At 39.0% G+C, this 115,343-nt stretch carries 102 protein-coding genes and 1 riboswitch (2 of these 103 only partly in view); of the genes, 54 read left to right on the top strand and 48 right to left on the bottom strand.

What is annotated here, in order from left to right; genetic code table 11:
• From aroA to pyrF, 7 genes are all read left to right on the top strand, one after another.
• Positions 1-25: the 3' portion of a 3-phosphoshikimate 1-carboxyvinyltransferase gene (gene aroA / locus HWV00_RS12005; protein WP_211681521.1), read on the top strand. It extends 1,259 nt beyond the left edge of the window; only the last 25 of its 1,284 coding nucleotides appear in the window; its start codon lies beyond the left edge, outside the window; the stop codon is at positions 23-25.
• Positions 26-341: 316 nt separating this feature from the next.
• Positions 342-1,016, top strand: coding sequence for a (d)CMP kinase (cmk, locus tag HWV00_RS12000; protein WP_211681519.1), 675 nt, complete (start codon positions 342-344; stop codon positions 1,014-1,016).
• Positions 1,017-1,138: 122 nt separating this feature from the next.
• Positions 1,139-2,806: a 30S ribosomal protein S1 gene (rpsA, locus tag HWV00_RS11995; RefSeq protein ID WP_211681517.1), complete on the top strand. Its 1,668-nt coding sequence runs from the start codon at positions 1,139-1,141 to the stop codon at positions 2,804-2,806.
• Between the two features lie 67 nt (positions 2,807-2,873).
• Entirely contained in the window at positions 2,874-3,158 is a 285-nt protein-coding gene (gene ihfB, locus HWV00_RS11990) for an integration host factor subunit beta (RefSeq protein WP_017219653.1), read from the top strand.
• Between the two features lie 231 nt (positions 3,159-3,389).
• The gene (locus HWV00_RS11985; RefSeq protein ID WP_211681515.1) at positions 3,390-3,677 is read left to right on the top strand and encodes a LapA family protein; all 288 of its coding nucleotides are present in this window, start codon (positions 3,390-3,392) and stop codon (positions 3,675-3,677) included.
• A gap of 8 nt (positions 3,678-3,685) precedes the next feature.
• Positions 3,686-4,855: a lipopolysaccharide assembly protein LapB gene (lapB, locus tag HWV00_RS11980; protein ID WP_211681513.1), complete on the top strand. Its 1,170-nt coding sequence runs from the start codon at positions 3,686-3,688 to the stop codon at positions 4,853-4,855.
• A 56-nt stretch (positions 4,856-4,911) separates the two neighbouring features.
• Positions 4,912-5,613 (top strand): orotidine-5'-phosphate decarboxylase, encoded by a 702-nt coding sequence (gene pyrF, locus HWV00_RS11975; RefSeq protein WP_211681511.1) that lies wholly within the window; start codon positions 4,912-4,914, stop codon positions 5,611-5,613.
• 38 nt (positions 5,614-5,651) lie between these two features.
• Here pyrF and rrtA read toward each other — a convergent pair whose 3' ends face one another.
• Entirely contained in the window at positions 5,652-6,230 is a 579-nt protein-coding gene (rrtA, locus tag HWV00_RS11970; RefSeq protein ID WP_211681509.1) for a rhombosortase, read from the bottom strand.
• A 31-nt stretch (positions 6,231-6,261) separates the two neighbouring features.
• Between rrtA and HWV00_RS11965 the strand changes: the two genes are divergently transcribed.
• The 3 genes from HWV00_RS11965 to galE all read left to right on the top strand — a co-directional run bounded on the left by HWV00_RS11965 (position 6,262) and on the right by galE (position 8,323).
• Complete coding sequence (locus HWV00_RS11965) at positions 6,262-6,903, top strand: tRNA-uridine aminocarboxypropyltransferase (RefSeq protein ID WP_211681507.1); 642 nt, start codon at positions 6,262-6,264, stop codon at positions 6,901-6,903.
• Between the two features lie 120 nt (positions 6,904-7,023).
• A complete protein-coding gene (locus HWV00_RS11960) occupies positions 7,024-7,266 on the top strand; it encodes a DUF3820 family protein (protein WP_211681505.1) in 243 nt (80 codons plus the stop codon).
• Positions 7,267-7,306: 40 nt separating this feature from the next.
• Positions 7,307-8,323, top strand: a complete 1,017-nt coding sequence (galE, locus tag HWV00_RS11955; RefSeq protein ID WP_211681504.1) for a UDP-glucose 4-epimerase GalE — start codon at positions 7,307-7,309, stop codon at positions 8,321-8,323.
• Here the strand turns inward: galE and HWV00_RS11950 are convergent.
• Both HWV00_RS11950 and HWV00_RS11945 read right to left on the bottom strand, forming a co-directional pair.
• Entirely contained in the window at positions 8,320-8,751 is a 432-nt protein-coding gene (locus tag HWV00_RS11950) for an HIT domain-containing protein (RefSeq protein ID WP_211681502.1), read from the bottom strand. The two genes, galE and HWV00_RS11950, sit on opposite strands and share 4 nt — an antisense overlap.
• Before the next feature lie 10 nt (positions 8,752-8,761).
• The gene (locus HWV00_RS11945) at positions 8,762-9,163 is read right to left on the bottom strand and encodes an H-NS family nucleoid-associated regulatory protein (protein WP_211681500.1); all 402 of its coding nucleotides are present in this window, start codon (positions 9,161-9,163) and stop codon (positions 8,762-8,764) included.
• A gap of 348 nt (positions 9,164-9,511) precedes the next feature.
• Positions 9,512-9,697: riboswitch (Lysine riboswitch) on the top strand.
• A 109-nt stretch (positions 9,698-9,806) separates the two neighbouring features.
• On the opposite strand from HWV00_RS11945, the gene HWV00_RS11940 reads away from it, so the two are divergent.
• Together HWV00_RS11940 and HWV00_RS11935 are read left to right on the top strand one after the other, a co-directional pair.
• A complete protein-coding gene (locus HWV00_RS11940; RefSeq protein ID WP_211681498.1) occupies positions 9,807-11,402 on the top strand; it encodes a Na+/H+ antiporter NhaC family protein in 1,596 nt (531 codons plus the stop codon).
• Positions 11,403-11,504: 102 nt separating this feature from the next.
• Positions 11,505-12,086: a thymidine kinase gene (locus HWV00_RS11935; RefSeq protein ID WP_211681496.1), complete on the top strand. Its 582-nt coding sequence runs from the start codon at positions 11,505-11,507 to the stop codon at positions 12,084-12,086.
• Positions 12,087-12,091: 5 nt separating this feature from the next.
• Here HWV00_RS11935 and HWV00_RS11930 read toward each other — a convergent pair whose 3' ends face one another.
• The 14 genes from HWV00_RS11930 to HWV00_RS11865 form a co-directional block, all read right to left on the bottom strand.
• On the bottom strand, positions 12,092-12,718 hold the full coding sequence (locus HWV00_RS11930) for an EAL and HDOD domain-containing protein (protein WP_211681494.1): 627 nt from the start codon (positions 12,716-12,718) through the stop codon (positions 12,092-12,094).
• 190 nt (positions 12,719-12,908) lie between these two features.
• Positions 12,909-15,845 carry a multiheme c-type cytochrome gene (locus tag HWV00_RS11925; RefSeq protein WP_211681492.1) on the bottom strand — a complete coding sequence of 979 codons (2,937 nt, stop codon included), beginning with the start codon at positions 15,843-15,845 and terminating at the stop codon, positions 12,909-12,911.
• A gap of 89 nt (positions 15,846-15,934) precedes the next feature.
• Positions 15,935-17,335 carry a hypothetical protein gene (locus HWV00_RS11920; RefSeq protein WP_211681490.1) on the bottom strand — a complete coding sequence of 467 codons (1,401 nt, stop codon included), beginning with the start codon at positions 17,333-17,335 and terminating at the stop codon, positions 15,935-15,937.
• The gene (locus HWV00_RS11915) at positions 17,319-17,927 is read right to left on the bottom strand and encodes a hypothetical protein (RefSeq protein ID WP_255554516.1); all 609 of its coding nucleotides are present in this window, start codon (positions 17,925-17,927) and stop codon (positions 17,319-17,321) included. The genes HWV00_RS11920 and HWV00_RS11915 overlap by 17 nt, the downstream gene beginning before the upstream one ends.
• On the bottom strand, positions 17,917-19,359 hold the full coding sequence (locus HWV00_RS11910) for an FAD-dependent oxidoreductase (protein WP_211681488.1): 1,443 nt from the start codon (positions 19,357-19,359) through the stop codon (positions 17,917-17,919). The genes HWV00_RS11915 and HWV00_RS11910 overlap by 11 nt, the downstream gene beginning before the upstream one ends.
• 84 nt (positions 19,360-19,443) lie before the next feature.
• Positions 19,444-20,280, bottom strand: coding sequence for an FTR1 family protein (locus tag HWV00_RS11905; RefSeq protein ID WP_211681486.1), 837 nt, complete (start codon positions 20,278-20,280; stop codon positions 19,444-19,446).
• Position 20,281: 1 nt separating this feature from the next.
• On the bottom strand, positions 20,282-20,764 hold the full coding sequence (locus HWV00_RS11900; protein ID WP_211681484.1) for a hypothetical protein: 483 nt from the start codon (positions 20,762-20,764) through the stop codon (positions 20,282-20,284).
• 165 nt (positions 20,765-20,929) lie between these two features.
• Positions 20,930-22,951 carry a hypothetical protein gene (locus HWV00_RS11895; RefSeq protein WP_211681482.1) on the bottom strand — a complete coding sequence of 674 codons (2,022 nt, stop codon included), beginning with the start codon at positions 22,949-22,951 and terminating at the stop codon, positions 20,930-20,932.
• A gap of 106 nt (positions 22,952-23,057) precedes the next feature.
• Entirely contained in the window at positions 23,058-23,723 is a 666-nt protein-coding gene (locus HWV00_RS11890) for a DUF2982 domain-containing protein (RefSeq protein WP_211681480.1), read from the bottom strand.
• Positions 23,724-23,772: 49 nt separating this feature from the next.
• Entirely contained in the window at positions 23,773-25,836 is a 2,064-nt protein-coding gene (locus HWV00_RS11885) for an ATP-binding protein (RefSeq protein ID WP_211681478.1), read from the bottom strand.
• Positions 25,833-26,537 carry a proteobacterial dedicated sortase system response regulator gene (gene pdsR, locus HWV00_RS11880; protein ID WP_211681476.1) on the bottom strand — a complete coding sequence of 235 codons (705 nt, stop codon included), beginning with the start codon at positions 26,535-26,537 and terminating at the stop codon, positions 25,833-25,835. Before pdsR ends, HWV00_RS11885 begins: the two co-directional genes overlap by 4 nt.
• Before the next feature lie 120 nt (positions 26,538-26,657).
• Positions 26,658-27,323: an START domain-containing protein gene (locus tag HWV00_RS11875; RefSeq protein ID WP_211681474.1), complete on the bottom strand. Its 666-nt coding sequence runs from the start codon at positions 27,321-27,323 to the stop codon at positions 26,658-26,660.
• Positions 27,324-27,585: 262 nt separating this feature from the next.
• Entirely contained in the window at positions 27,586-28,629 is a 1,044-nt protein-coding gene (locus HWV00_RS11870) for a Preprotein translocase subunit SecY (protein ID WP_211681472.1), read from the bottom strand.
• A 129-nt stretch (positions 28,630-28,758) separates the two neighbouring features.
• Positions 28,759-29,736, bottom strand: coding sequence for a lipid A deacylase LpxR family protein (locus HWV00_RS11865; RefSeq protein ID WP_255554515.1), 978 nt, complete (start codon positions 29,734-29,736; stop codon positions 28,759-28,761).
• A gap of 286 nt (positions 29,737-30,022) precedes the next feature.
• Here HWV00_RS11865 and HWV00_RS11860 point away from each other — a divergent pair, with 286 nt between their 5' ends.
• Positions 30,023-31,225 carry a hypothetical protein gene (locus HWV00_RS11860; protein WP_255554514.1) on the top strand — a complete coding sequence of 401 codons (1,203 nt, stop codon included), beginning with the start codon at positions 30,023-30,025 and terminating at the stop codon, positions 31,223-31,225.
• 170 nt (positions 31,226-31,395) lie between these two features.
• A complete protein-coding gene (locus HWV00_RS11855; protein WP_211681469.1) occupies positions 31,396-31,677 on the top strand; it encodes a pyrimidine/purine nucleoside phosphorylase in 282 nt (93 codons plus the stop codon).
• A gap of 78 nt (positions 31,678-31,755) precedes the next feature.
• Here HWV00_RS11855 and HWV00_RS11850 read toward each other — a convergent pair whose 3' ends face one another.
• From HWV00_RS11850 to nhaB, 3 genes are all read right to left on the bottom strand, one after another.
• Positions 31,756-32,064 carry a DUF1244 domain-containing protein gene (locus tag HWV00_RS11850; protein ID WP_211681468.1) on the bottom strand — a complete coding sequence of 103 codons (309 nt, stop codon included), beginning with the start codon at positions 32,062-32,064 and terminating at the stop codon, positions 31,756-31,758.
• A 13-nt stretch (positions 32,065-32,077) separates the two neighbouring features.
• Positions 32,078-32,602, bottom strand: a complete 525-nt coding sequence (gene dsbB, locus HWV00_RS11845; protein WP_211681466.1) for a disulfide bond formation protein DsbB — start codon at positions 32,600-32,602, stop codon at positions 32,078-32,080.
• Positions 32,603-32,791: 189 nt separating this feature from the next.
• Positions 32,792-34,378 (bottom strand): Na(+)/H(+) antiporter NhaB, encoded by a 1,587-nt coding sequence (gene nhaB, locus HWV00_RS11840; protein ID WP_211681464.1) that lies wholly within the window; start codon positions 34,376-34,378, stop codon positions 32,792-32,794.
• Positions 34,379-34,631: 253 nt separating this feature from the next.
• Between nhaB and fadR the strand changes: the two genes are divergently transcribed.
• On the top strand, positions 34,632-35,411 hold the full coding sequence (gene fadR / locus HWV00_RS11835; protein WP_211681462.1) for a fatty acid metabolism transcriptional regulator FadR: 780 nt from the start codon (positions 34,632-34,634) through the stop codon (positions 35,409-35,411).
• Between the two features lie 80 nt (positions 35,412-35,491).
• On the opposite strand, the gene HWV00_RS11830 is transcribed toward fadR, so the two are convergent.
• From HWV00_RS11830 to leuC, 6 genes are all read right to left on the bottom strand, one after another.
• Positions 35,492-37,003: a SpoVR family protein gene (locus HWV00_RS11830; RefSeq protein WP_211681461.1), complete on the bottom strand. Its 1,512-nt coding sequence runs from the start codon at positions 37,001-37,003 to the stop codon at positions 35,492-35,494.
• Between the two features lie 10 nt (positions 37,004-37,013).
• The gene (locus tag HWV00_RS11825) at positions 37,014-38,282 is read right to left on the bottom strand and encodes a YeaH/YhbH family protein (RefSeq protein ID WP_211681459.1); all 1,269 of its coding nucleotides are present in this window, start codon (positions 38,280-38,282) and stop codon (positions 37,014-37,016) included.
• Positions 38,283-38,305: 23 nt separating this feature from the next.
• A complete protein-coding gene (locus tag HWV00_RS11820) occupies positions 38,306-40,228 on the bottom strand; it encodes a PrkA family serine protein kinase (protein WP_211681457.1) in 1,923 nt (640 codons plus the stop codon).
• A gap of 434 nt (positions 40,229-40,662) precedes the next feature.
• Positions 40,663-42,192 carry an alpha-isopropylmalate synthase regulatory domain-containing protein gene (locus HWV00_RS11815; protein ID WP_255554513.1) on the bottom strand — a complete coding sequence of 510 codons (1,530 nt, stop codon included), beginning with the start codon at positions 42,190-42,192 and terminating at the stop codon, positions 40,663-40,665.
• A 153-nt stretch (positions 42,193-42,345) separates the two neighbouring features.
• Positions 42,346-42,966 carry a 3-isopropylmalate dehydratase small subunit gene (gene leuD, locus HWV00_RS11810; protein ID WP_211681453.1) on the bottom strand — a complete coding sequence of 207 codons (621 nt, stop codon included), beginning with the start codon at positions 42,964-42,966 and terminating at the stop codon, positions 42,346-42,348.
• 30 nt (positions 42,967-42,996) lie between these two features.
• A complete protein-coding gene (gene leuC, locus HWV00_RS11805) occupies positions 42,997-44,397 on the bottom strand; it encodes a 3-isopropylmalate dehydratase large subunit (protein WP_211681451.1) in 1,401 nt (466 codons plus the stop codon).
• A gap of 391 nt (positions 44,398-44,788) precedes the next feature.
• On the opposite strand from leuC, the gene HWV00_RS11800 reads away from it, so the two are divergent.
• Entirely contained in the window at positions 44,789-45,214 is a 426-nt protein-coding gene (locus HWV00_RS11800) for a CBS domain-containing protein (protein WP_211681449.1), read from the top strand.
• 100 nt (positions 45,215-45,314) lie between these two features.
• Here HWV00_RS11800 and glpT read toward each other — a convergent pair whose 3' ends face one another.
• Positions 45,315-46,676: a glycerol-3-phosphate transporter gene (gene glpT, locus HWV00_RS11795; protein ID WP_211681447.1), complete on the bottom strand. Its 1,362-nt coding sequence runs from the start codon at positions 46,674-46,676 to the stop codon at positions 45,315-45,317.
• Positions 46,677-47,179: 503 nt separating this feature from the next.
• On the opposite strand from glpT, the gene hrpA reads away from it, so the two are divergent.
• A complete protein-coding gene (hrpA, locus tag HWV00_RS11790) occupies positions 47,180-51,088 on the top strand; it encodes an ATP-dependent RNA helicase HrpA (protein ID WP_211681445.1) in 3,909 nt (1,302 codons plus the stop codon).
• A gap of 97 nt (positions 51,089-51,185) precedes the next feature.
• Here hrpA and HWV00_RS11785 read toward each other — a convergent pair whose 3' ends face one another.
• From HWV00_RS11785 to HWV00_RS11770, 4 genes are all read right to left on the bottom strand, one after another.
• The gene (locus tag HWV00_RS11785) at positions 51,186-52,112 is read right to left on the bottom strand and encodes a diguanylate cyclase domain-containing protein (protein WP_211681443.1); all 927 of its coding nucleotides are present in this window, start codon (positions 52,110-52,112) and stop codon (positions 51,186-51,188) included.
• A 74-nt stretch (positions 52,113-52,186) separates the two neighbouring features.
• A complete protein-coding gene (locus HWV00_RS11780; protein WP_211681441.1) occupies positions 52,187-52,552 on the bottom strand; it encodes a hypothetical protein in 366 nt (121 codons plus the stop codon).
• A 400-nt stretch (positions 52,553-52,952) separates the two neighbouring features.
• Positions 52,953-55,259, bottom strand: a complete 2,307-nt coding sequence (locus HWV00_RS11775) for a hybrid sensor histidine kinase/response regulator (protein WP_211681439.1) — start codon at positions 55,257-55,259, stop codon at positions 52,953-52,955.
• 239 nt (positions 55,260-55,498) lie between these two features.
• Entirely contained in the window at positions 55,499-56,227 is a 729-nt protein-coding gene (locus HWV00_RS11770; RefSeq protein WP_211681437.1) for an SGNH/GDSL hydrolase family protein, read from the bottom strand.
• A 149-nt stretch (positions 56,228-56,376) separates the two neighbouring features.
• Here HWV00_RS11770 and HWV00_RS11765 point away from each other — a divergent pair, with 149 nt between their 5' ends.
• The 3 genes from HWV00_RS11765 to HWV00_RS11755 all read left to right on the top strand — a co-directional run bounded on the left by HWV00_RS11765 (position 56,377) and on the right by HWV00_RS11755 (position 57,726).
• The gene (locus HWV00_RS11765) at positions 56,377-56,592 is read left to right on the top strand and encodes a dodecin (protein WP_211681435.1); all 216 of its coding nucleotides are present in this window, start codon (positions 56,377-56,379) and stop codon (positions 56,590-56,592) included.
• Positions 56,593-56,628: 36 nt separating this feature from the next.
• Entirely contained in the window at positions 56,629-57,045 is a 417-nt protein-coding gene (locus tag HWV00_RS11760) for a GFA family protein (protein WP_211681433.1), read from the top strand.
• A 117-nt stretch (positions 57,046-57,162) separates the two neighbouring features.
• Positions 57,163-57,726: a GNAT family acetyltransferase gene (locus HWV00_RS11755; protein ID WP_211681431.1), complete on the top strand. Its 564-nt coding sequence runs from the start codon at positions 57,163-57,165 to the stop codon at positions 57,724-57,726.
• A gap of 96 nt (positions 57,727-57,822) precedes the next feature.
• On the opposite strand, the gene HWV00_RS11750 is transcribed toward HWV00_RS11755, so the two are convergent.
• Complete coding sequence (locus tag HWV00_RS11750; protein ID WP_211681428.1) at positions 57,823-59,076, bottom strand: uracil-xanthine permease family protein; 1,254 nt, start codon at positions 59,074-59,076, stop codon at positions 57,823-57,825.
• Between the two features lie 245 nt (positions 59,077-59,321).
• Here HWV00_RS11750 and HWV00_RS11745 point away from each other — a divergent pair, with 245 nt between their 5' ends.
• The 11 genes from HWV00_RS11745 (at position 59,322) to HWV00_RS11695 (ending at position 68,845) form a co-directional block, all read left to right on the top strand.
• Complete coding sequence (locus HWV00_RS11745; RefSeq protein ID WP_211681427.1) at positions 59,322-60,035, top strand: Crp/Fnr family transcriptional regulator; 714 nt, start codon at positions 59,322-59,324, stop codon at positions 60,033-60,035.
• A 2-nt stretch (positions 60,036-60,037) separates the two neighbouring features.
• Positions 60,038-60,769: an ABC transporter permease gene (locus tag HWV00_RS11740; protein ID WP_211681425.1), complete on the top strand. Its 732-nt coding sequence runs from the start codon at positions 60,038-60,040 to the stop codon at positions 60,767-60,769.
• A complete protein-coding gene (locus HWV00_RS11735; protein ID WP_211681423.1) occupies positions 60,770-61,639 on the top strand; it encodes a TraB/GumN family protein in 870 nt (289 codons plus the stop codon).
• Between the two features lie 93 nt (positions 61,640-61,732).
• The gene (locus tag HWV00_RS11730; RefSeq protein WP_211681421.1) at positions 61,733-62,515 is read left to right on the top strand and encodes a hypothetical protein; all 783 of its coding nucleotides are present in this window, start codon (positions 61,733-61,735) and stop codon (positions 62,513-62,515) included.
• Positions 62,516-62,608: 93 nt separating this feature from the next.
• On the top strand, positions 62,609-63,178 hold the full coding sequence (locus HWV00_RS11725) for a CAP domain-containing protein (protein WP_255554511.1): 570 nt from the start codon (positions 62,609-62,611) through the stop codon (positions 63,176-63,178).
• A 499-nt stretch (positions 63,179-63,677) separates the two neighbouring features.
• Positions 63,678-64,538 (top strand): DUF1338 domain-containing protein, encoded by an 861-nt coding sequence (locus tag HWV00_RS11720; protein ID WP_211681417.1) that lies wholly within the window; start codon positions 63,678-63,680, stop codon positions 64,536-64,538.
• A 77-nt stretch (positions 64,539-64,615) separates the two neighbouring features.
• Complete coding sequence (locus HWV00_RS11715; protein WP_211681415.1) at positions 64,616-65,713, top strand: saccharopine dehydrogenase family protein; 1,098 nt, start codon at positions 64,616-64,618, stop codon at positions 65,711-65,713.
• A gap of 22 nt (positions 65,714-65,735) precedes the next feature.
• The gene (locus HWV00_RS11710) at positions 65,736-67,289 is read left to right on the top strand and encodes an aldehyde dehydrogenase family protein (RefSeq protein ID WP_211681413.1); all 1,554 of its coding nucleotides are present in this window, start codon (positions 65,736-65,738) and stop codon (positions 67,287-67,289) included.
• Positions 67,290-67,509: 220 nt separating this feature from the next.
• Positions 67,510-67,758: a hypothetical protein gene (locus tag HWV00_RS11705; RefSeq protein ID WP_211681411.1), complete on the top strand. Its 249-nt coding sequence runs from the start codon at positions 67,510-67,512 to the stop codon at positions 67,756-67,758.
• 72 nt (positions 67,759-67,830) lie between these two features.
• The gene (locus tag HWV00_RS11700) at positions 67,831-68,295 is read left to right on the top strand and encodes a GNAT family N-acetyltransferase (RefSeq protein WP_211681409.1); all 465 of its coding nucleotides are present in this window, start codon (positions 67,831-67,833) and stop codon (positions 68,293-68,295) included.
• A gap of 19 nt (positions 68,296-68,314) precedes the next feature.
• Positions 68,315-68,845 (top strand): type II secretion system protein, encoded by a 531-nt coding sequence (locus tag HWV00_RS11695; RefSeq protein ID WP_211681407.1) that lies wholly within the window; start codon positions 68,315-68,317, stop codon positions 68,843-68,845.
• Between the two features lie 90 nt (positions 68,846-68,935).
• Here HWV00_RS11695 and HWV00_RS11690 read toward each other — a convergent pair whose 3' ends face one another.
• The gene (locus HWV00_RS11690) at positions 68,936-71,062 is read right to left on the bottom strand and encodes a phytase (RefSeq protein WP_211681405.1); all 2,127 of its coding nucleotides are present in this window, start codon (positions 71,060-71,062) and stop codon (positions 68,936-68,938) included.
• A gap of 411 nt (positions 71,063-71,473) precedes the next feature.
• Between HWV00_RS11690 and HWV00_RS11685 the strand changes: the two genes are divergently transcribed.
• Genes HWV00_RS11685 through HWV00_RS11675 form a run of 3 tightly spaced genes read left to right on the top strand, consistent with a single transcriptional unit; the run spans position 71,474 to position 76,699 of the window.
• Complete coding sequence (locus HWV00_RS11685; protein WP_211681403.1) at positions 71,474-72,508, top strand: efflux RND transporter periplasmic adaptor subunit; 1,035 nt, start codon at positions 71,474-71,476, stop codon at positions 72,506-72,508.
• Between the two features lies 1 nt (position 72,509).
• The gene (locus HWV00_RS11680) at positions 72,510-73,625 is read left to right on the top strand and encodes an efflux RND transporter periplasmic adaptor subunit (RefSeq protein WP_211681401.1); all 1,116 of its coding nucleotides are present in this window, start codon (positions 72,510-72,512) and stop codon (positions 73,623-73,625) included.
• Positions 73,625-76,699, top strand: a complete 3,075-nt coding sequence (locus HWV00_RS11675) for an efflux RND transporter permease subunit (RefSeq protein ID WP_211681399.1) — start codon at positions 73,625-73,627, stop codon at positions 76,697-76,699. Before HWV00_RS11680 ends, HWV00_RS11675 begins: the two co-directional genes overlap by 1 nt.
• Positions 76,700-76,842: 143 nt before the next feature.
• Here the strand turns inward: HWV00_RS11675 and HWV00_RS11670 are convergent, their stop codons facing one another.
• Complete coding sequence (locus tag HWV00_RS11670; protein ID WP_211681397.1) at positions 76,843-77,748, bottom strand: LysR family transcriptional regulator; 906 nt, start codon at positions 77,746-77,748, stop codon at positions 76,843-76,845.
• Between the two features lie 163 nt (positions 77,749-77,911).
• Here HWV00_RS11670 and HWV00_RS11665 point away from each other — a divergent pair, with 163 nt between their 5' ends.
• The 3 genes from HWV00_RS11665 to HWV00_RS11655 all read left to right on the top strand — a co-directional run bounded on the left by HWV00_RS11665 (position 77,912) and on the right by HWV00_RS11655 (position 79,605).
• Complete coding sequence (locus HWV00_RS11665) at positions 77,912-78,346, top strand: VOC family protein (protein WP_211681395.1); 435 nt, start codon at positions 77,912-77,914, stop codon at positions 78,344-78,346.
• Positions 78,347-78,362: 16 nt separating this feature from the next.
• Positions 78,363-78,902 carry an NADPH-dependent FMN reductase gene (locus tag HWV00_RS11660; protein WP_211681393.1) on the top strand — a complete coding sequence of 180 codons (540 nt, stop codon included), beginning with the start codon at positions 78,363-78,365 and terminating at the stop codon, positions 78,900-78,902.
• A 160-nt stretch (positions 78,903-79,062) separates the two neighbouring features.
• Entirely contained in the window at positions 79,063-79,605 is a 543-nt protein-coding gene (locus HWV00_RS11655) for a hydrolase (protein ID WP_211681391.1), read from the top strand.
• Positions 79,606-79,748: 143 nt separating this feature from the next.
• Here HWV00_RS11655 and HWV00_RS11650 read toward each other — a convergent pair whose 3' ends face one another.
• Positions 79,749-80,645 carry a LysR family transcriptional regulator gene (locus HWV00_RS11650; RefSeq protein ID WP_211681388.1) on the bottom strand — a complete coding sequence of 299 codons (897 nt, stop codon included), beginning with the start codon at positions 80,643-80,645 and terminating at the stop codon, positions 79,749-79,751.
• 189 nt (positions 80,646-80,834) lie between these two features.
• Here HWV00_RS11650 and HWV00_RS11645 point away from each other — a divergent pair, with 189 nt between their 5' ends.
• Both HWV00_RS11645 and HWV00_RS11640 read left to right on the top strand, forming a co-directional pair.
• A complete protein-coding gene (locus HWV00_RS11645) occupies positions 80,835-81,389 on the top strand; it encodes a cytochrome b (protein WP_211681387.1) in 555 nt (184 codons plus the stop codon).
• 74 nt (positions 81,390-81,463) lie between these two features.
• Complete coding sequence (locus HWV00_RS11640) at positions 81,464-82,051, top strand: YceI family protein (protein WP_211681385.1); 588 nt, start codon at positions 81,464-81,466, stop codon at positions 82,049-82,051.
• A gap of 100 nt (positions 82,052-82,151) precedes the next feature.
• Here the strand turns inward: HWV00_RS11640 and HWV00_RS11635 are convergent, their stop codons facing one another.
• Complete coding sequence (locus HWV00_RS11635) at positions 82,152-83,429, bottom strand: lipopolysaccharide biosynthesis protein (protein WP_211681383.1); 1,278 nt, start codon at positions 83,427-83,429, stop codon at positions 82,152-82,154.
• Between the two features lie 524 nt (positions 83,430-83,953).
• On the opposite strand from HWV00_RS11635, the gene HWV00_RS11630 reads away from it, so the two are divergent.
• Positions 83,954-85,984 carry a tetratricopeptide repeat-containing diguanylate cyclase gene (locus tag HWV00_RS11630; protein ID WP_211681381.1) on the top strand — a complete coding sequence of 677 codons (2,031 nt, stop codon included), beginning with the start codon at positions 83,954-83,956 and terminating at the stop codon, positions 85,982-85,984.
• A gap of 61 nt (positions 85,985-86,045) precedes the next feature.
• On the top strand, positions 86,046-86,675 hold the full coding sequence (locus tag HWV00_RS11625; RefSeq protein WP_211681379.1) for a GDSL-type esterase/lipase family protein: 630 nt from the start codon (positions 86,046-86,048) through the stop codon (positions 86,673-86,675).
• A 45-nt stretch (positions 86,676-86,720) separates the two neighbouring features.
• On the opposite strand, the gene HWV00_RS11620 is transcribed toward HWV00_RS11625, so the two are convergent.
• The 8 genes from HWV00_RS11620 to HWV00_RS11585 all read right to left on the bottom strand — a co-directional run bounded on the left by HWV00_RS11620 (position 86,721) and on the right by HWV00_RS11585 (position 96,589).
• Positions 86,721-88,253, bottom strand: a complete 1,533-nt coding sequence (locus HWV00_RS11620; protein WP_211686531.1) for a wax ester/triacylglycerol synthase family O-acyltransferase — start codon at positions 88,251-88,253, stop codon at positions 86,721-86,723.
• Positions 88,254-88,834: 581 nt separating this feature from the next.
• A complete protein-coding gene (locus HWV00_RS11615; RefSeq protein ID WP_211681377.1) occupies positions 88,835-89,659 on the bottom strand; it encodes a 4'-phosphopantetheinyl transferase superfamily protein in 825 nt (274 codons plus the stop codon).
• Positions 89,660-89,846: 187 nt separating this feature from the next.
• Positions 89,847-90,728 carry an energy-coupling factor transporter transmembrane protein EcfT gene (locus HWV00_RS11610; RefSeq protein ID WP_255554505.1) on the bottom strand — a complete coding sequence of 294 codons (882 nt, stop codon included), beginning with the start codon at positions 90,726-90,728 and terminating at the stop codon, positions 89,847-89,849.
• Between the two features lie 26 nt (positions 90,729-90,754).
• On the bottom strand, positions 90,755-92,449 hold the full coding sequence (locus tag HWV00_RS11605; protein ID WP_211681373.1) for an ABC transporter ATP-binding protein: 1,695 nt from the start codon (positions 92,447-92,449) through the stop codon (positions 90,755-90,757).
• A gap of 6 nt (positions 92,450-92,455) precedes the next feature.
• The gene (locus HWV00_RS11600; RefSeq protein ID WP_211681371.1) at positions 92,456-93,004 is read right to left on the bottom strand and encodes an ECF-type riboflavin transporter substrate-binding protein; all 549 of its coding nucleotides are present in this window, start codon (positions 93,002-93,004) and stop codon (positions 92,456-92,458) included.
• Positions 93,005-93,276: 272 nt separating this feature from the next.
• Positions 93,277-93,963: a LipL32 family surface lipoprotein gene (locus HWV00_RS11595; RefSeq protein WP_211681369.1), complete on the bottom strand. Its 687-nt coding sequence runs from the start codon at positions 93,961-93,963 to the stop codon at positions 93,277-93,279.
• 370 nt (positions 93,964-94,333) lie between these two features.
• Positions 94,334-94,975: a TetR/AcrR family transcriptional regulator gene (locus HWV00_RS11590; protein ID WP_211681367.1), complete on the bottom strand. Its 642-nt coding sequence runs from the start codon at positions 94,973-94,975 to the stop codon at positions 94,334-94,336.
• Between the two features lie 9 nt (positions 94,976-94,984).
• On the bottom strand, positions 94,985-96,589 hold the full coding sequence (locus HWV00_RS11585; protein WP_211681365.1) for a wax ester/triacylglycerol synthase family O-acyltransferase: 1,605 nt from the start codon (positions 96,587-96,589) through the stop codon (positions 94,985-94,987).
• A gap of 496 nt (positions 96,590-97,085) precedes the next feature.
• Here HWV00_RS11585 and HWV00_RS11580 point away from each other — a divergent pair, with 496 nt between their 5' ends.
• From HWV00_RS11580 to HWV00_RS11570, 3 genes are all read left to right on the top strand, one after another.
• Positions 97,086-97,577 (top strand): C40 family peptidase, encoded by a 492-nt coding sequence (locus HWV00_RS11580; protein WP_211681363.1) that lies wholly within the window; start codon positions 97,086-97,088, stop codon positions 97,575-97,577.
• A 3-nt stretch (positions 97,578-97,580) separates the two neighbouring features.
• Positions 97,581-98,123, top strand: a complete 543-nt coding sequence (gene yjjX, locus HWV00_RS11575) for an inosine/xanthosine triphosphatase (protein ID WP_211681361.1) — start codon at positions 97,581-97,583, stop codon at positions 98,121-98,123.
• A gap of 157 nt (positions 98,124-98,280) precedes the next feature.
• Positions 98,281-98,541 (top strand): hypothetical protein, encoded by a 261-nt coding sequence (locus HWV00_RS11570; RefSeq protein WP_211681359.1) that lies wholly within the window; start codon positions 98,281-98,283, stop codon positions 98,539-98,541.
• 77 nt (positions 98,542-98,618) lie between these two features.
• On the opposite strand, the gene HWV00_RS11565 is transcribed toward HWV00_RS11570, so the two are convergent.
• On the bottom strand, positions 98,619-99,623 hold the full coding sequence (locus HWV00_RS11565; RefSeq protein ID WP_211681357.1) for an NAD-binding protein: 1,005 nt from the start codon (positions 99,621-99,623) through the stop codon (positions 98,619-98,621).
• A 643-nt stretch (positions 99,624-100,266) separates the two neighbouring features.
• Between HWV00_RS11565 and HWV00_RS11560 the strand changes: the two genes are divergently transcribed.
• Both HWV00_RS11560 and HWV00_RS11555 read left to right on the top strand, forming a co-directional pair.
• Positions 100,267-102,510, top strand: a complete 2,244-nt coding sequence (locus HWV00_RS11560; RefSeq protein WP_211681355.1) for an acetyl-CoA hydrolase/transferase C-terminal domain-containing protein — start codon at positions 100,267-100,269, stop codon at positions 102,508-102,510.
• A gap of 244 nt (positions 102,511-102,754) precedes the next feature.
• Positions 102,755-103,336 carry a tetratricopeptide repeat protein gene (locus HWV00_RS11555; RefSeq protein ID WP_211681353.1) on the top strand — a complete coding sequence of 194 codons (582 nt, stop codon included), beginning with the start codon at positions 102,755-102,757 and terminating at the stop codon, positions 103,334-103,336.
• A 164-nt stretch (positions 103,337-103,500) separates the two neighbouring features.
• Here the strand turns inward: HWV00_RS11555 and nrfA are convergent, their stop codons facing one another.
• Positions 103,501-104,940: an ammonia-forming nitrite reductase cytochrome c552 subunit gene (gene nrfA, locus HWV00_RS11550; protein ID WP_211681352.1), complete on the bottom strand. Its 1,440-nt coding sequence runs from the start codon at positions 104,938-104,940 to the stop codon at positions 103,501-103,503.
• Positions 104,941-105,606: 666 nt separating this feature from the next.
• Between nrfA and HWV00_RS11545 the strand changes: the two genes are divergently transcribed.
• The 8 genes from HWV00_RS11545 to HWV00_RS11510 all read left to right on the top strand — a co-directional run bounded on the left by HWV00_RS11545 (position 105,607) and on the right by HWV00_RS11510 (position 113,267).
• Positions 105,607-106,212 carry a cytochrome c nitrite reductase pentaheme subunit gene (locus tag HWV00_RS11545; protein ID WP_211681350.1) on the top strand — a complete coding sequence of 202 codons (606 nt, stop codon included), beginning with the start codon at positions 105,607-105,609 and terminating at the stop codon, positions 106,210-106,212.
• Between the two features lies 1 nt (position 106,213).
• A complete protein-coding gene (nrfC, locus tag HWV00_RS11540; RefSeq protein WP_211681348.1) occupies positions 106,214-106,900 on the top strand; it encodes a cytochrome c nitrite reductase Fe-S protein in 687 nt (228 codons plus the stop codon).
• Positions 106,897-107,865 carry a cytochrome c nitrite reductase subunit NrfD gene (gene nrfD / locus HWV00_RS11535; protein ID WP_211681346.1) on the top strand — a complete coding sequence of 323 codons (969 nt, stop codon included), beginning with the start codon at positions 106,897-106,899 and terminating at the stop codon, positions 107,863-107,865. The genes nrfC and nrfD overlap by 4 nt, the downstream gene beginning before the upstream one ends.
• 259 nt (positions 107,866-108,124) lie before the next feature.
• The gene (locus HWV00_RS11530; RefSeq protein ID WP_211681344.1) at positions 108,125-109,999 is read left to right on the top strand and encodes a heme lyase CcmF/NrfE family subunit; all 1,875 of its coding nucleotides are present in this window, start codon (positions 108,125-108,127) and stop codon (positions 109,997-109,999) included.
• Positions 109,989-110,552, top strand: a complete 564-nt coding sequence (locus HWV00_RS11525; protein WP_211681341.1) for a DsbE family thiol:disulfide interchange protein — start codon at positions 109,989-109,991, stop codon at positions 110,550-110,552. Before HWV00_RS11530 ends, HWV00_RS11525 begins: the two co-directional genes overlap by 11 nt.
• 10 nt (positions 110,553-110,562) lie before the next feature.
• On the top strand, positions 110,563-111,045 hold the full coding sequence (locus HWV00_RS11520; protein WP_211681339.1) for a cytochrome c-type biogenesis protein CcmH: 483 nt from the start codon (positions 110,563-110,565) through the stop codon (positions 111,043-111,045).
• Between the two features lie 390 nt (positions 111,046-111,435).
• Positions 111,436-112,377 (top strand): triacylglycerol lipase, encoded by a 942-nt coding sequence (locus HWV00_RS11515; RefSeq protein WP_211681337.1) that lies wholly within the window; start codon positions 111,436-111,438, stop codon positions 112,375-112,377.
• A 2-nt stretch (positions 112,378-112,379) separates the two neighbouring features.
• Positions 112,380-113,267, top strand: coding sequence for a lipase secretion chaperone (locus HWV00_RS11510; protein WP_211681335.1), 888 nt, complete (start codon positions 112,380-112,382; stop codon positions 113,265-113,267).
• A gap of 118 nt (positions 113,268-113,385) precedes the next feature.
• Here HWV00_RS11510 and traT read toward each other — a convergent pair whose 3' ends face one another.
• Positions 113,386-114,132, bottom strand: coding sequence for a complement resistance protein TraT (gene traT, locus HWV00_RS11505; protein ID WP_211681333.1), 747 nt, complete (start codon positions 114,130-114,132; stop codon positions 113,386-113,388).
• Between the two features lie 440 nt (positions 114,133-114,572).
• Positions 114,573-115,343, bottom strand: partial view of a DUF368 domain-containing protein gene (locus HWV00_RS11500; protein WP_211681331.1) — the 3' portion only. It continues 147 nt past the right edge of the window; only the last 771 of its 918 coding nucleotides appear in the window; its start codon lies beyond the right edge, outside the window; its stop codon occupies positions 114,573-114,575.

Genomic DNA, 115,343 nt, shown 5'->3' with positions numbered 1-115,343 from the left:
ATTTACGGGTTTAGTTCAGGCATAGTATTTTTAGCTATGCTGTATAGTTAACCTGACTGTACGGACTTAAAGCAATTGGCCAAGTGTTATTTGATATGACACTTGGCTTTTTTATTTCTTCTATATTATATTTTTGCACTAATGCTTTTTACTGTTAACCCTTCTTGTTAATGATCTTATTCTGCTGTGTATTAGATTTCATACTAATCGTACTTAATTACATAAATCTAAGTGAAATAACCGTTATAGCGTATTATTTTGATGAAGATCCGTTATAATCGCGCCCAAAGCTATACAGCGTCATTTCAAGTTGTATACAGAATGTCGAATTTGGAGAAATTATGACAGCAGTAGCACCAATTATTACGGTTGATGGACCAAGTGGTTCTGGTAAAGGTACTTTATGCCAATTACTTGCAGCCAAACTGGGGTGGCATATACTAGATAGTGGCGCGATATATCGTGTTCTAGCATTAGCTGCAATGCATCACAATGTTGATTTAGACAACGAGCCTGCGTTAACAGTGCTCGCTGCTAACTTAGATGTACGTTTTGAACCGACGAAAGACGGCTTGCAAGTGATCCTTGAAGGCGAAAACGTATCGCGTGAAATTCGTACCGAAGAAGCGGGCTTTGCAGCCTCTCGAACAGCTGTTTTTCCAACTGTGCGTGCTGCATTGTTACAGCGCCAACGTGATTTCCGTGTAGCGCCAGGCTTAATCGCTGATGGCCGTGATATGGGTACTGTTGTCTTCACTGATGCTGGCGTAAAAGTATTTTTAGACGCTTCTGCTGAAGAAAGAGCTATTCGCCGCTTTAATCAGTTGCAAGACAAAGGCTTCGATGTTAGCATGTCAGCCCTTCTGGAAGAGATCGAGAAGCGAGATCATCAAGATCGCAACCGATTGGTCGCTCCATTAAAGCCAGCAGACGATGCGCTTGTTATTGATTCGACATCTATGTCAATCGATGATGTGGTTGCAAGTGTGTTAGCTTTTGCAGAAGGTAAAATTTAGGGTAGTCGGTATTCTATCGATTACTTAGCGGTCAAGCATCAAGGATGATGATGACTTTTGATTAACAACCCACACTAGCCGGATTGCTTATGTGAACGTTTTATAAGTACAAATAACTCATTATGAATGAATCTTTCGCTTTACTCTTTGAAGAGTCACTACAAGAACTTGCTGCTCCTGGTAGCATCATCAAAGCAACTGTTGTTGCAATCGAAAACGGTTACGTTTTAGTTGACGCTGGTCTTAAATCAGAATCTTCTATTCCTGCTGAAGAATTCAAGAACGCTGCTGGCGAACTTGAAGTTGAAGTTGGTCAAGAAGTTGATGTAGCACTAGAATCAATTGAAGATGGTTTCGGTGAAACTCAACTTTCTCGTGAAAAAGCTAAACGTCATGAGTCTTGGATTCAGCTTGAAAAAGCATACGAAGACCAAGAAACTGTTATCGGTGTTATCAACGGTAAAGTTAAAGGCGGTTTCACGGTTGAAGTGAACACTATTCGCGCATTCTTACCAGGTTCTTTAGTAGACGTTCGTCCTGTACGTGACACTACTCACCTTGAAGGCAAAGAGTTAGAGTTCAAAGTAATCAAACTTGACCAAAAACGTAACAACGTAGTTGTTTCTCGTCGCGCAGTTATCGAAACTGAAAACAGTGCAGAACGTGAAGAACTTCTTGCTAACCTTCAAGAAGGTCAAGAAGTTAAAGGTATCGTTAAGAACCTTACTGACTACGGCGCATTCGTTGATCTTGGTGGTGTTGATGGTCTTCTACACATTACTGATATGGCTTGGAAACGTGTTAAACACCCAAGTGAAATCGTTAATGTTGGCGATGAAATCAACGTTAAAGTTCTTAAATTCGATCGTGAACGTACACGTGTATCTCTAGGTCTTAAGCAATTAGGCGAAGATCCATGGGTAGCTATCGCGAAACGTTACCCAGAAAGCACTAAGCTTACGGGTAAAGTTACGAACCTAACTGACTACGGTTGTTTCGTTGAAATTGAAGAAGGCGTTGAAGGTCTAGTTCACGTTTCTGAAATGGATTGGACTAACAAAAACATTCACCCTTCTAAAGTGGTTAATGTTGGCGATTCTGTTGAAGTTATGGTTCTTGATATCGACGAAGAACGTCGTCGTATCTCTCTAGGTCTTAAGCAATGTATTGCTAATCCTTGGGAAAACTTCTCAACTTCACGCATTAAAGGCGAGCAAGTTACTGGTAAGATCAAATCTATTACAGATTTCGGTATCTTCATCGGTCTTGACGGCGGCATCGACGGTCTAGTTCACTTATCAGACATCTCTTGGGATGCTACTGGTGAAGAAGCCGTTCGTGACTATAAGAAAGGCGACGAAATCACTGCTGTAGTTCTACAAGTAGACCCAGAGCGTGAACGTATTTCTTTAGGTATCAAGCAAATTGATGAAGACCCGTTCAACGAATACCTAGCTAATAACAAGAAGAATGCTATTGTTAATGGTACAGTTTCTTCTGTTGACGCTAAAGGCGCAACAATTGAACTTGCTAAAGGTGTTGAAGGTTACATCCGTGTTGGCGATATCTCACGTGACCGTATCGAAGATGCAAGCCTAGTATTATCTGAAGGCGAATCAGTTGAAGCTAAATATGTTGGTGTTGATCGTAAAAACCGCGTAATTAGCCTTTCAATCAAAGCTAAAGATGAAGCTGACGAGAAAGAAGCAATGGCTAGTGTAAACAGCCAACCGCAAGATTCTGGTCTTTCTGCTATGGCAGAAGCATTTAAAGCTGCTAAAGGCGAATAATCAGCTTGAGAGGTGATTATTCACCTCTTATTAATACGATGTCGACAATATTCTTAATGGAGATTATATGACAAAATCAGAACTGATCGAACGTCTTTGCACTGCAAATTCACAGCTGGCGACTAAAGATGTTGAATTATCTGTGAAAGCTATACTTGACCAGATGGTAGATACTTTAGCTACTGGTGATCGAATTGAAATTCGCGGTTTTGGAAGCTTTTCTCTACATTACCGTGAACCTCGAGTTGGGCGTAATCCTAAGTCAGGTGAAAAGGTTGAATTAGAGGGCAAATATGTTCCTCATTTCAAACCAGGTAAAGAACTTAGAGATCGTGTTAACGCTTCTTTATAGATAGCGATTGATTATTGCAAAAACGACATACTTCGGTATGTCGTTTTTTTTTGCTTTTTTTATGTCATAGTTAATTATATGAGTTCAATAAATTACTATTTATTGGATTTTTTCGCGGCCAAAATTTTAGAATAAGCCAGTAGTTTATGTAATCGACTATATATTACTAGCGCTTAACTCATTAATTGGCGATAATCCCTTGTATTGCCATTTATATCACAGAGGACGTCGATGAAATCATTTATCTTTTTTATTATAATAGCTTGTACGCTGGCGCTTGCTGCTGCATTTGCTGCAAGTAACAATCAGCTAGTTGATTTTAATTATCTAATTGCACTCGATTCATATAAATTATCTTCCCTGCTTATTGGTGCATTCGTTTCTGGTTTAGTTGTTGCTGGTGTATGCATGGGTATGTTAATGATGAAATTAAAATTATCTATTTCAAAATTAAAGCGAAAGTCAAAACGTCAAGTAACAGAACTTGAACGTTTACGCACTACTGAAATTAAAGGTTAATTTACCGTATGTTTGAACTTTTATTTCTTTTACTTCCTGTTGCCGCTGCGTATGGCTGGTATATGGGTAAAAGGAATGGCCGCTATTTACAACAAGATAAGCAGCATGCAATCTCTCGAGAGTATGTGACAGGGCTTAACTTTCTATTATCAGACCAACCTGATAAAGCGGTAGATTTATTTATCGATTTACTTGATGTAGATAGTGAAACTATTGATACGCACTTGGCGCTAGGAAATCTATTTCGTCAACGTGGTGAAGTACAACGTGCAATTAAGATCCACCAAAATCTAATTGCACGACCTTCATTAACTCACGAACAGCGCAATCTTGCATTACTACAACTCGCGCGGGATTATCTTGCAGCGGGCTTGGTTGATCGCGCTGAAGAATTATTTCTAAAGCTCATTGATGAACCAGACCATCGTGAAACGGCATTATCTCAGCTCATCATTATTTATGAGCAGACGAAAGAATGGGAACAAGCGATTGCGATTGGCACTAAGTTAAAGAAACTTGGTGATACTAAAGTAGAGCGTAAAATTGCCCATTTTTATTGTGCGTTAGCGGGTTCAGCTGTACTTGTAAGTGAACCTAAAAAGCGGTTGGCTAGTCTTAAGAAAGCGCTGCAGTATGATAAGCAATGTGTTAGAGCCAGTATTATGCTTGCAGACTTACACATTGAACAAGGTGAATTCAAGAAGGCGATAGTCTGGCTTGAGCATGTTATGACTCAAGACGTTGACTTTGTCACCGAAATATTACAAAAATTAAAAGATTGCTACGTTGAAATAAACGATGAAGGCGGTTTTATTCAATTTCTTAATGATGCCCAAAATAATAAAGCGGGCATTAGTGTCGCAATTGCATTGGCTGATTTTACCGTCGACAGTGTTGGGTTAGCGCCAGCAGAAAAGTTAATTTTAAATCAAATTGTTCGAACGCCGACAATGAAAGGTTTTTACCACCTAATGCAGTATCAAGAACAAGCTGCAGAAGAGGGGAAAGCAAAAGAAAGTTTAACCATGTTGCGTAATCTTGTCGGTGAGCAGCTGAAGTTAAAACCTATTTATAGATGTTGTAAATGTGGCTTTAGTACCAAACGTATTTACTGGCATTGTCCATCATGTAAACGTTGGGGTAGTGTTAAACCTATCCGCGGCTTAGATGGCGAATAGCTTAGATATAAAGTATTTATAAGAAGATAATGAGTAACCCGGACCTAGGAATTAATATGTTGCAAGATAGTAAAGTTGTTGTCGCACTGGATTATGCTGATGAAGCAAGTGCATTGAATTTTGTTGATAAGATCAATCCTAGCCAATGTCGCTTAAAAGTCGGCAAAGAAATGTTCACATTATTTGGACCTGAGTTTGTTCGTAAACTTGTTGCACGTGACTTTGATGTGTTCTTAGACCTTAAATTTCATGATATTCCAAACACAGTAGCAAAAGCGGTTGCAGCTGCAGCTGAGTTAGGTGTATGGATGGTTAACGTGCATGCTTGTGGTGGCAAGCGTATGATGGAAGCTGCAAAAGCGGCATTAGTTCCATATGGTGATAAAGCACCGATTCTTATTGCTGTTACGGTATTAACAAGCATGGAACAAGAAGACCTTGCTCAAATGGGCGTGAATATCACACCAGCAGAACAAGTTATCCGTTTAGCTAAACTAACGAAAGAAAGTGGATTAGACGGCGTTGTTTGTTCTTCACAAGAAGCATCAATGTTGAAAAAAGAGTTGGGTTCAGACTTCCAACTAATCACACCTGGGATTCGTCCTGCAGGTAGTGCAGCTGGAGACCAACGTCGAATTATGACGCCAGTTGAAGCGGTTGCTGCGGGTTCTGATTATCTCGTCATTGGCCGTCCGATCACGCAAGCGGAATCGCCAATGGAAGTATTAACTGCAATCAATACAAGTTTAGAGAGCTAAACTACGTATTGTATACAGATTAATGTTGATAAGAGCGCTTAGGCGCTCTTTTTTTTGTTTAGATAAACGAATAGCGGGGCAATCATTAATCCTGTTACAAGGCCATATAGGTGCGCCTCTGTGAGTACTTTTGCTTCGATCAACTGGCTCATTTCAATTGGGCTATTAAAAAGTTGTTCATGAATGACTTTAATTATTGTTCCGATGAATAATGCGTAGCCAGTATAATAGCCTTTCGTCACATCAATAATCGCCCCGACAATAATAATGCCATGTAAAATCCCTGATAATCCCACATACAAATGTGTGCTTGGCGATAATATAAATATACCAACGCCAACACCGACTGATAATGTAACAATCAAACTCACGTAAGCACGTGCGCTATAATAGCGATAATGTAGCCCTGCAATAACCGCAAGCGCAGATATATTAAGCAATAAATGATAGATATTTGTGTGGTTTAAATTGCCACTGATTAAGCGCCAGAATTGACCATTGATTATTAATTCCCTGTTATAATCCAAGACGGTTATATTGTTGGCAGAAAAAGCATAAACAATGAGGCATAATAACCCCAGTGTAAGCCAGCTTAACCATCGGTGTTGAATTAGCATATCTTATTAATCCATAATATTTAGGTTTGTCGTGAGTAAAAGAAAAAAGTGTACAGTATGTGATAAAGCATTAGCAGCATGTATATGCCAACATATAGCGGTAATTGATTCTGAGATTGAATTAGTTATATTACAACACCCTGGTGAAGTTAAAAATGCAATCGGAACAGCCCGTATTCTCGATCTTTCGTTACCACAATGTCAAATAATAATTGGCGAGAACTTTACTGATAATACGCAGTTAAACGATATATTAAATGACCCAATGCGAGAATGTTATTTACTTTATCCTAGCGAACACAGTATTGCTGCGGAAGATTTAGCCTACAGCAGTACTTCTCAGGTAGAACCTTGCGAAGGAAAGCATGCTATTAAGCGCACCTTTATTTTACTTGATGGAACATGGCGCAAAGCATTTAAAATGTTTCAATCATCAGTGAACGTACAGGGAATACCTGCGGTACGTTTAAATGCTGAAAATGAAAGCCAATACACAATTAGGCAAACGTCTATTGAAGGTGGACTATCTACAGTGGAGGCAGGGTATTTATTACTGTCAACGTTAGAAAAAAATAAAACAAAATATCAGCCTTTGTTAAGTGCATTCGAGTATATGATTAATTTTCAAATAGCTAAAATGCCCGCTGGTTTATTTAATAAGAATTATAAGTAGTCTTAAAACGAGCTAAAGTGCGTAATGCCAGATAAATAAGAGTATTACGTGATGACTCGCATTATATTGTTGCGAAGTTAGTTGGATGACACTAAATAATTAGTTAATATTGGGTTTTATATGTCACAGCAACAATTAATTGAAGCGATTAACACCGTGATGCCATTTGGTAAATACCGAGGTCGGTTGTTACTTGAATTACCAGAACCGTACTTGGTTTGGTTTCACAGTAATGGATTCCCAGACTCTAAGTTAGGACGACAACTCGCGTTAATGTATGAAGTTAAGTTAAATGGGCTTGAGTCTATGCTCGCGCCATTATTGAAGCGCCCGTCGGTATATTTAAATAACGAAGGTAAATAAGCGTTTTGTATTTTATGTTATGTTTTTAAAAGGAAATCGAATGACAATTTTAGTCACTGGTGGCGCTGGTTATATTGGTAGCCACACTGTTTTAGAATTATTAACGGCAGGGCAAGAGGTTGTCGTTATCGATAACTTATCTAATTCGAGCGAAGAGTCATTACATCGCGTTAGAGCGATTACCGATAAAGAGATTACTTTCTATTGTGGTGATGTATTAGATTCAGACTTGCTAACGAAAATATTTACTCAGCATTCAATCTCATCTGTTATTCATTTCGCTGGATTAAAAGCGGTGGGTGAATCAAACCAGATTCCATTAACGTATTACCGTAATAATATTGCTGCAACAATTAATTTGTGCGAAGTAATGGCCGCTAATAATGTGAAAAACTTTGTATTTAGTTCTTCTGCTACAGTGTATGGTGATCCCGCATCAGTACCTATTGATGAAAGTTTTCCTACTTCTGCAACGAATCCGTACGGTCGTTCAAAATTAATGGTGGAAGAGATCCTTGCTGATTTATATAAATCAGATAATAGTTGGAACATTGCTCGCCTACGTTATTTTAACCCCGTTGGTTCGCACGAAAGTGGGTTAATCGGTGAGGATCCAAATGATATTCCAAATAATTTAATGCCATATATTTCGCAAGTCGCTGTCGGTAAATTAGCGGAACTTAATGTATTTGGTGATGATTATGCAACACCCGATGGTACAGGCGTTCGTGATTACATTCATGTGGTTGATTTAGCGCTAGGGCATTTAAAAGCGTTAGAAAAATTAAATACTAATCCAGGTTTAGTGACATATAACTTAGGTACAGGCCAAGGTTATAGCGTGCTTGATATGGTTAAAGCGTTTGAAAAAGCGTCTGGAAAAACGGTTGCTTATAAAGTGGCACCGAGACGTGAGGGTGATATTGCACAATGTTATGCCGCTACGGATTTAGCTGAGCGTGAACTTGGCTGGAAAGCAACACGCCAAGTATCAGACATGACAGTTGATACTTGGCGTTGGCAATCAAATAACCCGAATGGTTATACCGAAAGTTAGTTTGATGCTGAAATAAAGCCAGCTTGCAGCGTGGTTGATATTATTTCTATCAACACCGCTGTTTGTTGCTCTGTTCTCTCGATCGCAGGCACTTGACCCCAGATTGGTTTTGGCCAGCACACGTCTTCTTTAAATCGAGCAACATGATGAATATGTAATTGCGGTACCATATTACCGAGTGCTGCAATATTAATTTTATCTGCGCTTAATCTATCTTTTAATAATCGACTTACTGCGTTAGATTCAATTAAAAATTGAGCTTGCTGATCACCATTTAATTGATGAAACTCGGTCACATCATTAATTTTAGGCACTAAAATTAACCATGGGAAATTACCATCTTTCGCTAATAGCACTTGGCAAAGGGGGAACTCTCCAAGCACAATCGTATCCGCTGCAAGTTGTTGATGTAATAAAAACTGAGTCATCAGAACGCCTTTATATTAAGAATTCTTCAATTGAACCTTTCTCGTTCATAATTTCTTGAAGCGGTAATGGCATACGACCTTGGCCTGTCCATGTTTTAGTTTCACCGTTTAAATCGTAAGCATATTTTGCTGGGCGAGGGCCGCGCTTAGTTTTCGTTTTTTCTACACTTGTATCTGTTAAGTTCATTAACTCTTCAGGACTAATACCATTCTCTTTAAGCTGTAATAATATTTCATTCATCTTAGCTTGTTTTTCTTGCTGCTTTTCTAAATCAGCGGCTTCAACTTCTTTTCTATCTTCAACTATTTTTGTGAATTTAATTAAAACATCATCAAGTTGTTCAATCGTTAATTCTTTTGTTGCAGCTCGTAGACTACGAGCGTTTAAAAATATTTTAATAAAATCATTCATAATTAATACCTAGATATAGTAGGGAAAAGAGTAAACATTAATAGTGCTAATACATCTAATATACTATAGCTAAATAAATATCAGTAATTTATTTACATTTATTTATTGAAGCTTAGTGAATAAGGATTAATTAACTAAAAAACATTGGTCGATATCACGTCTTTAAATTTTAATTACACTTTATTATCTTAATATATTTAATGGTCTATTCTATTAAAAATAATTTATTTTATTTAAAAAATAACGAGATTTTTAGCGCGGTTTTTTATGTCGCTCTTTGTATGATTTGTGAACATTAACGCTAATTCTGTCTTGTGGTGGTGAAATTTTCTGCTATTATCGAGCTTCCTCCTAAGTAGAGGTGCGCAATTTATTACTAGTATTGTTTAGGTAGTTCCTATGATGATGATACGAAAGGAAATTGCGCCGAAGAACGAATATCGACGCTAAAGATATTCATTCTGGGGATGTGTTCGAATAGAGACATCACTGTCATAGTCAATTTTATATTAACTATGGGGCGCTACTGAAATAGAAGAGTTATAGGGAAAATCTTTACATTATTCATTTGTAAATATCCTTATGTCACACCTCATATTCTTGTTCAGTATCTCCCTATAAAAATTATTAGGTCAAAGGGATCATGGAACTCATTAATTACTCAGACTCAGCGTTATCGCTAGTTGTACCACTAGTTGCTCTTACATTAGCAATCTTTACACGCAAAGTATTATTATCACTGGGTTGTGGTATTTTACTTGGCGCACTATTTTTAACAGATTTTAATGTTATCAATACAGCCAAACACCTTTCAGACCTCGCATTAAGTTTGGTCTGGGAATCAGGTGATACGAGCAAAGGTTCATTCTGGGAAGTGGGTTCACTTAATACTTGGAATTTATCAATCATCGTATTCTTGTTTATACTCGGTATGCTAACGAGCATTATGATGGTTAGTGGCGCAACAAGTGCGTTTGCTGATTGGGCTAAAAAACGTATTACTACACGTCGTGGTAGTACATTATTGACTGCATTCCTTGGTATTTTCATCTTTGTTGATGACTACTTTAATAGCCTTGCAGTAGGTAGTGTAAGCCGCCCATTGACAGATCGTTATAAAGTATCACGTGCTAAATTAGCGTATTTGCTTGATTCAACAGCAGCGCCAATGTGTGTACTTATGCCTGTGTCTAGCTGGGGTGCTTATATCATTGCTGTTATCGGTGGTATTTTAGCAAGTCACGCTATTACGGATATCAGCCCACTTGCTGCTTTCGTACAAATGATCCCAATGAACTTCTACGCTATTTTTGCAATCGCGATGGTATTGGCTGTTGTATTCTTTAACCTTGACCTTGGTTTAATGGCGAAAGAAGAAGAAGCTGCAAAAAATGGTGAACTGTTTGATGCAAGTAAAGGCCGTCCAGCGGGTGCTACGGTTGAACTACCTGAAGCGGAAGGTGGCCACATTTCAGGTCTTATCTTACCGATTCTAGTATTAATCTTTGCGACTATCTTCTTTATGATTAACTCTGGTGCATCATCGCTTGCAGCCGATGGTAAAGCGTTTGATATTCTAGGTGCGTTTGAAAATACAGATGTAGGTAGTTCTCTCGTATTCGGTGCGTTATCGGGTCTTGCTGTATCACTTGTGTTAAGCCTTATTTCAGGTGTTTCTATCTCACTATTAGCACAAGCAAGCTTCCACGGTGCTAAGTCAATGTTACCAGCTGTTTATATTTTATTCTTTGCATGGGCAATTGGTTCAACGATTGGCTCTATTGAAACGGGTAAATATCTTGCTTCGACGGTAGGTGATGCAATTCCGACAAGTTTATTGCCTGTTATCATGTTTGTATTAGCTGGCTTCATGGCATTTGCAACAGGTACAAGTTGGGGTACATTTGGTATCATGTTACCTATTGCAGGCGATATGGCTGCGGGTACTGAGATGGCGTTGATGCTACCTATGTTAGCGTCAGTATTAGCGGGTTCAGTATTTGGTGACCATTGTTCACCTATCTCTGATACAACAATTCTATCGTCAACAGGTGCAAACTGTCATCATATGGATCACGTGCTTACACAGCTTCCATATGCATTATCAATTGCGCTAGTAAGTGCGATTGGTTATTTAGTGTTAGGTGTGACAAGTTCTGTACTTTCTGGCTTTATCGCGTCAACAATTGCATTTACAGTTGTGGTTGTTATCATGTCTCGATTAAGTCGTAACGTATAACAAAACATGAATAACATGCTGTTTATAATAAACAGTGAATGATATTTATGTTCAATAATAATATACGCCTGTTTATACAGGCGTTTTTTTTGAGGGTATAAAATGGCATCTTTGCATTTCAAATTTGCAGCAATGAATTCGGGTAAATCAACACAATTAATCCAAGCTCACTTTAACTATATTGAACGTGGAATGTTCCCATTAGCGATGACACCTGAGTGTGATAGTCGTTATGGTAAAGGTATTATAGGTGCGCGTGTAGGATTAAAATTAGAAGTTGATGTATTTGATAACGATACCAATTTATTTACTACCCTAGAAACACGATCGAAAGAGCAAAAAATTGACGTATTCATTGTTGATGAAGGGCAGTTCTTATCTCGAGATCAAGTCTATCAATTAGCGAGTGTTGTCGATCTGTTAAATATACCTGTTATTGTTTATGGGCTAAAAACAGACTTTAAATTAGAAATGTTTGAAGGTTCATATCACTTGATGTGCCTTGCAGATAAAGTCGAAGAACTTAAAACGATTTGCTGGTGTGGTAATAAAGCCCACATGAATGCGAGAGTGAGTGATAGTGGCGTTGTATTGAGAGAAGGCGAGCAAGTTGCTATTGGTGGTAATGAACTCTATGTATCACTATGCCGTAAGCATTTCATGAATGGTAAAGCGAGCGCCTGAACAAACTAGCGAAGATTTAGTATTTCTAAATCAGGTTGGTTAATATCGTTTAGTACAATTTCGGGTTCTGCAAATAGATATCCCTGAAAATATTTACTTTGGAGCTTTTTAGCTTGTTTAAACTGCTCCTCTGTTTCGATTTTTTCTACTAATATACTAATATTATGTTTCTCTAATAGCGGTGTTAACACTTTAATCTCTTTAAAAGAGGTGAGGGTAATATCAAACTTGATGATATCTACAATGCTAAAAAATGGCAGCCAATCTTCAGAATAAATAAAGTCATCAAGTGCTATCGTAAATCCCACATCTTTTAATTTCTGTAATGCCTTTAATATTGCCGGAGTCGGCGGAACATCCTCAAGTACCTCAATTACAATAGGTTTATTTATTAATTTATTGGGTAAACCATTTAGAATTGATTTTTCGGTAAAGTTAATAAAGTAGGGCTTGTTATTAACGAGTCTATCAATGTTTGAGTTTAATAAGTGTTCGTGGACTAATCGTTCTGTGGCTATTTCGGCATTGATAACGGGAAATGTATTTTCTAAACTATCACGATATAAAAGCTCATAAGCGACCACATGGCGTGCACTATTTAGGATAGGTTGTTTGGCTATATATGCGCGCATAGAGACTACTTTATGGATCAAGACATCTATAAGCTTATGCCTAAATATCAAAAAGGCTAACTGTTTAGGGAATTATAGGTAAAACATCAGGGTTGTTTATGATGTTTTACCTCATACTCATGTTGAAAGTTTAAACCAATGAAGCAAGCAATACCGTCATACTCTGATAATCTATGGCGGTATGTTGTTTCTATTTTTGATTAAATACTTTCGTTATTTTATTCAGCTCTACAACATCCGCAAATGGAATATTCTGATCTGGGAAGGCTGCTTGCACTTTACTCGTTAATGGCTTCGAGAACGAGCGGTAGTTAATTTTAGCGACAACTGTGATTGGATAACTTATATCCTCAGGTAGCTCAAATGATTCTACGCGTGTTTCATCGGGAGAAATACGAGTATCAGCTAGAATTTTTTCTACGCGCCAGAATTTAAGGCCCACAGGTTCACCGTGCATGTAACCGGATTTTTTAGCGAATACACGACTGTCTTTTGGTAAGTAACCATCATTAAGCTGACCACTGACTAGACGTTCAACACCTTTACTGTCAGTAACGACTAAATCAACCCAAACTTGACGGCGAGCACCACCTGGCATTTTATGACCGGTATTGTGATTCGTTACTTTAACGTCGATACTACGACCATCTTCGCTCGCTTCAACATCAAGTAGCAGGGCGTTACGTAAAATATCACGACTGAGTTTACCGTGTTCTTTAGAGCGCATATCAGAGAAGTAGTAATTACCACCAATAAAGTTATGCGCGATTAAGTTCGGTTTAATAGGACCATTATCAGTTGCTTGACCTGGTGTTTTCTTATCAAAATCAGTCATTTCCATACGCATGTGGCAATCGATACAGGTTTTGTTCTGTTCAGGATTGTCTGGCGCATTAAACTTAGATGCTTGCCATTCACCGTAGTTATTATTTACATTAGCACCTTGGCCTGGGGTGAATTCATTATGGCAGGTCGCACAGTATAATGAGCTCTTGTACAGATCTGGCTTTGAATAGCTGTCTTTGTGCTGCTGTGGTGAAGCATTTATTTGTGCTTCTGCGATGAATTTTAATGCTGGATTACTCGAAAATTCAAACAAGTACTCAGCACGATCCTTTAAGTTAACTGTCAGGTCGGTATTACCGCCAGCATCTTCTGCCTTGGTGATACGGTGACAGAACACGCAACTTGTTCCTGTCTCATCAACTGGCAAGCCTTCTTTAAGCGCATCACGCAGTGATTGACCTTCTTTCTCATACATATTACTAAGGTGAGTCAGTGGTGCGGTATTGTTGTTTAGAATCGTTTGCGGTGCATGGCAGCCTCGGCATAGATTTCTAAACGGTTCACCTTCAGCTTCTGCTGCAAGATTCTCTTGGAAGCGATAGTAAGGACTATCCATGTGCATCCCGTGGTTAGAATTAGACCATTGCTTGTAAAGGGTGCTATGGCATGATTCACAACTTGCAGAGTTCAACCATTCCGATTTGTGAGTGAACTTACGGTCATCATCGAAGCGTAACCAGGTTGACAAATACGGTAAGTTTTCTTTCGTTGTCACGTACAAATTCAACGCTGACATTAAGCGCACAACATCGGCAGGTGGGGATTTTGGATCTATTTTTGGTAATTCTGGTTTTTTCGGATCTGTGCCCATGCCACCTTGGGTTTTTTGGATCATATCAATATAAGCCTCGATAGGATCACCCGCAATCATAGAGGATAAGCCAATGTGACCAGTCATTGCATTTACTTTAACGTCTTTAGTACCGTCAGCTAATAAGTATTTGTTAGTAAAGTTAAAGCCGTCAACATGGCAAGAGTTACAGCTCATCCAGAAATCACCTGACATGGCGCTGTTTTCAAACTTATCGCTATTAGCAAGGTTAAACAATGTTTTACCTAAGCGTAACTCTGGTGCGATAGGGTCCTTGCTAATTAATTTCGCAAATTGTGCGTTAGCCAGTTTAACTTTAGCAAAAGGACCTTGCCCACTAATATCAAAACTAACTAAGTCGTGAGACATGGCATTTTGAACATATAGCGTGCCATCTTTTGCGATCATGCTGCGTGGGTTTGTTCCCGGAATATGACGATAAATTTGTGTCGCTTTAACACCACCTTGCAATTTAGTACGGCGGTGACGTTTAGACTTTTTACCAATTTTACCTTGGCGTGATAGATCAAACACTAATAAATCTTCTGAACCCGAGAGAGTAATAAATACTTTTTTACCGTCTTCTCGGAAAGCCACATCATGTGGGTTGGAGATAATACGTGTGGTGTTATTGTTCTCGATGATGTTAATTTGTTTGAATAGTTGCTTACGTTTATCAACTAATTCTTTTTCTTTACCCGGCGTTAGGTCAAGTAAAGATATTGTTGGAAATACAGTCGATTGAAAATGAAAATCTTGCGAAAACGACCATAATACATGGGGGAGCCAAGCTTGCGTACCGTCGGGTGATATTGCAATGTTATCTAAAACACGTGGTTTACCCTGCGGTGTTGCACGGGATGCATGTTGTGCTGTATCGGCAAGTTGAATGACTTTTTTTAATTGTAGCGTGTTTAATTGTGAATTAGCTGAACGGGTATTATAAATAGACACTTGTCCCGTCATGCTGTGCGTAACGAATAAGCGTCCATCATCAGCGAGGGCTAGGCCACGGGGCGTATCAGCCGTTTGAGTCGTTGCTGTAATTTCACCATCGGTCGAAAGCGTTAATAATGCTTTTTCTTCAAATAATGTAACGTAATATTGCTTATTATATTCGTCATAGACAATGCCGAAAGGGCGATCGCCCGTTTTAATTGTTTTGATTAATTTAAGGCTTTTAGCATCAATTAAGTAAAGTTGATTCGCAAGATAATCGCTGACGAGCAGTTGGTTGTTAATCGGATCTAATGCAAGACGGCGTAAGTCTTTCCCTAATGTTTGTTCTTTTAATAACTCGCCACTTTCTGCGTTGAGAATACTGACGCTACCCGCATCCATATTAGCACTGATAAACTGCGTTTTATCTACAGACAGCAGTAAACTGTTACTTTTTGTATTGGCATAAAGGGAGTGGCTTGCTAACAATAGCAACGCGCATATTAATTTAGGCAAAAAATTTATGTTCATAGATTACAGCATCTTGATAGGGGGAAGGGTATTACGATTAAGAATTGTTATCATTATATCTGTTTGAGATAAGAGTGCAATATTTGCGGTTATGTTTGACGGCTAAAATGATTAAGATCAAAATAATAGAGGTATAAATCTCTTTCGCCAAGAAATCGTCCTTTAAATTGCTTAACTGTCTTTTCGTTATTCAGCTTATTACTACTCAGTCGCCAGTAGCCTTGCTGTTGGGCTTGGTAGTTACTGCTGCTTTGATAATGGCGATCTAAAATTACGTGCTGCGGTAAAGTATGACGCAAATTATCAATATTATAATTACTGATAATAATTTGTTGCTCATCCATCGTATTAAAAAAATGACTCGCTTGTGATACTGGCGCATTTTTTTGAACGGTGAATTGATTGAGGCTGTGATAACCCAGAGTGATAAATAATATAATACTGATCGTGTATAGCATTGGGCGAATGCGTTGTTGTTGATAAAAGTGTTCGACTAGTTGAGCCGTAATAATGGGTAATAACAAACTGAAAACAGCTAAATGACGAATGTTTTCTGGATTTTGTCCACGGATGATCCATGCAAACCAGCAGCAGGCTAGTATACTGAGTCCACGCGTTTTTGGTACGTATAGCCCTATTAGTAAACTCGTGGTTAATAATATGAGCCCTAAGCTTGAGTAGGTATCCGTTAAGGTTGTTAGCCATTGTTGCAATAGGGAGTCAGGTGAACTTGTGGTATTTCCCCAAATAGCAAAGTGACCTTGGGTAAAACGTTGACCTTCTTCAATATATGCCCAACCATCTTGCATAAAAACGTATCCGGCACAGAATAACCCGACGACAGAGATGCTTAATAATTGCCATCCTAGTCGCTTGTATCGTTGCCGTTTAGCGTGAAAAGCTAGTTCTAAAACCATTGCACTGGCCACTAAAGGTAAATAAGAGGGGCGAGTAGCGAGGCATGCAGCCAATAATAAACCACTCATTAACGCTGAGCATGTATGTTTGGATGCGGACTGAGAAATAGGGTGTGTGTAAAGGTGTGTTTGCAATAAATACAAGCTAAAGAACCACAGCGCAGTTGCATCAGACAAGCCATTAAAGGCTAACTCAGCAATATTGCCTTGCAGTAGAAAAAGCAAGACAGCAAAGAGTGCAAATCCTTTTATGTGCATGCATCGATGGCAATAAACAAAGACGCTCACGGTTAAAGCGATAGCAGATAGAAAGCTTAATAAGACATTGCTATTGGGGTGTGAACTTATTGCAGCAATGATACGTTCAAACCAAACAAAACCGGGGTAGCCCGGGAAGTGTGGGCTGAATTCTAATACGGAAAAGTAAGTTAATGCACGCTGAAAATAGAGCGCATCATCACTGCTAATATCAAAACTATAATAATTAAGTAAACCAAAATAGCCTGCAATACAAGCGATTAAGCTAATGCAGGCTATTAAATCAGAATACCAAGGCTTACTGAGTTGGCGCATCTGGCAATATAAATTGTAATGCAGTTTGTAAATCGGTGCGGAATGCAATAAAGCGTGTTACGTCTGCTGGCTTTTGACCTACACCAAATACACCAGGATTACCGATAGACGCAAGTGCGCCTCGAATAGCGGTATCAGCCTTTTTACGATTGTCAGCCGTTAGATCTGCGGCAAGTAAATCAATAAACAATTTACTTTTGACTACTAATACTTTCGCCACTTGATAGTCATTGATGTTTTGTTCTGCACCTTCAAGACGACGCATTACTTCTGCTTTTATCGTGGTGATGAGTGCGGTGGCGACACCTTGTTGGTCTTTGTTGGTGATTGCTGTTTGCATTTGTTCATCGACAGCAAGCCCATGGTGCTCGTTAAAATAAACGAACTCTTTCTGCATCGAATCATAGGCAGTTTGTACAGCACTATAATCATTTGCCGATAAGGCTTTTAATAAGGCTTCTCGACCCTCAATTAATGGCTCTTTACCCGCCGCGGCATAAGAATAAGCAAAACTTTGCGCACTAAATAACAAGACAAAAAAGCTTAAGATAAATGCGGTTAGATTGGTTCTGGTTAGTTGTTTAAGCGACATTTTTTCCCTCTGGTGTTTTTTTATCATCCATAATGCTTTGTACTTCAATCACTGTTTTTTCGTTACGGTGATCGAAGATCTGGCGGCGGTTATCTTCACCCTTAATAATCCCTTCTGCCGCCATCAAGCCCATTTCCATCGCAGTATCAGTAAAGATGTAACGGAAAGTACCTTGGCGACCTGTCATCACTAAGTTGTCAAATTGGTTAAGATGAGTGATTGCACGTTCACGTTTAGCGTTATAGCTTACGTCCATCATCGGATAAGCGTATTCGGTATATGTGGTAAAGAATTCACCCGTACTTACATCTGGCACATCAAGATGGTTTAGATCTTCTTTTACGCGTTTTAATAGTTTGTTGTTATCCATGTTCCAGACGTCATCGCCCTTGTCGCACGGGATCTCGATCATGACTGATGTTTGACCTTTTGGTGCCATGAATGGTGAACGACGGCGAGGCTCTTGCAAGCGAGTACCAAGTAATTCGGGATCAGACAGGTATTGCCACGTGTTCTGCGATACGTTTTCGGTCGCCATTGGCATGTTGAAGAAACGAAGAGAACGGTAAGTTAGACCTGAATCGAAGCCTGTTAATGTACAAACAACAGGTAAAGGAATCGTACCGACGACGTGATCACATTTAATTGACAGCGTTTCTCCATTAAGTTCATAGGTGACGGCATCAATGTTGTGTTCACTACGTTGCAACGCAGTAATGTTGGCGCCTTGCACAATCGTTACACCTTGCGCTTGCAGTTTTTCAGCAAGTTTGGTGTACATCTGGCCAAAGCCGAGCTTAGGGTAACGATATTTCTTCGCATAGGTACGTGGTGTTGCACCGCGAGTTGGAATTAAGCGTCGTGCCACATCTTTTAGATCTAATAAGCTGATGCGTTGCGATGCCCAATCAGCAGATAGTTGACGTGGGTCGATCCCCCAAAGTTTACCTGTATAGCCTTCGAAGAAATTTTTGTATAAGGTTGTACCAAAACGTGTTTCAATCCATTCTGCAAAGTTACTGGTACTTTGCTCACTTGGGCGTTTTTGGAAGGGTAGTTTGAATACCAAATCGACAGCTGCGCCAGCTAATAAACTGAGCGGTGCATTACGTAATAAATTACCAATCGCAAGTGGATAGTTGTAGGTACGCCCTTTAAAACGGATCACACTAGTACGTTCTGCATAGAGCAGATCATCAGTCATTAATTCATCGATAAACTGTAATAATTTCGGGTTTTTAGTAATAAAGCGATGACCACCGTAATCAAAGCGGTACTCACCTTTTTCACCTTGGAAAGTTTGCGTTGCGCACATGCCACCAACAAACTCTTCACGTTCTAGGATAGTTACTTGGTAACCGGCTTGATTAAATTCCCATGCGGCCATTAGTCCAGCAGGACCTGCGCCTAAAATTACAATTTGTTTCGACATTATCTACTCAATGATTAATATTTTTCATATGCGGGATCTAACTAGGTTAGTACTATTCAGATCCGACACTCTTTTATTTTTAAGTTAAGCTTCGGCTGTTTTAGCTGGTACTTGATATCCACGATGCCAAAGTACAGAGAATATTGCTAAATAAACGAACCAAACCACAAGTGGTAATAAATTTGGTGATGAATTATAACCAAATAAAGCACGTAAGAAAGTGCCGAATACACCTTGGTCATCAAGGATATGGCTGATATCAAATACGGCTGTTTGGAATACTGGTAGTATGTCTGCACTTTGTAACATGTTACTCGCAGATGATAATAGACCTGCGGCAATAATGATAATTAACAAGCTTGTCCACTTAAAGAATGCTTGTAGCGGTACTTTACGTGTGCCGCGCATTAGTACGATAACGAGTACAAGTGATGCAATAAGACCTGCACCAGCACCAATCAAACCATCCTGTAGTGAAAAGTCACCTTGTCCTGAGTACATTAAGGCAGAGAAGAATAATACGGTTTCAAATCCTTCGCGCATAACCGCAAGGAAGGCTAAAAAGATTAAGCCAAAAACGTTGCCTGTGGTTAATATTTCACGGATGTTGTTCTGCATGTTTGATACTTGGCTTTTCGCTTGGCGTTGCATCCAAATCGCCATATAAGTCAGCACCAAGGTCGCAAAGCCTAAGATACCCGCCATTAATAAGTTACGGTATTCATGAGAATCAAATTGGTCGACTACAAACTGAAAAATGAAAGCGACAATTAATGAAGCCACTAAGCCCAGGGCTACACCAATGTAGATGAGTTTGTTGTGTTTTGATTCACCAAGCTTGGCAAGGTAAGAAAGTATAATGCCAACAAGTAGGAAGGCTTCAAGTCCTTCACGAAAGGTAATTAAAAAACTGGCAAACATATTAAGACTTCCTAAAAAATTTGATCACTGTCCAGCGCCATGCATGACGAAGAACGAGAGGGGCAAGTAGCCACGAGCTGTAAAAATGAATATCTTGCATTAAAATACTGAAGTTATTACCTGTGTTTCCCCAAAAAGTAAGGTAAACACCCGTAAGGGTACAGGCAACGAGTAAGTATTCTATAATGGTACCGGTTTGGCGCAAGAATTTCTTTTTACTGTTTTGAATAAGGTTACGATGCGACAGCCAGAAACTACCCACGAAAACAGGAAATATACTAATACCAGCAAGCATGTGCATCAGTAATACGGTGCGCTCTATTTGCCATGGAATAGTAATAAATGGCCACAGTAAAAGTCCTGACAGGAACATCACATATAATATAGCTTCGGCTTTTTTATGATGAAAAGCGAGACGTTTAAAATGATTCTGTAAACGTGACCAGATGTTATCACCGGTTGGGGTTGCAACTTGAACTGACATGATAAAACCTTATTCATATCGACGGAATGAAAACGCAAAAAGGGCTGAGTAAAATCTCATCCCTTTTTTGCAACTTTTATTTTAATTTCGTAACACTTTCATTAATTAATACATCGAGATTAACTAAGTGTTACGAGATGGCTATCTATTGCCAAAAGGGTGAGACTAGTTTGCACTAACCGACACTTTTGCTGCCATTGTTTGTGCTGTACCGTATTTACCGCCAGCCGCTGTTACTTGTTGTACACCATCATTATCTGAATCGGTAGTTGAGCTGTTTTTCAGTAAGTTTTCACCTGAATCACCAACCCATTCTGATAACTGTTGGCCACCGTTAACTACTTTCTTGAACCAAGCTGTGTAACGCTCTGTTAAGTGTTGTAGTTCTAGCGCTGGTACGTGTTCGCCTTCTTCGTTAGCTAGGTGAAGCATTGTTTCACGTAAACCACCAGAAATTGCTGCAGCAGTTAACGGTGTGTGAATTGTTGCTTTACCTGGGGTTTGTGCCCAAGTACCTAATTTAGCATCGAACATGTTTTTCTCTACAGCTAGGAAGATAGAACGTGCCGCTTGCTTGTAAGAATCATCTTGAGTTGCAAGGTAAGCAGAAACTAAACCACGAATAGCAGCAAACTGTGCGTCAAGTGATTGGTTTTTATCTACTGATTTACCAATCGTCGCGCCATCGTATACTAGGCCGTTTTTAGCTACTAACGTATTAACGATGTAATCTGCTTGTGCTTTGATTAGACCAAGTGCTTGTTTACCTTGAGGAGTAGCTAGGTCAACATCACCGCCGTCTGCCGCAGCATAACCAACAGGTAGTGCATCTTGTGAACGTTGGTAAATTGATAGTGCTACGATGCTGTATGCAGCGTCAAATGTATCAACTTGTGCGTTTTGCTTACCGTCGAACTTAGTAACAAAAGTACCTGCTTTCTTGTTGAAATGTAGGTTTGCTAAGTTTTGGAACGATAGGTTAGCAACGTTGCTTGCAACAGAGAATGCATCGTCAGCAATGATATTGTTACTTGTTTTGTTATCGATGTTTTGTTTTGGTGCAGCAGCAAATGGTTTGCCGTCAAATACAGCTTTAAACGCTGGGTTTTGTGCAGTGTTCGCAGTACGTTGATCAGTGAATGCATAGAATTCACTTACTGGCCATAATAGCATCCACGTATCACGTAGTGATGATGAACCATCAGTTACAGATAGTTTGCCGATGTTATTTACGTTGTTTTTCTGTGTTTCTTTCACTGCTACTTTGTGTGCAAACCAGATTGGGTTTTTAGATGCATCGTAGTCAGGACCGAACTTAACACCTAGGTTCTTACCGTCAAAGCCAAGTTGCTGTTGCAGGATAAGTAGTTTGTCTAGTGACATTTCAGTTAAGATCATACCGTTGAAACCATCGGCAGCAGATACACCAAGACTGTGTACGCCATTTTGATCCATAGTGCTTGATGTGGCTTCAACTTCTTCATCTGTTGTTGTAACGTGCATGCCACCTAGGAAATCTTGTGACCACATAACTTCTTTAAGGAAGATGCTGCCGATTGCGCCTGGGTTTAATGCTTTATCGAAACTTGCGCTGTCCCATGCTAGTGTTTTGTAGTCACGGAAGTAAGCTGGAATCACTGTGTTGTGAACTGCTGCTTTACCTGTTGCAGATAATACTTCTAACGCTTCGCCATTCACTTTAGTAGTATCTACTTTACCTACGAACTCAGGGTTACCTGATACGTATGGTACAGAGATAGGGTACATGTTTAGTGGAATCTCTTCACTTGGGAAGCCTACAGCACCCGCAAGAGAGATGAAACGTTTACCTAAGTCAGCAAGAGAACCGCCGCGCGCTTGGTTAACTGGACCGTTTACTAGGTGTGGACCCATAGTAGACTGGTAGTTTAACGCGTACATCGCTTCTTCTGAGTACTCGTAGCTTTCAATACCTGCTGCATAATCGAATGCAGTTGGTTGGTCTACTTGGTTTGGGTCTAAAACGTCAAGGTCTAGACCTAGAGATTCAGCAAGAGGTTCGCCTGATAATTCAAATTCTGTGTATGCAAGAAAGTTTGCAGCAGGAGAAAGTGTTTTATCAAGAACTTTTACGTTTGCAGCTTGAGTTGTAAATGCAGCAGAAAGTAACGCAGAAGAGATAGCGAAGCAGAGGGCAGATTTTTTCACAGCAAATCCTTTTTATTTTATTATAATAGACTATGTCTTAATGAGAATAGTTCGTATTATCCATATAAAAATGTTTAATGCAACTCTAATTGATAATTATTACTATTTATAATGATCTAGAACAATCTGTTTTAAACTCGCGTAATAGTTGAACAAATTCTGCAGGAGGGCGGTCAAGATCGTCGTTGGGAAAGTAAATATCATAGCCAAGCGTATTGTGAAGATACTGCATTCGGTTGATAAACATGGCCTGTAATCCTTGATATTTATGGGTTACTTTTATATCAGGATAGAGCATGTTATCGGCATTACCGTAGAGGCTTGAGTTTGGATCTGTGAGCATAATAAGGGCTCTTTGTTCTAGCAGCATATGCGATAAAGTGGGCAATGATGCGCTATTAATAAGATGCTCCCGTTGATTAAGTCGAATACCGATATAAGGTAATTCTTTTAACGCTAAGCCATCATTTATCTTGGGGATATCGATGCGTTGAATATCTTGCCAGAGGATAGTAAAACCCCCTCGCGAAGTGAAATAATGCAGTCCTTCTTTAGTCAGTGAAAACCGGTAATACATGTCATTGATTTTAACGATACCAATGATGAGTAAACAAATGCCAATAATAAGCGAGCCTGCTAACAGGGGGAAGTAGAGGTAGTAACCGTTATCCGTGGAGGTTGTTAGTAGTGCGATGATACTACTGAAAATAAACAGCACTGCAACGATCGTAACCGTCACACCATTACGTTTTGCAATAGGGCGTATTAGCATAGCATTCCTCCTCGATGATGAGAGTGAGGGGGATGTTGTTACGTCACCATCATTGTCTCTTTTCTATTGGTAATAATAGTTCAAATATGACCCCTTTATCACCGGGTAAGTTCTTTGCTGTTATTTTCGCATGATGGAAATCACTAATGAGTTTCACTATATGCAACCCTAAACCAAGGTGGGGCGTGTCGGATTGTTGACGTATTGATACCATTGAATCAAATAGCTGCATGACATTTTGACTACTAAAGTGCGGCCCTTGATTTTCAATTGTGAGTTGTAATTGTTTACCTTGTTTGCTTAATTTAAACAAAATAGCATCTTTTGTAGGGGAATAGTCGACAGCGTTACTGATTAATTTATCAAGGAGCTGCACAATTAATTCGGGGGCTAGATTGATAGTATAATCGACGTTTTTTTCATATGCGAGTGTAAACTGATGGCTATTATAAATTTGGCGATAGGCCTCGGTTAGTTCTTCTAACATGTCTTCAAATGGCACGGTTTGAAATTGAGCGTATTCTAAACTTTGCTCTAGTTTGTTCGCTTCACTGAGTGCATTTAGTGTTTGGCTTAAACGATTTGTTCCTTGCATCGCACGTGTAAGGTATTTACTGGCTTCAGGATCTAAATTTGATAACTCTAAGTTTTCTAACGAGGTGCGAATAACGGCTATTGGAGTTTTAAGTTCATGGGAAAGTTTATCTGCTAATGAAGCAAGATAATCGGTGTAATTACCCTGATTCACCGTGAGTTGCTGCATTGCGCGGGATAGATCGCCTAACTCATCTGGTAGGGTACTGGCCTCTGGTACAGCAATTATCTTACCGTCATTATCAATTGCAGCACGATAGCTTTGCTTCATTTTAACAATGCGCCACGATAATAACGACGCAAAGGCGAATAAAGCTGAAACAATGATTCCGATGATTGTAAAGAGTAGAATCAGTAATTGATTTAACGCTTCACTTGCAGACAGCAGGCTTTTTCTTGAGTCTTGGACGGCCACAAAGTAATAGGGTTGGCTATTCACGGTAATCGTTTTACTGTGTAGTTGTTTATTAATGGGAGAATCTTGATACCAGGTTGTTTGTTCCAGCTGTTGTGGTGATAGCCAGCGGCCAAGATTTGTTGGTTCTTGCCAATAAGGTAATGCGTTAGAAGTAAATAATTTATTGTAAAGCATATTGCTTAGCCAAGATTTATCTTCTTGAATATCATCGAGGTCTGCATTTAGCTGTCCGATCAGCCAATATTGGCTGTTCAGTAAATAAAGGCTAAGACCGGGTTGTATATAGTCTGTGAATTGCTGATTTAAATTGGATTTTTCACGTACTAAACTACGTTCGTAAGTGGTACTTGGCTTTGATTTGAAATGTTGATTTTCTTTTTGATCATTAAGGATGAGATCAAAACCAATGGCGTTATTCGCTAAATTAATCGGTATGGCGATTTCAATATTATAGTGACCATCTCGCCATAACCAAGTGCCTGCATCTCGTCTTATGTCTTGGCTTATATTGTGCATCTCTACGCGACCGGAACCTTGCGGATTGATCTGCCATTGTGAAATCAGACCGGTATTATTGATACTGCGAATATTAAGCTGATCTGCAGTTTGGTGTGGTTGCATGGGGTTGTAGTAATGGGGTTCTAATGCAGAGGTCTGAATAAAGATATAGAGTAGTTTATTATTTGCCGCTAACTTAAATTTAACAGCTGTCAGCGCTGGTTCTTCAGTTCGTAATAGGGTTTCATTACCCGAGCTATTATTTGTATTATCATAGTTATAATTGTTGAGCTGAAACCAAGGTGTTGCAATATTTTCCCAATCACTTTCTTCTCCATCGAATCCATCTAGTAGCATTTTACTATCAGTGAGTGGAGCGTAATAGTTACCTTGACTGGTATTTAAGCTGGCATAATGTGATTGGCTAAGTTTTTGTTCAATTTGTTGTGCGGCAGCATTGAGTTGAACATCAAGTAATTTGCTGTGACTTTCACGTAAACTCGTTTCTAAGATGCTCACACTTTGGCAACCAGCCCATGGCAGTAATAACATTAAGCTGGCAACAAGTAGCAGTTGTGTTTTTAGGCTAAAGCGCGTTATCACTCGACAGTCCAGCGATAACCCATTCCGTAGGCTGTTTTAATCGCGTTAAATTCAGCGTCGATAAGATTAAATTTCTTACGGATACGTTTAATATGTGTCGTGATTGTATTGTTATCTAATACGACATGGGCGGCATCCATCAGTTGATCTCGATTTTTTACCTGACCGGGGTGTTTGGCAAGGGTATGCACAATCCAAAACTCGGTGAGGGTTAATATGACGGGTTGATCTTGCCAATATGTTTCAATACGTTCTATATTGATACGTAATGCACCGCGTGTCAGAACTTGTTCATCTGCCGATTGTGGTTTTTTTAATGCTTGAATACGACGGAAAAGAGCAGACACACGGGCTAATACTTGGTGGATGCTCACATCTTTCGTTAAATAATCATCAGCCCCTAGGCGTAGTGCTGATATTTCGTCTAATTCACTGCTTCGAGCCGTTAAAAATATAATGGGTAGTGTTTCTGAAAGTTGACGTAAGGTGCGACATAAATCAAAGCCACCTTCGTACTCATCTTGTAAACCAACATCGATAATGGCCATATCAGGTAATGAGATTGTAAAAGCTGCGAGTGCATCTTGGCGATTATGAAAGAGTGAAACGCGATAACCGATCCGTTGTAGTGCATCACGGTAGTTTTCAGCAATATTGATTTCATCTTCTACGAGGGCAATGTGTAATTGTTGTTTTATCATTCGGACGGACTCATCAATCGATAACAAGGGGATGCACATGAAGTGCTATGTTATCAAGGATAAAAATATTAATACAGCTTATTAGAAAGGCTGTATTAATATCACTCGTATGAATTTTTATTACTTAGCTGGTGGCTCGCTAATGAATGAAAGTTGACTTGATTGCAGTTCAGGCTTACTAATAATCTCACGTAGATTAAGTAGCGTATAGTAAGGTGTATCAACAACAGTCGTTGCTGCAATCATACTAGGAAGGTTGCCCGCAGGATCTAAGAATAACTGGTAGGTTACTTCAACAATACCATCATCCATCGGCGTGAATGTCCACGTGCCGTTAAGCTCTTTTACGCGCACGTAATCATTATCTTCTTCGACTTTTTCAAACGCTGATGATAATGATATCGTCACTGAATAATCACTGCTGTTTTGTTCGGTAACACTATAAACAACAAGGTCGCGATCTGTGACAGGCCAAGGAGCATTATTGATACTATAAGAATATTTTTGAGTATCAGATACTTCACTAATAAATTTGAAATCAACGCAGTTATGCATCCATTCGCACGCTAAATTTTCAGTATCGAGCAAGGTAACAAGCGCGCTGATTCGAGACTTCACATGTGTTGTACCTTTAAACTCTTTAAAGTCACTATCACTATTTGGTTTTAGTCGTGTGTACACTTTAATATCATTGTCTTCATCATGTTTTTCTAATTCCCATTCTGATGCAGAAACGCTTGTTGTACTCAGTAATATGCTAACCAGTAGTAATATGTAGTATTTCATTCCCGATATCCTATCAAATAATCAATTTATTGTGTGTAATGCCTATAAGTGAGTACACAGTGTTATATATTGATGAGTAAGTATATAGTCCTGCGAGCATACGAATATTTAAATTAGCAATTGTGATCGGCGTCGTTTTATTGAGAGTGACTTTATGATGTAAAAAGAAGTATTTATTGTTCTATTGCAGATATTTGAAATTGTAACCTACACTGTGAAACTTGTCATTCACAGTGTAGGTTTGAGCTTAAGAGTAGGGGGCTTAAGCGATGTCTTCTTGTCTTATCCAACGTAAATGATTATTACGTTTTCTTTCAACGATACCAAATGATAAAAACTCTTCAAACGCATGATCAATTTCCTCAATGCTTAATTTTAGAGTCTCAGCGATATGTTTTTTAGAACATTTTAAACCTTGCTCTTGCGCTGCTTGCAAAATAAAAGAAGAGCCGACTGACATTTGCTTTTCAACTAATACCGATTTGTCTTCTAGCTGTGCAGGTGCTTCTATCTCAATATAGCTTTGCGTTGCTAACAAGCGTAAGTGCTCTGCTTTATCCGCTTTTTCTTGATCTTTCTTACGGCTAATTGAATGGCGGAAACGAAGTTCTTCACCAATTAAGCCAACAAAGAAAGCGGCAAAAATATCAAGTAATACAGATAAGAAGATAACTAACCATGATTGTGCATTAGCAGTTGTGGTATTCAGGATCTTAGCAAGACTTGCAATTAAACTAATGACAGATCCTTTTTCAGCAACGGGCATGCTATCACGCTCAATTCTAAGCTGTGTTTGCTTTTCACGTAGAATTTGGTTCTCTTTTTGGATCCGTTTAACCCCAATCGAGATCATTTCTAATTCTAGATATTTATCTGCAGCTTTATTATTGAGTGCTATTTCAGCATCGATTGCTAAAATCTGTTGGTTAATCGCATTAACCTGATTATCGCGTTGGTCAACGTATTGTTGTGCGACATTGGTTGCACTATTAATACCACCGATACTGCCACCGATAGAGATAATGGCAAGGATACAGTAGAAACCAAGTGCGATAAGCGCAGCATGGAATGCGCGACGTGCAACACGCTCTCCAAATTCGTACCAAGCAAAGAATTTACCCAGTTCGAAAATAACCGCTAAACTACCGAATAAAACTTGCATGAGTAATTTATCGTGAATAGATAAAAACAGCAGAAGTGAGAATATTACCGATGCAGCAATAGCTGCGCCAGTAAAGGCATACAAGCTGACCATGGCAAGAGTGCCTTTTGGACGACGTGTGTATGGTAATGAAGAATCATGCATGGGTAATGTATCTTTAAAGCAAAGGTGACTAAATTGCGGGCATATTAACACGGCTAATTAGTAACAGATAACTACTTTTGGCGATTTAAAGAAACGGGCACATTTCAACCATTTTATGAGGATATTCTACTAAAATTGCCAAAATAATCCGAGACTACCTACTATATATTCTTCATGGCTATCTTCTTCATAATCAGGCGACATTGCTACAACGCTAAATTTGATACCTACATTTTGATAATAAGCGAGTAACCCAGCCGCTGCGGTCGCTTGTACATTGTTTAAGGTTATGTCGGGCACAGTCTCAGGTGTATCACCTTCAATGGTGATGTCATTAAAGCGATAGCGAATTTCTGCAGTGGCATAAAGCATAATACCAGAACTATTTGGTGCTAATAGCATGCCTTGTAATCGATAAGGATGTAGGCTGAGATTATTATAATTTGCCCCTAAATCAACCCCCCAACGTACCGTAGAGCCAAATGCCACCTCGCTTTGGTAGTTACCGGCAGCGACGCGTTGATAAATTGATAAATCAGATTCACCAATAAGCATCGCTGGGCGAGCAATCAGTTGGTCTGCTTCTGCTGTGACTTGATAAACGATGTCGTCTTCAATTTGATTATCCCAACCTTCAGGTGTTGTTGCGCCAATTAATTCATGCAGTAGTGTCTGCGTATCACCGGCTTTTGATTGTTCACCTACCGCACCGACCAATAATGAAAGGCGATATGAACTTACCTTGCTGTAGCCTAATACACTTGCTTCACCAAATAGCAGCCCTGCGTATGGGCGTTCGTCAGGTTGCGGTGTGGCAATTGAAATGTCACTGGGTGTCCACATTTGTTGGCCAAATTGATAATTTACGGCATAACGAAGTGGATTTGGATCAAAGGCCGTTAATGTTTGCCAGAATGGATTATTTAATGCGGGCGCTTCAGATGTGTAATTAATAAACACCGCGTTAGTGTAGTTACCATCTTCATCGGAGATCGCATCATTATGCATACCAAACAACCAGCCGCTGGCAAAGCTAGAGTTGGTGTGACTTAAGGCCAGTAAAATGATGCTAAATAGCTTAAAAGGTATTGATAGTGTTCTTGTCATTATTATGTCGTTATTCGTTGAAGATGCTAATAAGCAATATTAAGCATGAATTATACCAAGGTTTCCAGTTTAAGGTTAACTTAATGCTAGCGTTAATTTTTAGATCGTACTTTATGGTTAATAAGTATGAGATGTTCGTACTTGATAGGTATGGTTTTATATAAAAAAATTGCTTCGTATAAGCATACAAAGACATACTAATAAGAAATGTATATGCATAAATAAATGAGACAACAAGGATCGTTGTTTATTACTTCGCCCTAGTTACTGGTTTCTTTGATGGGGAATGAAATTGAAATCACTAATAAAATGCTGTGGGTTAATAACCTTAGGCGTCATAACAAATGTTAACGCAGAAATAAAAGTAAAAGGTAGCGCTAGCTTAGAGCAACGCATATTTCTTGATAACCCAGAACAACTTGTTCATCAAGTCGATGATAGCTACCCTTATCCTGTTTATCACCAGATCTCTGCCGCATTATCACCACATGTTGAAGCGTCGTCAGAAAAAAATAATATGGTATATACCGTACATCCTTTTATTCGAATTGATGAACGTGATGATGAAAGAACACATATTGATCTGAGAGAATTTAAAGCTGCCCTAGTGACAAAAAAATGGCAGGCATCAATTGGCTTTGATCAGGTGCATTGGGGGGTGATGGAAAATCACCATTTAGTTGATATTGTTAATCAAACTGATTATCTCGAATCACCTAATGGCGAAGATAAACTTGGCCAGCCGATGTTTAGATTGGGCATTGATCTAAAAGGAGCGTTATTAGAGGCGATGGTATTGATTGATTATCGTGAACCTACGATGCCGACACCGGGTGCTCGTTTTAGTTTTGAAAATGATTACAGTTATGAATATGAAGGATGGGGAGAAGAGTATCATCCTGATCTTGCTTTACGTTACAGTAAAAGCATTAAAAATATTGATGTTGGCGTGAGTTATTTTGGTGGTCACTCTCGTACGCCTGAACTGAGAAATCAATCTGTCGGTGAGCCTGTTTGGTATGTTAATTTAGTCGACCAAATATCTGTTGATGTTAACGCTGATTTGAATCGCATTGAGCTTAAAGCGGAAGTGCTTTATAAAATCATTGATGATAAATCAACTCGTGCGGCAGTATTAGGTTCAGAGTTCAAGTTGATACAAACGCAAAATATCGATGTTAATCTACTTGCTGAATACAGCTGGGATGAACACGGTGAAGAAGCGTTTGATAATAGCTTTCAGAATGATGTGTTTACTGGAGTAAGAGTCACGTTGAATGGTTTAAATGACAGTGAGCTACTGATCGGACATAACTATGATTTAGATTTTAGCTCACAGCATGGCTTTGTTCAGGCAAAAGTAAATATTACCAAGGCGCTCACTGTTGGCTTAGAGGGCTGGTGGTTTAATGTCAGTGATGATGATTATGCGAATAAAAATTACAATGACGACAACATGGTACAGTTAACGGGTTATTATAATTTTTAATTGTCATTCACTATTTATCTTTAGGCTATTTGATATTGAACCATTAATTCGTGAGCAATAGATCGTTGGTGCTGTTAATGATTGAATCAGCGGGTACTGTTAATCAGGCATTTTTTCAGTTACTCTGATGACTTAGTTGTAGATTAGTTAATCGTATAAAAGGATTTTAGATGTTTAAGATAAATCAGTATTTTGATGGTCAAGTTGCTTCGATTGGTTTTAAAGAAGCGGATAAAGAAGCAAGTGTTGGTGTGATGGCAGTGGGTGAGTATGAATTTGGTACTGCGTTAGCCGAGGTCATGATCGTGATTACTGGTGCGTTAACGGTATTACTACCGGGTCAATCTGATTGGCAAACATTCAGTGCAGGCGAGCAGTTTAGTGTCCCTGGAGACAGTAAGTTTCAAGTTAAAGTCGCTCAAGAAACAGCTTATCTTTGTCAATATGGTTAATCGACAAAATAACGAACGAATATAAAAAAGGGAGAGTAAACATCATGTTTACTCTCCCTTTTTACATTTAATCAAATACTACTTATTCTGTTTTGCATTAAATGCAGCAAGCTGCTCTTCAGTTGCAGGCAGCTGATGGTTTTCTTTCCACTCAGCATAAGTCATACCGTAGATACGCTCTCTTGCTTGGTCTGCTGTGACATCTAATTCAAGTTCATCAGCTGCTGATTTGTACCATTTCCCTAAACAGTTTCGGCAAAAATCAGCTAAAATCATTAAATCAATGTTTTGAACTTGTTTGTTATCATCTAAATGTGTCAATAAACGTTGTAATACCTTTGCGTCTAACTGATCTTGTTGCGCTTGAGTTAATTCTGCTTTACTCATTATTCTACCCTTGTTATTTAGTTGGCTTGATTAGGCCGATAATATGGCAACTAAATACAATCACTGCAACTGTTAAATAAATCACAGAGGTTACAATTAACCATTGTGGCATTGTATATGATAAGAACTGCCAGCTGATTTCATCACAAAATCCAGTTGGATTGAACATCCACGGTGCCCATTCATGTATCGGTGCCCAGCTTGGGAAGTTAGGGAAGAAGTCACACGTCGAAAACGGTGATGGATTAAGCTGAATGTCTACGTGTTCCATCGAAATACGTAAACTGTAGATTGCACTGATAAACCATAATGCAAAACCACTAAAACGTATGAACGGATTGGCAGGGGCTATCGCACCGACTAAACCGGCTAAAATAATTCCCATAATCGTAACACGTTCATAAACGCATAAAACGCACGGACTGAGTTCCATTACATATTGAAAGAAAAGGGCTGATGCTTCTAATCCTATGCCGGTAAGTGCGAGTAAAACCCAAGGCAGGCGCTGTTTCGGTAGGTTAGAAATAAACTGATACATATATTATCTCAAGTGAATTTAATGATTACTCGCTGTTATATCATATTGTTAGTTTTAATATTGTCGAACGAGTGTAAAACTATGTAAGAATAAAACTTATGTTAGTGTTAATTGACATCAAACATAAAAAAACGTCGCATATAGCGACGTTTTTTAAACCGAACAATTAATTATCGGTATTCTGTGTAGCTAGTGACCTGCTGATTTAACAACATCTGCTGCACTGTCTACATGCGCTGTAATTAAGCCCATATCCAGCATCATTGCTGTTGCTGGCTCTAAGAAATACATCAGTGAACCAAGACCAATTAACGTCATTACAATCGTATACGGTAATGCCATGATAACCATACGGCCATATGATAAACGTAGTAATGGTGCAACGGCTGATGTTAATAAGAATAAGAATGCCGCTTGTCCGTTTGGCGTTGCAACTGAGGGTAAATTAGTACCGGTATTAATTGCTACAGCAAGTAAGTCGAACTGCTCACGTGTAATTGTGCCGTTAACGAGTGCTGCTTTTACTTCTGTAATATAAACAGTACCAACAAATACGTTATCACTCACCATCGATAAGATACCATTAGCTAAATAGAATAACGGTAGTTGCTGATGTGGGTCAGCTGCAAGTACTGCACTAATCAGTGGGATGAAGAGTTGCTGATCAATGATCACGGCAACAATAGTGAAGAATACCGCCAGTAATGCAGTGAAGGGCAGTGCTTCTTCAAATGCTTTACCTAAGGCGTGTTCTTCAGTGATACCGTTAAATGCAGTCGCTAGAATAATCACAGATAAACCGATCAGACCTACAGCAGCTAAATGCATTGCTAGACCAATGATTAACCAAACACCAATTGCTGCTTGTGTATAAAGTTTAACACGCTCACGTTGGCTACGGTTTGCATCTTCAAACTTATCAAAATCAACCAAGATAGTACGTACTGCTGGTGGTAATTCAGCCCCGTAACCAAATACTTTGAACTTCTCTACGAGGAAACACGTTAGTAGACCAAAGAAAAATACCGGTACTGTAATTGGAGACATGCGTAATGCAAACTCAAGGAAATCCCAGCCTGCTTGTTCTGCAATGATTAAATTTTGTGGTTCACCAACCATAGTACATACACCACCAAGTGCAGTACCGACACCAGCGTGCATCATTAAGCTACGTAAAAATGCACGGTAATCATCAAGATCTTGGCGTTTAAGTTCATTTACTGATGCGTCATCTGTATGGTCGTGATCATGTTTAAAATCACGGCCCGATGCAACTTTGTGGTAAATGCTATAGAAACCAATTGCCACACTGATTACAACTGCAATCACTGTTAACGCATCAAGGAATGCAGATAAGAAAGCTGAAACAACCGAGAAAGATAAAGCGAGTAGTGCTTTAGAACGGATGTTAATAAGTAATTTAGTAAATACATAAAGTAATAAAGACTTCATGAAATAGATACCGGCAACCATGAAGATTAATAATAATAATACTTCAATGTTACTGACAAGTTCGTGCTGAACTTGCTCTGCGGAGGTCATGCCTATCGCAACTGCTTCAATTGCAAGTAAACCACCTGGCTGAAGAGGATAGCATTTTAATGCCATTGCCAAGGTGAAAATAAATTCGATAACTAATAACCAACCTGCAATGAATGGGTCAATTGAAAAAATAATCGGGTTAATAATAAGGAAGGCAATAATTGCAATTTTGTACCACTGAGGTGAATTACCTAAGAAGTTCAATTTGGCCGCCGTACTAAGGCTTATATCCATGTGAGGTTGTCCAATATTTTGTTTAAATGAAGTTAATGAATTTGAAATTTTCTGTATTCTAAGCGTATTTTGTGAGGTTCGCCATTCTTTTTATTGATACAGATTATTGTTATTGCAATTAAACTTGTTTTAATATTTTAATCGGATAGCAACTATTCAGATGGTAGTATCTAATTTAAATCTGGTCGGAGTTGCTTCCGGATGCTAAGATTTGAAAAGACACAACCTGTTATATTTCCAAATGAGAAGTTAAATGGATATTACTGATAATAAAATGACAAATAAAAAACGTCAGAGCGACGGTATTATTAAGGCGAAGAGCCCAGCGGGCTTTGCCGAAGAGTATCTGATCGAATCGATTTGGAAAAATCGTTTTCCTCCGGGTTCAATTCTTCCTGCAGAAAGAGAACTTTCTGAGCTTATTGGTGTTACTCGAACTACATTGCGTGAAGTATTACAACGTTTGGCGCGTGATGGTTGGTTAACTATTCGCCATGGGAAACCAACACAGGTGAATAATTTTTGGGAAACATCAAGTCTTTCTATTTTAGAAGACTTGGTTAGATTAGATCCTGAACGTTTACCTGAATTGGTGAGTGACTTGTTATCTGCACGTACTAACATTAGTGTTATTTTTGTTCGTGCTGCGATAAAACGTGATCCTGAACGTGTAGTCGAAATCTTGAATGAAGCTGAAGCTCTTGCTGACGATAAAGATGCATACACAGCCTACGATTATAGTATGTTACATAAATTAGCCTTCTTATCAGGCAATTTAGTTTATGCACTGATTTTGAATGGTTTTGATAATATGTATCGTATTTTAGGTAAAATCTATTTTGATTACCCTGAAGCACGTGCATTAGCAAAAGATTTTTATCGTGAGCTAAAAGAGATTGCGCAAAACAACCAAGCTGATGAGAGTTTAAATGTGATTCGTAACTATGGTATGAACTCAGGCCTTCTTTGGCAGCAGTACCGTGATGAAACATGGGATGATATTTGCGTCGCTTTCGAACAACGTATTAAATAATCACGCTGTATCCCATACTAAAAAACCAGTCATTGACTGGTTTTTTTATGCTTAATATTTAATACTTTATACGCGGAAACTTAAATCTTTGGGCCGCTACACTGGCAGATAACCTCTGTGTTTCCATTCGGCTGAATTTGTTCTAGTCGTACATCAAAACTCCATAATCGATGAAGGTGTTTCATTACTTCTTGCGCAGATTTGTCGTCAAGCGGAATATCCTGATGAGGGACATAGCGTAATGTTAATGAACGATCACCTTTTCTATCGACATTGAATACCTGAATATTAGGTTCGTTGTTACTTAAGTTATACTGTGCTGATAGTTTATTACGCAGACGTTGATAACCTTCTTCGTTATGAATAGCTGATACTTCAATAAATTTACTATTTTCATTATCTTCTATCGAGAAGAAATGCATTTCACGCATTACTTTTGGTGATAAGTATTGGCTAATGAAGCTCTCATCTTTAAAGTTCTGCATTGCAAAATGTAATGTTTCCAACCAATCACTGCCAGCAATATCGGGGAACCAAGCTTTATCTTCTTCTGTTGGATGCTCACAAATACGTCGGATATCTGTAAACATTGCAAACCCGAGAGCATATGGGTTCATACCTGAATAATAAGGGCTATTATAGGCAGGTTGTGCGACGACATTTGTATGATTATGTAATATCTCTAACATAAATTTATCAGATACTAAGCCCTCGTCATACATATGGTTCGTGATAGTGTAATGCCAAAATGTCGCCCAGCCTTCATTCATGACTTGAGTTTGTTTTTGTGGATAGAAATATTGGCTTATTTTTCGAACGATGCGAATTATTTCACGTTGCCATGATTGTAACAGTGGTGCGTTTTTTTCTACAAAGTACAAGATGTTTTCTTGTGGGTCTGCTGGATAATTAGGTTCAACAGGTATTTCTTTTTCATTGCTTTTGGGTAGTGTACGCCATAACTCATTGACTTGAGTTTGTAAGTAATCAGTGCGTTCTTGTTGACGACGTTTTTCTTCGCTTAATGATGGTTCACTCGGTCGTTTATAGCGGTCTACGCCATAATTCATCAAAGCATGACAAGAATCCACAATGTTTTCGACTGCATCGATACCGTATTTCTGTTCACATTCTGCAATGTAGTTTTTAGAGAATACAAGGTAATCAATAATTGAATCTGCATCTGTCCATGATTTAAATAAGTAGTTGTTTTTAAAGAAAGAGTTGTGTCCGTAGCAAGCGTGAGCGATGACTAACGCTTGCATTGGTATGGTATTTTCTTCCATGAGGTAGGCGATACAAGGATTTGAATTAATGACAATCTCATATGCCAAGCCCATTTGACCACGTTTATAACTTTGTTCTGTTTGAATGAATTTCTTACCAAAGCTCCAATGATTATAGCCAATTGGCATCCCTACTGAAGAATAGGCATCCATCATTTGCTCTGCCGTGATCACTTCGATTTGATTGGGGTAGGTATCAAGTCGATAGTATTCTGCAATACGCTTAATTTCAACGTGATACTCTTCAAGTAGTGGAAAGTTCCAATCTGGACCATCGTCGAGCTGCTTCACTTCATCTTTTAACATATTCTTCTCCCTAAGCGACCTGTTTCTTAAATAGTTCACGGAATACAGGGTATATATCTTCAAGTTGACGAATATGCTGTAAGGCAAATTGCGAATATTCTTCCGCTACTTTTTCATATTCTCGCCATAGTGTTTGATGCGCACGATTGGTAATTTCAATATAACTAAAATAACGTACTTTAGGCATTATCTTAGTCTGTAATAATTTTCGGCATAGGGGTGAATCATCAGCCCAGTTATCACCATCTGATGCTTGCGCGGCATAGATATTCCATTCGCTTGCCGGGAATTTATCCGTCACAATTTTATCCATTAATTTTAAAGCCGAGGATACGATAGTGCCGCCAGTTTCTTGCGAGTAAAAGAATTCATGTTCGTCCACTTCTTTTGCTTGCGTGTGATGACGAATATAAACCACTTCAATGGTTTTATAGGTTCGTGTTAAGAACAGGTACAAAAGAATATAGAAACGTTTAGCCATATCTTTTGTGGGTTGATCCATTGATCCTGATACGTCCATTAAACAAAACATTACAGCTTGGCTATTGGGTACTGCATATTGTTCAAAGTTGTTATAGCGTAAATCAAAGGTATCAATGAAAGGGACTTTGCTGATCCGCTCTTTGAGTTCGGCAATTTCTTTTTTCAATTCTGCGATAAATTGACCTTCAACATCCCCTTGTTTAGTTAATTCATCAACTTGTTGTTCCAGCGCTTTCACTTTTCTTTTTTTACCGCCAGCAAGGGCAGTACGTCTTGCTAATGAGTTTTGTAATGATTTAACAATCGCAATATTACCAGGGTTACCGTTTGAGGTGTAACCTGCGCGATGGGTCTTCATTTCTACAATGCTGTTAAGTTGATTTTCTTGTAAGTTAGGTAACTCTAGATCTTCAAATAGGAGATCTAGATATTCATCTTTTGAAATTTGGAAATTAAAACCATCGCTACCTTCACCGCTATCACTGGCTTCGCCACCGCCAGATCCGGAACCGCCACCTGCTGGTGGACGACTAATTTTATCACCCTTGATGAATTGGTCGTTACCAGGATGAACGACAGTACGTTTACCCCCTTTACCCTGATGAAAAATTGGTTCTGAGATGTCACGCGTTGGAATACTGACACTTTCTCCAGATGTAATATCCTGGATACTGCGATTGTTTACAGCATCAGATACCGCTTTTTTTATTTGTGAGTTATAACGACGCATAAAGCGCTGTCGATTAACGGTACTTTTATTTTTACCATTTAATCTGCGATCAATAAAATGTGCCATCTCATCCCCCTAAAAGAATACTATTATGATGATTTACGAACGCGTAAATACCACTCAGCCAACAATCTAACTTGTTTTTTGGTATAGCCTTTTTCCATCATACGGGCTACAAAGTTGTCATGTTTTTGTTGTTCATCATTGGATGTTTTGCCGTTAAATGAAATAACGGGTAACAACTCTTCTGTATTGGAGAACATTTTCTTCTCGATAACGGTACGGAGTTTTTCGTAGCTAACCCATGCTGGGTTTTTACCGCTGTTATTTGCTCTTGCACGCAACACGAAATTAACGATTTCATTACGGAAGTCTTTAGGGTTACTAATACCCGCTGGCTTTTCTATTTTTTCTAAATCGTTATTTAAAGCTTCTCGATCAAATAGTTGTCCAGTTTCTGGGTCTCGGTATTCCTGATCTTGGATCCAGAAGTCGGCATAGGTGACGTAACGATCGAAAATGTTTTGGCCATATTCTGAATAAGATTCTAAATAGGCTGTTTGAATTTCTTTACCAATAAACTCAACGTATTGTGGAATTAGGTAACCTTTTAGAAATTCTAAATAGCGATCTGCAATGTCTTGAGGGAATTGTTCACGTTCTATCTGCTGCTCTAGTACATAGAAAAGGTGTACTGGGTTAGCGGCTACTTCTGCATGATCAAAGTTAAATACTTTTGATAGGATCTTATAGGCAAAACGGGTTGATAGCCCTGACATACCTTCGTCTACACCAGCGTAATCACGATACTCTTGGTATGATTTTGCTTTTGGATCTGTATCTTTCAGTGTTTCGCCATCGTATACACGCATTTTTGAGTAGATGGATGAATTTTCTGGATCTTTAATACGTGATAGCACTGTAAATTGAGAGAGGGCATCTAGCGTACCCGGTGCACATTTAGCATTGTGTAGTGCACTGTTTTCTAGCAGTTTACGATAAATTGATTGTTCTTCGCTAATACGCAAGCAGTAAGGAACTTTAACAATGTAAACTCGATCTAAAAACGCTTCATTGTTTTTGTTATTACGGAATGTTTGCCACTCTGATTCATTAGAATGGGCAAGAATAATACCTTCAAAAGGTAATGCTGATAGCCCTTCGGTACTGTTGTAGTTACCTTCTTGGGTTGCAGTAAGGAGGGGATGCAGCACTTTAATAGGTGCTTTAAACATCTCTACAAATTCCATTACGCCTTGGTTCGCTTTACATAGTGCGCCAGAGTAGCTGTATGCGTCTGGATCATCTTGTGAAAAATGTTCTAACTGACGAATATCAACTTTACCCACGAGTGATGAAATGTCTTGATTATTTTCATCACCGGGTTCGGTTTTAGCAATGGCAATTTGATGCAATATGGATGGTCGTACTTTTTCAACTTTAAATTGGCTAATATCACCGCCAAATTCTTTTAAGCGTTTTGCTGCCCAAGGTGACATTACATGGCCGAGGTAACGAGTTGGGATACCATATTCATTACGAAGAATCGTGGCATCTTCTGTGACGTCAAATAAGCTAAATGGATGGTCGTTGACTGGCGAACCCTTGATGCGATAGATGGGTTCGTTTTGCATTAAGTCTTTGAGTTTTTCAGCAAGCGATGATTTACCACCACCAACAGGCCCAAGCAGGTAAAGAATTTGTTTCTTTTCTTCTAAGCCTTGTGCGGAATGTTTTAAATAAGCCACGATTTGTTCAATCGCATCTTCCATGCCATAAAACTCTTCGAAGGCTGGATAGCGTGCAACAACACGGTTGGAAAATAATCGGCTTAGGCGAGAATCTGTCGCGGTATCAACCATTTCTGGCTCACCGATTGCGTTTAATAATCTTTCAGCAGCAGATGCATATACTTTTTTGTCGTCACGGCATAAATTCAAGAACTCTTGAATTGTATATTCTTCTTCACGACTTTCTTCGTATCTTTGCTGGTAATGTTCAAAAATACCCATTGGTTACCCCCAAAATGTAATTACTTGCATCAGCAAACATTAGCATCTACAAGTCTGAAGTATTTCTAACTTCTAATCTAAATTTAGACTTTGATTTTAAAATTGCGTAATTAAATTGCGGTTTTATAAGCGTTTTATAAGCGTTTTATTGTTTTTTATTATGACCGCAATATTATATTTTAATGGTTACGGTGCGTTTGTTAGTGAATAAGGAAGGGGTAGGCTTGTTTTGTAGATTTTTATGTTGGTAAATGCAGGAGTTGCAATATATAAATAAAGTATAGCTTAATCAAAATGTGATAAAGTTATATTTAACTATGATATTTGTGAATTGTGACTCGCGATTGATTAAATAGGATATTGCGAATGAGATGGATTAAGTTCGTGGCAGGTTTACGCTAACGATATTGAGCGTAAACCTGTGTAGATGGAGTCTATACCGTTATTGTTTCATGTAATAATTTATTTAGCATACGCATTGTTGCTTGTACACCTGCGAATACTTGATTGGAGCTAACACCGCGTGTACGGAACGATCTATCCCCTTGTTGCCAAGTAATAAAGCTTTCTGTTAGGGCGCTGGTTTTACCGCCCGGTGGAATTCGAACTTGATAGTTTTCTAAGCTTGGATATTCAAACCCCACTTTTTGCATAATAGCTTGAATAGCCATGCTAAACGCATCGAAACCGCCATTACCAGAGCCCGCAGATTTATAAATATCATCACCAATGCGAATACGAATACTGGCGGTTGAATCAACATTAAGCCCAGATGTAATTGAACAGTTAAGTAACTCGATATGTGAATAATCTTTACTTTCGAGTAAATCAGCAATAATGAACGGGAGATCTTCTGGTGTAATGATGGCTTTTTGATCGCCCAGAGTCACAATACGCTCAAGCAATCTGGTTTTTTGTTCTGGACTTAAATCAATGCTTAAGTCTTCTAGGTTTTTTTCTAATGATGCTTTGCCACTCATTTTACCCAGAGCATAAGTACGCGTTCGCTCAAACCGTTCAGGACCCAATACGGTTTGATATAAGCCACCTTTGTTATCGCCGTCAGCATGAATACCACTTGTTTGAGTAAATACATCTGCGCCAATGATAGGGGCATTCGCAGGCGTTATTTTACCTGAGAAGTTTTCAATCATTTGGCTGATCTGATGGATGTGCTGTTCGTTGATTGATGACTTAAGCCCGAGTTTATCTTTAAGAACCACGGCGACTTCTGCAAGTGATGCATTACCTGCTCGTTCACCAAGGCAATTAACTGTACAGTGAATGGCACTAATACCGACTTTTGCGGCTGCTAATGCATTTGCAGTGGCTAAACCGTAATCATTGTGTGGGTGAAAATCAAATTTTTTCTGGGGAAATCGAGCTATCATATCTGACAAACTAGTATGGACTTCATCCGGAGACATGACTCCGAGTGTATCTGGTAGCATGTAATGTTGAATTGGAAGATCTGATAATTCATGCACCATGTTGTAGACGTAGTCTGGGTTTGCACTATAACCATTAGACCAATCTTCAAGATAGATATTGACGGTTAAACCTTGCTCTATTGCGTAGTGAATGGTTTCTCTTACATCAGCAATATGTTCGGCGGGGGTTTTACGCAGTTGTTCTTTACAGTGTTTTTCACTGCCTTTAGTGAGTAAGTTGATTACCTTGGCACCACTGGATTTTATCCAATCGACACTTTTTGTGTGATCGACAAAGCCCAATATTTCGATACGATGCGAAACGTGTTCTTGCTCTGCCCATTGCATTAATGATGAAACGGCATTTTTTTCGCCTAAAGAAACGCGTGCAGAAGCAACTTCAATTCGGTCAACATTAAGAGATTGGAGTAGGGCTTTGGCAATACTAACTTTTTCATCGGGCGTGAAGGAGACCCCTTGGGTTTGCTCTCCATCACGAAGAGTGGTGTCCATTAGCTGGACGTGAGGGCGCATGATTTCCATATTTGCTACCTGCTTCAAATTGTAGGGAAAGAGCGAGTAGAAGGTGACTACCCGCTTTTAAACCGTATCTTAGTGAATTCTGTTATCACGTTTGTATTGCGACTACAGATTTTAGGTTTACTAAGATTAAGCTATCTCGAAACGTTAGCTCGCTTCAGTCCATAACCATGGGAACTGTTGCTTGTTTGCTGTTTCGAATTCCGTGATTTTAGCTTCGTGCTTTAATGTCCATGAGATATCATCAGCACCTTCGATAAGGCTTTGCTTACGGAATGGGTCGACCTCTACATCAATAACAATACCACCCGGTGTTGTTACTGTTTGTGCAGGTAAATCAACAGTAAACTCAACGCCTTCGTTCGCATCAATTTCAGCCATTAAAGCAGCTAATACTTCTTTGCTTACACGGATTGGTAAAATACCGTTTTTAAAGCAGTTTGAGTAGAAAATGTCAGCGTAGCTAGTTGAGATAATCGTGTTGAAACCAAAATCTTCAATCGCCCAAGGTGCATGTTCACGTGATGAACCACAACCAAAGTTATCACCAGCAACTAAGATTTTAGCGCCTTTGAATGCTGGTTTATTTAATTCAAATGCTGGGTTTTCAGAACCATCATCAAGAAAACGCCAATCATGAAATAGGTGAATACCAAAACCGGTACGTTCTACTTTTTTCAAGAACTGTTTTGGGATGATTTGGTCTGTATCTACGTTACTACGATTCATTAATGCAGCAACACTAGTATGATTTTTATATGCTTTCATTCTAATTCCTTGTCTCTAATGTGCTAAAGTTTATGCCCAGTGACGAATGTCAACAAAGTGACCTTCGATTGCAGCCGCGGCTGCCATTGCTGGAGATACGAGGTGAGTACGTCCACCCTTACCTTGGCGACCTTCGAAGTTACGGTTTGACGTAGATGCACTACGTTGACCTTCACTTAATTGATCACCATTCATCGCTAGACACATAGAACAGCCTGGTTCACGCCATTCCCAACCTGCTGCAACTAAGATCTTATCAAGACCTTCTTTTTCAGCTTGTTCTTTAACAAGGTAAGACCCTGGTACTGCGATTGCTTGTACTGAAGCGTTTACTTTTTTACCTGCTGTTAATTCAGCAATAGCACGGAAATCTTCAATACGACCGTTAGTGCAAGAACCAACGAACACAAGATCAATATTAATATCAGTGATTGGTGCGCCAGCTTCAATATCCATGTAGGCAAGGGCGCCTTTACATGCAGAAGCTTTAATTTCATCACTAAAATCACTTGGTGAAGGCACTGTCGCGTTTACAGCTGCAACTTGTTCTGGTGATGTCCCCCAAGTTACTTGTGGTGCAATATCTTCCGCTTTAAGTTCGATTATTGTATCAAATTCAGCACCGTCATCAGTCGGTAGTGATTTCCAGTATGCTAGTGCAGCAGTCCAGTGATCACCTTTTGGTGCGAACTCTTTACCTTCAAGGTAAGCATATGTTGTTTCATCAGGTGCGATAAGACCGGCACGTGCGCCACCTTCAATCGCCATGTTACATAAGGTCATGCGACCTTCCATTGTCAGGTCGCGAATTGCAGAACCTGCGAACTCGATTACATGACCAGTACCGCCAGCAGTACCAATTTTACCAATCACAGCAAGCGCGATATCTTTTGCTGTTGAATATTTCGATAATGTACCTTCTACGCTAACTAGCATAGTTTTAGATTTTTTCTGTTGCAGCGTCTGAGTTGCCATTACATGCTCAACTTCAGAGGTACCGATACCGAATGCTAACGCACCAAATGCACCGTGTGTCGCTGTATGTGAATCACCACAAACGGCAGTCATACCCGGGTGGATAAAGCCATGTTCAGGTACCACAATATGAATAACACCATTATTCACGTTCTGCATATCGTAAATTAGTAGATCATGTTCATCACAGTTATTAGCCATCGTATCAATTTGCTTTGCAGCAATAGGATCTTTAATTGGCAGATGGCGATCTACTGTTGGTACACAGTGGTCCATTGTCGCCAAAATACTATGACGATTACGGATCGGACGATTTTGTACCTTTAAGCCTTCAAATGCTTGTGGACTTGTTACTTCGTGCATCAAGTGACGATCGATGTAGAGTAGCGGGGTTCCATTCTCTGGTTCATGAACTAAGTGCGAATCCCAAATCTTTTCATACATTGTCTTTTTCATTGCTTCCCTTCCCATCAAGCGAGATATTTATATTTCTTATGCCTTGATACTATGACAATTGGGTGACGTTCTTCAAGAACATAATTTCATTAACCATCAGTATTATAAATATCTTACTTGCATATATCCTGCAGTCTTAAGTAATTATGGTTTTTAAATCTGGTTAATTATAAATATTCAGTTTGAGATATCGTTAGATTTGTTATTTTTGGGGTTATTTATTTTTTATATTATGTTTGTTTTTTTTACTTTTTAGTTTTTCAATGTTGTAAATAAAGTAATTTGAACCATTTTCGCGTCTTGATTGTAGAAATAACCATATAACCTATGCTTAAGAGAAGTAATAGCCATGTATTATTTTAAATAGATCAATGATTAAAGGGGTGATGGAATGAATTCTTTAAAAGTATCTGATTATATGCAGTTGCGGCCAATTAAGTTAACGGCAAATATGCCTGTGGCTACGGCGGTAGATAGATTACTGAAATCGGCTCATATCGGTGCTCCTGTCGTGGATGATAACGATACACTTATTGGCTGGGTGTCGGAGCAAGATTGTTTAGCGTCACTATTGGAGTCAAGTTACTATTGCGAACAAGTAGCAATAGTTAATGATGTGATGCGTGCTGATGTGCTAACAGTGACAGTTGAAGATAGTATTATAGAATTGGCACAGCAAATGTTGTCTGCAAAGCCTAAAGTATATCCCGTTATTAATGGTCACGGACTACTTGTTGGCATCATTACGCGCCGTGATGTGTTAATAGCAATGGATAAACAACTGCAAGCTTGTTATGAAAACGCAGCTAATATCTAGGTGATTTTTAAAGTTAAAATAAAAGGCTACAGAATTTGTAGCCTTTACATTATTTATTTACTTTCAATGTGTTCTAAGACGAAATAAACAATAGGCTTAATTAAGCGATAGCTGTCTCGCCATTTTTATCGTTGTGGATGCGCTTTTCACCGAAGTAGGCATAACTTAAGCAAATGATAGAAGCAAAGCAAGAACCGACTAATACCATGAAACCACCATCCCAACCAAAATGGTCTACTGTATAGCCAAGTACTGCATTTGCAGCTACTGCACCACCTAGATAACCAAATAGGCCAGTTAAACCTGCTGCAGTACCAGCGGCTTTTTTCGGTGCAAGTTCTAGAGCATACAGACCAATTAACATAACAGGGCCGTAGATTAAGAAACCGATTGCAATTAATGCTGCCATATCAATAGCCGGATTGCCGGGAGGGTTAAACCAATATACAAGGACTGCAACCGTGACGAGTGCCATGAACAATATCCCTGCTGGAGCACGGCGACCTTTGAATAATTTATCTGAGATCCAGCCACAAAGTAGCGTGCCGGGAATACCTGCCCATTCATATAAGAAGTAAGCCCAAGAAGAACCGTCTACGGTGAACCCCTTTGCTTCTTTTAGATAAACAGGGGCCCAATCTAAAACGCCGTAACGGATCATATACACAAACGCGTTAGCAATCGCGATAGACCATAGCAGTTTGTTATTGAGTACATATTTGAAGAAGATTTCTTTTGCTGTCATCTCTTGTTCATGATCTTTGCTGTAATCATCAGGATAATCATCTTTATATTCTTCAATTGGTGGTAAGCCACAAGATTGAGGTGTATCACGCATGGTGACCCAAACAAAGAAGGCAACAATAACAGCAAAGAAAGCTGGCACATAGAAAGCGGCATGCCAATCATCATTAAACGCCCACAAACCAAGTAGGAACATAGGACCGATTAAGCCACCACCCACATTATGCGCGACGTTCCAAACGGAAACCAATTCACCACGTTCTTTTTTAGACCACCAATGCACCATGGTTCGGCCGCAAGCTGGCCAGCCCATACCTTGGAACCAACCGTTTAAAAAGAGTAAAACGAACATTGCAGTAATACTACTTGTTGCCCATGGCATATAACCAAAAGTAAACATAACAGCCGCAGACATTAGTAGACCTGCGGTTAAGAAGTAGCGGGGGTTCGAGCGATCAGAGACACTGCCCATTAAAAACTTAGAAAGTCCGTATGAAATAGATACTGCAGATAATGCAACACCAAGATCACCACGGCTAAAGCCTTGTTCTATTAAATAGGGCATTGCGAGACTGAAGTTTTTACGTACTAAATAGTAGCCAGCGTAGCCAAAGAAAATACCAAAGAATAACTGCCATCTTAAATGTTTATAAGTGGAGTCAACTTGATCTGCGGGTAAACGAGCAATGTGCTCTTTAGGTTTGAAAATACCAAACATTTATAACCTCGAGTTTCAACGTGTTGATGGTTTTAAATAACCATTTTATAGGGTGTGAAGTTCGTTCGAGCGAATTCTATTTTCTTTCGAAGAAATTTTATGTGATGAAGATCGAATAAACATGTGTTTAAAATCAATTAGATATAATATTTGAATAAACATATATAACTTTCTTAATTGTTTTTGTATGTGTAAATTTTACGTGACAGGCTGTTTAACTTGATTTTAACTTGATTTTAACTGCTTATATATAGGTAGTTTTGCTGATTGCGAGGCGTAAAATGCTAAAAAGTGTAAGGATTACTTGCCGTTCATCATTTAATTTATATTTGATGAGCATCGAGTTAATAGTCTAAAAAATGTCCCATCATAATTTTCTACGGCATTAATAACGTGTGGTAGACGTGCATTTCAGATGAAATTCAATAATCATTTGAAATTCCATAAATACTGGCATAGTATTTCGCTTTTGAACTAGAGTTAACGGGCGCTTTCTAACTATTATGCAGAGTATCTTAAAATCCCTGACAGCTGAGCTATCTAACTGTATGCACTCCGATCGTTTTCGTTTTAAACGTCGACTGCAAACAGCACAAAAACTACCGGCTGAAAAGCAAGAAAAAGCAGTCGATAAGCTACAGCAAGATATTGCTGCATCATCGAGTTTGCGTCAGTCTCGTATTGATAACTTACCTGTCGTATCTTATCCAGACGCATTACCAGTCAGTCAAAAACGTGACGATATTGCCGCCGCTATTTTAAATAACCAAGTTGTTATTATTGCTGGTGAAACAGGCTCGGGTAAAACCACTCAGATCCCTAAGATCTGTCTCGACCTTGGTTTAGGTATCGATGGCATGATTGGCCATACACAACCAAGACGACTTGCGGCACGTACTGTTGCTAACCGTATTGCCGAAGAGCTTGATTCAGAGCTCGGTGAGCATGTCGGTTACAAGATCCGTTTTAACGATAACGTCAGTAAGAAAAGTTATATTAAGTTGATGACTGACGGTATTTTGCTTGCTGAGATCCAACAGGATCGTTTTTTAAGTAAATACGACGTTTTAATTATCGATGAAGCCCATGAACGTAGTTTAAATATTGATTTTATTCTGGGTTATCTTAAACAGCTACTTAACCGACGTCCTGATCTTAAAGTGATTATTACCTCTGCGACGATTGATCCAGAGCGATTTTCTAAGCACTTTAATAACGCACCGATGATCGAGGTGTCTGGTCGTACATTCCCTGTAGAAGTTCGTTATAACGCCTTAGCTGAGCAAGAAGACGGTCATGAACGTGATCAGATCCAAGGCATTGTCGATGCTGTTGATGAACTGCAGAGTGAAGGGCTTGGCGATATTCTCGTGTTTCTTAACGGTGAACGAGAGATCCGTGATACCGCTGATGCGTTAAACAAATTAAAGTTACGCGATACAGAAGTATTACCTTTGTATGCACGCTTAACTAATGCAGAACAAAATCGTATTTTCCAAAGTCATGTTGGCCGTCGTGTTGTATTAGCGACAAACGTGGCAGAAACATCGTTAACAGTACCGGGTATTAAATATGTAATCGACCCAGGTACGGCGCGTATCAGCCGCTATAGTTACCGTACTAAAGTGCAACGCTTACCGATTGAAGCTATTTCACAAGCGAGTGCAAATCAGCGTATGGGTCGTTGTGGCCGTGTTAGTGCAGGTATTTGTATTCGACTTTACAGTGAAGAAGACTTTAACAATCGTCCAGAATTTACTGACCCTGAAATTCAACGTACTAATCTTGCATCGGTTATTTTACAAATGCACGCATTGGGGCTAGGGGATGTCGCTAATTTCCCATTCGTTCAGCCGCCAGATAGCCGTAATATTACCGACGGACTCAAGTTGTTGGAAGAATTAGGTGCGATTGATATCAGTAATGATGATCATAACAAACGCCTAACATCTGTTGGTGTTGCATTGGCTAAACTGCCAATTGATCCGCGTCTTGCTCGTATGGTCATGGAAGCAAATACGAATGGTTGTTTGAATGAAGTAATGGTCATTACGGCTGCACTATCAATTCAAGACCCACGTGAACGTCCAATGGAAAAACAGCAAGCGGCCGATGAACAACATCGTCGTTTTTATGATAAAGAATCAGACTTTATTACGTTTGTTAACTTGTGGAATTACGTGAAGCAACAGCAAGATGAGTTATCATCGTCGCAGTTCCGTCGGTTGTGTAAGAAAGATTATTTAGCGTATATGCGAGTGCGAGAGTGGCAAGATATTTACAGCCAACTTTCACAAGTGGTTAAAGAATTAGGCTTTACTGTTAATGCCATCTCGGTGAATGAAGAAGGCGAGATCAGTAACAGTGATAATGTGCATAAAGCGTTATTGGCGGGTATGTTAAGTCATGTTGGTTTCAAAGATAAAGACCAAGATTATTTAGGTGCACGTAACAGTAAGTTCAACATCTTCCCTGGCTCAGGCTTGTTTAAGAAACAGCCTAAATGGACCATGGTTGCTGAACTGGTTGAAACGTCACGTTTATTTGGTCGTATTGCAGCTAAGATCCAACCTGAATGGATTGAACCTTTAGCAACGCATTTAAATAAATCAACGTACAGTGAACCTCATTGGGAAAAACGCCGTGCAGCGGTTGTTGCAGCTGAAAAAGTAACGCTGTACGGCTTGGTTATTGTGCCAAAACGTATGGTTAATTATAGTCAGATTGACCCCGTGATATGTCGTGAAATATTCATTCGTAGTGCGCTAGTTGAAGGTGAGTTTAATACGAAGCATGCGTTCTTTAAACACAATATGGCGGAAGTTGAACGTATTCATGCGTTAGAGCATAAATCTCGTCGCCGTGACATTCTTGTTAGCGATGATGACTTATTTAACTTCTACGCAGACATTATTCCTGAGCACGTTTGCTCTGGTCGTCACTTCGATAGCTGGTGGAAGAAAGCAAGTAAACAAACACCTGATTTGTTGACGTTAACGCAAGAACGCTTGATGAAACATGATGCAGAGTCAATCACTGCACACAGTTATCCTGAATTTTGGACTCAAAATAGCTTCAAGTTCAAATTAGAATATAATTTTGAACCGGGTAAAGTGGAAGATGGTGTTACCGTTGTGATTCCATTAGCGATCCTTAATCAGGTGAGTGAGCAAGGCTTTGATTGGCAGATTCCCGCATTGCGTGAAGAGTTAATTATTACCATGATTAAGGCATTGCCAAAAACACTACGTCGTAATTTTGTACCTGCACCGAACTACGCTGACGCTGCATTGCAAAATATGGATCCTAGCCAAGGCGAACTTGCTGCAAGTCTAAATAAACAGTTGTTACGTATGACAGGCGTGCGTTTAGACCAAGATGTCTGGGAGCACTTGATGCTACCAACACACCTTAAGATCCACTTTAAAGTTGTAGATGAAAAATTAAAGCAAATTAGCTTTGGTGATGACTTAGCGGCATTAAAACAGCAACTACAGGGTAATATTCAAGAAACGTTAGTTAAAGTTGCAGATGATGGTATTGAGAAAAAAGGCCTAGTGACATGGGACTTTGGTACTTTGCCTACTGAGTTTAAGCAAAAACACGGTGGTTATGAAGTTAAAGCATATCCTGCATTAGTCGATAATCGTAACTCTGTTGAGATTAAGTTATTTGATCATCAAGAAGAAGCGACGGTTGCAGCAAGATCGGGTTTACGCCGTTTAATTTTACTTAATGTACCATCACCAATTAAGTACCTTGAGCAGAAACTACCAAATAAAGCCAAACTAGGGCTGTATTTTAACCCATTTGGTAAAGTAACTGATTTGATCCATGACTGTATTTCTTGTGCTGTTGATAGCCTTATTGCTAAACACCCTGTACCAAGTGATGCAGAAAGCTTCGACACCTTGAAAGAATTAGTGCGAGCAAATATAGCGGATGAAACGGTTGAAGTAGCGAAACAAGTTGAGAAAATACTTACCGCTGCTCACCAAGTACATAAGCAAATTAAAGGTAAGATATCGCTGGATATGATCGTGGCTAACGGTGATATTAAAGCGCAATTAGCGAATCTGATTTACAGTGGTTTTGTAACGAACACCGGTGTTAAGAAGTTAGCGGATGTGCAACGTTACATCGCAGGTATTGAACACCGACTAAATAAACTTAAAATCGATCCAAATCGTGATCGTGCGAACTTAGTCGCGGTTCAACCTTTGTTGGAAAACTATACTCAACTAACAAAAACACCGAGGTTAACGCTTGCACAACAAAGCGAGTTGTTAAAGCTGCGTTGGATGTTAGAGGAATTACGCGTGTCGTTATTTGCTCAACAGTTAGGAACAAGCTATCCGGTATCGACTAAGCGCGTGAAGAACGCGTTTGTAGAGTTTAAAGCGAGTTTATAAACATCAACAGCGTCGTATGAATTCAGTGTGTTAACGTAAGAGGGAGGCTATATAGCCTCCCTCTTTTTATTCGTCTATGCTTAACTTATTAACGTAGTTACATTATCCACTGATCTCTGCCATTTTCTTTCGCTTGATATAGTTTTTCGTCAGCTTGTTGCATTAAGTCCTTAACAGTCAGATCTCTGTTTGGAATGAGGCTCATGACACCAAAGCTCATTGTGACAATAGCATGTTCACTTAATCCAGCATGTCGAAGCTCTAATCGTCTCACTGCATTTAAGAGTTTTCCTGCCACTAATTTTGCGTTATCTGCATCTGTATTGGGTAGCAACATGCAGAATTCTTCTCCACCATACCGAGCAACGAGTTCTGAAGGGCGACGCAGTGTATTATTAAGTATAGAGGCGACAGATTTCAGGCATTCATCACCTTGGATATGGCCGTAGTGGTCGTTATATTTTTTAAAGAAATCAATATCGGCAATGATAAAGGTAAGTGGTTCACTATGGCGTTTCGCGCGTGACAATTCTCTTGATAATGTAATATCAAGGTGTCTACGGTTGGCAATACCTGTTAAGCCATCTAGCGTAGCAAGGCGCTCTAACTCTTCATTCGCTAATTCTAATTCGTTCTTGGTTTTTAATAACTGTGAACGCATGGTTGCAATACGTTCCATTGCCGTCATTTTAGCGATGAGTATTTGTTTTTGAATTGGTTTTGGTAGGTAGTCATCACCACCGGCTTCAATGCCAATCATGACATCTTCTGGTGCTGTTTTACCACTAAGAAAGATAATGGGTACCCAATCGGTAAATTCTTCTCTAATCTGCTTAGCAACTTGAAAGCCATTGATGCCTATCATCACAACACCGAGTAATACAATATCTGGATTGCAGTCTCCAAATAACGCAATACCTGTCTCACCACTATCTGCGTCAAAAACTTCGTGGTTAAGATGTTGCAGGTAAGATCGAATAATCATTCGTTCAATCTTGGAGTCATCGATAATAAGGATCTTCATTGGCAGTCCTTGCTTTTTAGCCGTTGTCCGCTAAATACGGATTTAATAACTAAATATAGCAAGTATCTGTTTCATTAGTGTAATTTTTTGTTGCTCTGTATCACACACTTAGTGTTATAGGCTTTCATTGTCGCTTTAACGCTGAAAATTTCATCAGCGGTTAGTTCATCATCCCAAGTAACAATTGCTGAGATAGTCGGGCTTTGCGCTGCTTTTAATAAGGTATGAAACTTATTACTTACCTTGGCCTTGTGGATGATGAGCGCACTTTCAGCGCTGATACCGTGCTGCAATAATAAGGCTGCAGTTAGCGTCATTGGCGGTGAAATTATCGCAGTCCATTGACCATGACTATCTTTAATTACGGCTTCATCAACATTAATAAAATCATTGTTTTGTGCAGAAGTGTTCGCGTTATACATAAAAGATTTAGTTTGCATGGTCATTTACCTGTCTGTACATCCAGTGGTTGTATATACAGTAGTATTTTGAGATTCTATTTGCAAGTATTTATTGTATTTTAAATACATATATATTTAATGTAATTTTAAAATGTGTTAATAATCAGTGGTTTGAATTTGTTGGTGTTTTTAGTATTCGTGAGGTTCAAATAGGTATTTATGATTACATGGTTGTTATTATTTGATTTTACTTAGATGTATACAGTGTTTTTTCTCGATACGTACAGTACTTTTATCGATATACACAGTGCTTTTATCGATATACACAGTACTTTCTCAAGGGTACACAGTACTTTTGTTAGGAGGGATATCTGAGTTATTACCTATTCATCAATTAGCGTTAGGGTAGCATTGATGAATGGGTAATAACTGATGAAGGTTAAGCGTGCTTATTCGCAGGTAAGGCCGTCAAGGCATGCTTTTTTTCTAGGAGTGCGAGCGCAGTTAATAGCGTATCTTCTTTTAATGGTTTTGTTAGCACATAATCAGCTCCTGCTTTTAGCATGCTAATACGGGTATCTTCGTACGCATCAGCAGTACAGGCAAATATAGGTAAATTTGAAACATTAAGTGGCAATGCACGAATGGCTTTTATTGCATCTGTGCCATTCATTACAGGCATGTGATTATCCATCAGTATTAAATCGTAATCTTTTTTCTGTATCTGCTCAATTGCCTCAGCACCATTTTCCACGACATCACTGCTTATCTTTCTCATTTTTAAAAACGAAGATAAGACCAGTTGATTCACTTTATTATCCTCGGCAATAAGCACATGTAAACCGGCAAAATCGGTAATGTCATGGTTCACTGGTATGATGGTGTCTATCGATTCGCCTTGCTTCAAGGGAATAGTGACAGTAAAGGTAGAACCTTGACCTTTAATACTTTCGAGTTGAATATGTCCATTCATCAAGTCGAGTAACTGTTTAACAATAGATAACCCTAAACCGGTCCCGCCAAACTGCCGAGTTGTTGATGATTCTTCTTGCGTAAATGGATCAAAAATCGCGGATACGCGTGTGCTATCAATACCAATACCGGAGTCACTCACTGCAATTGATAACGTATGGATATCGTCTTCGATATTTATCTTATTGAAAGATACAGTAACGCCACCGTGTTTAGTGAACTTAAGGGCATTGTTGACGAGGTTAAATAAGACTTGTCTGATTCTTGCTTTATCACCTAAGAACCAACTGTCTTCCTCTAAGTTGTTTATTACTTTAAATGTGATCCCTTTTTCTATACCGAGGGTGTAGTAGGTACTTGCTAAGGAGCCTGCAATATCGGAGAGGTTAAAGTTTGCTTCGTCTAAATCTAACTGGCCTTCTTCGATTTTTGAAAAGTCTAGAATGTCATTAAGCAATGCCATCATGTGATTACCTGAATCCATAATGGTTTTAAGGTGGGTACGCTGTTCTTCAGTTAATTGTGTTTTTGTTAAGATTTGCCCCATGCCTAATACGCCATTCATTGGGGTTCTGATTTCATGGCTCATATTAGCGAGAAAGCGGGTTTTAGACTTTTCACTGCGGCGCGCATGATCGACGGCATCTTGTAATTCAAGAGTTTTATGTTCTAAAGACTGGCTCATATTAAGCAGTGCATTACCTAACGTGCCAACTTCACAATTCCGATCGATAGGTAAATTATCAATAAAATCACCTTGACCAATATCGTTCGTGAGTTTGGTTAAGTTAGTCAGTGGGCCTGTAATATTTTTTGCTATTACATAACTTATCCATGCAATGAGAGGGATGCATAAAGATACGAGCACGAGTAGTTTATAAAAGAGGTCAAATAATGGCGCCATGATAGTGTCATAAGGCGCTGTTGCTAATAAAGACCAATCACCAGTCATCTCTGCACCATACTCGCCGAGATCAGCATAACCTGATATTACTTTACGATTATCGGCGTTCATATAAATAGCGTAGCCATCCATATCACCTTCTAATTTCGCTTGTAGAGATTCAATACCTAAGTCTTTATGTGGACTTAATAATTCAGCACCCGGATCGGTAGTAATTAATATGTTGCCGGGATCATCAACTAAATAGGCATATTCATCACCAATCGTTTGCTGGTCTATATCGGCCACAATATCAAATAACTCGGTGACATTGACTTCACTGATTAATACGCCGATGATTTCTGATGTGCGCGGTTCGAACACTGCGCTAATCAGCTTAAAATCAAAATGCCGTTGTTGAAAAGTGTTATTAGATCCCCCCCCTAAATGAGTTAAAGGTGAAATGTAGGCATGGGAAGGGTCTGCGAGTGCTTTAGTAAATTTACTTTGTATATTATTGGCATAGGAAAATATATTATCATTAATGGTATGGCTTTCTGAGGCCGCGATAATTTTGCCTTGTACGTCTACGTAATAGATAGATTTGTAATGCGGGAAAGTATCAATGACGTCTTCAAAATAATTGGTTATTTCAACATAATCTGCAAGTGCAAGTAGGGGGCTCTTACTCAGTAGCTCAAAGTAAAGTTGCGTTTTAAGCATAAAGTTATCAACTTTTTTTGCTGCGTTTTCAACATTATGTTGTAAGTGTAATCCGGTTTTTGTCTCAAATTGTTTCTGCATGCTATAAAACATGATGCCCGTTGTCGTTAGCCAGAAAAATAAAATTAATCCGATAAATGATAATGCGATTTTGTTCTTGAGTAACATTGCAACATCCATATAGTTGGCACTGTTCGAAAGCGAATAAAGGTAATTTGAAATCACATGCAACACTGAAAGCTAAGATGTGCCAGCAACCTTAGCTAAATCTATTTGCGTTATTCTTAGTTTAAATCCTTGATTGCAGAAAGAGGAAGTCTAAGCCCACATTTTGCGTTCAATCTAAGTACTCGCTCACAATGTTTTAAAGTATTTTATATAATGAGGCGTAAACGGTTTGGATTCGTCTAATTATCTGCTACATGCGCTGTAGATTTAATTTTCTCTGCAACAATTTCAGCCCAGTGCTGGTAAATAATTGGTCCAGGGTGAAATCCATCTCTCGCCATGTCCTCATTGTTTAACTCAGAGTTGAAATCAATCAGTTGACAGTCACTTTGGCTTTCAATAAGCGTTGTTAGTTTTCGATTAAACTGCGTTGCTCTAGCGCCTAAATAACGACGTAATGGTTGTGGTAACGCTGGAAACTGGCCCATGGGTGGCACTTGAGTAATCAAAATTTGTTGGCAATTAAACTGTTGACGTAATAATGTGATTAACGCTTGTTGTTGCTCTATCCAAGAAGACGCGGGTAGGGTTCCGGTGACATCATTAACGCCTAATGACGTGACGATAATGTCGAATTTTTGTTGTGGTTGTTTTGATATCATTTGTAGGCTGTCTGATGTGGTATACCCAGATTTAGCCAATAATTGCCATTCAACTTGATTATTACGCGCTAATACAGACACTAAATTACCGGTTAATGCCTGTGCTTGATGGTCAACACCAACACCAGCTGCAGCAGAATCACCGATAATGAGTAATCTTATTTTTTGTCCTTCCCCTACAATACCAGAACGGTCACCAGCTGCTTCGGGAAGTTTTGGTGTTACTTTTTTTACATAGCGTCCTTGCGCAATAATAATCGGCGCATAAACAGCTTTTGTTAAGAATTTTTTTAATGATTTGAACATATAACCTCCTTGTTATAATCATAATAGTTATGCTGTATTTTTCATTTAGCAAAGTTAGCAATAACTCTAAATTTAATAATGCCTATATGTACCGTAAATACCAAGCTATATTTACACATACGTTGTTTTGTGGTTTATTGGAGTGAGTTATGTCAAATCACCATACCTATAAAAAAATTGAAATGGTTGGTTCGTCTAAAACAAGTATTGAAGAGGCAATCCAGAATGCACTTACAGAGTGTCATAAAACAGTCAGGAATATGGATTGGTTTGAAGTAGTTGAAACCCGTGGACATATTGTTGATGGGGCGGTTGGGCATTTTCAAGTGACGCTTAAAATTGGCTTTCGTATTGGTGATAGTTAACCGTATTAAATAACGCATTTTATAAGGATATTTTTGATGACTAAAATAGCAGGTAGTTGCTTATGTGGCATGGTTACATTTGAAGTAACGAATGATTTTAATCAGTTTCACCTTTGTCATTGTTTACAGTGCCAAAAAATGACAGGCTCTGCGCATGCGTCTAATTTATTCTGTCAAGCAGGTAACATTTCGTGGCTAGGTGGTGTAGATAAAACCAAGCGTTTTGATTACCCGGAACGACAATTTTCACGCGTTTTTTGTACAGAGTGTGGCACTGGTCTCCCTTATTTAGTCAATAAAGGCAGAACGTTAATTGTACCTGCAGGGGCGTTAGATTTGGATGATAATACGGTGCTAAATGTTACCCCTCAAGACAATATTTTTTGGCATGAACGCGCGCCTTGGTATGACGTCGCATTAGATGCACCAACGTTTGCAGGGTTTCCAAAGTAATGATGAACTGTGTTTATTTGTACTGACTAGATTGCATTATACTCACTAGATTATTTTAATCGGATAATGTTATATTCGTTGAAACAATTGGATATGATTTAAAAGGACGAGTGACACATGCAGTTAAAAGTGGCTGAATTAAGCGATATTGATGATACGCTCACGCTTCATTACAAATACCAGGTTGATTCTATTGCAGCTGAAGATAAAGCTGATGGCTTTGTGACAACACCTTTTACAAAAGAAGAATTAACACGCTTAATTACAGAAGAGAGTGGCTTATTTATCGCGCGTAAGGACGATAAGGTTGTTGCTTATGTGATGGCTGCATCTTGGTCATTTTGGTCTAACTGGCCTATGTTTGCTCATATGATCAAAGACCTACCAAATTTAGAATATTTAGGTCAGCAATTATCTGCTGATAATTCGTATCAGTATGGACCTGTTTGTATTGATAAAAGCATACGTGGTACGGGCGCATTAGAAACGATGTTTGATTTTGCGAGAAAACGCATGGCAAAACGCTATCCTATTCTAGTGACGTTCATTAATAAGATTAATCCAAGGTCTTATGCGGCACATACTAAAAAGTTAGGATTGACTGTCATTCAAGAATTTGAATATAACAATAATCATTATTACGAATTGGTTTACGACACATCTAAACCATTACAAGCCTAATAAAAAAGAGGTGATAACCGATGTATATCAGTTATCACCTCTTTGTCGTTCAGATGTTCACTGGCTATTTAACTCACCGCAAACAATATTAAGTCATTATTTAGTGCTTATATCAGTGTCTATTTCAACGTTATCAACAACATGGTTATCACCTAAATCGTTAGGCAATACTAAGTTTAAGATAATCGCTACGATACCGCATAAACTGACACCTTGAAGGCTAAAGTCGCCAATACCAAATGCCATACCACCAATACCAAATACTAATGTTACTGCAACAATAATCAAGTTACGTGATTTGTGTAGATCAACACGGTGAGTGATTAAGGTATTTAGACCAACGGTTGCAATGGTACCGAATAATAGGATCATAATACCGCCCATTACAGGCACTGGGAATGTTTGTAATAACGCACCCAGCTTACCAACGAAGGCAAGTACGATCGCTATCACGGCTGCCCATGTCATGATGATAGGGTTAAATGCTTTTGTTAACATCACCGCACCAGTCACTTCACTGTATGTCGTATTAGGCGGCGCGCCAAACATAGACGCTGCCATTGTTGCTAGTCCGTCTCCCGCGAGTGTACGGTGTAGGCCTGGCTTTTTCAGGTAATCTTTACCCGTCGCATTTGAGATAGCTAAAATGTCACCCACATGTTCAATTGCAGGGGCAAGTGCAACCGGGATCATGAATAAAATGGCATTGATATTAAATTCAGGAAAGGTGAAGTTTGGTAGTGCTAACCAACTTGCTTGTGCAACAGGTGTGAAATCGATAATGCCATAGGCAAGACTCGCGGCATAACCCGCTAAAATACCAGCCATAATTGGAATTAATTTTAGTAAACCTTTACCAAATACACTCACTGCAATTGTGGTGAATAATGAAATAGCAGCAATAATAATCGCAATCTCATTATCAATCAGCTGCACAGCACCATCGCCGGTTTTACCCATTGCCATGTTAACGGCGACAGGTGATAAACCTAAACCAATCACCATGATCACAGGGCCAACCACTACAGGTGGCAGTAACTTATGAATAATGCCGACACCACGTACTTTGATCACCGCAGATAATAAAACATAGGTTAGGCCTGCCGCCATTAATCCGCCCATTGTGCTGGCGATGCCCCACGTTTGTACGCCGAACATGATCGGTGCAATAAAAGCAAAAGAAGAGGCAAGAAAGACAGGGACAGAGCGTTTAGTTACAACTTGAAAAACAAGAGTACCGATGCCTGCACCGAAAAGTGCGACATTTGGATCCAAACCCGTGAGTAGTGGAACCAGTACAAGGGCACCAAATGCGACGAAAAGCATTTGCAGACCGAGTAAAATTTGCATTATTTTATCTCCATTTTTAAACAAACCGCTGGAAGGTAGCACAATAAGATTATTATTGATATTTAAAGTTATATAAACTTACTACCATTTGAGTAACAGTTCGTTTAGATCAAATAACGTGATAAATAGAGTCGGTTAGATCGTTTGTTAAAACTGAAAAGCATGGCATTATATTGTTTTCTATCATCAGTTTAATGTAATCGACTCGATATACTCATTACCACTGTATTTAAAGGCTAATTCTCATGATTTCTGACAGTCATATTATCGACACTGTATCAACCCATCACTTATTTTCAGCGCTAACGGATGAAGAGTTGAAGTTGCTAATTAGTTCTGCAAAAACCTTTAAAGTGGAACCGTTAGAAAATGTTTTCCATCAAGGGGATAAAGCAGGCTGTTTCTATTTAGTGCTTAGAGGTCATCTGAAACTTTACCGTACAAGCCCAAGCGGACAGGAAAAAGTTGTTGAAGTGATGCGCCAAGGTAATACGTTTGCCGAAGCGCTGATGTTTAATAACAAACCTTTCTATCCCGTTGCTGCGCAAGCCGTATCTGAAAGCGAGTTAATCGCATTTGATAATAATACCTACCTAAAAATACTCAAAAGTAATCCTGAGGCGGGTATCGCAATTATGGCTAATATGAGTATTCGTTTGCACCATGACTTGTATGAAATCGAAATGCTATCGGTCGAAAATGCGAAAAACCGTTTATTGTTATTTCTACTACAAAACATACAAGATAAGAATGGTAATGAAGGCATTATTGAATTGGATATCCCAAAACGGACGCTTGCCTCATTATTGTCGATTCAACCTGAAACCTTCTCACGCTTACTTAAAAAAATGACCAAAGAAGGTCTAATTGAAGAGAAAAGAGGGCATATTCGTATTACCAATATTGACGCGTTATATGCCGCGTCTGATATTCCTATGCAGCCAGTAAAAGGGGGCTAGCCATGAGCAGTTCTGTTCAGGTGATCTCATTTACTCACTTAGCGTTTGCATTCATTCCTGTGTTAGTAGCATTGGGCATCTTAGTTCAATGGCGATTACCGATTAAAAATGGTTTGTATGCGTTGTCGAGAATGTTAATCCAGCTCTTGTTAATTGGTTATTTTCTTTCTTATATTTTTGAATCTCACAGTGCCGGTATTGTGGTTGGGGTTTTGATTGTTATGGTTGTTGCTTCTAGTTGGATCGCATTGGGAGCAATACCAGAGCAACGCTGGAAAATGTATAAATATGCCTTGTTGTCTGTGACTTTAGGTGGTGGTTTTACCTTACTTGTGATGAGTGCTGGTGTGCTTGGGTTAGATCCTTGGTACAACCCGCAGTATATGGTGCCATTAGCAGGTATGGCATTTGCGAATGCGATGAACAGTGTGAGTTTGTCGGCGGAACGCTTAAATGCTGAAATGTCACGTGGAGACAGTTATATTGTTGCACGTAAAATCGCGTTAAAAGCATCACTAATTCCTATCACTAATGCTTTGTTTGCAGTCGGTCTAGTGTCGTTACCGGGCATGATGACGGGACAAATTTTATCCGGTGTATCGCCGTTTATTGCTGTGCGTTATCAAATTATGATCATGTGCATGTTGTTTGGTTCATCAGTAATATCCGCGGCACTGTTTTTATCATTGATAAAACCCCTGATGTTGACTGCTAAAATTAAAGTAGAGGCTTAAATGAAAAAATTTAAACTATTGTATCTTATTCCAATATTGCTATTCAGTGTCAGTCATTTAGCTAATGCAACGTCATCAGTGTGGAAGATCAGTAACGGTAAAACGAATTTGTATTTGGGTGGGACTGTGCACGTATTGACCGCAGATGACTACCCACTACCACCGGAGTTTGATCGCGCATATAAGTTGGCTAATACACTGGTATTAGAAACGGATATGGCGAAGTTAGAAAGTCCTGAATTTCAGCAAACAATGCTGAGCCAGCTTAGTTACCCAGTAGGGCAAGATTTAACGCAGAATTTAACCCCTGAAACATATCAGCGTTTGGCCGAGTATTGCCAATCACGGGGTATTGGTATGCAGATGATAAATAACTTCAAACCGAGTATGGTTTCTTTAATGTTAACGATGGTTGAGTTGCAACGACTTAAATTAACCGGAGTCGGCGTTGATAACTATTATAATAGTAAGGCGATGACGGATGGTAAACCGCTGGGTAAATTAGAAACAGTAGAACAGCAACTCGCGTTTATTGCAGATATGGGGAAAGGTAAAGAAGACGAATTAATTCGTTATAGTTTGGAAGACATAAAAGTGTTACTGGCGTTTATGCAGCAAATGAAAGTAGCGTGGCGTGATGGTAATGCACAAGCCCTCGTTGACCTTGCAATTACGCCTCTGATTGAAGATTTCCCTGATATTTATCAGTCATTATTGGTGACACGTAATAATAATTGGTTACCTCAAATTGAAATGATGTTTAAAAATAAAGAGACAGAATTGATTCTTGTTGGTGCGCTACATTTAGTCGGAAAAGATGGGTTACTACAGCGTTTAGAAGCGCAAGGATATAAAGTCACTCAACTTTAGGCATAAAGTAATCAATACTGGCATTGGCTTATAGCTGGAGATAAATAGTTAGGATATGATGTTGCTATCTCATTTTTATTTCAGCGTGAACCAATGCTTAATTTTTTCCGTACTAACCCCCTGATTGATGATGCAAGTTGTGATTGGATGTTCGATACATTTTCCTGGGCGCTAATGCATTTTGATCACCAAGAGTTCTTCCAGCGTACTCAATTAATTCAGCCGACAAATGATTATTTCCCCGGTAACGTTGATAGCCGTCACGGTATGGCTGACACTATTTTTAATAATGTGGTTAAATATGCAGGCCTAGGTCATTGGCCACTGCAGTTACAAGCGCCGCAATGTTTTAGTAACCAGCCTCCAGCGTTACTTGATTTATCAGCCATTCAACGTGACTCATCAACAAAAAGTAACTTACCTGCGTTAATCGCATCACAGCCTTTAGCGATGACTTATAATCCGCAGCAGGCCTCTAAACCGGGCGATTTAGCGTCAAGTTATGCTCATCATTTAGCACAGCATTTAGTTGCTCAATCACAAAAGTTACCACCGGGTGGCAATGAGTATTTCAATGCCAGTACTGAAGTTGTCGCTATTTTTATGGGGTTTGGTGTGATGATGGCTAACTCTGCTTATACTTTTAGAGGCGGGTGTGGCAGCTGTTATAATGCGCAAGCTAATCGACAAGCGACCTTATCAGAAGACAATGTTATCTTTGCTCTCGCTCTGTTTTGTCGTTTAAAAGCAATACCGACGGCAGAGGCGACGAAGCATTTGAAAGGGTATTTAAGACGTAACTTTAAGCAAGCATTGAAACAGATAGATCGAGAACCTGCACGCTTACAGCAGTTACTTACTTTTAAAGTCGCGTGAGTTATTTATGGTCTTAATAAGATAATAAAAGAGAATCAAGCGAGAGGATAAATGATAAAACGCCTTATATTTAAATCTAGAGGCATTGTGCTTGTGGCTACCGTATTATTACTTAGCGCGTGTGCTGGTGGTTATAATGACAAAGCACAGGATGAAGTATTGTCTCCAAGTAAAGAGCAAGAGCTGCATAAAACGGCCCCTCCAGTGGTGAACCCAAGTCGTAAACGTGGCCCTGAACCCTCAGTGCAGTTTAAACGGAAAATGCTTGCGGCGGTGAATGCCGCTCGTGTTGGCGGTTATACTTGCGGAAATCGGAAGATGCCACCAGTTTCAGCTGTCGTGTGGAGTGAGCAATTACAGCAGGCTGCGCTTGCTCATTCAAAAAGCATGGCTGATGGAAATTATTTTAATCATCAAGATAAAGCTGGTAATCGTGTCGGAGAGCGTGTTTATGCCGTGGGTTACGATTGGCGTGCAGCGGGTGAGAATATTGCCGCAGGACAACTCGATGCATCTGACGTCGTCAATGGTTGGTTAGGCAGTAAAGGACATTGTCTAAATATGATGGATGGTGATTATTCACAGATGGGAATGGCATCGTATTCTGATAAGAACACATATTATGGTATTTATTGGACACAAGTGTTAGCTGCTCCCTTATAACAAAAAGCCCTACTTAATCCATCGATGATCAGTAAGGCCTCTATTATTTTTATTTAGCGAATTACTTCGTCTAACTATTCTGAATCCTGTTCAGTTTCTTCTGTTTTCTTTGTTTCTTCTAAATCTTGTCCGCCGCAGCCACCACAACAACTCATAATTATATCCTCTGATTAGATCATTTAGCGTTAAGTAAAATACCGAACAAGTATAACCAAGTAAATTAGTCGGGTAATTGACTAAAGTCATTTAGAAACATTTATATCTAATAGGTAACGCAAGTATTCTGCTCAGCGCTCAGTCTTCGCTATCAACCCGTGTAATGCAGTTTAAAGGTTGACTGATTAATGGGGTTAAAGAATAAAAATTATAGTGAGAGCTGGGATTGATTCTCATTTTAAGAAGTCTCTTACATGCCTCCTTTTCTAGCGTAACCTAGTATGTTCACCTATCTTAGTATTAATAATCTCTGATAACGCAAGTGCAATTAAGGAGATAGAATATGTCTGTTTTGGATACATTCTTTACCAAACTTTGGCAGCAATACAGTGTCATTAGCCCGCAAGCCGTCGATATTCATCAGTTATTTGAAGATAAAGGCGAAACAATTGTTAACGACCACGTTGCCTTTCGTACATTTGCTAATTCACATATTAATATCGATATCTTAGAAGATGAGATTTTAGCGTTAGGTTACCGTCATCTTGATTCTTATCAGTTTGAAACGAAGAAATTAGATGCCCGTTGTTATGTGCATGATAAATCACCCACCAAAATATTTATCAGTGAACTTCGTTGGCAAACGCTTTCTGCCCCCGCTCAATTGATTATTCAAAATATTATAGATCAAGCACATACCACGTTAAAGTCACCACTTATTGAACAGTCAAGTGCGCGAATAAGTCCATTAATCAGTGCGGGTCGATTGTGGGCATTACCCAGTTATGCTGATTATCAATGCTTAAGTCGTGAATCGGAGTATGCCGCTTGGCTATCAGTATGGGGGCTGCGAGCGAATCACTTTACAATATTTGTTAACTGTCTCACACAGTTCTCGCAGCTGTCAGATGTTGTTGAATTATTGATTCAACAAGGTTATCGATTGAATGATGCTGGTGGCGTTATAAAGGGGTCGAAAGCTGATTTATTAATACAGGCTGCAACGATGGCTGATACTTGTACTGTTGAATTTGAGGACGCTGGAGAGCAGGAAATAAGCAGTTGCTATTATGAGTTTGCTCAACGTTTCAGCCAAGATAATGGTGAACTATATCAAGGGTTTGTTCCGATGAGTGCAGATAAAATATTTGAGTCGACCAATATGAAATCTATATTAGGTAGTACTGCTTCAGATGATGAATAGGTGTTAGTCATTATTGGCTTTATTAGGAATGTGGGGCATAGATAAAATAATTACTGTTCTATAATAAGGAGTTAAGAATGGCGAAACGAATTGTTGTTTTAGGGCTTGGTCGCATTGGCGGCGCCATTGCTCAAATCCTTAATAACCACGACGGTTATGATGTTACTGGCGCTGATATAAACCCAAATGCAGTCGCTCATTTTAGTGCATTATTTAAGACTAAGTTGTTACTTCATTCATCACCTGAATCTCGAGATTATAATGATATTCTTGCGGGGCAGGACGCGGTTATTTCAGCGTTAACATTTAATGACAATCCCTATGTTGCACAGGCTGCTTTAGATAATGGCTGTAGCTACTTTGATTTAACTGAAGATGTGCGTTGCACGCAAGCGATTAAAGAGATTGCGTTAGCGGCTGAACCTGGGCAAGTATTCATGCCTCAATGTGGTTTAGCGCCTGGGTTTATCGGAATTTTAGGTTACAGTTTCCGTCACTGTTTTGACCGTCTTGATAGCTTAAAATTACGTGTTGGCGCCTTACCTGAATACCCTTCAAATCAAATGATGTATAACCTGACATGGTCAACAGAAGGCCTGATTAATGAATACGCGAACCCATGTGAGTCGATTAAAAATCATATACCGACATTGACCGAACCGTTAGAGGGGAGAGAAGTATTTTCTATCTCTGGTGTTGAATATGAAGCTTTCAATACATCGGGTGGCCTTGCAAACCTTTGTTATACATTGGATGGTAAGCTGCGAGAACTAACGTATAAGACAATCCGTTATCCCGGTCATTGTAAGTTGATGAAGTTCTTATTCCACGATTTACGGCTGGGGGAGGAAGGCAAACGTCGCGATATGTTGATGGAAATATTTGAAAGCTCAGTGGCAACCACCATGCAAGATCTCGTCTTGATTTCAGTGGTGGCGACAGGCTATGTCAATGAGAAACTAAGGCAATGCAGTCGTACCTTTTTATTACGTCATACAGCAGAGCAAAGTGCAATCCAAATATCCACAGCCAGTGCTGCAGTCACCACTGTCGATTTAATTTTAAATAGTGAACAAACAAGACGAGGTTTTGTTGAACAAGAAACCTTAGATATTAAAGACTTTTTGGAAAATGAATTTGCTAAACCCTACAGAGATGCTGAGTTGAGTATCTAATACCGCCATAAAGGAGAATCATATGCATGAGGCAACATTAAAAACTATTCTTGCCCGCTTTTATTCTAACGATAAATACTATGGTAGCGCTTATTTGGGCGAACAGCGTTTCGACCGTAGTACAAAAGTTGAAGTGTTCAGTCCTAATAATAGCCAAGCATTTGCCTCTATTAGTCATGCCAAACCTGAGACTATCAATCGTATTATCGCCAGCGCGAGTGCTGAGTTTAAGCATTGGCGAGATACACCAGCACCTAAACGTGGTGAGTTAATTCGCTTATTTGCTAACAAAGCGCGGGCATCCAAGCAGCAATTAGCAACGGTCATTAGTTTAGAGGCGGGTAAGCCGTTTCAAGAAAGTTTGGGAGAAGTACAAGAACTCATTGATGTATGTGATTTTGCGGTTGGTTTATCTCGTCAACTGTATGGTTTAACGATCGCGACCGAAAGGCCTAATCATCGCATGATGGAGCAATGGCATCCAATTGGTCCTGTTGTCATTATTACAGCGTTTAACTTTCCAATGGCGGTATGGGCATGGAATGCGGCACTGAGTTTAATTTGTGGCAATACGATTATTTGGAAACCGTCTAGCCAAACGCCATTAAGTGCTATTGCTTGCCATCAGTTGTTATTGTCTGCCATTAAAGACTTTGGTGGTAGCCCTGAGTTAAGTAGCCTTGTTTTTGGTGAGAAAGCACAGGTTGAACAGTTGGTTGAACATCGTGATATTGCATTAGTCTCTGCGACGGGATCGTGTGCCATGGGCCGAGCTGTTAATTGTCGTGTTGCCGCAAGAATGGGGCGGACATTATTAGAGTTGGGTGGTAATAATGCCATGATTGTATGTCCCAGTGCAGATCTCGAATTAGCTATTCGAGCCATTACTTTTTCTGCATTAGGAACAAGCGGCCAACGTTGTACAACGTTACGTAGATTGATTGTTCACCGCAGTTTAAAACACCAAGTATTAACGAAATTGAAGATGATTTATAGCACGGTCAGTATTGGTGATCCCTTTGATGAAGAGAATTTGATGGGACCGCTTATTAATCAGCAAGCGATTAATACAATGAATGCAAGTATTGATACAGCCATCGAACAGGGGGGAATACTGATTACTGACGATAACAGACTGTCTAAAGGTTCGAATCAAAAGGGTTGTTATAGTCGACCTGCAATTATCGATATTGACGCTACGGCTGAAATAGTTAAACAAGAAACGTTCGCACCGTTACTTTATGTGCATAGTTACGATTCGCTTGATCAGGCGATAGAAATACAAAATAGTGTGAGTCAGGGGCTTTCTTCAGCCATTTTTACTAAAGATATGGCAGAGGCCGAGATTTTTGTCAGTGCGAGAGGCTCTGATTGCGGTATTGTTAATGTTAACATTGGCACGTCTGGGGCTGAGATCGGAGGTGCTTTTGGCGGTGAAAAAGAGACCGGAGGTGGACGAGAAAGTGGCTCTGATGCATGGAAAAATTATATGCGCCGAACGACGAATACGATTAATTACGGCAGTGAATTGCCTTTAGCCCAAGGTATTAGCTTTGATATCCCAACTGGCGATTAGACAGGATTTAAAAAATATTATAAATAATGGTTTTTCATATATTAATAGTCTTATAACTTAGTATTTTATGTGCCTATGTCACAGTGATAACATGTAAATGTAATGAATGTTAAGTCATTGTTTTTACGTGGTATGCTAGGCTGTGTGCTGGAGTGAGGTTGACCTGAAATATTGAATTGTATTTCTAATTTTATAGTCTTAACATGAAAAGGATTGATGTATGAAAAACCCTAAAGCTGATGCGTGTTCTTATTTGATGACAATGATTCTTCAGCGATTAGAGCATTATGATGAAGGGTTTATTAACAATCTTGTTGAAGGTGTCGAGGCAGATCGCTCTGCACTGCCTAAAACATTTCAGAGTAAACCTCATGTAGAAGCTATTTTTAGAGAAACCTATAAAATATTAGATCATGCTAAATCTAACGTGGAATATAAAAAAGAAAGTGAGGGGGTAAATACTAATTAAATTAAGTATTGAATCACAACCTTTTAATGTGTAATTTTAGGTTATAACTCGGCTGAATTGTAAGGATGAATCGTGATTTTAAGGAAAGCCAAGCAGAATGATGCTAATGATATTAGCCAATTGCTTACTCCGTTAGTGACTAAATATATTTTACCGACCTGTAGTAAAGAGGGAGGGCAATTAATATTAAATTCGATGACCCCTGAATGTATATCAAGCTATTTAGATGCCGGTTGTGAATACCATGTCGCAGAACTTAATAGTGAGCTAATTGGTGCTGTAGGAATGAAAAATAACGCACACCTTTACCATCTTTTTATTGCAGAATCGCAGCAAGGAAAAGGATTATCTAGAATGCTATGGGAGCTTGCGAGAGACGCTTGCATAGTAAAAGGTAATGAAGGAAAATTTACGGTTAACTCCGCGTTAAACGCGAAAAATGTGTACCTCAAATTTGGCTTTATTCCTGTGGGTGGCGTTCGTGAAAAATGTGGTGTTAAAGATATGCCTATGGAATTAAATCTAGTTAGTTGTTAATTTAGAATAAGTTGATTGTATGAAAAAGAATAATGGTTTTACATTAATTGAGCTCGTGATAGTTATTATCGTATTAGGTATTTTAGCGGCGGTAGCGATACCGAAATTTATTAATATGCAGCAAGATGCTAGTCGTGCTGTTATTCAAAATGTCAGTGCGACGTTAAAAGCTGCGGTTGATTTAGTGAATGTGAAAAAGCAAATTGACGGTGCTGAAACAAGTGTTGATTATAATGGCCACACTATCGTATTAGTTGAAGGTAACCCAAAACCTGATGCAAGCCAAATGCGTCATTTATTAAACATGGATTTACCAACGACAACGTGGACGCCAAATTGGCTAACGGTTGCTTGCGATGATTCTCAATTTTGTATTCTTGGTAATCGCAGTTATTCAGTAAGTCAGCCTGTTGTTCCTGATTTTGATTCTGGTCATGCAGTCTTTTTCTGGCCGAATGGATATGTGCTAGAAAACTGTTTTGCCTATTATGCCAATTTAGAAATTGAAGGTTCCCAGCCTTTGATTGGTTTTGTTGATTCTGGTTGCTAGTTACTAGTTACTAGTTACTAGTTACTAGTTACTAGTTACCTTGTCAGTTGTAAGAGTAGGAGCCCCGTGAGGACTCCTACTTTAAGCAATTTAGTTTTCGTTCATTGAGACCATAATATCTTCCCAGCTAACCATCTTGAAGTTTTGATGCTTAAATTCATAACTCTCGTCGATGTTGTACCAATCTTGCGCGATGAACATACCTTCTGGGTAATCGACACCTAAGTCTACCGGAACAGCATGGATACCATCTGTATCACTTGCCCCATCAACACCTCTACTATCATCACCAGTAATCGCAAATACGCCCACGAGTGAGTTGTTATTGTTAAGGTTATACATGGTATAAGTATTGTTGCCTTGGCTTGAAGCAATTAGATATTTACTTTTACCATTATCATAAAGTGTTAAACCTTCAACGTCTGCGACTAAGCTTTTACCGTCAATTTCAGCAAACAGTGTTGCAGTTGTATCACCTTGAGGGTGCGCATCGAATTCCCATATTGCGACATCTTCTTCACCTAAATACAATTTACCGGTTTCGTCATCAGCAACGCAGCCTTCAGGTTGGCTGTTAACGGATAAAGTACGGACGATACTTCCTTCGACACCGTCTGATGTAACGGAAATTTCCCATTGCTCTACTTGACCATCTTTACCATTAATGAATACGTAAGGAATGCCTGTATCATTATCTTTATACATGCATAGGCCATAAACCTCATCTACATTAGAGACTAGTTCAGCTGCATCGTTGTGAACATTTTCTCCTACAGCCTTTAACGGTGAAATTGGTCCTTTAAGTTCTATACCAACCCCACCAATCTCATAAAATACAATGGTATTATGCTCTCGGTTAGACGCTGCTGCGAGTGAAATTATAGAACCGTCTTGAGCTGTGACATTACGTATATCAACATTATTCGGTTTACCTTCATTCAAGTATTGGACAAGATTACCGTCCAAATCATAGGCCATTAACCCACCTTGCTTATTTGTCGCAATAATCAAACTCTCAGAAGGCGTGTCTTCGTTCAGCCAGAATGCTGGATCATCAGCGGCATCACCATCGTCTGCAACGGCATCTGTTTCGCCTTTTGCTTTGACTGGTTTTACGTCTTGCGCTGTTAGGTTTCGATGGCTAATAACATCAGCTAACTCGATCCCTTGAGAGGCTAAATGATTATCTAAATCGGCCATTAATACTTTTTCATATACAGGTTCATCTGCTTCGGTATTTGCAACCCAGAGGGCGTCTGGTGATACGGCTAATGCTTTTGCTTCTGGGATGCCGTCGACATTAAACTGACCAGCGTAAGCATTTTCGCCTTCACGTTCATAAAGCAGGAATCCAGCCCCTTGATCCGCAGCGATAAGGTAACCTTTACCATCCGCTTGGTGAATCATATCGAGGCCTTCTACTTCTTCCAGTTGACCTAGGGGAGCAAGGCTATCAACTAAGCGGCGGTCTTTTACATTTTCGGCGTCTGCGCCATAAGCCCAAATACCAAGGCCTTGTTCAGCGACGTACAGGGTAGCGCTCTCGTCATCGACAGCACAGGCACTTAATTTACCGCCCACATTGAAGTTACGAACAGCAAGAGGTTCCTCTTTGTTATCGTCGCCATCACGGTCGTTGACATCTTTGATTGCACTTACAATCTCTGTGCCGTTATAAGCTAGTTTATATTGCAGTACGTTACCTTCATCAGAAACGCCTGTAACAGAGATATCACCAGTGGTGACATTTTTATACAAACACAGGGCCTCGGGAGTCATATCTATATTTAATGTACCTAAGCTACGAAGGGGGTTCTCAGCTGTATCTGCTGTATTTTCATTGAGTGCGTAAAAAGCAAACGCGTCATCATTTGGTAATGCAACAGCAAGTAGATCAAAAGTACCATTGTCACCATTTGATACACCATAGCGAATATCTGCGCCAAGTACTTCACGGCTGTTATCGTGGTAAACCTGTTCACCTTGTTGATTAAAAATAGCAAAACCATCTTCTTCAAGGGTCACAATTAATAAGTTCTTGTCATTATCATTAGGACTTACCCACATAGTTGCATCTGCAATATCACCATAACTTTCTAAAGTCGTTAGCTGACTCGTTAGGCGTGTGTCTTCGTCCGGTGAAGAGGGTTCGTTACTGTCATTGCAGCCGGCAAGTAAAATACTGCACGTCAGTAGCGATAATCCAAATTTTTTCATTTGTAATGTCCTAGATAGTTTGCGTTTGAATAAGCTTAAATTGATTTATTGGATGCGGATTCTAAGCGGAACTAATTGCAGTTTTATGACATATTTTTTACGTTTTGAAGTGCTTCTAGTTTGTGTTATTTGTCATATTTATGTCTTTGAATTGTCATCAATATGCGGTATTTATGCGCGTTTCTTTAGCGTGGACATATTTTTTGAATTATTTAATCGTTTTTATTGTCTGTATTAAGCATTTTATTCATCGCTGCGATTTTATGCGCTTGATATATGCATATAATAGATAAGTCGTTGTAAATACTGTTTACAAGGCTATTATTGAGTAATAGTTTAGTATGACGGTTTGCCATGTTTGTAAAGTTACATGAAACGCGGAAGTCATTTGTGTTTTATTGGAGAGATAATATGAAGGGAATTTTAGCAACTACAGTTATAACCAGTTTGCTATTATCTGGCTGTAGTGAGGAGCAGGTCGTGATACCTGAACCAGACTCCCGGCCTGTAAAGTTACAATCAGTCGATGTCGGTATTAAAGATACATTTCGTACCTTTCCTGGCGTCGTTGAAGCGGATGATAAGGCGGTGCTTGCATTCCGTGTTTCGGGTGTTTTATCATCGATTGATGTCAACCCTGGTAGTAATGTCGTGAAAGGGCAAAAGCTTGCTACTTTGAATCAAGACGAGTTTTTATTACAAGTAGAGCAGGCTCAAGCAAATTATGAACTGGCCTCAGTGCAGTTCAAGCGAGATGCTAAACTACGTAAAACCAATGTCGTTTCTGAGTTGGCATTCGACACCTCTAAAGCCAAAAGAAATCAGGCAAAAGCCGCGTTAAGTAAGCAAGAGTCGAATCTTGGTTATGCGACGCTAGTGGCTCCGTATGATGGTACGTTATCGTTATCATTAAAAGAAAATCATGAATATGCAATGGCAAAAGAACCTGTAATGCATATTCAGCGCGCGGGTATCATCAACGTTACTTTCCAATTACCAGAGCAATTATTATCACGTTTTAACAATGAATATAGCCGTAATCCCACCGTTATTTTTGACACTATTCCAGGCGAAGAATTTCCTGCTCAATTTAAAGAGATCGATACAGAAGCAAATGCGACCAATTCAAGTTACAAGGTAACTTTGTTTATGGACCGTCCTGAAGGTAAGAATATCCTCCCGGGTATGGCTGGTTCAGTCCGTATTGCGCTTCCTAAAGGTAGTGTCGGCGCTATTTCGCCACAAGCATTAATGCAAAAGGGTGACTCGACATTTGTGTGGCAGATTGATGATCAAGGTATTGCGCATAAGCAAAAAGTCGAGCTGGATGAAAATGGGCGTGTAACGAAAGGCTTAAATGATGGTGACAATGTTGCTATTTCTGGCGTAAATCAATTACGTGAAGGTCAGAAAGTACGATCTTGGATCAAGGAACGAGGACTGTAACATGAAGAGACTACCCTCCATTGTGATAGCGCTTAGTGCGATGACAATACTACAAGGCTGTGAAAGTCCGATTGTAGAACCAAGACAAAAAGTGCAGTTGGTTAAAGTTGATACGGTACAGTTAGCGGCAGAGACTGCGAGGTTATCTTTCCCTGCTGTTGCTGTTGCTGCAGATAAATCAAATTTGTCCTTTCGCTTGCAAGGCGAGGTTACATTAGTGGCTGTTCGTCCCGGTGATAGAGTGACAGAGGGGCAAGTTCTTGCTCAGCTTGATCCCACTTATTATCGTTTAGAAGTTGATGATGCAAAAGCAGAATACGCGATTGCAGATAGTCAATATCGTCGCTCAGCAAAGTTAGTCGATCAAGGCTATATTGCACCGTCTCAATTTGATGAACTGAAAGCACAACGCCGTATTGCGAAAGCAAGATTAGATATTGCGACGCTAAATTTAAGCTTTACTGCATTGAAAGCGCCATTTGCAGGTGTTATTTCACATGTGCCAATTCAGCAATTTGAAAATGTGCAAGTGGGTCAGCAGGTAATGAACATTCACAGTACAACCACTGTCGATATTCAATTACAAGCTCCTGATATCATTTACTCAAAAAGTTCTGCGGCTCAAGTTGAAGCCTCTCAACCCGGCGCTAAGATCATCACTGCCGATGGAACAGAATATGACGCACGTTTAAAAGAGTTCACGACAGAACCTGATCCGGATGTTGGTTCATTTGTTATCACACTCACGATGCCAATGCCTAAAGATCGATTTATTCTTGATGGCATGGCTGTTGAAGTACGTGCTGATGCGCAAAAACTCAATATTTATAAGAAAAATGAACCCTTTATTCCTCTTGAAGCGATTTTAAATGAAGATGGCGATGATTTGAATTTAACTCAAAAATTCGTCTGGGTTGTGAATAGTGATAATACGGTGAGTAAGCGTCAAATTGAGACTGACAAAGTCGTTAATGAAGGGGTTCGTTTAAATTCCGGACTCACTGTTGGCGAAAGAATAGTGGTTGCTGGTGGTAATCGCTTACGTGAAGGTCAATCAGTTAAGGTTCTTGATGAATCAATGGATAATTCAAATAAAGCGACAGAGGCTGGACAATAATGAAACAAGATATCGCAGCCTATTTTATTAAAAATAAAGTGATCAGCTGGATGCTCACACTCATCTTTCTAATTGGTGGAACCATGGCTTTTTTCGGCCTTGGGCAATTAGAAGATCCTGAATTTACGATTAAAGATGCAATGATTGTGACCTCTTACCCGGGGGCGACACCACTGCAAGTCGAGGAAGAGGTTACTTATCCAATAGAAAAAGCCATACAGCAATTAACGTATGTTGATGAGGTTAATTCTATTTCGAGTCGTGGATTGTCGCAGATTACGGTCACGATGAAGAATAACTATGGTCCTGATGACTTACCGCAAATATGGGATGAGTTACGCCGTAAGGTCAATGATATCAAATCTCACTTGCCTCCAGGTGTGGCCGAACCGTCTGTTATTGATGACTTTGGTGATGTTTACGGTATTTTATTGGCGATCACTGGTGATGGTTATTCTTATAAAGAACTGAATGATTACGTTGATTATTTACGCCGAGAGATCGAACTTGTCGACGGTGTCGGTAAAGTATCTGTTACGGGCGTACAGCAAGAACAAGTCTTTATTGAAATGTCGATGCAGCGTTTAAGTAGCTTAGGTATTTCGCCTGCGACTATTTATAATACACTCGCGACACAGAACTTGGTATCCAGTGCAGGTGCAGTGAAGCTAGGTAGTGAGTACATCCGTATTCACCCGACAGGAGAGTTTACCGATGTTGAAGCTCTCGGTGATTTGATTATTACCGAAGCTGGCGCGCAAGGGTTGATTTATTTGCGTGACGTAGCAACCATTAGTCGTGGCTTTAAAGAGGTGCCTGACAATCTTGTTACGTTTAATGGCAAAGTTGCTTTGAATGTGGGTGTTTCGTTCATTTCTGGTGTTAACGTTGTTGAAATGGGCAAAGGGGTTTACGCACGTTTAGCTGAGTTAAAAGAACAGCAACCTATCGGTATTGATATTGACGTTGTTTACAGCCAACCTGATGAAGTAGACAAATCAGTTAAAGGGTTCCTTATTAGCCTTGGTCAAGCGATTGGTATTGTGATCCTTGTCCTGCTGTTATTTATGGGCCTACGATCAGGTATCTTAATCGGACTTATCTTATTGCTAACTGTGCTGGGTACATTCGTATTCATGAACTTGATGGCAATTGATCTACAGCGAATTTCACTTGGCGGGTTAGTTATTGCCTTGGGTATGCTGGTGGATAATGCCATTGTGGTGGTCGAAGGCATTTTAATTGGAGTGCAAAAAGGCAGGACTCGCTTACAAGCAGCAACCGATATTGTGACACAAACTAAATGGCCTCTGTTAGGCGCAACAGTTATTGCTGTTACTGCCTTTGCCCCAATTGGTCTATCTCAAGATTCTACGGGTGAATATACAGGCACGTTATTTACTGTGTTACTTATTTCATTAATGCTCAGCTGGTTCACTGCGATATCTATAACGCCGTTTTTTGCGGATATGTTCTTTAAAGGTATTAAGGTTGACGCAGACAGCGCTGAAAATGACCCGTATAAAGGCATTGTTTTTGTTACATACAAACGCGCACTAGAAGCGTGCATGAAATATGCGTGGACAACCGTATTCGCATTAATTTTAATGTTAGTTGGTAGCTTGTATGGCTTCACACAGTTAAAGCAATCGTTCTTTCCATCATCGACGACACCTATGTTTATGGTAGATATTTGGTTACCGGAAGGGACAGATATTCGAGCTACTAGTGAAAAACTACGTGAACTCGAAGTGATGGTAAGTGCGAATGATAGCGTATCACATGTATCTTCAAGCACAGGTAAAGGTTCTCAGCGCTTTATGCTCACTTACTCACCAGAGAAAAGTTATGCATCGTACGGTGAGTTAATCATACGTGTAGACAGCTACGACGACGTTATTCCTATGATACGTGAGGTGAGTGAACAGCTTGATGCTTCGCATCCAGATATCGAATATAAGCTAAAACGTATTGCGTTAGGGCCTTCTTCTGGCGCTAAAATTGAAGCTCGTTTAGTGGGGTCTGATCCGACTGTATTACGTGGTTTAGCACAGCAAGCGATCGATATTATGCGTGCTGATCCTGGTGCATTCTATGTGCGTCATGACTGGCGTGAACGTACCAAAGTGATTGAACCTGTGTTTAACGAAAGTCAGGCTCGTCGTTACGGTATTACTAAGTCAGACGTTGATGATTTATTGCAAATGGCCTTTTCTGGCCTGTCTGTTGGTATTTATCGAGATGGTACCAATTTGTTACCAATTATTGCGCGATTACCTGAAAAAGAACGTGTTGATATCAGTACGATCGAAGGCATGAAGATCTGGAGTCCTGTATTGAAAGGGTACGTGCCGCTACAACAAGTGGTATTAGCCGTTAATATTCGTTGGGAAGATCCGATTGTTGTACGTAAGAACCGTAAGCGTATGTTGACCATATTTGCTGATCCCGATCCGCTTGGTGATGAAACCGCAGCAACATTGCAAAAGCGTATCCAACCGTTAATAGAAGGGATCGATTTTCCACCGGGTTATTCACTCGAGTGGGGTGGTGAATATGAATCTTCTGCGAAAGCACAAGCATCACTATTCCAAACGATGCCGATGGGTTATTTGTTCATGTTCTTAATCACAGTCTTCTTATTTAATAATGTGAAGAATGCGGTGATTGTCTGGGCAACCGTCCCCTTAGCTATTATTGGTGTGACAACCGGGCTACTCGCGCTTAATACACCGTTTGGCTTTATGGCACTATTGGGTTTCTTAAGTTTGTCAGGGATGTTGGTTAAAAACGGCATTGTATTGCTTGATCAAATTGAAATCGAGATCCACAGTGGTAAAGAAAAGTACCAAGCAGTTGTTGATGCAGCAGTTAGCCGTGTTCGACCTGTTTGTATGGCTGCAATTACAACAGTATTAGGGATGATCCCATTATTACCTGATGTGTTCTTCAAACCTATGGCTGTAACTATTATGTTTGGTTTAGGTTTTGCGACTGTGCTGACTCTCATTGTAGTTCCTGTGTTATACGGTATGTTCCATCGATTACCGATACCAAAAACAGTGAGCAAGTAACCGTCACTTTCAGTATATGAATTAAAACAAGCGCCAATAGGCGCTTGTTTTTTTATTGCTTAATAACATAAGGCTTTGGCGAATCGTTGAGTCGTTATCTGTTTATTAAGCTATTAACCTTAAGTTATTTATTGACCTTTGATTTAATGTTGACTGAGTTCTGCTACAACGAAGTCGATAAAACGTCGCACCTTTGAAGATACGTACTTACGGCTTGGATAAATCAAATATAAGTTAATTTCTTGTCGTTGATAATCAGAGAGTAACTCCACTAACTTACCTGTTTCTATTTCATCACCTAAGTTAAAGCGTGGCATTCTGGTAATACCATGCCCTGCTAAACACAGTGATAATTCCATTTCTGAACTATTGCTTAATACACGACTGGTTAACTGCACTTGGTGTGACTGTCCTGACGCGTCTTTTAACGACCAAATATTGGGTTGTTTTAAATGACTGTAGCTGATGATGCTATGCTGTGAGAGGTCTGCCAATGTTTGTGGTGTGCCTTGACGTTTCAAATAATCAGGAGATGCGATAACAACCCCATAAGAACTAAATACCTTCCTGCTGATAAAGGTAGAGTCATCTAACTGTGCGGAGCCTCGGATTAATACATCAAATCCTTCACTGACCATATCGACTTTACGGTTATTTAAGTCTAATTCCAGATTAACCAAAGGATATTGAGTCAGAAAACGTGAAAATATAGACTGCATACGAGAGTTGCCAAAACTTGTTGGGCAGCTAATTCGTAACGTACCTTTCGGTTCTGATTGACGGCCGTTTAGCGTCTCTTCCGCTTGTTCTGCATCGCCAATTATCTGCTGGCATTGTTGGAAGTAGATCTCACCTTCAGGTGTCAAACTTAACGAACGGGTCGTTCGATGCATTAATCGAACACCGAGCCTTGACTCTAACTTATTAATTTCTTTACTAATGTATGACGTTGAGTGACCACTGCTTTGAGCGGCTAGGGTAAAGCCACCTGTGTTAACCACTTCTACAAATATAACCATACCATTGAGTAGTTGTGCGTTATAAGCCAAATCAAATCCTTATGTATTATTATCTGAGCAGTACTTAGATTAGCTGATTAGGAGTCATATGGAAATAATGATTCATCATTTACCCTATTAATCTTTCATCATGGTTAATCTATTCTTAACACATACCAAATGACGTGATAGATAATCAGTGAAGGAGAGTGTGATGTTGGGACTTACAAGGGTTAATCATATCGGTTTACGTGTTAGTGACTTTGAGGTATCACGTGACTTCTATGCCAAGCTAGGTTTTAAGCATATAGCGGGGCCAAGCGGTCCAGAACCTGTTGCTATTGTTGAACATCCGTGTGGTATTAATATTAACTTTATTTTAAATGCGGCTAAGTCTGAAGCTCAGTTACAAGGCCGGAAAGCAACAAACGTATTAATGGATATAAAAGTAAAGCACACGGGCTATACGCATGTTGCACTCGAAATTGAGGACGCAGCGCTAGTGACACGTGAACTTGCAGATATGGGGATACCATTAAGTGCAGAACCAATGACGCACCCAACAGGAACATCGCTATTCATTCGTGATCCTGATAACAATGTGATCGAGTTTATTGAATATAAATTCATCGATAAATCGTATTTATAAATTAAAAGGAATTAACATGAAAATTTTAGCTTTAGCTGCAAGCAACAGCCGCCAGTCAATCAATAAACAACTCGTTACCTATGCAAGTGATTTAATCACGACCAAAATTATCACCGATGCAGATGTTGAAATCATCGATATCAATGACTTTGAGATGCCACTATTTAGCGTTGACCGTGAAGCTGAAGGCGGTATACCAAAACAGGCTCATACATTTTACGACAAGATTGGTCGTGCTGATGCAATCATCATCTCGTATGCTGAACATAATGCGTCTTATACAGCAGCCTTTAAAAATCTATTTGACTGGACATCTCGTGTTGATGCCAAAGTGTATCAAGGCAAGCCAATGATCATGTTAGCAACGTCACCTGGACCGGGAGGCGCACGTAATGTATTAGCTGCGGCGAAAGGTTCTGCACCTTACTTTGGTGCTGATGTTAAAGCTGACCTTTCAATTGCGAGCTTCTATGATAATTTTGACATGGAAAAAGGCCAATTGAGAAATACTGAAATGCAAAAAGAATTAGAAAACGCGCTTGCCACACTAAAATAATGCAGCGTTCATGTCTTTTTTGGCCTGATTGTTAACATGATCTTAAGCAGCTTAGGTGTATACTACCTAAGTTATGCTTACTTTTATAATAAGGGGTTATACTCTTGATTATAAAAGTAAGTAAGAATCATCACTGCTCAAAGTTGCTAAAGGATCAAATATGAAAATTAATGTCGAAGATACAGTTTTTTGTTTAGTTGACGTGCAAGAAAGACTTTTTCCGCATATGGAAAACAAAGAGGTGATTGAGGCGAATCTAATCACTTTAATTAAGGGATTAAAACTTCATGACGTGCCTTTTATTATTAATGAGCAGTATAAAAAGGGGCTTGGTAGCACGATACCATCGTTACAAGAATTAGTTGGTTCAGCGCCACATTTCGAGAAAACATCGTTTTCATGTTGTGGAAATGAAGAAACATTAACTGCAATTAAAAATACCGATAAAAAAATCGTGATCGTAGCAGGGATTGAAACGCATGTTTGTGTACTACAAACGTGTTTAGATTTACTTGAGCAGGGTCTACAGCCTGTGATTGTGACTGATTGTGTGAGTTCTCGTTCGGCATATAATTCTAAAGTCGCAATTGATCGATTGATTCAAGCAGGTGTTATACCGACGACTTATGAATCAATCTTATTTGAGTTAACAGTCACAGCTAAAAACCCAGTATTTAAAGAAATCAGTAAATTAGTAAAATAAAAATACGGGCACAGTATATGGAAATAATATATGGAAATAGTATATGGAAATAGTATACAGACCTAATGTACAGACATAGTATAAGTCCGTTTTATCCTATTAAGCCGGAGTATTCATTCCGGCTTTTGTTTATCTTCATCTTGTTACTTCACTTCTAACGCCGCCAACCTGTTTAACCGTTCAATTAAAAATGCATAAAAACATTTTACTCTCGCACTGTGTTTAGAATCCTTATGGTAAACAAACCACATAGCTTCCTCTGATTTAGGCACATTCAGAGGTATTTCAACCAGTGACGGGTACAGTTTAGCTTGATGTTCACCCATAGGACCTATGCCCATCCCCTCTATGACGGCTTGATTTACGTCAGGAAAGTGATTGCTCTGAAATACAATCCTGTCTTTATCTATATTGTCCACTATATAGCGTACAAAAGGGATCCTATACTTATCTGGTGTCGGTAATACCCAACTGTGATTGTTTAACGTATCTGCTGTTGTAGGCTTTCCAAATTCATTGACGTAATCGGCACAAGCATAATAGTTGGTTTTGAAGCGGGTTAATTCTTTAACTATGAGGTCGGCACCGTTTGGTTTTGGCCCTGCGCGTAATGATACATGTGCTGCGCCTGATTCTAACGGCACAATATCATCCGTTGAAAGTACCATGATACGAATAGCGGGATATATGTCTCGAAATGCTTTTAATGCCGGAGCAAGCTGTGAAGAATAAGAGCTGATAGTCGAAATACGTAACTCACCGCTAATATTACTTTCTACATTTTGTAATTGATGTTCAAGTTGGCTAAAACGAGCGATTAGATCAGGCAGTCGTTTAATTAAAATAGCACCGGCATCAGTCACTTTATAACCGCGTTGATGACGAAAGAATAGCTTCACTTCAAGTGCTGTTTCTAACTGATTAATTCGTCGGAGTACTGTTGCATGGTTAATATTCAACGATTTACCTGCTTGGCTCAAGCTACCGTCAACAGCGACTTGATAAGCGATTTTATAATCATCCCAAGATATGTTTTTCATGTGAGGATTCTTTTAATTAAGTAGGCCATAGATAAATATGCAGTTTTAATAAATCTGCATATCAGGTGCTGTTATTTAATTTAATGTAAAAGTTCTGTGCATTTATGCACAATAGTTTCTCATTATTCACTATTTTTTAATAGTCAAAATAGCTTTATTATTGCTGCAATGAAGTGAGGGACTGACAGAATGTTAAAAAATACTAAAACAGCATATGGCTGGGTATCGATTTTATTGCACTGGGTTATGGCATTAGCCCTTTTTGGAATGTTTGGCTTAGGCTTATATATGGTTGAGCTAACGTATTATGACGCTTGGTATAAAGGCTCGCTCGACTTGCACAAAAGTATCGGCATTTTATTACTTGGGCTGTTATTGATTCGCACACTATGGCGCTGTATTAACATTAATCCAAATAGCGCAGATGAGCATGCAAGTAAATTGGAAGTCTCCAGTGCACACTTGGTTCATCTAGGCTTATATCTGCTTATGTTTACATTAATGATATCTGGCTATTTAATTTCGACAGCTGATGGACGCGGTATCAGTGTATTTGAAGCCTTTACTATCCCTGCAATTCCATTCTCTATTGATAATCAAGAGGACATTGCAGGCTTGATACATGAAATTTTAGCATGGGCGTTAATCATAGTGGCAGGTGTACATGCTTTCGCGGCAATTAAACATCATTTTATTAATAAAAATAAAACATTAGTTCGTATGCTGAAAGTACAAAAATCATAAAGAAGATAAATAATAGCTGCAATTTTACGGCATGTAAAACGGCAAATAATAATGAAATATTGAAGGAAATACACATGAAAAAACAAATTTTAGCCGCTGCTATTACAGCAAGTTCACTTTTCGCTGTTGTAGCACCGAATGCCGCACAAGCTGCAGATTATAAAGTCGATACAGCAGGGGCTCATGCTTCTGTGCAGTTCAAAATTAAACATTTAGGGTATAGCTGGTTACTGGGACGTTTTAATACTTTTGATGGTGGTTTTTCGTATGATGCTAAAGCACCAAATACATCGCAGATCAATTTTGTGATTGATACAGCGAGTCTCGATTCAAACCATGCAGAACGTGATAAGCATTTAAAAAGCGAAGACTTTCTGGATGTTAAAAAATTCCCTAAAGCAATGTTTAAAAGTCAGAGTATCAAGTTTAGTGATGATGAAAACGGAATCGTGACAGGTGCATTTACCTTGAAAGGTGTGACGAAAACCATTACGTTCCCAATAACAAAAATTGGTGAGGGTTCTGATCCTTGGGGTGGCTACCGCGCTGGGTTTTCAGGGGAAACGAGCTTGAAACTAACCGATTACGGTATTACGACAAATTTAGGTCCAGCTTCAACCTATGTTGATATGACATTAAATATTGAAGGCGTTCGTCAGTAGATGGTAGATCGTTAGCTTAATTAAACAAAAGCCAGTCGCATTATGAGCGACTGGCTTTTTCATTTCTAGAGTGTGCTGATTTTAGTATCTGCTCGTTGGATCAAGCTGGCTGCGGAATCATCTTTATATTGTGGCTTTTTAAAATGTGGCGCTCTACGATGCTGGATAAGATAAACATCATTAGGTAGCCGCTGCACAGTGCAACAATAATAGCGACGACATTCTCTGTAAATTGGCTGAATAACTCGAATGAAAGTATAAGAGTCACAATGCCGCTAATACGAATACATAAACTATGCATAAAATGCCCATGTGCCTTAATGTAAGCAAGCTGATAAGCATTCAGCATCATAAAGATAAAGAATAGCGAAAAATGCAGTAGTACTGGTATCGCGCCATCATATTCGTTAGGGAAAATAGCAAGGATGAGCGGCTTACCAAAAAAGAGCATGACTAAGAAAAATACGCTGCTAACCATGAAAGACACTTTAAATACCCAACGGCGGATCAGTTTGATTTGTTGATGATCACCGTTGCGGACACATACAGCAAGTTCTGGTAATACAAAGCGGTAGATAGGGAAGACAAATAGCAGTGTTAAGTAAGTAAATACGGGACGGACAACAACTTGGAAGTCACCTAGCTCGTCTACACTAAAATGCCGAATGGTTAATAATACCGTGATGTAAATCATTAAAATACTGGCGCCAGCCTCTAGTGATGCCGTAAAACTCTTTTTCACAAAGTTAACTAATTTAGGATCGAAGTGCACACTTGCTAACGGACGTGTTGATATGTCTTTACGGCGTTTTTTAAACATGTAAATAGCCATGGCAAGTGATGACAGCGTTAAGCCCATAAACAAGGATACCAAGGCATCTAAGTTAAAGAGGTAATAACAGGCAAAGAACATGAGTACATTCGCGAGGGGCTCTAACCAAACCACTTTGTTAGAAATGCTGTATAACCGATACATCGCGATAAGATTTGTAAAGTATACTTTTAACCCCATTCCAAAGATAATACCGACCAACTGATAATAGCTTACATCAATATTCAGCTGATGCTTAATGTAGGGGATCACAATACCCCAAGTGATCAATACCATAGTGATTAAACTATATCGAAATACATTAATAATATCGTGATCATTATGGTTTTGTGAGTAGCTGACCACCATTGACGAACGAAATCCGGTCATTAAAATGAGTGATAAAGAAATAAGATCAACGACAGTGTGGAATAGGGCAAGGTCACTTTTCGGTAAATAATGCGCTAGCCAAATTTTAAAACTAAAGCCAATCGCAATGCTGATTAATGTTACCCAAATACCTTGCGTGAATGCGGTTTTTACACGAGTTAATGATGAGTTTTGCATAACAACCTTGTGACTTACGGCCTTAATTGGCATGAATAAATACGATTTCAAAGAGTTTATTCTAAATGGTAATCATTCGCAACTTCATTGGTTGATCTATATTAATGAAAATCGCATTAATCCCTTGTTTTTACGGTGAGCAAAAAGCTGTAACTGTTGAAAATATATACGAAGCCAATAAATAAACAAAATAAAAGAAATAAACAAGTAACACTCATATCGCCCCTTCATATTGAAACTAACTTTCGCTGCTAAACATCACTAAGTTTAACTATTTCACGTCTTTTTATAAGCTATTTAGCACTTTGTTGTTGTCGGTCACATAGACTAATGAAAAAGAGGTATAAAGACTTATATGATCTATTCTTATTAATATAAAATAGGGTGGTTTACTGTGTTTATTTTAATGAAAAATAAGTAGCTTTATTGTTTGTTGTTGTTAGTTCATTCAGCGTTTTGGTTGCAGTATGCAGCACATTACTTATCTAATATAATATGCGACCGTGCATTTTCAGGCGTAAAAAATGAATGTAGTAAAACCCTTAATGATGATTTCAATAGTCAGTGTCACCTTGCTCTTATTTATATTACGTCCGTTTGGACTATTAGATGATAAGTCACCGTTGAGTAGCACTAAGACGACAGCTTTTGTACCTGATGAATTAATGGCAGCCTTGCCTTTTGGCCAAGATATTTTAGCTGCGCGAGATCTATCTCGATTTGATGGTGACGAAGCATTGCTTAGATTATCGTTGTTAGAGCAACGCGGCACATTTGAAGAGCATGATCTGTATAAAGCGTACTACTACATGATCATGAATAACATCATGCTGCGTTTAGGGCGTATTGATGATGCAACGGGTTATACAAAACGATTATTTACGTTTGCTGAAGATAACAATATCACGTGGTTAAGAGCAAGCGCACTGGCAGAGTTAGCGATTGAACGTACAAAACGAGGGGATTTTGTTACAGCAAATCAATATTTAACTGAAGGTGTAACGATTGCTAAAGCGATAAATTTCGATAGCTTATTGATTAAGTTATATAACACGCTAGGTGTGATTAATAATATTAGCGGTGATTATGGTCAAGCACAGCAGTTCTTTCATAAAGGTTTAAAACTAGTCGAAAATTATCCTGAGCATTTGTATTACAGTAAAATCATTTCAAATTTATCACTTATCTATATCAATTTAGAAGAGTGGAGTAAAGCACTCGAGTATATTGAAAAAGCGAAAGTTATCTACCATACCGGTGCGCGTCTTGAGCCCGGGATCTTAGCCATACTGTTAGTTAATGAATCTAATATGTATTTTCATCTTAATGATACTGAAAATGCTCGCAGCGCATACGAAGACGCTAAGGTGTATGTAAAACAAGATGCTAGTGCTCGTCTAAAAGCCATTTTATTTAAAACTCACGCAGATGTACTTTATTTAGAAAAGAACTTTGCAATGTCATTAGACGTTAGTCATCAATGTTTAAACTCGAAAGATATCAATGAATTTCCGCTACAAAAGGCGTTGTGTTATACCAGTAAAGCACGTAGTGAAGTGGCCTTAGGTAATAATATCATCGCGGTAAATGATTTAAACATTGCGATTGATTATTATGAGAATCTATCGAGCCGTTCGGGCATTACGTTAAGTAATCAGCTGTTATCTGAAGCCTATGAAAAACTGGGTTATGAAGCCGAAGCGTTAAAGTACTTCAAGCTCTATTATCAAGAGAATAAAAAAGCACTATTTGATCGACGCCAAAGTGAAATATACCAATTGGAAGAGTCATTTAACGCTGAAACAAACAGGCATGCACTGGCATTATTAAATACACAACATGAATTGAAAAAGTTAGCGTTAGAGCGTCAAACATTGGGCTCTCGTGTGATTTTTGGCATGTCGTTATGTGCGGTGTTTGGTTTAGGTTATGTGATCAAAAAGAACCTTGATATCGAAAAGAAAAACGAGCTATTGCAGTGTTCAAACACGGATCTTGTTGAACTCTCAACGCGAGATGCTTTAACGGGTTTATATAACCGCCGTCATTTTGAGTATTATTTACAGATTTTAAACCAAGATAAATCACTTTATACAGATAGATGTTTTACGCTCGCAATTCTTGACCTTGACCATTTTAAAGTGATTAACGATAATCATGGTCATGATGTAGGTGATGAAGTACTCATTGAAGTATCCAAGCGTTTTCAGCAGTCTTTACACTCATCTGATTTAATCATTCGTTGGGGCGGTGAAGAATTTGTATGCTTGATTGAGCAAAAAAATAATGTCGATAGTTTAGATCGCCTCAACAGACTGTGTCATAAAATTAGAAACAAACCGATGAAAACAGACTGCAAAGATATTCATGTGACGTTATCTGTCGGTGCCGTGGTGGATATTTCAGCGGCAGAGTTAGCTGCCAACAGCAGTGATTTAATTAAACTTGCAGATGAATACTTATACAAAGCAAAACAAACTGGCCGTAATCAGATTATTGCAGAAAGCAGAAACTGTAAGCCAGTGCTTGATAATGTTGTCGAAATAAACTGTTAACGACCGCTTATATGTAGTACTTTACTTTCAATTACTTGATTGAATATTTGGGATTTTACAGATGGCGAGCATAATTTGTTTTGGTGACAGTATTACACGCGGTGAAAGTGATGTTGTGTACGGTGGCTGGGCTGACCGTATTAAAACTCGCTTAATAAAACAGTTTGTTGAAATGGGCAAAGATAGGATCAGTGTTTTTAATATGGGCATTAGTGGCGAAACTACAAATGGTCTTATTCAACGGTTCGAGCATGAATTTATGACTCGCCAAGCCGCTGACAAACAAGATACTGTGTTATTTGGCTATGGTGCCAATGATCTTGCTTGTCAAGATGGTGAATACCTCGTTGATATTAATACGTATACTGACAACTTGAGTCGTAGTATTGAGTTTGCATTAGAGAAGGGTGCAAATGTTGTGCTGATTAATGTCACGCCAATTGCAGCAAAGCTTGATGGTGTTCCAAATGTGAATAACCGAATAAGAAATGATGAGACTATTCACCGCTATAACCAAGTATTACATGCTTTATCACTGAAGTATGGTGTTGGTTTGATCGACGTTTATAGTCCATTTAATGATAGTAAAGAAGAGTATTTAACAGCAGACGGCTTACACCCAAACAGTGCTGGGCATGAGCTGTTATATCAAGTTGTTAGTACGTCGTTAAGTGCTTACGGTTACATTTAAATGTGTCAGTGGCATGATAATATTGCCACTAACACAAAGATTGTATTAAGCTGTTTCACATAAACGAGAGTCTTCATGGTCAACTTTACGACGTGAATTGACCAGTGTCGTCGTCTTGATCATATTACCAACGCTTTCTTCTTTTATTGTTACGTTACGATTTGAAACAGAAAGTAAGTTAATATGATCCGTCACACTCGCAATGGCACTATCTAATACTTCCCCTTCAAGTGCTTTAAACGCATCATCAATATAATCTGCTAATTCAGTTAAGTCGGGTAGTGCAGAACGACAAGCAACTAGACCTACATGAATTGAGCCATTATAACTATACAAGGTAATATTCAGAGACATACCCGGTGGTAGTACTGAAATAGGGAAGCACTTGTCCATTTTAGCGCCCATCATGTATAACGCTTTACTTGGTCCTGGTACGTTAGAAATAAGCACGTTACCCATTGGTGGCAGCACAGTATCTAAGTTTAATAGTTCACTTGCAGCGGCTAGACCTTGGCTTGCAAGAGTGTAGCTTGTGAGCGCTTCTTTGCTTAATAATTTAGCCTCATTTTTTAGCTTCTTGCATGACTCTTTTACTGTCATCAAACGTTCAAGTGGACGTTCTCCAGCATAAGCTAATTCGACTAAGCTAATCGCAACTTGGTTATTCGATTCTTTATCAGAAGCGTCGCGTAAGCTAATCGGCATTTGTGCTACTAATGGCTTTGTGAGTACGACGTTTCGTGTTTTTAAGTAGTTATGGATAGCCATATCACAAACCGTGATCACAACGTCATTAATCGTTGCACCCGTGACACGACCAAGGGTTTTTACACGAGGCAGTGATAGGGATGTCATTGCTGCACGACGTGCACGTTTTGGGCTCACAGAGAATGGTGTTTTAGGTGCCATGAATGGTGTTGGCATATCTGCTTTATACATGTTTGTTGCTTGAAATAGCAGTTTAGTCGTGAGCTTAGTCAGTGATGGAATTGATTTTACGTGTCCAGTTACTGTTTTTGTTGTATCAGATAAGCGTGATAATGCACTTTTAGCAGTTCTTTCTTTTTGTGGACGGTCAACGGCCCAGAATGCAGTCATTGGTGACGTTGCATTTTTGCTTAAATAAGCCATTAACAGTTGATTTGCCTTTGCACCATCAGTAAATGCGTGGTGTACTTTTACGTAGATAGCAAATTTGTTATCAGCTAACCCGTCAATTAAGATCATTTCCCATAATGGGCGACTACGATCAAGTAATGTTTCATGTTGGTGTTCAACAAAGCTGAGTAACTGCTCCTCGTTACCTGGCTTTGGTAGCATTGCAAAGCGGACGTGATATGACAGATCCAGTTTGTTATCTTCTTGCCAAAAAAACTGACCCGTGAGCTGTTTCTTTAGTTTTTGATTAAATGGTTTTTTAACATCTTGTTGCGACATCAGGTTGTCGAATAGGTCTCTACTAAAGTTGCCTTCGTAGTTTTCTGGTGTTGAGAAAATTTGCAACCCTGCAACATGTTTTGGACTAGTCACTGTCTCTGTGTATAAAAACCCCATATCAACTAACGTTAATGCTTGCATAGTCATTTCATATTTTCCTTAATGTGATTGATAGTTTGCGTCCGATTTAGTCGTACCGCACATATCATCACATTGTGATGTTATGACTTACTGTCACGGATATTTAATTTATGAGTATAATACAGCAGTACTCACAAAGTAATATATCGTTTTGACGTTAATTTACCTAAACGTAATAAAGATATGACTTGTTGTATTATATTAACTTCCTGAATTATATGTATTAAATACATAATGATAATACGTAATTGGATTTTTAAAACAGACTGTTATGTTACTTTTGTTGAGTAACGAGGAAGAGTTATCTGCAATACACATCATCTAACAAAATGTTATCGGTATCCTTGCTTTTTGCTAGATTTAAACGCTATTTGTTATTGTAGGATAAAGAGGAAAGGTATTCGATTTATGATGAATGATTCAAATAAAATCACAGAAATGTGAGATTAATAAGATTTACAATTAATGAAATAAAATTTACTTGTTTAGACAAAATTGGTACTTTTTAAACTAAGAATGTCATTATTGCAGTTGGAATAAAGGAGAATGACGAGTTGTTTACGCCATTAACCTTCAATTCTTTAAGCGTGTAACTCAGGGCTAAAACGAGTCGTTTCAGTACTTTTAATGAGTGGTATTGAATTAAAAAATCGCATCTTGTAATCCGTGTTTTGATTATTCGTCTTTGCACGAACTGACAGGGCGACTCGGTGAATCTTATTTGGATAAAATAACCAGCTGCGCCAGATGTTGGCATCATCAATGCGGTGAGCAGCAAAACTTAACTTGATGTTCCTAATACAGTCAGTATTTTCCTGCTGGTGGTTATCCGAAAGAGTAAAACTAAAGTCTTTTAACGGAATTGATAAACCTAAGCCCCATGCCTTGATATAAGATTCTTTTAATGTCCAATAATCAAAGAAACGGCTCACTTGTCGCTGTTTAGGTTGAGTAAGTAAATCATTTACTTCAACATCAGCAAATGAATACTTCGCAATACTTAATACATCGCTTGTACGGCTGGTATTTTCAACATCACAACCGATATCATCATTCAGCATCACAGCACAAATGATCATGCTATCGGTGTGGCTGATATTAAAGCGCAATGGTAGGGGAGGATTTACAATCTCTGGTTTATCTTTGGCGCCTTTTACGAACATCCAATCAGCGGGTGAGACATTTGCATAACGTGATAATAGATCGCGGACAAAAGCGCGGGTGATGAGTGCGCTATGACGGTCTTTTTCAAAACGAAAACGTTGCTGTTTTACCGTTTCTTCTGGCGATAATAACTGGCTGTAAGCATGTAATAATTCAGGCTGCTGGATTGTTTTCGGGTCTACTGACCACAGGTGAATTTCATTCGTGGCTAATGTGAGTTTATCTGTAGATGTTGAATTCACTTATCTTCCATTTTCTTAATACTGACAATAAAGTAGATTACTGTGTATCTGTCTATCCATAGGGTGATAGTAACAAGTGTGATGCAGATGATAAAGCGCTGTTCAAGTCACGCTAAGCTTTTAATGCGAGAGGCTACAAGTTATCAATAACTTTTAGCCTCTCGTTTTTAGCTCGTGTCGTGTAGAGCTAGAATGGATACCAGAAGAGTTCTGTTGCCATCACGCGTTTGATAATGGCCAAGGTTACAATCAACGCGATTAATCCCATGACGATGAAATCCTGCTTCGTCATTGGTTTTAAGCTATACCATGTACGCATCTTATTATGACCAAAACCACGTAGTGTCATTGCATTCGAGATTTCGTCAGCACGATCTAGGCTTGAAAAAATCAGAGGGCCTAAGATTTTTGCTACGTTTTTAATTCGAGAAAATACAGAGACATTCTTTGATAAATCAACGCCACGTGCTTGCTGTGCATGCATAATGTTAACAAAGTCATTCTTTACATCGGGTAAATAACGTAGTGTTAAGCTGACCGCGTATGCAATTTTGTAGGGTACGCCTAAACGGTTTAAACTCGCAGCAAACTCAGTCGGATGCGTGGTAAACACAAACACTAAGGCAATCGGGAACATACTGAAGTATTTCAGCGTCACTGTCAGTAAATAATACAATGTTTCTTGTGTGAGCGAATAATCCCCCCACAATGACACTAATACAGTGGCTGAACCAATGTACTCAACCCCTTGTTGTGGAGCCAGCAAGAACATAAATAATGCGTTCATACTGAGTACACTTGCTGTCGCGATTAACAACGGCTTATAAACAGGGAAGGGTACTTTCGTTAGTTTTAATAACGTACAACCTGTAATAATAAGCGCAAGGATCAAGCGTAAATCAAAGGTCGTTAAGACCACTGTCACCCAGGCTAAGAATAGAACAAATTTTGTTACACCATTAAGCTGATGTAGGGCCGAGTTGGTATTAACATAGTTAATGCCAAAATCAATTTTTTTGGTTTTATTCACGTTACTTTTATTATTTTTAATCGTGTTTTTGTTCATCATATTGTTACGGTTCGTGTTGCTCTTCATTATGAAGGCGTGACTTCAGATTTGATAAACTGCTGCATGAAACCATCTGTATTTTCGATGCCGACAGCATTGGCCAGAGTATACAAGCTGGTTACTTTTAAATTTGCACGGTCAAGTAACACGGGATCACTGAAAACTTGTGATACAGGTGCGTTCGCAATTAATTTACTCTCTGCAATCACCACAGAACGTGTTGTGTATTCTAAAACTAAATGCATATCATGCGAGATAATGAGCACCGTAATACCCAGTGTTTTATTTAACGTTTGGATGAAAGATAACATCGATGTGTAGTTACGGTGATCTTGCCCAGCAGTCGGCTCATCTAAAATAAGTAACTCAGGCTCTAATGCTAAGATAGAGGCAATTGTGACTCGTTTTTTCTGTCCATAGCTAAGTGCTTCAATTGGCCAGTGACGGTATTTAATTAACCCACACAAACCAAGTACTTCTAATACTTTATTTTCGATAAAGGCTTCATCATGACCACGGTTACGTAGTCCAAAAGCAATTTCATCAAAAATCATGTGATTAGAGATCATGTGATTTGGATTTTGCATCACGATACCGACCTTTTGAGCACGCTCAAAGATAGATAACTCAGCGATGTCTTCACCATTGAGTTTGATGTTACCCGTATCTGGTGCGATAACACCCATGATAAGTTTGGTGATTGTTGATTTACCCGAACCATTCTTGCCTAAGATAGAAACAAATTCACCACGGTTAACCGTAAATGAAATATCTTCTAATGCATTTTTTTCGCCAGTGTAAGAATACGTTAAATCATTAATTTCCAGCAGAGGTTCATTCGTTACAGTCTGATTTACGGCAGGCTGAGCATGAAACCACTGTTGAAGGGGAGCTTGGTATTTTTTAAGATCCATTTTTTCAATAAACGCAGGTTTATCTGCAATTGAAATAGGACAGTTTGCCGCTTTTAATGCCGAGATATACAAAGGTTCTCGGATGCCGTGAACTTGTAGTAGTGGTGAGGCAATGAGTTCATCAGGACTCATATCGGCAATGATTTGACCGCGTTCCATTAAGATAACGCGATCAACGTGGCGGTGCAGCACATCTTCAAGACGGTGCTCGATGATAATGATGGTTTTGCCTGTATCACGATGTAATTGATCGATAATCTCGATTGTCGCTTTACCCGTTTTAGGATCTAAGCTGGCAAGTGGTTCGTCAAATAACAAAATATCAGTATCATCAACCAAAATACCGGCAAGTGATACGCGCTGTTTTTGACCACCCGATAATGCATAAGGGGAATGTTCAAGCAAGTCGTCGAGGTCAACCATCGCTGCAGTTTTTTGTACGATAGGTAACATTTCGGCTTGAGGAATCATGTCATTCTCAAGTGCAAATGCAATGTCTTCACCGATACTTAAACCGACAAACTGACTGTCAGTATCTTGCAGTACAGTACCAACAGCTTCGCTATAATCTTGCATGCGTAAACCTGACACCGAAGTATCATTAATGGTTAAGGTGCCAGACATGTCACCTTTAACAGCATGGGGGATAAGACCATTTAAGCATTGCCCAAGTGTTGATTTACCACTGCCACTTGGACCAATAATGACGATTTTCTCTCCTTTCTCTATCCTTAGATTTATGCCTTTCAGAGTCGCTTTTTCTTGCGAAGCATATTTAAAAGAGAAGTCAGAAAATTCGATTGTCATTGTTGATTAACCCTCGGTAAGATTACGGCTTTGTTTCTTACGTTTAGCATATGCAGTCAGTAGAATGTAGCCAACAATGCCAATTAATACAGTATTACCTGCAGCAATGATGGTTAATTGCGTCATTACTTTGGTGAACGGTTCTGCATAAAGAATAGTGTCGAGTAATGCTGATATACCATAGCCGACTGTATTACCGATTAAGGCGAGAACAACAAACAAGGCCATATCTTTTATCGAGAATACGCCTTTCTCTAAACGACCTTGTGTCAGTTTAGGGAAGAAGCCAATAATAAGACCGACAATACCAGAACCGAGTACCCAAGTTAGCCAAACACCCCAACCAGAGAACAAGTCTGTTACCCAATGACCGATAAAGCCTACTAAGAAGCCAACTAATGGACCAAATAATACCGAGAATAGAGCAAGTACTGCCATCGCGGGTTTAAGTGTCGTATTTGCAAATACTGGAATACCAAACATTGGAAGTCCACCGATGCCGTATAAAGCAGCACCAATTGCAATCACAACAACGGTTTTAGCTGAAAGATTCATAATAAGCCTTGGGTGTAAATTAACGCGAAAAATCAAAGGTGCGAATTGTACAGGAATACAGGCTATTAAGGAAATAAAGTTAAAGTGGTTTTCTTTTAACCAGTATTTAGCTTGTTAGTTTACGTGCTGGGTGCATAAAAGTTTGTATGGTAGATGTATGAAAGTAAGGGGTGAATAGGGATAAATTGGTAAAACATTAAACGGCGCAAGAGGCGCCGTTTAATTACATTATCTTAGACCGTCATGAAGACAGCCGAGTTAATTAAAAAGGATTAACCTTCTTTGTTAACGAGTTCATGTAATTCTTCTAAAGATGCTGCGATTTTAACACCAGGGATGTTTGTACCAACAGTTGCTTCAAATGAACCTTCAATCGCAGATCGGAATGAAGTGAATGAGATGCGGTATACACCACGAACGAGTGCTTTCGTTGGGCTGCTTACTTCAGATACTTGACGTAACAATGAGTTATAAGAAGAACCGCCTGGGTTAGCTGGTAACTCTGAAGTATCATCATTATAATTTAATGCTTGAAGTACTTTTCCGCCTTTATTGATTTTCGTGTTATCAATAATGTTTAAGCGATCAAGTGTAATATACGTATCAAAATACTTATCTGGAGCAGACTCAAGGCTTGCTTCAAATGTGTTTTGTACGAAATCACCTTCAGCTGGCGTTGATTCAGCTGGAGAAATCATTGATACACCAATCTCGTCAATTACAGCTGGTACCCATGCATATAAGTAATAGGCTGGTTTACCTTTAATTTTACCATCAGGCTTTACGCTGTCATCAACATAACCAAAATAATTAGTATAGTTAACGTATGGTGCACGTACTTCCATACCTGCTATACCTTCTTTATTAGAGCTTTTTAGGTGTGGGCCTGTAGACATACAACCAGCAAGCGTTGTGATTGCTAGTAATGGTAATAACTTAGTTGCAATTCCCTTTTTCAAAATTAAATCCTTAAATCAATGCATATAAGTGAAGAGCCAGTATATAGTTAGCTTCTCTATATATCATTATAACCATTTGATTTAATAGTAATTCAGTACTTATTCAATACCAAATAATCAGATAAGAACAGATTTAGGGTCAACTTTATTGTTTATAGCTCTAGCACTCACTCATGCTTTATGGTTTGGAGTTAATACTCAAGCGATTATGTACGTCAGCACTAAAAACGCATTGTTGTAGTGATGAGTAAAGAAGGCGTTATATTGGAGAGGGGATATTAGCTAATATGATACCGCGTAATCGATGCAAATAAAAAAGCCTAGTGAGTTGATCACTAGGCTTTTATTTAATCAATACTGAATTTGATATTTAGCCAAACAAACTTGTTGTTTCAACAGGGTTTTGCTCAACTTCATGTAAGTATTTTTCCTTCGATTCGACAGAAAAATAAGGTTCAACCAGCATGATAATACGTAATACAATACGCTGAGTAATCTTTTGAAGATCGTAATCTTCTTCAGCTAGTTGTGTATCAAGCGAGTTTGTCGCAATTAAACAGATCGTATCAGCCATCGAGCTTTGTTGTGCTTCTGACATTTTGATTTCACTGCTTTCATTTAACGACAATAGCATTTTAGAAAAAAAGCTATGATGATTGTTAACTAAACGCATAAAGCGGCGTTTTAATAACTTGTTTTCATCAAAAATAACTTTCATATCACGATAGAAAAATGAGTACTGTTGAATTAAACCAACATACACATTTAAGTATGCCCAGTAATCTTCAAACGCTTGTACATCATTTTCATAAAATGACATAAGCTTATTAATTGCCGCTTCATACTCGTAGAATAATTCAGTTAATAACTGTTCTTTGCCGTTGAAGTGATAATATAAATTACCTGGGCTAATTTCTAGAGCGTTAGCGATTTCAACTGTAGACACTTTTACGTGCCCAAACTGGCTGAACATCTCTAAACTACACTGTAATATCCTATCGCGTGTTTTCATCACTTTTTCCTAAACTGATGCTGGTACGGCTGTTTCTGCTGTATCAGTTGAAATAACATTAACCGCTGGTTTTTCCACAGGCTTTACTCTTTTTTTCTGTGTTTTAAGCGGAGTTTTAATATCGTTCTTTTTGTTTTTTTCAGCTAATAATTGTTCGATAATAGCTAAACTTTCTTGTTTAATATCAGAGTTATCATTTGTCATTGTTAACTGTGCAATTTGCTCTGATACAGATACTGCCGCACTTTCTAATACTTCATTTTCTAATTCGATAAATGCGTTATTCACGAATTCAGCTAGGTCAGTTAAATCAGGTAATGCCGAGCGGCAAGAAACCAAACCAACATTGATTAAACCGTTATAGCTGTAAAGCGTAATGTTTAATGACATTCCTGGTGGTAATACCGAAATTGGGAAGCACTGCTCCATTTTCGCGCCCATCATATATAACGGTTCACGTGGACCCGGAACATTTGAAATGAGTACGTTACCCATTGGCGGTAATACAGTATCTAAGTTGAATAACTCACTAACAACAGCTAAACCTTGACTCGCCATTGTGTAACTTGTTAATGCTTCTTTAGTCAGTAAACGTGTTTCTTTTTTGAGTTTGATGCACGAATCTTTAATCGTCATTAGGCGCTCAAGCGGTGATTCACCACGATAAGCTAACTCAACTAAGCTGATAGCAACTTGGTTATTGGTAACAGTATCGCCTGCGTCACGTAGACTCATCGGCATTTGCGCTACAAGTGGCTTTTTAAGATTAAAGTTCTTATTTGCTAGATAGTTATGAATGGCCATATCACAAATAGTAACAACAACGTCATTAATTGTGGCCCCGGTCATTTTACCAATGCGTTTAACTCGTGTTAACGGCAATGCTGATACAGCTGCTCGACGCGCACGTTTAGGGCTGATTGAAAACGGTGTTTTAGGTGCCATAAATGGTGTTGGCATATCCGCTTTATATACATTCGCAGCTTGGAATAGTAATTTAGTTGTTAGCTTAGTCAGTGACGGTATTGATTTAACTTGATTCGTTAATTTTTTAGATGTCTTTGTGACTGATTGCAGCATGCTATCATTTTGCTTTTCTTTCTGTTTTGGTTCAATGTTCCAAAATGCAGTCATTGGTGCATTACTATCGCCATTTAAATATGACATTAATAACTGGTTAGCTTTTGCACCGTCGGTGAAGGCATGGTGTGCTTTTAGATAAATAGCGAACTTATTATCTTCTAGACCATCAATTAATATCATTTCCCATAAAGGTCTGTTTCTATCAAGTAGTGTTTCATGTTGATGTTCAACAAAATGAAGCAGCTGACTTTCATTACCAGGTTGTGGAAGCATAGCAAATCGTACATGGTAAGATAGATCGATGTTGTCATCTTCTTTCCAGTAGTATTGGCCTGTTAGTTGCTTTTTCAGCTTGAGATTAAAAGGTGTCTTAATCTCATCTTGAGACATTAAGCTATCGAATAGATCGCGGGTAAAATTACCTTCATAATCTTTAGGCGCTGTAAAAATTTGTAGTCCGGCTACATGTTTAGGACTCGCAACTGTTTCTGTATATAAGAAACCCATATCAACTAACGTAAGTGCTTGCATCTCATCTGATCCCTATGCCGTAAAATCATAAAATAGAGAGTTTAGATTCTTAGCTCTATTTTGTAGTGTATCTATACCTATTGGGGTACATGTTAGAGTGTTGTACTTAATTTGTAAATAGTGACAAAGTGTTAAATATTCACCTAAGGGTATGAAAATAGTATTAAATAAATTCATATGCATGTTACTTTTTGTTTTTTTGTTTCTATTTGTTAATTTTAATGGAACTGACATTTGAGGTTGGACCCTTGCTACGAAAGAGGTATAGCAAGGTTTGTGTTAATAACCCAATGCACTGTTAGCGGTAACACGAATTGCCTTTGTAACAGGTTTGTTTTTTGTAATTTATGAAATATTTATCAGCATTTTTTATTTCATTGAGCGCTTTAGTACTGTTGCCGATAACTTTATATAAAAGTGATTATAAGTTAGTTGTTTTTAATGCTACCAAGCAGGTAAAATGCGCGGGATAAAAACGTTATAATGAGTAAATACCATGATTATTAAATCGCTTTTCTGTACTTTTCTACTGATGCTAATGGCAGGTTGCAGCCAGCGAAGCACGATTGATTCGGTAGAGCATGTAAAGGTCATTGCTGCACCGTCAGATAAGCTAGCTAATCTCCAACGCGCGTTATTAGCACAATATAAAGACTGGTACGGCACCCCGCATAAATGGGGTGGGATGAGTAAACAAGGTGTGGATTGTTCTGGTTTAGTTAAACTGACATTTGAACAGAAGTTTTCTTTATCGCTGCCTCGTACCACAGCCAGTCAAGTTAAAGAAGGGTATTCGATTAAGCGTGCACAACTACGTACGGGTGATTTAGTATTTTTTAAAACAGGTGTGAATGTAAGGCATGTCGGTATTATGGTGGATAATCTGCAATTTTTTCATGCATCATCAAGCCGTGGTGTGATCTTATCCCGTTTAGATAATCCCTATTGGAACAGCCACTATTGGCAATCAAGAAGAGTTGAGTTGTAAGTGATGGAACATAAATTAATTAAAGTTATCGTTGGATCTAAAAACCCAGTTAAAGTAAATGCCTCACGTGTTGTGATCGCTGAATTATATCCTGACCATCGTGTTGAATGTGAAGGTGTTGATGCACCATCAAATGTACCAGATCAACCGATGGACGCTGCAGAAACGCGAGAAGGCGCGATCAATCGTGTTAAGTATTGTCAGCAACATACAACTGCCGACTTTTATATTGCAATTGAAGGTGGTGTCGATTTACTCGACGATGGACCTGCAACATTCGCGTATGTTGTTATTGCGAATAAAGAGCAGCAATCAGTAGGACGCAGTGCCGCATTGCCATTACCAGCACCAATCTATCAGTCATTACTTGATGGTGAAGAGTTAGGACCTGTTATGGATAAACTATTCAAAACAGTGAATATCAAGCATAAAGGAGGCGCGATTGGTTTATTAACGAATGGTCATGCCACACGTGAAAGTAACTATACTCAAGCGCTTACACTCGCGATGGCGCCTTTTTTATACCCTGATCTTTATAGCCAATAATGTGTTGATAGTAACCTTATATGACCTTTGATTTTGACTGTTATCTAAGCGCTTTGTAATTTAGTGTAAATAAAAACCTTATTCGCTATTGATAATCATTCTCAACTACTAGTATGATGTGAAGATGGAGTGATAAAGCGTTTATAAGGATAACAACATGTCTTCAAAGGTTAATTTAAGTATATCGACTCATAAGCTAGCAGAGTTAATTCAAGCGGGTCATTTATGCGTAGCAGATTTAAACTGTTTAGATGCAGAATCAAAACAGCAAGTCTGGCAGCTCTGTTTATGGAGTTGTAATAAGCGCGTACATTGCACAAAACCTTGTACTCAGCAGTGCAATAGCGGCTATTGTGCGAGTAAGGAAGGCAGTAAATCAACTCAGCAATCAGCATTAATCGAAATTAGTGCTGATTAATCGTTGAGATTCGAACTGAAACGTTAAATAGTCGCTTTATGAATAACGCTAACTTGTAGGTATCGTTGTTCTTAATGTTAGTTTAAGACATCCGTTGCCGTGCCTTTATACACTTCACAGCCCAGTAATATGGACTCATGGAGAGTAGGGTGTGCATGCACTGTGTGCGCGATATTATCGGCCGTAAACTGATTACGTATTGCGAGGCATATCTCCCCGAATATTTCGTCTGCATTGTTCCCCATGCACCCGCCACCGATCAAAGTATGATCATCAGTATTAAAGATTAATTTAGTTAGACCATTGGTATTAATATCTGTGTTTGCACGACCGAGTGAACGCCAAGGAATGGTGATCGCTTTATAATTCAAGCCACTGATGTCTAATTGCTTTTCTGTCCATCCTAACCAAGTGACCGTCGGGAAGCTGCTGGCCATAAAGGGTTGTGTTAATCCGTTATTATGTGGTGCTCGATCGCCTGCAATGAATACCGCGTCATAAATTGAATCAGGTAATGTTTTATTTTTGCTTGTAGCGGAAAGCTGAACCTGCTTATCAGTAAAATTAAATGCTGTTATTTCTGCTTGCGGTTTGATTTTGAAAAGTCGTTTTACATAACGTTGAAACGTTTTATTGATATCTTTATCGAGCTCGGGGAACACGTCATCACCCGTGATGAGTATATCCACGCTTGCCCCAAGGGCTTGGTAAATCGTCGCAATCTCAATAGCATCGATACCAGATCCAATAACAGCTAAGTTTGTTGGAATGAAGGGCAGTGCGATGGCTTCATCATAATGCCAAATGCATTTGTTTATCGCGATGTCGGCCTTTTTTATATTCGTTTCAAGCGTATTAATTACATTATTCGGTGTTGAGATACGCGTTATATTTTCTACGTAATACTGACTCTCAAGAGTATCTAATTTTTGTTTAATCGCAGCAAGATCAATATGAGGTTCTGCATACTCAATGCCTTGTGACTTTGCTCCTCGTATACTATGGATTGATTTAGCCATATGTAATAGGGCATGAGTTCGGATCATTTTAGTGTCTAAATTGGGTTGTTTGATCGTGTCCATAGGCTCTCTTATTTCGTCGTCGAGGTATTTAATTAAGGGATTATAAAATACTACTTTATAGGTGTATTTAAGCAGTTTGTTATATTCACCGCAATATTATTTTGTTGATTCTGTTTGATTAAATGAGAATAAAAGAGAGATCTACTAGCTAGATCGCAAGATTGAGTTTTTGATAAGTAGAAGTGAGAGGTGCAAGCGGCTTGAGATTTATGGCGGGTGCTATATGTATATGGCGGATACTGTATGTGTATGGTGGGTACTGTATGTGTATGCCGGGTGCTATATATGTGTAGTATTCATGTGTGTAGTAGGCCACTTTATTATGTTAATAAAGTGGCGCCTTATGTTACACCATTATGTAGATTGATGAACCTACTTGAATCAGGTTTTTAGAGTATTTGCACGATTATCTTATTTTTCAATTAATTTCAACGTATTACTCTTTTAACGCTTTGATTATTGGTGACTTAAATACCTAGGGGTAGCTAACTTTAGATTAACATTCTGTTGCTGATACTTTTAATGTGAACATAGGATTCCCCTTATAAATATGACTTGCTGCCACGTTTAATCAGATTTAATATAATACTAAATGGGTATATGGCAAACCCAATGTTGCTGCATATTAAAAAGGATAATAATAATGTCTGTATTAGAATTCGAACCAAAAGTAAAAACAATATCAGATATCAAAGTTGTAGATTCAAACAAAATCACAAGCAAGCCTGATGGTGTTAGATTCAACGATGTTGAACGATTAGTTGATGCTGTACTTGCTGATGTCGGAAACCATATTGTGTTGGGTTTACCGTTAGCAATCGGTAAGCCGATTGCATTTGCTAATGCATTATATTTACGTGCAAAAGCAGATCCAAGTATTACGTTACAAATTGAAACTGGTATTACTTTGGAGCTTCCTCGCGCTAAGACAGACCTTGAAAACAAGTTTCTTGCCCCATTTGTTAGTCGCCAATTTGCTGGTGTGCAAGAACTGCATTATATGAAAGACCTTCGCAGTAAAACGTTACCAGATAATGTAACAGTGTATGAATTCTTTTTTAAAGCGGGTAGCTTTTTAAATACTACGCAACAACAGCATTATACCAGTACTAACTACACACATGCTGTTCGTGATTTGATTGATAAGGGCGTTAACGTCATCGCGCAAATCGTAGCAGAACGACAAGTTGGTGATGTGACGACTTATAGTCTGGGCAGTAATTCAGATTTAGCACTAGACCTTATCCCAGAGTTGGAAGCACTACGTGCCAAAGGCAAAAAGTTTGCTTGTGTGGGTGAAGTTAATTCAAATATGCCATTTATGCGTAACCATGCAGAAGTGGCCGCTAGCGAACTCGATTTCGTACTAGAAAGTAAGAAAGAAGACTATTCATTATTCGCAGTCCCTGAAGATGCCATTTCAAACGAAGATCATATGATTGGGTTTTATGCGAGTACTCTAGTGAAAGATGGCGGTACGCTTCAGTTGGGTATTGGTTCACTTTGTAGTGCATTGAGTTATAGTTTATTACTGCGACATCAGGATAATGAAAAGTACAGCAATGTATTTAAAGACTTGAATATAGAGAAGAAGTTCCCTGTCTCTGGCAAGATTGGTAATAAGGGTATCTTTAGTGAAGGCTTGTATGGCTGTAGTGAATTAATGGTCGATGGGTTCATGCATTTGTATCGTGCAGGTGTCCTAAAGCGAGAAGTCTTTAACGATATTCTGTTACAAAAGCTACTGAACGATAAAGCGATAACCACAGACGTGACGATGAAAACATTCACGGCGTTATTGAATCACAACGCGATATCAAACGTACTGACGACCAAAGATGTTGCTTATCTACAAGAAACTGGTGTTTTCAAATCGGCTGTTAGCTTATATCAAGACACGTTATACAGTAATGATGAAAGTTGCAGTGCAGATTTGAGTCAAGAAAGCACACTTCAATGGATTGAAAAGCATTGCCTAGGTGACAAACTGAAAGGCGGTGTTGTCATGCATGGTGCATTCTTTATTGGCCCTCAAGCATTTTACGATGCACTTAATGACATGTCTGAGAAAGATCATGAAAAATTCTGCATGACAAGTGTGAGATACGTGAATGATTTGTATAACCATTTTTGGGGTAGCCAAACAATTAAAGAGTTACAACGTACAGAAGCGCGTTTCATCAACTCTGCGATGATGGTAACGCTTGATGGGTCTGTGATCTCAGACGCATTAGAGAACGGACAAGTGGTTAGTGGTGTAGGTGGTCAGTATAATTTTGTTGCACAATCACACCAAATGAAAGACTCACGCTCAATTATTAAATTACGTAGTACTTGTGTACGTCATGGTAAGCTGCAATCAAACGTGTTGTTCAACTATGGACACAACACCATACCGCGTCAGTTACGTGATATTGTGGTGACTGAATATGGTATTGCGGATCTACGTGGCAAGCCTGATAACGTTGTTTACACTGAATTAATTAAGATTGCAGATTCGCGTTTTCAAGCGACACTACTCCAGCAAGCGAAAGATGCAGGTAAAGTAGCGCCTAATTACGAAATACCGGCTGAGTTTGCGAACAATATGCCAGAAGCGATTGCTAAACTTTGTAATACACATAAGCAACAGGGTGTATTTCCTCAATATCCCCAAGGCAGTAGCTTTACTGATGCGGAATTGAAAATAATCAAGGCATTGAAATCGTTGAAAAACCAAGGACTGTCGAAAAAAGGTAAGCTTAAGCTTCTGCTACGCGGTCTGACTTCAACAACGTCAACCAAAGAGGTTGATGCATTGCTAAGTCGTATGGATTTAACTAACCCTGTTAACTTCTCAGAGCGTATGGCTCAACGCTTATTGAGTAAAGAGCTACAGAAAAAATAGATTACAATTATGATATAAGTGGGCATTTGAAGATAGGGTGTGTTTATCTATCTCAATGTCCACTTTGCTCTTCGTTTTATTGAGTTGTCTACAGTACTATTCTTTTATTATTCTTTTATTATTCTTTTACTATTCACTTCCTCCTTACTTCATCCTTTGCTCCATTATTCAGGCTAAACACTAAGTAATAATAGGTAGTTCTGTTAAACTGGTGATAATCATAATTAACAGATGAACATTGGCTATGAGTAAGACTTTATGGAATCCATTAATTGCGTCAGTATTGATTGCAGGTAGTCTAGGTGGCTATTATTTATTGAGTGATTATCAGCGCGTTGAAACACGACAAGCGGAATTGTCTGCTGCACCTTTCAAAGAACTTTCCGTATTAGAAATCAGTGATAAGCGTATTTCAGCGCTTCAAGATAAGCTTTATGATGATAAGCAAAATGCGACTCTTTGGTTTCAACTTGGTAATGCTTACATGCACAACGGTGAATATGATAATGCAGCACTCGTGTTTAACTATTCAATCAGATTGACCGCCAATCCCACCGCAATTCAATATTCCGCAAAGGCCTCGGCATTATATTACGCAAGTGGCCAGCACCTCACAGCGGACGTTCAGCGCTTACTTGATCAAACACTCACACTTGATCCGAACAATCAAACCGCTTTGATGATGCTAGCGGCCAATGAATTTATGAATGTGCGTTATCAGCAAGCAATTGATCTCTGGGTTCAGTTACTTGATTCAGATCAGGAAGGGTTAGATCGTGTTTCAATTATTAATTCAATCAACCAAGCGAAGCAGTTTATTAAATAAATGGTCAGTAATCACTTAACTCACTGCGCCTATCTTCTTTATATCTCAAGTAAATAAAAAAGCGGCTATTCAAATGAATGAATAGCCGCTTTTAATTTAATGGCTCATGTTTATATCGCCATTTTTGTTGCCGTCTTTATTTCGATGGCAACACTAATCTGTGATTAGTAAGTCGCTTCGCGTTTTTCTGCTTCAGCTTCCCATTTTGGTACAAGTGTTTTCAAGAATTCAGCTTTCTCTTTATTCATCTTGTCCATATCCATACCAAGTGCTTCTTGTGCAAGCTCTTTAGTTGAGATATCTGGGATCTCGATTGGATCTGTAATACCTTTCTTAGCAAGTAGGCGAACCAATTGCGTTCGAGCATCTGTTGCACGGTCTAACGCGGTACCTAATACACGCAGTGCTACTTCTGGTGCATGCATATGTACACCGTGAGAGGCAATTGCATAATCCCAGCGCCATTGTGCATGACGGATGTTAAGTTGGATCTCATCCATTTCAACTTGTGTTGCACCTGCGTCCCATGCTGCTTTTGCTTCGAAATGTGCTGCAATGATTTGTTTTTCAGCCAGTAATTTCATTTCATTTACTTGCTGTTTACGCGTTTTAACAACATCTTGTAGCATTTCTTTACTTTGTGTATGACAGTTTGCACAAGTGTCTTGGAAACGATCAAATGGGTTACCCACTTTATGATCCGTGAACACTGTACCGTCCGCATTTTTCACTTTAGGCATATGGCAATCAACACATGTTACGTTGTTTTTACCATGAATACCTTCGCGCCATGTTTCATAACCTGGATGCTGTGCTTTTAGCATTGGTGTTTTAGACACTGCGTGCGTCCAATCTTTAAAGCCAATTTCGTCATAGTATTTTTCCATTTGATCAACAGAAGTACCTTTATCCCATGGGAACTTAACGGCTTTTGTTGGACCAGTGAAGTAGTACTCTACGTGGCATTGGGCACAAACTTGTGCTTGCTGATCAAGGCGACCTTGCTCTGCAAATGGTTTATCAATCGCAGCCATTGCACGTTCAACGTGTGGACGAGTCAGTTTAAGCGCGGGTTCACCATTTTTAAATGCGTCACTACGGGTATCATGACAATCGGCACAACCAATGGCATTGACCACTTCAGCGCCGCCTTTAGCCCATTTACCTGAGAAGTAAGCATCTTCACCATTTTCTTCAATAAAGCGTGCTACGTCAGGGCTTTTACAACTCCAGCAAGACATGACCATAGGGCCATTTTTCGCATTTGTTGGTCCACCTGTACGTAAGGTATTACGGATGTCGTCAATCGCGTAGAAATGCCCACGTGCTTTGTTATAGTCTTTCGAAAAGCCATAACCTGCCCACATGATGACCATATTTGGATCGCCTTGTAGTGCATCTTCTATTTCTTTACTTTCACTTGTCGCTTTCCAGGTTTTGTATTGATCTGGATGCGCTTGTTCAAATTTTTCGTTACGTGGTTCTAATTTTTCTGATACTTGATCAGCAGCAAATACAGTACTACTGCTAGCACCAAGTAATAACGTTGCGAGTAGAACTGCAACGCCTGAGGCTGGTTTTAGAGTTTTATATACACTAGCCATGTTGTCTCCAATTATTAATTATTTAGATTGACCAAGCGTTGTGAGAGAGGCAACAAATAAGAATTGGAAATGTCTTTATATATTTTAATTTAATCTTTCGTATTAGAAGGATTATTTTAAAACATATAATGACGTTATTTAAAATATCTCAAATCTACCTATATATAAATAAAAACTGACACTTACTCTCTTGTTTATTGTTCTCGATCAAGATTATTAAAATAATAAATAGCGTGTTTTTATTATCCATAAATAAGTATAAAAAAAAGGTGGTTAAAGAGTAGGCTATACAGTAAATGACACACCTTGACATTTATTTACATTTCAACAACATACGTTAATCTTTTTAAAACATAAGCTTATGTGTTTGTTGATGTATATCTCAAATATCATATTAACCCATCTTGGGTACTCACTTTGGGGTGTCATATTTTAGCGTTTTAAAATATAGTGATCTCGTTAAGCGTTGTGGCTGGCATTATAAATAAGAATTATTCTTAATTAGAATTAGTATTACTCAGGAAAACAAATAATAGATAAGTTGAAATAAATTTTTAATTTAACTTTAATTTTAAAATCTGTTTGTTCTGAATAATTAAACTAACGAAAATTAAAATGTGTTTTTAATTAATACACATTTTTATAATTCTCATAGAAGGATGCAAAATGGGTAATGTAAAATTAGCCATACGTACAACGATTAGCTTTCTGCTCTTCATATGTATCTATGGTTTTAATTTCAGTGTTACTGCAGAGTCGTCAAATAGCCAAAATCTTGGCGTGAATACTGATGGCCGACATGAAGTAACGTTTATTCGTGACAGTGATAATGCTTGTACGCAATGCCATAAAGACTCTAAAGAAACACGACAAGGTACGCACGGTGAAAAAGTCGTCGCAGAAATTGGCCGAGACCTTAAATGTGTTGAATGCCATAATACGATTGGTCCAGACCACCGCGAAAATCCCTCTCAAGTTACCAAGTTCTCTGCAGCTCAATCTCAAATCGGCACGCATAAAACCCTGCTTGATTTTGACGCTATCTTAAAAGCAACGGGCAACTGTACTGAATGTCATACATCAGAGCGATTACAAGAGAAAACCTGGGTACATGATGTCCATGCGAAAAAAGCCACTTGTTCATCTTGTCATGTGATCCATGCCGATGGTGAAAAAGAAGGCATGCAAGCGCTAGAACGTAAGGCTCAGATTGCGCAATGCGTCGATTGTCATAAAGACTTTAACTTGAAAAAAGAAGATAAGGGAGAATGACATGGCCTGTTCTAGACGAAATTTATTAATTGGTGCTGGTGCGGTTATTTTCACCACTGGCGTCTCTAAAGTCGCGATAGCCAAAAAATCATTAGTCGCGACGCAAGAAGACGGTGATAAACGCTACGGTATGGTTTTTGATGAAACGGCTTGTATTGGTTGTACTGCGTGTACCGATGCGTGTCGTGAAACAAATAACGTACCAGAAGGTGTTTCTCGTTTAAAAATAGAACGTAGTGCGCCAATGGGTGAGTACCCTGATGTTGATTACACCTTTAGCCGTATTTCATGCCAACACTGTGATAACGCGCCTTGTGTGACCGTTTGTCCAACGGGTGCATCGTATGTTGATTTAAAAACCGGCATTGTTGATGTACATGGCGATAAATGTGTCGGTTGTGGTTATTGCCTCGCAGCGTGTCCGTATCAAGTTCGCTTTTTTCATCCAGAAACTAAATCTGCCGATAAATGTAACTTCTGTCGTGATACCAACCTAAAAGCCGGTAAATTACCTGCTTGTGTAGAATCGTGCCCGACTAACGCATTGACCTTTGGTGATCTTAACGATCCGACGAGTGAGATAAACAAAGTGATTGCAAGCAACGCTGTTTATCGTTCTAAAGTGGAATTAGGTACCGAACCAAAACTGTATAAAGTGGCGGATACAAAAGGGGAGATAAAACGATGAATACATTTATAAGTGCTTTTACGTTTGATTCTTTAGTATGGGACTGGATCATTGCTGTGTATCTGTTTTTAACAGGCATGTCAGCAGGGATGGTGTTAATTTCTATCCATTTGAAACGTAAGGTGATTGAAGGTAAAGCGTCAGCTAATGGTATTATCAAAGCAACGGCAATCTTAGCACCGTTGGGAATAATATCTGGTTTAACGATTCTGATCTTTCACTTAACTAAGCCTTTAGCGTTTTGGAAGATCTTAGTTTACTTTAACCCAACTTCTGTGATGTCGATGGGTGTGATCTTATTCCAAGTTTATATGATTATTTTATTTACTTGGATCGCGGTTATGTTCAAAGATGAACTAGCGACATTACTACAGAAGCTATTTAAAGATCGCCTTGCTTTCGTTAATCCTATTGTAGATAAAATCGCTAAATTTGAGAATGCGTTAGAGTTATTTTTAGCGCTACTTGCTGTGATGCTAGCCGCTTATACAGGTTTTTTGTTATCGGCATTGAAAACATACCCGATGTTAAATAATCCTGTTCTACCGGTGTTATTTATCTTCTCGAGTGTGTCATCTGGTGCTGCAGCGTGTTTATTGTTGGGTGTTGTTGGTTTTAAAGAATCATTCCACAGTAAAAGCGTTAAATGGATCCACAGCATTGAACGTCCGGTTGTTGTCTTTGAGTTGTTTGTATTGCTTACTTTCTTCACGGGGCTTGTTTTTGGCGGTGGTCAGAAAGAAGCGGCAGCAATGGCAGCGATTGCTGGTGGCTTTTGGGCATCATGGTTCTGGTACGGTGTGGTTGGCGCGGGTATGTTAGTGCCGCTTGCCCTTAACTTTTTTGTACCAACTCAGGCTCGTCATAACAAACTATTTGTATTGTTAGTGACGTCGCTAAGCCTTGTTGGTGTATTAATGTTACGTACATTTATCTTGTACGCAGGTCAGATGACGGTTGGTTAACTAACTATTGATTGGCTGTTATTTAGCGAGCGTTAGCGCATAACGAGATCATAACTAGAACATAGTTCGGGTATCACTTAAGGATTACTTGTTGTGTTATTAACGGTTGTCTTAAATCAAAGTTAATATCTTGAGCCTAAGTTAATGTATCTAAGCTAGGCATCTAAGTTAGTTATCTAAGTACAAGCTAATGACTTATATAAGTTAAGAGAGCTCATTAGGGCTCTCTTTGTTTTTCTATACATAAATGGATCCGTCTATGGTCCCAGAAATTGCTTTATTCTCACTTATTCTTGGTACATTGTGCGCTATTTTAGGCGCTGCTATTCCTTTTTATGGCATTGTGGTTAAGCAACCGCACCTTAGCCGTTATTCGTGGACGCTGAGTTATGGCGCTTTTATCGCGGTGACCACTTCGATCTGCTTACTTGCCTACAGCTTCACTGCTGATGATTTCTCTGTTGATTACGTAGCGCAACATTCTAATTCTCAGTTACCTGTATTCTTTAAGATTGCCGCTGTGTGGGGGGGTCATGAAGGATCTCTACTATTTTGGGTCTTCTCACTGTCATTATGGTCGGCGGCGATTGCGTTTGTTAATCGTAATCACAACCAAGCTTTTATCAGCCGTGTATTAATTGTATTAAGTTTACTCACTGCTGCATTTGGTTTATTTACTCTCTTAGGGTCAAACCCTTTTTCTCGTTTGTTTCCTGTCCCTATGCAGGGACGAGACTTGCACCCTATGTTGCAAGATGTAGGGCTTATTTTTCATCCACCATTGCTGTATTTAGGCTATGTTGGTTTTTCAGGGGCGTTTGCCTTTGCAGTCGCTGCGTTAACCATGCCTGACATTAATATCCCTTGGCCACAGTGGAGTCGCGCTTGGACGCTTGCTGCGTGGGTGATGCTAACGGGTGGTATCGCATTAGGTTCTTGGTGGGCTTATTATGAACTTGGCTGGGGTGGTTGGTGGTTTTGGGATCCCGTTGAAAATGCTTCTTTGCTGCCTTGGTTAACTGGTACGGCATTATTGCATTCATTGATCGCCAGTGAAAAACGTCAGGCGCTGATTAATTGGAGTTTATTACTGTCTATTTTCACGTTTAGCTTAAGCTTACTGGGTACGTTTGTCGTTCGCTCTGGGATCTTAACATCAGTACATGCATTTGCTGTAGACCCAACACGTGGGCTTGTGCTGTTAGTTATCTTGGCTATTTGTGTGGTGGTGCCATTAACCTTATTTGTATTACAAAGTGACAAGATTAAACCGTTACGGCTACGCAGTATTGTCAGCCGTGAAGTCTTGTTTTTAATACTCAATGGCGTGCTAGTCGTGACCACGTTATCGGTATTGCTTGGTACTTTTTATCCGATGATATTCCAAGTCTTCAATCTAGCGAGCATTTCAGTTGGTGCGCCTTTCTTTAATGCGGTATTTGTTCCCTTAGCATTGCTCTGTTTTGTGTTGATGATTGTTGCGCCATTTATACATTGGAAGAAAGCTAACTTTAATGGCGTACGCACCAAGCTAACAGTCATTTGGATATCTTCTGTTGTGCTTGGTTCTGTCGCGAGTTACTTGTTTAATGAAACCCTGTCTTTGTATGTGTTACTGGTATTGATACTGTGTGCTGGTATTGTGATGTCGACGTTGTTTGCTGGTGTGAGTATGCGCCATTTGGGTATGACTGTTGCGCATATCGGTGTTGCGGTTACTGCTGTTGGTATACTTATTGTCAGTTACGAATCGACTGAAGTTAGCGCAAAAATGAGCCCGGGTAGTTCGGTCGAATTAGGTGGTTTAACCATTAATTATATCGACACTGAATGGTTAGTTGCTGCTAACTATACTGCAGAACAGGCGCTATTAGAGGTCGTTGATAATGAGGGTAATATTGTACAGTTGAAACCTCAAAGACGGCATTATCCAGTCCGTGTAATGAATATGAGTGAACCAGCTATTCATTCGAGTTGGTTGCGAGATATCTACATCACGATGGGAGAAAAGATTGACCGTGATTCCTATGCTATTCGTGTTCAAAATAGAGCGTTTATTAACTGGCTATGGGCGGGCAGTATCATGATGATGATTGGTGGTCTTTTAGCGATAGGGCAGCGTTATGCGAAATAACAGATTGAATCTTAGCTTTAAATTGATACTACCAAGCTTACTGGGGTTAGCATTTGTCGTGTCGATGATGTTTGCATTAACGTCTCAAGAAGGACAAATAACACCGTCAGCCTTGGTGGGAAAGTCAATTCCAAGCTTTACTGCAAGTGGTTTAAATACTGGTCTATTAGATAATAGCGTTTTGCAAACGGATCAACAATTCACGCTGTTAAACGTATGGGCGTCTTGGTGCGCAGTATGTCAGAGCGAGCATAGTTTTCTGATGAAGCTGGCAGTGAGAGATAATCTGCGTATTGTCGGGTTAAATTATCGTGATGATAGGGGTGATGCTCGCAAGGTATTAAGTGCGCTAGGCAATCCTTATGTTGCCAACATTTTTGATCCAGACGGTAAGCTTGCTTTGGATATGGGGGTTATTTCTACACCAGAAACTTACCTGCTAGATAGCCAAGGTATTGTGTTGTTTCGCTACTCTGGTGCATTGGATGAACAGGTATGGCAGCATTACTTCAAGCCATTTATACAGCTATTGCTAAACAAACAATCACACTAAGGAAGCAGTAATGAAGTTGTCATCGTTGTATTTCTGTTTTATTACGTTACTTGTTGCTCAGCCTTTATCTGCGCAGTCTTTATTTGTATCTGTTCAAGCTTCCTCTGTTAAGGCTCAGGTGAGTGATAGTACGCAATCTCGTGTTGAATCAACACAGTTGGTTGATGTATTTAAGTTTAATTCTGTTGATACGCAAAAGCGGGCGATTAACTTGGCGCGTCAATTGCGCTGTCCTCAATGTCAAAATCAAAATCTAATGGAGTCGAATTCACCGATAGCGAAAGATTTACGTTTGACGGTCTATTTGATGGTAAATAAAGGCGAGTCTGATGCCCAAGTTATCGACTTTATGACGAGTCGTTTTGGCGATATGGTGTTATATAAACCTAAATTTGAACCAAGAACGTATGTACTTTGGCTTGGGCCTGTGTGCTTTATTGCCCTGTTTGGTTGGCTGGGCTATCGAAAAGTAAAAGCGTCGATAGTGGATTGATTATTCACTTAGTATGTATATTAAACATATACATACTAAGTAATATGTTACTAAATTCTGTTTCTCTCTCTATTTCACTCTCTTTTTAACTCTTTTCTTAAATGTAGAAAAATTAGAAGTAAGTATTCACAAAGTAGTACTAGGCTTGTGGGTTGTGTTGCTTTTCTTAAAATGTTCTTCGTAATCAGATTTAAATACCATATTTTAATCGGTATATTACAAATGCAATCAATATGTATTTTTATACATGATTAATCCACATTAATGAATTGATCTTTATCACATTTATTTTTCATTTCACTTTGTACTATCAGCTTGTTTTTACTTGAATAAAAAGTCAAATCTGATGCTCAGAAATGATGTCTCAAATTAAATAATAAGGATAGATAAATGAAACGGATTCTTACATTTTTTACGTTGTGCATAATGGTGTTTAATAGTCATGCTGGTGGCTTAATTGGAAGTTCTAGCCAAAAAGGCTACACAGAAACAAAATACCCGATTGTATTAGTGCATGGGCTTTTTGGCTTTGACTCTATTATTGGGATTGATTATTTCTATGGTGTTTCACGTGCATTAACGCGAAGTGGTGCCACTGTCTACGTTGCTCAGGTGTCGGCAGCGAATAGTACTGAAGAACGTGGTGAGCAGTTATTAGCACAGGTTCAACAGATTGTAGCGGCGACAGGCGCAGATAAAGTTAACCTAATTGGGCATAGCCACGGTGGACCAACATCACGTTATGTTGCATCTGTTGCACCACAATATGTGGCATCAGTAACCAGCATCGGCGGTGTTAATAAAGGTTCGCTTATTGCTGATATTATACGTGATGAAGTACCTGAAGGATCAATCTCTGAAGAGTTAGTTGTTGCGATAACAGCTGCTTTTAGTGATCTTATTAACTTCCTATCAGGTGGTGGAAACTTACCACAAGATCCAATTGCCGCGTTAGAAGCGTTAACAACTAAAAAATCGTTAGAATTTAATCAATCATATCCTGAAGGTATTCCAACAACAGCATGTGGAGAAGGTGAGTATGTCGCTAATAATGGCGTTTATTATTACTCATGGAGCGGCACGGCCAACTTCACTAACTTGTTAGATCCTATCGATGCAGCACTTATGTTAACAGGCTCTGCGTTTAGTGAACCGAATGATGGTTTGGTATCTGCATGTAGCTCGCACTTGGGTAAAGTGATCCGAGATGATTATGATATGAATCACGTTGATGAAATTAACCATACACTTGGTATTCATCATTTGTTTGAGACAGATCCAAAAACCTTATATCGTCAACACGCTAACCGTTTACAATTACAAGGCCTATAAACATGAATAAGATCGCAGTTACTTCTGTAATGTTAATCGCAGTGGGTACTGCGATCTTTACCTATCAGTGGAATAATGGACCAAGTCTTAGCTTTGAACACTCTGATGTTGAAAATACAGTGCAGCAATCACAGCAAGATACGTCGATTGATGCAACATCGGAACGTGACACGTTTGAGTATTTTTTATCGGGTGTAGAAGATAAAGATCTAGGTAATTTACAAGCACAATTTATTCAATTCAATTTATTGCGTCCTGCTGACCAGCAAATTGATAAGGTATTGTTTCAGCAATATATTAATTATAAAACTTATTTACAGACATTAGAGTCTGATACAAATTCGGTGGAGTTTGGTTTAGATGAACTGACCGCTCTCAATGATAAATTACTTGCGGCTCAGCTTCAGTTCTTTACGCTTGAACAACAGGAATTATTGTTCGGTGAAGAAAATAAGCTTAGAACGAGCGCATTGAAAAAGATTGAGCTTCAACAAATAGCCGTATCGGGAGAGGAGTTTAATGCATTATGGCAACAAGAATTACAGTTGCTTCCAGAAGAAGAGCAAGTAACCTATCGTAATGAGGCCCTCATTGGTGCGCTAGCTAATACGCAAGGTTTGGATGCGCAAGATCAATACCTAATACGTCAAGAATTAGTTGGAGCTGACGGTGCAGAGCGCTTAGCAGAATTGGATACTCGGGTTGAAGTCTTTAACACTAAGGTTGATCGTTATTTAGTCGAGCGTCAACAGCTAATAGCGGATGACAGCTTAACAGCTGAAGAACTAGCACTCGCGATAACAGATTTACGTGAGGTCAGTTTTTCTACTGCACAATTACGTAGGATTAAAGCGTTGGAACGAATTAATGACAGTAAAAATAATGGTTAAGTAAGCATTATAGATAGGCTGTGCTGATTAATCGTAAGGTTATTTGATGAATAAAATAAGACGAATTAGATAAGAAGTAACGTATGACTTCTTATCTAACTCATTGCTTATAAGCTATTTACAACATCATGTTCGTTAAACTTGATACTGTTTTCGTTGTTACAAGCGGCATTGCTTCTTCAAGTGTCAGGTTCATTTGATTTGCTGTTGATACAATTCTTGAATCATGAACAATCCAGTTGTAATTCTGACCACGTTGTACTGTACTACTCGACTTTGAATTCGAAACAGCCGTTGATTTGTTTGTTGAATTATCTATCGCGTTCGAAATAGAGTCACCTTCTAACGGGCGTTCACGTAATTGAACATCCATTACAAACGAATAATAAGTATCTTCGATAAGGCTATCCGCTACAAAGCCCACTGCGCCAGCCGCTAAACCAATGGCTGCTGCTGTGGCAAAGTTTTGACCTGCTAATCCAGCAATCGCACCGCCAGCAAGTGCTGATTGAACACCTGCAGAGAGAGCTTGGTTGGCATCTTCAGCTGTTGTTTTACCAGCTTGAATGATTGTTGCGTTTAACATCAAGTTTGCAGCTTTAGGATCTTTTGTTACCTGAATACCTTCAAGTGCGAGCTCTTTTTCGAGCGCTTTTTGGAATGATTTTCGTAAGCTGTTCCCACTCATATCCCTTACTTGTGCATAAACGATTCGATCTGACAACATCATGGGTTCTAAAATAACGGAATGAGATAGTTTCGCGTCAACGACCAAGTCTTGTTTTTTGATGACGGTAGTGATTGCAGAACAGCCTATTAGAGATGTAAAGAATACCCCCAACATGAGAACCCGTAATGATTTCATAACTTTTCCTTAAGTATAATCGTGATAAATTTCAGATGAATAACTGTGAAGAAGCGTACTTTTAAGGCTTTTTTTTGTCAAAATATCAAGGTGGTGTGATAAACGTTAATTATATGATTTTAAAGTTCATTATCTCATTTAAGATCGGATGTTAATGGTGAAAAACCACATTAACGGCTTATTGGTATATATATGTTTTAATGAAAGCAGGGGCTAACCATTTTTAATCTCATGCACAACAATTATGCGTTATGTCATGTTCATAAATAACAATCAGTTGATTAATTACTCTAGCTAGTACTTAAGACTAAATAGGTATTAGATTTGAAAGATATGGATATAAATTGATGCAGGCGTTTATGTGAGAGGGAACTAACTGAACGACCAAAAGGAGATATCATTTTGGCCGTTCTATTTGCTTAAAATGTTAAGGCATCATGTTAAGCGGTTTTTTTTGCTGTTTTTTCTAATATTAAAATAAGCACAATCGCAGTAAGCATAGCAACAATCGCATAAGCGAGTAATGCTGGCTGACCTGTGATGTCTTCAAAACTAAAAGGTGACAGATTACGTTCTAATAGCGGAACCTCAAGACCTTTTGAGTTTGTGCGCCATGTTAATGTTTCTTTCCACGGCCATAGTTTGCCAAGTGTACCAATCATCAATCCAGTTAAAAACGTCAGCGCGATATCGCGGTAATGCTTTAGTACCCATGTCAGTACATGTGAGAATGTCAGAATACCAATGGCGCAACCTGCTGCAAACGTGCCCAGTGTTATAATATCGAGAGACTTCGCAGCAGCAAGGATCGGTGTGTACATACCAAGCATTAACAAAATGAAGCTACCAGAAACACCCGGTAAAATCATTGCACAGATCGCAATTGATCCAGCCAGTAAGATATTAATCGAAGTCGGTTCAAGATTAAGTGGTTGCAGTACAGTAATACAATAGGCAAAAGCAATACCAGCAAGTACAGCGATAAAGCGGTTAACTTTCCAGTACTCAACCTGCTTAAACATATGGTTAACCGAGATGATGATTAAACCAAAGAAGAAAGACCACAGTGGAATAGGGTGGGTATTTAGCATCCACGTAATAACACGTGCTAATGTCAAAATACTGGTCAAAATACCCGCTAATAATACGATCAGGAATGTACCATTGATATAATCAAAGGCTGCTTTTAGACCATCCTTTTTGATCATGCC

The organism is Moritella sp. 24, assembly GCF_018219155.1.
In the GTDB taxonomy this organism is placed as follows: Bacteria; Pseudomonadota; Gammaproteobacteria; order Enterobacterales; family Moritellaceae; genus Moritella.
This window is presented reverse-complemented; position numbering and strand designations above follow the sequence as displayed.

What these genes read in the sequence shown, in the direction of transcription:
- cmk (WP_211681519.1), top strand. Translation starts at nt 342, where the DNA reads ATGACAGCAGTAGCACCAATTATTACGGTTGATGGACCAAGTGGTTCT.
- rpsA (WP_211681517.1), top strand. Translation starts at nt 1,139, where the DNA reads ATGAATGAATCTTTCGCTTTACTCTTTGAAGAGTCACTACAAGAACTT.
- ihfB (WP_017219653.1), top strand. Translation starts at nt 2,874, where the DNA reads ATGACAAAATCAGAACTGATCGAACGTCTTTGCACTGCAAATTCACAG.
- HWV00_RS11985 (WP_211681515.1), top strand. Translation starts at nt 3,390, where the DNA reads ATGAAATCATTTATCTTTTTTATTATAATAGCTTGTACGCTGGCGCTT.
- lapB (WP_211681513.1), top strand. Translation starts at nt 3,686, where the DNA reads ATGTTTGAACTTTTATTTCTTTTACTTCCTGTTGCCGCTGCGTATGGC.
- pyrF (WP_211681511.1), top strand. Translation starts at nt 4,912, where the DNA reads ATGTTGCAAGATAGTAAAGTTGTTGTCGCACTGGATTATGCTGATGAA.
- rrtA (WP_211681509.1), bottom strand. Translation starts at nt 6,230, where the DNA reads ATGCTAATTCAACACCGATGGTTAAGCTGGCTTACACTGGGGTTATTA.
- HWV00_RS11960 (WP_211681505.1), top strand. Translation starts at nt 7,024, where the DNA reads ATGTCACAGCAACAATTAATTGAAGCGATTAACACCGTGATGCCATTT.
- galE (WP_211681504.1), top strand. Translation starts at nt 7,307, where the DNA reads ATGACAATTTTAGTCACTGGTGGCGCTGGTTATATTGGTAGCCACACT.
- HWV00_RS11950 (WP_211681502.1), bottom strand. Translation starts at nt 8,751, where the DNA reads ATGACTCAGTTTTTATTACATCAACAACTTGCAGCGGATACGATTGTG.
- HWV00_RS11945 (WP_211681500.1), bottom strand. Translation starts at nt 9,163, where the DNA reads ATGAATGATTTTATTAAAATATTTTTAAACGCTCGTAGTCTACGAGCT.
- HWV00_RS11940 (WP_211681498.1), top strand. Translation starts at nt 9,807, where the DNA reads ATGGAACTCATTAATTACTCAGACTCAGCGTTATCGCTAGTTGTACCA.
- HWV00_RS11935 (WP_211681496.1), top strand. Translation starts at nt 11,505, where the DNA reads ATGGCATCTTTGCATTTCAAATTTGCAGCAATGAATTCGGGTAAATCA.
- HWV00_RS11930 (WP_211681494.1), bottom strand. Translation starts at nt 12,718, where the DNA reads ATGCGCGCATATATAGCCAAACAACCTATCCTAAATAGTGCACGCCAT.
- HWV00_RS11925 (WP_211681492.1), bottom strand. Translation starts at nt 15,845, where the DNA reads ATGAACATAAATTTTTTGCCTAAATTAATATGCGCGTTGCTATTGTTA.
- HWV00_RS11920 (WP_211681490.1), bottom strand. Translation starts at nt 17,335, where the DNA reads ATGCGCCAACTCAGTAAGCCTTGGTATTCTGATTTAATAGCCTGCATT.
- HWV00_RS11915 (WP_255554516.1), bottom strand. Translation starts at nt 17,927, where the DNA reads ATGTCGCTTAAACAACTAACCAGAACCAATCTAACCGCATTTATCTTA.
- HWV00_RS11910 (WP_211681488.1), bottom strand. Translation starts at nt 19,359, where the DNA reads ATGTCGAAACAAATTGTAATTTTAGGCGCAGGTCCTGCTGGACTAATG.
- HWV00_RS11905 (WP_211681486.1), bottom strand. Translation starts at nt 20,280, where the DNA reads ATGTTTGCCAGTTTTTTAATTACCTTTCGTGAAGGACTTGAAGCCTTC.
- HWV00_RS11900 (WP_211681484.1), bottom strand. Translation starts at nt 20,764, where the DNA reads ATGTCAGTTCAAGTTGCAACCCCAACCGGTGATAACATCTGGTCACGT.
- HWV00_RS11890 (WP_211681480.1), bottom strand. Translation starts at nt 23,723, where the DNA reads ATGCTAATACGCCCTATTGCAAAACGTAATGGTGTGACGGTTACGATC.
- pdsR (WP_211681476.1), bottom strand. Translation starts at nt 26,537, where the DNA reads ATGATAAAACAACAATTACACATTGCCCTCGTAGAAGATGAAATCAAT.
- HWV00_RS11875 (WP_211681474.1), bottom strand. Translation starts at nt 27,323, where the DNA reads ATGAAATACTACATATTACTACTGGTTAGCATATTACTGAGTACAACA.
- HWV00_RS11870 (WP_211681472.1), bottom strand. Translation starts at nt 28,629, where the DNA reads ATGCATGATTCTTCATTACCATACACACGTCGTCCAAAAGGCACTCTT.
- HWV00_RS11865 (WP_255554515.1), bottom strand. Translation starts at nt 29,736, where the DNA reads ATGACAAGAACACTATCAATACCTTTTAAGCTATTTAGCATCATTTTA.
- HWV00_RS11860 (WP_255554514.1), top strand. Translation starts at nt 30,023, where the DNA reads ATGAAATTGAAATCACTAATAAAATGCTGTGGGTTAATAACCTTAGGC.
- HWV00_RS11855 (WP_211681469.1), top strand. Translation starts at nt 31,396, where the DNA reads ATGTTTAAGATAAATCAGTATTTTGATGGTCAAGTTGCTTCGATTGGT.
- HWV00_RS11850 (WP_211681468.1), bottom strand. Translation starts at nt 32,064, where the DNA reads ATGAGTAAAGCAGAATTAACTCAAGCGCAACAAGATCAGTTAGACGCA.
- dsbB (WP_211681466.1), bottom strand. Translation starts at nt 32,602, where the DNA reads ATGTATCAGTTTATTTCTAACCTACCGAAACAGCGCCTGCCTTGGGTT.
- nhaB (WP_211681464.1), bottom strand. Translation starts at nt 34,378, where the DNA reads ATGGATATAAGCCTTAGTACGGCGGCCAAATTGAACTTCTTAGGTAAT.
- fadR (WP_211681462.1), top strand. Translation starts at nt 34,632, where the DNA reads ATGGATATTACTGATAATAAAATGACAAATAAAAAACGTCAGAGCGAC.
- HWV00_RS11830 (WP_211681461.1), bottom strand. Translation starts at nt 37,003, where the DNA reads ATGTTAAAAGATGAAGTGAAGCAGCTCGACGATGGTCCAGATTGGAAC.
- HWV00_RS11825 (WP_211681459.1), bottom strand. Translation starts at nt 38,282, where the DNA reads ATGGCACATTTTATTGATCGCAGATTAAATGGTAAAAATAAAAGTACC.
- HWV00_RS11820 (WP_211681457.1), bottom strand. Translation starts at nt 40,228, where the DNA reads ATGGGTATTTTTGAACATTACCAGCAAAGATACGAAGAAAGTCGTGAA.
- HWV00_RS11815 (WP_255554513.1), bottom strand. Translation starts at nt 42,192, where the DNA reads ATGCGCCCTCACGTCCAGCTAATGGACACCACTCTTCGTGATGGAGAG.
- leuD (WP_211681453.1), bottom strand. Translation starts at nt 42,966, where the DNA reads ATGAAAGCATATAAAAATCATACTAGTGTTGCTGCATTAATGAATCGT.
- leuC (WP_211681451.1), bottom strand. Translation starts at nt 44,397, where the DNA reads ATGAAAAAGACAATGTATGAAAAGATTTGGGATTCGCACTTAGTTCAT.
- HWV00_RS11800 (WP_211681449.1), top strand. Translation starts at nt 44,789, where the DNA reads ATGAATTCTTTAAAAGTATCTGATTATATGCAGTTGCGGCCAATTAAG.
- glpT (WP_211681447.1), bottom strand. Translation starts at nt 46,676, where the DNA reads ATGTTTGGTATTTTCAAACCTAAAGAGCACATTGCTCGTTTACCCGCA.
- hrpA (WP_211681445.1), top strand. Translation starts at nt 47,180, where the DNA reads ATGCAGAGTATCTTAAAATCCCTGACAGCTGAGCTATCTAACTGTATG.
- HWV00_RS11785 (WP_211681443.1), bottom strand. Translation starts at nt 52,112, where the DNA reads ATGAAGATCCTTATTATCGATGACTCCAAGATTGAACGAATGATTATT.
- HWV00_RS11780 (WP_211681441.1), bottom strand. Translation starts at nt 52,552, where the DNA reads ATGCAAACTAAATCTTTTATGTATAACGCGAACACTTCTGCACAAAAC.
- HWV00_RS11775 (WP_211681439.1), bottom strand. Translation starts at nt 55,259, where the DNA reads ATGTTACTCAAGAACAAAATCGCATTATCATTTATCGGATTAATTTTA.
- HWV00_RS11770 (WP_211681437.1), bottom strand. Translation starts at nt 56,227, where the DNA reads ATGTTCAAATCATTAAAAAAATTCTTAACAAAAGCTGTTTATGCGCCG.
- HWV00_RS11765 (WP_211681435.1), top strand. Translation starts at nt 56,377, where the DNA reads ATGTCAAATCACCATACCTATAAAAAAATTGAAATGGTTGGTTCGTCT.
- HWV00_RS11760 (WP_211681433.1), top strand. Translation starts at nt 56,629, where the DNA reads ATGACTAAAATAGCAGGTAGTTGCTTATGTGGCATGGTTACATTTGAA.
- HWV00_RS11755 (WP_211681431.1), top strand. Translation starts at nt 57,163, where the DNA reads ATGCAGTTAAAAGTGGCTGAATTAAGCGATATTGATGATACGCTCACG.
- HWV00_RS11750 (WP_211681428.1), bottom strand. Translation starts at nt 59,076, where the DNA reads ATGCAAATTTTACTCGGTCTGCAAATGCTTTTCGTCGCATTTGGTGCC.
- HWV00_RS11745 (WP_211681427.1), top strand. Translation starts at nt 59,322, where the DNA reads ATGATTTCTGACAGTCATATTATCGACACTGTATCAACCCATCACTTA.
- HWV00_RS11740 (WP_211681425.1), top strand. Translation starts at nt 60,038, where the DNA reads ATGAGCAGTTCTGTTCAGGTGATCTCATTTACTCACTTAGCGTTTGCA.
- HWV00_RS11735 (WP_211681423.1), top strand. Translation starts at nt 60,770, where the DNA reads ATGAAAAAATTTAAACTATTGTATCTTATTCCAATATTGCTATTCAGT.
- HWV00_RS11730 (WP_211681421.1), top strand. Translation starts at nt 61,733, where the DNA reads ATGCTTAATTTTTTCCGTACTAACCCCCTGATTGATGATGCAAGTTGT.
- HWV00_RS11720 (WP_211681417.1), top strand. Translation starts at nt 63,678, where the DNA reads ATGTCTGTTTTGGATACATTCTTTACCAAACTTTGGCAGCAATACAGT.
- HWV00_RS11715 (WP_211681415.1), top strand. Translation starts at nt 64,616, where the DNA reads ATGGCGAAACGAATTGTTGTTTTAGGGCTTGGTCGCATTGGCGGCGCC.
- HWV00_RS11710 (WP_211681413.1), top strand. Translation starts at nt 65,736, where the DNA reads ATGCATGAGGCAACATTAAAAACTATTCTTGCCCGCTTTTATTCTAAC.
- HWV00_RS11705 (WP_211681411.1), top strand. Translation starts at nt 67,510, where the DNA reads ATGAAAAACCCTAAAGCTGATGCGTGTTCTTATTTGATGACAATGATT.
- HWV00_RS11695 (WP_211681407.1), top strand. Translation starts at nt 68,315, where the DNA reads ATGAAAAAGAATAATGGTTTTACATTAATTGAGCTCGTGATAGTTATT.
- HWV00_RS11690 (WP_211681405.1), bottom strand. Translation starts at nt 71,062, where the DNA reads ATGAAAAAATTTGGATTATCGCTACTGACGTGCAGTATTTTACTTGCC.
- HWV00_RS11685 (WP_211681403.1), top strand. Translation starts at nt 71,474, where the DNA reads ATGAAGGGAATTTTAGCAACTACAGTTATAACCAGTTTGCTATTATCT.
- HWV00_RS11680 (WP_211681401.1), top strand. Translation starts at nt 72,510, where the DNA reads ATGAAGAGACTACCCTCCATTGTGATAGCGCTTAGTGCGATGACAATA.
- HWV00_RS11675 (WP_211681399.1), top strand. Translation starts at nt 73,625, where the DNA reads ATGAAACAAGATATCGCAGCCTATTTTATTAAAAATAAAGTGATCAGC.
- HWV00_RS11665 (WP_211681395.1), top strand. Translation starts at nt 77,912, where the DNA reads ATGTTGGGACTTACAAGGGTTAATCATATCGGTTTACGTGTTAGTGAC.
- HWV00_RS11660 (WP_211681393.1), top strand. Translation starts at nt 78,363, where the DNA reads ATGAAAATTTTAGCTTTAGCTGCAAGCAACAGCCGCCAGTCAATCAAT.
- HWV00_RS11655 (WP_211681391.1), top strand. Translation starts at nt 79,063, where the DNA reads ATGAAAATTAATGTCGAAGATACAGTTTTTTGTTTAGTTGACGTGCAA.
- HWV00_RS11650 (WP_211681388.1), bottom strand. Translation starts at nt 80,645, where the DNA reads ATGAAAAACATATCTTGGGATGATTATAAAATCGCTTATCAAGTCGCT.
- HWV00_RS11645 (WP_211681387.1), top strand. Translation starts at nt 80,835, where the DNA reads ATGTTAAAAAATACTAAAACAGCATATGGCTGGGTATCGATTTTATTG.
- HWV00_RS11640 (WP_211681385.1), top strand. Translation starts at nt 81,464, where the DNA reads ATGAAAAAACAAATTTTAGCCGCTGCTATTACAGCAAGTTCACTTTTC.
- HWV00_RS11635 (WP_211681383.1), bottom strand. Translation starts at nt 83,429, where the DNA reads ATGCAAAACTCATCATTAACTCGTGTAAAAACCGCATTCACGCAAGGT.
- HWV00_RS11630 (WP_211681381.1), top strand. Translation starts at nt 83,954, where the DNA reads ATGAATGTAGTAAAACCCTTAATGATGATTTCAATAGTCAGTGTCACC.
- HWV00_RS11625 (WP_211681379.1), top strand. Translation starts at nt 86,046, where the DNA reads ATGGCGAGCATAATTTGTTTTGGTGACAGTATTACACGCGGTGAAAGT.
- HWV00_RS11620 (WP_211686531.1), bottom strand. Translation starts at nt 88,253, where the DNA reads ATGCAAGCATTAACGTTAGTTGATATGGGGTTTTTATACACAGAGACA.
- HWV00_RS11610 (WP_255554505.1), bottom strand. Translation starts at nt 90,728, where the DNA reads ATGATGAACAAAAACACGATTAAAAATAATAAAAGTAACGTGAATAAA.
- HWV00_RS11605 (WP_211681373.1), bottom strand. Translation starts at nt 92,449, where the DNA reads ATGACAATCGAATTTTCTGACTTCTCTTTTAAATATGCTTCGCAAGAA.
- HWV00_RS11600 (WP_211681371.1), bottom strand. Translation starts at nt 93,004, where the DNA reads ATGAATCTTTCAGCTAAAACCGTTGTTGTGATTGCAATTGGTGCTGCT.
- HWV00_RS11590 (WP_211681367.1), bottom strand. Translation starts at nt 94,975, where the DNA reads ATGAAAACACGCGATAGGATATTACAGTGTAGTTTAGAGATGTTCAGC.
- HWV00_RS11585 (WP_211681365.1), bottom strand. Translation starts at nt 96,589, where the DNA reads ATGCAAGCACTTACGTTAGTTGATATGGGTTTCTTATATACAGAAACA.
- HWV00_RS11580 (WP_211681363.1), top strand. Translation starts at nt 97,086, where the DNA reads ATGATTATTAAATCGCTTTTCTGTACTTTTCTACTGATGCTAATGGCA.
- yjjX (WP_211681361.1), top strand. Translation starts at nt 97,581, where the DNA reads ATGGAACATAAATTAATTAAAGTTATCGTTGGATCTAAAAACCCAGTT.
- HWV00_RS11570 (WP_211681359.1), top strand. Translation starts at nt 98,281, where the DNA reads ATGTCTTCAAAGGTTAATTTAAGTATATCGACTCATAAGCTAGCAGAG.
- HWV00_RS11565 (WP_211681357.1), bottom strand. Translation starts at nt 99,623, where the DNA reads ATGGACACGATCAAACAACCCAATTTAGACACTAAAATGATCCGAACT.
- HWV00_RS11560 (WP_211681355.1), top strand. Translation starts at nt 100,267, where the DNA reads ATGTCTGTATTAGAATTCGAACCAAAAGTAAAAACAATATCAGATATC.
- HWV00_RS11555 (WP_211681353.1), top strand. Translation starts at nt 102,755, where the DNA reads ATGAGTAAGACTTTATGGAATCCATTAATTGCGTCAGTATTGATTGCA.
- nrfA (WP_211681352.1), bottom strand. Translation starts at nt 104,940, where the DNA reads ATGGCTAGTGTATATAAAACTCTAAAACCAGCCTCAGGCGTTGCAGTT.
- HWV00_RS11545 (WP_211681350.1), top strand. Translation starts at nt 105,607, where the DNA reads ATGGGTAATGTAAAATTAGCCATACGTACAACGATTAGCTTTCTGCTC.
- nrfC (WP_211681348.1), top strand. Translation starts at nt 106,214, where the DNA reads ATGGCCTGTTCTAGACGAAATTTATTAATTGGTGCTGGTGCGGTTATT.
- nrfD (WP_211681346.1), top strand. Translation starts at nt 106,897, where the DNA reads ATGAATACATTTATAAGTGCTTTTACGTTTGATTCTTTAGTATGGGAC.
- HWV00_RS11530 (WP_211681344.1), top strand. Translation starts at nt 108,125, where the DNA reads ATGGTCCCAGAAATTGCTTTATTCTCACTTATTCTTGGTACATTGTGC.
- HWV00_RS11525 (WP_211681341.1), top strand. Translation starts at nt 109,989, where the DNA reads ATGCGAAATAACAGATTGAATCTTAGCTTTAAATTGATACTACCAAGC.
- HWV00_RS11520 (WP_211681339.1), top strand. Translation starts at nt 110,563, where the DNA reads ATGAAGTTGTCATCGTTGTATTTCTGTTTTATTACGTTACTTGTTGCT.
- HWV00_RS11515 (WP_211681337.1), top strand. Translation starts at nt 111,436, where the DNA reads ATGAAACGGATTCTTACATTTTTTACGTTGTGCATAATGGTGTTTAAT.
- HWV00_RS11510 (WP_211681335.1), top strand. Translation starts at nt 112,380, where the DNA reads ATGAATAAGATCGCAGTTACTTCTGTAATGTTAATCGCAGTGGGTACT.
- traT (WP_211681333.1), bottom strand. Translation starts at nt 114,132, where the DNA reads ATGAAATCATTACGGGTTCTCATGTTGGGGGTATTCTTTACATCTCTA.